Annotated in this window: 96 protein-coding genes and 1 pseudogene (1 of these 97 running past the window's edge); 46 read left to right on the top strand and 51 right to left on the bottom strand. The window is 71.1% G+C overall.

Features of this window, described 5'->3' with window-relative positions; translation table 11 throughout:
• The 3 genes from HC031_RS17020 to HC031_RS17010 all read right to left on the bottom strand — a co-directional run.
• Positions 1-540, bottom strand: partial view of an ABC transporter ATP-binding protein gene (locus HC031_RS17020; protein ID WP_167926377.1) — the 5' portion only. 177 nt of this gene lie to the left of the window's left edge; only the first 540 of its 717 coding nucleotides appear in the window; its start codon is at positions 538-540; its stop codon lies beyond the left edge, outside the window.
• A 200-nt stretch (positions 541-740) separates the two neighbouring features.
• A complete protein-coding gene (locus HC031_RS17015; RefSeq protein ID WP_205862844.1) occupies positions 741-974 on the bottom strand; it encodes a heavy-metal-associated domain-containing protein in 234 nt (77 codons plus the stop codon).
• Positions 975-1,075: 101 nt separating this feature from the next.
• Complete coding sequence (locus tag HC031_RS17010) at positions 1,076-2,578, bottom strand: MFS transporter (RefSeq protein WP_167926305.1); 1,503 nt, start codon at positions 2,576-2,578, stop codon at positions 1,076-1,078.
• 259 nt (positions 2,579-2,837) lie between these two features.
• On the opposite strand from HC031_RS17010, the gene HC031_RS17005 reads away from it, so the two are divergent.
• Both HC031_RS17005 and HC031_RS17000 read left to right on the top strand, forming a co-directional pair.
• Positions 2,838-3,311, top strand: a complete 474-nt coding sequence (locus HC031_RS17005) for a DUF6010 family protein (protein WP_167926304.1) — start codon at positions 2,838-2,840, stop codon at positions 3,309-3,311.
• A 55-nt stretch (positions 3,312-3,366) separates the two neighbouring features.
• Positions 3,367-4,503, top strand: a complete 1,137-nt coding sequence (locus HC031_RS17000) for a flavin-containing monooxygenase (RefSeq protein ID WP_167926303.1) — start codon at positions 3,367-3,369, stop codon at positions 4,501-4,503.
• A 146-nt stretch (positions 4,504-4,649) separates the two neighbouring features.
• Here the strand turns inward: HC031_RS17000 and HC031_RS16995 are convergent, their stop codons facing one another.
• The 3 genes from HC031_RS16995 to HC031_RS16985 all read right to left on the bottom strand — a co-directional run bounded on the left by HC031_RS16995 (position 4,650) and on the right by HC031_RS16985 (position 9,074).
• The gene (locus tag HC031_RS16995; RefSeq protein ID WP_167926302.1) at positions 4,650-6,173 is read right to left on the bottom strand and encodes an aldehyde dehydrogenase; all 1,524 of its coding nucleotides are present in this window, start codon (positions 6,171-6,173) and stop codon (positions 4,650-4,652) included.
• A gap of 112 nt (positions 6,174-6,285) precedes the next feature.
• Positions 6,286-7,650 (bottom strand): MFS transporter, encoded by a 1,365-nt coding sequence (locus tag HC031_RS16990; protein WP_167926301.1) that lies wholly within the window; start codon positions 7,648-7,650, stop codon positions 6,286-6,288.
• 26 nt (positions 7,651-7,676) lie between these two features.
• Entirely contained in the window at positions 7,677-9,074 is a 1,398-nt protein-coding gene (locus HC031_RS16985; RefSeq protein WP_167926300.1) for an FAD-binding protein, read from the bottom strand.
• 144 nt (positions 9,075-9,218) lie between these two features.
• Here HC031_RS16985 and HC031_RS16980 point away from each other — a divergent pair, with 144 nt between their 5' ends.
• The 4 genes from HC031_RS16980 to acnA are packed head-to-tail and all read left to right on the top strand — an operon-like array spanning position 9,219 to position 14,737.
• Complete coding sequence (locus HC031_RS16980) at positions 9,219-9,989, top strand: IclR family transcriptional regulator (protein WP_167926299.1); 771 nt, start codon at positions 9,219-9,221, stop codon at positions 9,987-9,989.
• Positions 9,986-11,191, top strand: a complete 1,206-nt coding sequence (locus HC031_RS16975; protein ID WP_167926298.1) for a CoA transferase — start codon at positions 9,986-9,988, stop codon at positions 11,189-11,191. Before HC031_RS16980 ends, HC031_RS16975 begins: the two co-directional genes overlap by 4 nt.
• Positions 11,188-12,090: a citryl-CoA lyase gene (locus tag HC031_RS16970; protein ID WP_338090696.1), complete on the top strand. Its 903-nt coding sequence runs from the start codon at positions 11,188-11,190 to the stop codon at positions 12,088-12,090. Before HC031_RS16975 ends, HC031_RS16970 begins: the two co-directional genes overlap by 4 nt.
• On the top strand, positions 12,083-14,737 hold the full coding sequence (gene acnA, locus HC031_RS16965; protein WP_167926297.1) for an aconitate hydratase: 2,655 nt from the start codon (positions 12,083-12,085) through the stop codon (positions 14,735-14,737). The genes HC031_RS16970 and acnA overlap by 8 nt, the downstream gene beginning before the upstream one ends.
• A 341-nt stretch (positions 14,738-15,078) precedes the next feature.
• Here the strand turns inward: acnA and HC031_RS34800 are convergent, their stop codons facing one another.
• A complete protein-coding gene (locus tag HC031_RS34800) occupies positions 15,079-15,414 on the bottom strand; it encodes a hypothetical protein (protein ID WP_420813649.1) in 336 nt (111 codons plus the stop codon).
• Between the two features lie 165 nt (positions 15,415-15,579).
• Here HC031_RS34800 and HC031_RS16955 point away from each other — a divergent pair, with 165 nt between their 5' ends.
• Positions 15,580-16,407: an NAD(P)H-binding protein gene (locus tag HC031_RS16955; RefSeq protein ID WP_167926296.1), complete on the top strand. Its 828-nt coding sequence runs from the start codon at positions 15,580-15,582 to the stop codon at positions 16,405-16,407.
• 182 nt (positions 16,408-16,589) lie between these two features.
• Positions 16,590-18,764 carry an amylo-alpha-1,6-glucosidase gene (locus tag HC031_RS16950; RefSeq protein ID WP_167926295.1) on the top strand — a complete coding sequence of 725 codons (2,175 nt, stop codon included), beginning with the start codon at positions 16,590-16,592 and terminating at the stop codon, positions 18,762-18,764.
• Positions 18,765-18,813: 49 nt separating this feature from the next.
• On the opposite strand, the gene HC031_RS16945 is transcribed toward HC031_RS16950, so the two are convergent.
• The 6 genes from HC031_RS16945 to hutH all read right to left on the bottom strand — a co-directional run bounded on the left by HC031_RS16945 (position 18,814) and on the right by hutH (position 27,103).
• Complete coding sequence (locus HC031_RS16945; RefSeq protein ID WP_167926294.1) at positions 18,814-19,992, bottom strand: MFS transporter; 1,179 nt, start codon at positions 19,990-19,992, stop codon at positions 18,814-18,816.
• 22 nt (positions 19,993-20,014) lie between these two features.
• A complete protein-coding gene (gene hutI / locus HC031_RS16940; RefSeq protein WP_167926293.1) occupies positions 20,015-21,235 on the bottom strand; it encodes an imidazolonepropionase in 1,221 nt (406 codons plus the stop codon).
• Entirely contained in the window at positions 21,232-22,566 is a 1,335-nt protein-coding gene (locus tag HC031_RS16935; protein WP_167926292.1) for a formimidoylglutamate deiminase, read from the bottom strand. Before HC031_RS16935 ends, hutI begins: the two co-directional genes overlap by 4 nt.
• The gene (locus tag HC031_RS16930; protein WP_240942608.1) at positions 22,563-23,765 is read right to left on the bottom strand and encodes an allantoate amidohydrolase; all 1,203 of its coding nucleotides are present in this window, start codon (positions 23,763-23,765) and stop codon (positions 22,563-22,565) included. The genes HC031_RS16935 and HC031_RS16930 overlap by 4 nt, the downstream gene beginning before the upstream one ends.
• A 9-nt stretch (positions 23,766-23,774) precedes the next feature.
• Positions 23,775-25,430 carry a urocanate hydratase gene (gene hutU / locus HC031_RS16925; RefSeq protein WP_167926291.1) on the bottom strand — a complete coding sequence of 552 codons (1,656 nt, stop codon included), beginning with the start codon at positions 25,428-25,430 and terminating at the stop codon, positions 23,775-23,777.
• A 107-nt stretch (positions 25,431-25,537) separates the two neighbouring features.
• The gene (hutH, locus tag HC031_RS16920; protein ID WP_167926290.1) at positions 25,538-27,103 is read right to left on the bottom strand and encodes a histidine ammonia-lyase; all 1,566 of its coding nucleotides are present in this window, start codon (positions 27,101-27,103) and stop codon (positions 25,538-25,540) included.
• A 79-nt stretch (positions 27,104-27,182) separates the two neighbouring features.
• Between hutH and HC031_RS16915 the strand changes: the two genes are divergently transcribed.
• Positions 27,183-27,944: an IclR family transcriptional regulator gene (locus HC031_RS16915; RefSeq protein ID WP_167926289.1), complete on the top strand. Its 762-nt coding sequence runs from the start codon at positions 27,183-27,185 to the stop codon at positions 27,942-27,944.
• Position 27,945: 1 nt separating this feature from the next.
• Here the strand turns inward: HC031_RS16915 and HC031_RS16910 are convergent, their stop codons facing one another.
• Genes HC031_RS16910 through HC031_RS16865 form a run of 10 tightly spaced genes read right to left on the bottom strand, consistent with a single transcriptional unit; the run spans position 27,946 to position 37,570 of the window.
• Positions 27,946-29,190 (bottom strand): alpha-hydroxy acid oxidase, encoded by a 1,245-nt coding sequence (locus tag HC031_RS16910; RefSeq protein WP_167926288.1) that lies wholly within the window; start codon positions 29,188-29,190, stop codon positions 27,946-27,948.
• A gap of 24 nt (positions 29,191-29,214) precedes the next feature.
• Entirely contained in the window at positions 29,215-30,588 is a 1,374-nt protein-coding gene (locus HC031_RS16905) for an FAD-binding oxidoreductase (RefSeq protein WP_167926287.1), read from the bottom strand.
• Positions 30,589-30,598: 10 nt separating this feature from the next.
• Positions 30,599-31,564, bottom strand: coding sequence for a PDR/VanB family oxidoreductase (locus HC031_RS16900; protein WP_167926286.1), 966 nt, complete (start codon positions 31,562-31,564; stop codon positions 30,599-30,601).
• 35 nt (positions 31,565-31,599) lie between these two features.
• On the bottom strand, positions 31,600-32,091 hold the full coding sequence (locus tag HC031_RS16895) for a hypothetical protein (RefSeq protein WP_167926285.1): 492 nt from the start codon (positions 32,089-32,091) through the stop codon (positions 31,600-31,602).
• Positions 32,088-33,119 carry an aromatic ring-hydroxylating oxygenase subunit alpha gene (locus HC031_RS16890; RefSeq protein ID WP_167926284.1) on the bottom strand — a complete coding sequence of 344 codons (1,032 nt, stop codon included), beginning with the start codon at positions 33,117-33,119 and terminating at the stop codon, positions 32,088-32,090. The genes HC031_RS16895 and HC031_RS16890 overlap by 4 nt, the downstream gene beginning before the upstream one ends.
• 13 nt (positions 33,120-33,132) lie before the next feature.
• A complete protein-coding gene (locus HC031_RS16885; RefSeq protein ID WP_167926283.1) occupies positions 33,133-34,200 on the bottom strand; it encodes a pyridoxal phosphate-dependent aminotransferase in 1,068 nt (355 codons plus the stop codon).
• A complete protein-coding gene (locus tag HC031_RS16880; protein ID WP_167926282.1) occupies positions 34,197-34,934 on the bottom strand; it encodes an IclR family transcriptional regulator in 738 nt (245 codons plus the stop codon). The genes HC031_RS16885 and HC031_RS16880 overlap by 4 nt, the downstream gene beginning before the upstream one ends.
• Before the next feature lie 12 nt (positions 34,935-34,946).
• On the bottom strand, positions 34,947-35,717 hold the full coding sequence (locus tag HC031_RS16875; RefSeq protein WP_277349715.1) for an amino acid ABC transporter ATP-binding protein: 771 nt from the start codon (positions 35,715-35,717) through the stop codon (positions 34,947-34,949).
• A complete protein-coding gene (locus HC031_RS16870) occupies positions 35,714-36,643 on the bottom strand; it encodes an amino acid ABC transporter permease (protein WP_167926281.1) in 930 nt (309 codons plus the stop codon). The genes HC031_RS16875 and HC031_RS16870 overlap by 4 nt, the downstream gene beginning before the upstream one ends.
• 6 nt (positions 36,644-36,649) lie before the next feature.
• Complete coding sequence (locus HC031_RS16865; protein ID WP_167926280.1) at positions 36,650-37,570, bottom strand: ABC transporter substrate-binding protein; 921 nt, start codon at positions 37,568-37,570, stop codon at positions 36,650-36,652.
• Between the two features lie 263 nt (positions 37,571-37,833).
• Here HC031_RS16865 and HC031_RS16860 point away from each other — a divergent pair, with 263 nt between their 5' ends.
• The gene (locus HC031_RS16860; protein ID WP_205862843.1) at positions 37,834-39,333 is read left to right on the top strand and encodes a PucR family transcriptional regulator; all 1,500 of its coding nucleotides are present in this window, start codon (positions 37,834-37,836) and stop codon (positions 39,331-39,333) included.
• Here HC031_RS16860 and HC031_RS16855 read toward each other — a convergent pair.
• Complete coding sequence (locus HC031_RS16855) at positions 39,315-40,460, bottom strand: acyl-CoA dehydrogenase family protein (protein ID WP_420813648.1); 1,146 nt, start codon at positions 40,458-40,460, stop codon at positions 39,315-39,317. The genes HC031_RS16860 and HC031_RS16855 overlap by 19 nt on opposite strands.
• 145 nt (positions 40,461-40,605) lie before the next feature.
• Between HC031_RS16855 and HC031_RS16850 the strand changes: the two genes are divergently transcribed.
• Positions 40,606-41,760, top strand: a complete 1,155-nt coding sequence (locus HC031_RS16850) for a CaiB/BaiF CoA transferase family protein (protein ID WP_167926277.1) — start codon at positions 40,606-40,608, stop codon at positions 41,758-41,760.
• A gap of 186 nt (positions 41,761-41,946) precedes the next feature.
• Here HC031_RS16850 and HC031_RS16845 read toward each other — a convergent pair whose 3' ends face one another.
• Positions 41,947-43,218: a PucR family transcriptional regulator gene (locus HC031_RS16845; RefSeq protein ID WP_338090695.1), complete on the bottom strand. Its 1,272-nt coding sequence runs from the start codon at positions 43,216-43,218 to the stop codon at positions 41,947-41,949.
• Positions 43,219-43,590: 372 nt separating this feature from the next.
• Between HC031_RS16845 and HC031_RS16840 the strand changes: the two genes are divergently transcribed.
• Positions 43,591-44,475, top strand: coding sequence for a universal stress protein (locus HC031_RS16840; protein ID WP_167926276.1), 885 nt, complete (start codon positions 43,591-43,593; stop codon positions 44,473-44,475).
• An 863-nt stretch (positions 44,476-45,338) separates the two neighbouring features.
• Here HC031_RS16840 and HC031_RS16835 read toward each other — a convergent pair.
• From HC031_RS16835 to HC031_RS16820, 4 genes are all read right to left on the bottom strand, one after another.
• Entirely contained in the window at positions 45,339-45,674 is a 336-nt protein-coding gene (locus HC031_RS16835) for a TraR/DksA C4-type zinc finger protein (protein WP_167926275.1), read from the bottom strand.
• A gap of 66 nt (positions 45,675-45,740) precedes the next feature.
• Positions 45,741-46,067 (bottom strand): TraR/DksA family transcriptional regulator, encoded by a 327-nt coding sequence (locus HC031_RS16830; protein WP_167926274.1) that lies wholly within the window; start codon positions 46,065-46,067, stop codon positions 45,741-45,743.
• A 61-nt stretch (positions 46,068-46,128) separates the two neighbouring features.
• Positions 46,129-46,428 carry a hypothetical protein gene (locus tag HC031_RS16825; protein ID WP_167926273.1) on the bottom strand — a complete coding sequence of 100 codons (300 nt, stop codon included), beginning with the start codon at positions 46,426-46,428 and terminating at the stop codon, positions 46,129-46,131.
• Positions 46,429-46,542: 114 nt separating this feature from the next.
• Positions 46,543-47,007, bottom strand: a complete 465-nt coding sequence (locus tag HC031_RS16820; RefSeq protein ID WP_167926272.1) for a MarR family transcriptional regulator — start codon at positions 47,005-47,007, stop codon at positions 46,543-46,545.
• A gap of 323 nt (positions 47,008-47,330) precedes the next feature.
• Here HC031_RS16820 and otsB point away from each other — a divergent pair, with 323 nt between their 5' ends.
• The 5 genes from otsB to HC031_RS16795 are packed head-to-tail and all read left to right on the top strand — an operon-like array spanning position 47,331 to position 55,040.
• A complete protein-coding gene (gene otsB, locus HC031_RS16815) occupies positions 47,331-48,146 on the top strand; it encodes a trehalose-phosphatase (RefSeq protein ID WP_167926271.1) in 816 nt (271 codons plus the stop codon).
• 29 nt (positions 48,147-48,175) lie between these two features.
• The gene (locus HC031_RS16810; RefSeq protein ID WP_167926270.1) at positions 48,176-50,593 is read left to right on the top strand and encodes a glycoside hydrolase family 65 protein; all 2,418 of its coding nucleotides are present in this window, start codon (positions 48,176-48,178) and stop codon (positions 50,591-50,593) included.
• Positions 50,594-50,621: 28 nt separating this feature from the next.
• Positions 50,622-51,431 carry an HAD family hydrolase gene (locus HC031_RS16805; protein WP_167926269.1) on the top strand — a complete coding sequence of 270 codons (810 nt, stop codon included), beginning with the start codon at positions 50,622-50,624 and terminating at the stop codon, positions 51,429-51,431.
• Between the two features lie 39 nt (positions 51,432-51,470).
• Positions 51,471-53,918: a phosphoketolase family protein gene (locus tag HC031_RS16800; RefSeq protein WP_167926268.1), complete on the top strand. Its 2,448-nt coding sequence runs from the start codon at positions 51,471-51,473 to the stop codon at positions 53,916-53,918.
• A gap of 3 nt (positions 53,919-53,921) precedes the next feature.
• Entirely contained in the window at positions 53,922-55,040 is a 1,119-nt protein-coding gene (locus tag HC031_RS16795) for an acetate/propionate family kinase (RefSeq protein ID WP_167926267.1), read from the top strand.
• 13 nt (positions 55,041-55,053) lie between these two features.
• Here the strand turns inward: HC031_RS16795 and HC031_RS16790 are convergent, their stop codons facing one another.
• Together HC031_RS16790 and HC031_RS16785 are read right to left on the bottom strand one after the other, a co-directional pair.
• Complete coding sequence (locus tag HC031_RS16790; RefSeq protein WP_338090694.1) at positions 55,054-55,950, bottom strand: cation diffusion facilitator family transporter; 897 nt, start codon at positions 55,948-55,950, stop codon at positions 55,054-55,056.
• A 114-nt stretch (positions 55,951-56,064) separates the two neighbouring features.
• On the bottom strand, positions 56,065-57,504 hold the full coding sequence (locus HC031_RS16785; RefSeq protein ID WP_167926265.1) for a sugar porter family MFS transporter: 1,440 nt from the start codon (positions 57,502-57,504) through the stop codon (positions 56,065-56,067).
• A 289-nt stretch (positions 57,505-57,793) separates the two neighbouring features.
• On the opposite strand from HC031_RS16785, the gene HC031_RS16780 reads away from it, so the two are divergent.
• Positions 57,794-58,642: an SMP-30/gluconolactonase/LRE family protein gene (locus HC031_RS16780; protein ID WP_167926264.1), complete on the top strand. Its 849-nt coding sequence runs from the start codon at positions 57,794-57,796 to the stop codon at positions 58,640-58,642.
• A gap of 66 nt (positions 58,643-58,708) precedes the next feature.
• On the opposite strand, the gene HC031_RS16775 is transcribed toward HC031_RS16780, so the two are convergent.
• Entirely contained in the window at positions 58,709-60,076 is a 1,368-nt protein-coding gene (locus HC031_RS16775; RefSeq protein ID WP_167926263.1) for a lactate racemase domain-containing protein, read from the bottom strand.
• Between the two features lie 112 nt (positions 60,077-60,188).
• Between HC031_RS16775 and uxaC the strand changes: the two genes are divergently transcribed.
• The 7 genes and pseudogenes from uxaC to HC031_RS16745 all read left to right on the top strand — a co-directional run bounded on the left by uxaC (position 60,189) and on the right by HC031_RS16745 (position 68,585).
• Positions 60,189-61,613 (top strand): glucuronate isomerase, encoded by a 1,425-nt coding sequence (gene uxaC, locus HC031_RS16770; RefSeq protein ID WP_167926262.1) that lies wholly within the window; start codon positions 60,189-60,191, stop codon positions 61,611-61,613.
• On the top strand, positions 61,610-62,998 hold the full coding sequence (locus HC031_RS16765; RefSeq protein ID WP_167926261.1) for a mannitol dehydrogenase family protein: 1,389 nt from the start codon (positions 61,610-61,612) through the stop codon (positions 62,996-62,998). The genes uxaC and HC031_RS16765 overlap by 4 nt, the downstream gene beginning before the upstream one ends.
• 29 nt (positions 62,999-63,027) lie before the next feature.
• Positions 63,028-64,617 (top strand): gluconokinase, encoded by a 1,590-nt coding sequence (locus tag HC031_RS16760; protein WP_240942616.1) that lies wholly within the window; start codon positions 63,028-63,030, stop codon positions 64,615-64,617.
• On the top strand, positions 64,614-65,354 hold the full coding sequence (locus tag HC031_RS16755; protein WP_205862841.1) for a cytidylate kinase-like family protein: 741 nt from the start codon (positions 64,614-64,616) through the stop codon (positions 65,352-65,354). The genes HC031_RS16760 and HC031_RS16755 overlap by 4 nt, the downstream gene beginning before the upstream one ends.
• Before the next feature lie 5 nt (positions 65,355-65,359).
• Complete coding sequence (uidA, locus tag HC031_RS16750) at positions 65,360-67,141, top strand: beta-glucuronidase (protein WP_167926259.1); 1,782 nt, start codon at positions 65,360-65,362, stop codon at positions 67,139-67,141.
• Positions 67,142-67,188: 47 nt separating this feature from the next.
• Positions 67,189-67,371: pseudogene (locus HC031_RS34795) on the top strand (MFS transporter); the annotation flags it as partial.
• The gene (locus HC031_RS16745; RefSeq protein WP_167926370.1) at positions 67,350-68,585 is read left to right on the top strand and encodes a glycoside-pentoside-hexuronide (GPH):cation symporter; all 1,236 of its coding nucleotides are present in this window, start codon (positions 67,350-67,352) and stop codon (positions 68,583-68,585) included. The pseudogene HC031_RS34795 and the gene HC031_RS16745, both read left to right, overlap by 22 nt.
• A gap of 36 nt (positions 68,586-68,621) precedes the next feature.
• On the opposite strand, the gene HC031_RS16740 is transcribed toward HC031_RS16745, so the two are convergent.
• Positions 68,622-69,593 (bottom strand): TIGR03557 family F420-dependent LLM class oxidoreductase, encoded by a 972-nt coding sequence (locus HC031_RS16740; protein WP_167926258.1) that lies wholly within the window; start codon positions 69,591-69,593, stop codon positions 68,622-68,624.
• 123 nt (positions 69,594-69,716) lie between these two features.
• Here HC031_RS16740 and HC031_RS16735 point away from each other — a divergent pair, with 123 nt between their 5' ends.
• The 4 genes from HC031_RS16735 to larC all read left to right on the top strand — a co-directional run bounded on the left by HC031_RS16735 (position 69,717) and on the right by larC (position 73,776).
• Positions 69,717-70,898, top strand: coding sequence for an FUSC family protein (locus HC031_RS16735; RefSeq protein ID WP_167926257.1), 1,182 nt, complete (start codon positions 69,717-69,719; stop codon positions 70,896-70,898).
• Positions 70,899-70,970: 72 nt separating this feature from the next.
• Positions 70,971-71,840: an ATP-dependent sacrificial sulfur transferase LarE gene (larE, locus tag HC031_RS16730; protein ID WP_167926256.1), complete on the top strand. Its 870-nt coding sequence runs from the start codon at positions 70,971-70,973 to the stop codon at positions 71,838-71,840.
• Positions 71,837-72,547 carry a nickel pincer cofactor biosynthesis protein LarB gene (gene larB, locus HC031_RS16725; protein ID WP_205862840.1) on the top strand — a complete coding sequence of 237 codons (711 nt, stop codon included), beginning with the start codon at positions 71,837-71,839 and terminating at the stop codon, positions 72,545-72,547. Before larE ends, larB begins: the two co-directional genes overlap by 4 nt.
• Positions 72,544-73,776, top strand: coding sequence for a nickel pincer cofactor biosynthesis protein LarC (gene larC / locus HC031_RS16720; RefSeq protein WP_167926255.1), 1,233 nt, complete (start codon positions 72,544-72,546; stop codon positions 73,774-73,776). Before larB ends, larC begins: the two co-directional genes overlap by 4 nt.
• A 162-nt stretch (positions 73,777-73,938) precedes the next feature.
• On the opposite strand, the gene HC031_RS16715 is transcribed toward larC, so the two are convergent.
• Positions 73,939-74,097, bottom strand: a complete 159-nt coding sequence (locus HC031_RS16715; RefSeq protein ID WP_167926254.1) for a hypothetical protein — start codon at positions 74,095-74,097, stop codon at positions 73,939-73,941.
• 188 nt (positions 74,098-74,285) lie between these two features.
• On the opposite strand from HC031_RS16715, the gene HC031_RS16710 reads away from it, so the two are divergent.
• Together HC031_RS16710 and HC031_RS16705 are read left to right on the top strand one after the other, a co-directional pair.
• The gene (locus HC031_RS16710; protein ID WP_205862839.1) at positions 74,286-74,846 is read left to right on the top strand and encodes a DUF421 domain-containing protein; all 561 of its coding nucleotides are present in this window, start codon (positions 74,286-74,288) and stop codon (positions 74,844-74,846) included.
• 44 nt (positions 74,847-74,890) lie between these two features.
• Positions 74,891-76,315 carry a glucose-6-phosphate dehydrogenase gene (locus tag HC031_RS16705; RefSeq protein ID WP_167926252.1) on the top strand — a complete coding sequence of 475 codons (1,425 nt, stop codon included), beginning with the start codon at positions 74,891-74,893 and terminating at the stop codon, positions 76,313-76,315.
• Positions 76,316-76,354: 39 nt separating this feature from the next.
• Here the strand turns inward: HC031_RS16705 and HC031_RS16700 are convergent, their stop codons facing one another.
• The gene (locus HC031_RS16700; protein WP_167926251.1) at positions 76,355-77,533 is read right to left on the bottom strand and encodes an FUSC family protein; all 1,179 of its coding nucleotides are present in this window, start codon (positions 77,531-77,533) and stop codon (positions 76,355-76,357) included.
• A 447-nt stretch (positions 77,534-77,980) separates the two neighbouring features.
• Between HC031_RS16700 and HC031_RS16695 the strand changes: the two genes are divergently transcribed.
• Together HC031_RS16695 and trpS are read left to right on the top strand one after the other, a co-directional pair.
• Positions 77,981-79,744 (top strand): right-handed parallel beta-helix repeat-containing protein, encoded by a 1,764-nt coding sequence (locus tag HC031_RS16695; protein ID WP_167926250.1) that lies wholly within the window; start codon positions 77,981-77,983, stop codon positions 79,742-79,744.
• Positions 79,745-79,955: 211 nt separating this feature from the next.
• On the top strand, positions 79,956-81,023 hold the full coding sequence (trpS, locus tag HC031_RS16690) for a tryptophan--tRNA ligase (protein ID WP_338090693.1): 1,068 nt from the start codon (positions 79,956-79,958) through the stop codon (positions 81,021-81,023).
• Positions 81,024-81,107: 84 nt separating this feature from the next.
• Here trpS and yut read toward each other — a convergent pair whose 3' ends face one another.
• Entirely contained in the window at positions 81,108-82,136 is a 1,029-nt protein-coding gene (gene yut / locus HC031_RS16685; RefSeq protein WP_205862838.1) for an urea transporter, read from the bottom strand.
• A 239-nt stretch (positions 82,137-82,375) separates the two neighbouring features.
• Positions 82,376-83,623 (bottom strand): AI-2E family transporter, encoded by a 1,248-nt coding sequence (locus HC031_RS16680; protein ID WP_167926249.1) that lies wholly within the window; start codon positions 83,621-83,623, stop codon positions 82,376-82,378.
• Between the two features lie 200 nt (positions 83,624-83,823).
• On the opposite strand from HC031_RS16680, the gene HC031_RS16675 reads away from it, so the two are divergent.
• Genes HC031_RS16675 through HC031_RS16650 form a run of 6 tightly spaced genes read left to right on the top strand, consistent with a single transcriptional unit; the run spans position 83,824 to position 88,825 of the window.
• On the top strand, positions 83,824-84,216 hold the full coding sequence (locus tag HC031_RS16675; protein WP_476704270.1) for an urease subunit gamma: 393 nt from the start codon (positions 83,824-83,826) through the stop codon (positions 84,214-84,216).
• Positions 84,217-84,238: 22 nt separating this feature from the next.
• The gene (gene ureB / locus HC031_RS16670; protein WP_167926248.1) at positions 84,239-84,661 is read left to right on the top strand and encodes an urease subunit beta; all 423 of its coding nucleotides are present in this window, start codon (positions 84,239-84,241) and stop codon (positions 84,659-84,661) included.
• The gene (gene ureC / locus HC031_RS16665; protein WP_167926247.1) at positions 84,658-86,376 is read left to right on the top strand and encodes an urease subunit alpha; all 1,719 of its coding nucleotides are present in this window, start codon (positions 84,658-84,660) and stop codon (positions 86,374-86,376) included. Before ureB ends, ureC begins: the two co-directional genes overlap by 4 nt.
• Positions 86,377-86,383: 7 nt before the next feature.
• Positions 86,384-87,130: an urease accessory UreF family protein gene (locus HC031_RS16660; RefSeq protein ID WP_205862837.1), complete on the top strand. Its 747-nt coding sequence runs from the start codon at positions 86,384-86,386 to the stop codon at positions 87,128-87,130.
• 25 nt (positions 87,131-87,155) lie between these two features.
• Complete coding sequence (gene ureG, locus HC031_RS16655; protein WP_167926245.1) at positions 87,156-87,893, top strand: urease accessory protein UreG; 738 nt, start codon at positions 87,156-87,158, stop codon at positions 87,891-87,893.
• Positions 87,887-88,825, top strand: coding sequence for an urease accessory protein UreD (locus tag HC031_RS16650; RefSeq protein ID WP_167926244.1), 939 nt, complete (start codon positions 87,887-87,889; stop codon positions 88,823-88,825). The genes ureG and HC031_RS16650 overlap by 7 nt, the downstream gene beginning before the upstream one ends.
• Before the next feature lie 75 nt (positions 88,826-88,900).
• Here HC031_RS16650 and HC031_RS16645 read toward each other — a convergent pair whose 3' ends face one another.
• Positions 88,901-89,290 (bottom strand): VOC family protein, encoded by a 390-nt coding sequence (locus HC031_RS16645; RefSeq protein ID WP_167926243.1) that lies wholly within the window; start codon positions 89,288-89,290, stop codon positions 88,901-88,903.
• Positions 89,291-89,389: 99 nt separating this feature from the next.
• The gene (locus HC031_RS16640) at positions 89,390-90,052 is read right to left on the bottom strand and encodes a TRIC cation channel family protein (RefSeq protein ID WP_167926242.1); all 663 of its coding nucleotides are present in this window, start codon (positions 90,050-90,052) and stop codon (positions 89,390-89,392) included.
• 120 nt (positions 90,053-90,172) lie between these two features.
• Between HC031_RS16640 and HC031_RS16635 the strand changes: the two genes are divergently transcribed.
• Positions 90,173-91,420, top strand: a complete 1,248-nt coding sequence (locus HC031_RS16635; RefSeq protein WP_167926241.1) for a metal-dependent hydrolase family protein — start codon at positions 90,173-90,175, stop codon at positions 91,418-91,420.
• 25 nt (positions 91,421-91,445) lie between these two features.
• Here the strand turns inward: HC031_RS16635 and HC031_RS16630 are convergent, their stop codons facing one another.
• Genes HC031_RS16630 through glyA form a run of 6 tightly spaced genes read right to left on the bottom strand, consistent with a single transcriptional unit; the run spans position 91,446 to position 99,092 of the window.
• A complete protein-coding gene (locus HC031_RS16630; protein WP_167926240.1) occupies positions 91,446-92,819 on the bottom strand; it encodes an L-serine ammonia-lyase in 1,374 nt (457 codons plus the stop codon).
• Positions 92,819-93,415: a sarcosine oxidase subunit gamma gene (locus tag HC031_RS16625; protein WP_167926239.1), complete on the bottom strand. Its 597-nt coding sequence runs from the start codon at positions 93,413-93,415 to the stop codon at positions 92,819-92,821. The genes HC031_RS16630 and HC031_RS16625 overlap by 1 nt, the downstream gene beginning before the upstream one ends.
• Positions 93,408-96,272 carry a sarcosine oxidase subunit alpha family protein gene (locus HC031_RS16620; RefSeq protein WP_167926238.1) on the bottom strand — a complete coding sequence of 955 codons (2,865 nt, stop codon included), beginning with the start codon at positions 96,270-96,272 and terminating at the stop codon, positions 93,408-93,410. Before HC031_RS16620 ends, HC031_RS16625 begins: the two co-directional genes overlap by 8 nt.
• Positions 96,269-96,562, bottom strand: coding sequence for a sarcosine oxidase subunit delta (locus tag HC031_RS16615; protein WP_167926237.1), 294 nt, complete (start codon positions 96,560-96,562; stop codon positions 96,269-96,271). Before HC031_RS16615 ends, HC031_RS16620 begins: the two co-directional genes overlap by 4 nt.
• A 17-nt stretch (positions 96,563-96,579) precedes the next feature.
• Positions 96,580-97,800, bottom strand: a complete 1,221-nt coding sequence (locus HC031_RS16610) for a sarcosine oxidase subunit beta family protein (protein WP_167926236.1) — start codon at positions 97,798-97,800, stop codon at positions 96,580-96,582.
• The gene (gene glyA / locus HC031_RS16605; RefSeq protein ID WP_167926235.1) at positions 97,797-99,092 is read right to left on the bottom strand and encodes a serine hydroxymethyltransferase; all 1,296 of its coding nucleotides are present in this window, start codon (positions 99,090-99,092) and stop codon (positions 97,797-97,799) included. The genes HC031_RS16610 and glyA overlap by 4 nt, the downstream gene beginning before the upstream one ends.
• Before the next feature lie 266 nt (positions 99,093-99,358).
• On the opposite strand from glyA, the gene HC031_RS16600 reads away from it, so the two are divergent.
• Both HC031_RS16600 and HC031_RS16595 read left to right on the top strand, forming a co-directional pair.
• Entirely contained in the window at positions 99,359-100,588 is a 1,230-nt protein-coding gene (locus HC031_RS16600; protein ID WP_167926234.1) for a M24 family metallopeptidase, read from the top strand.
• Positions 100,589-100,648: 60 nt separating this feature from the next.
• Entirely contained in the window at positions 100,649-101,455 is an 807-nt protein-coding gene (locus tag HC031_RS16595) for an IclR family transcriptional regulator (RefSeq protein WP_167926233.1), read from the top strand.
• 144 nt (positions 101,456-101,599) lie between these two features.
• On the opposite strand, the gene HC031_RS16590 is transcribed toward HC031_RS16595, so the two are convergent.
• Together HC031_RS16590 and HC031_RS16585 are read right to left on the bottom strand one after the other, a co-directional pair.
• The gene (locus HC031_RS16590) at positions 101,600-102,547 is read right to left on the bottom strand and encodes a polysaccharide deacetylase family protein (protein WP_167926232.1); all 948 of its coding nucleotides are present in this window, start codon (positions 102,545-102,547) and stop codon (positions 101,600-101,602) included.
• 1 nt (position 102,548) lies between these two features.
• Positions 102,549-104,036, bottom strand: coding sequence for a purine-cytosine permease family protein (locus HC031_RS16585; RefSeq protein WP_167926231.1), 1,488 nt, complete (start codon positions 104,034-104,036; stop codon positions 102,549-102,551).
• 114 nt (positions 104,037-104,150) lie between these two features.
• Here HC031_RS16585 and HC031_RS16580 point away from each other — a divergent pair, with 114 nt between their 5' ends.
• From HC031_RS16580 to HC031_RS16570, 3 genes are all read left to right on the top strand, one after another.
• Entirely contained in the window at positions 104,151-105,674 is a 1,524-nt protein-coding gene (locus HC031_RS16580; RefSeq protein ID WP_167926230.1) for a PucR family transcriptional regulator, read from the top strand.
• 134 nt (positions 105,675-105,808) lie between these two features.
• On the top strand, positions 105,809-106,123 hold the full coding sequence (locus HC031_RS16575; protein ID WP_167926229.1) for a DMT family transporter: 315 nt from the start codon (positions 105,809-105,811) through the stop codon (positions 106,121-106,123).
• A gap of 231 nt (positions 106,124-106,354) precedes the next feature.
• Positions 106,355-108,517 carry an amylo-alpha-1,6-glucosidase gene (locus tag HC031_RS16570; RefSeq protein ID WP_240942606.1) on the top strand — a complete coding sequence of 721 codons (2,163 nt, stop codon included), beginning with the start codon at positions 106,355-106,357 and terminating at the stop codon, positions 108,515-108,517.
• Between the two features lie 26 nt (positions 108,518-108,543).
• Here the strand turns inward: HC031_RS16570 and HC031_RS16565 are convergent, their stop codons facing one another.
• The 4 genes from HC031_RS16565 to HC031_RS16550 form a co-directional block, all read right to left on the bottom strand.
• Positions 108,544-109,584 carry a zinc-dependent alcohol dehydrogenase family protein gene (locus tag HC031_RS16565; protein WP_167926228.1) on the bottom strand — a complete coding sequence of 347 codons (1,041 nt, stop codon included), beginning with the start codon at positions 109,582-109,584 and terminating at the stop codon, positions 108,544-108,546.
• Between the two features lie 191 nt (positions 109,585-109,775).
• Positions 109,776-110,816 carry a cytochrome d ubiquinol oxidase subunit II gene (gene cydB, locus HC031_RS16560; protein ID WP_167926227.1) on the bottom strand — a complete coding sequence of 347 codons (1,041 nt, stop codon included), beginning with the start codon at positions 110,814-110,816 and terminating at the stop codon, positions 109,776-109,778.
• 15 nt (positions 110,817-110,831) lie between these two features.
• Positions 110,832-112,235: a cytochrome ubiquinol oxidase subunit I gene (locus HC031_RS16555; RefSeq protein WP_167926226.1), complete on the bottom strand. Its 1,404-nt coding sequence runs from the start codon at positions 112,233-112,235 to the stop codon at positions 110,832-110,834.
• Positions 112,236-112,528: 293 nt separating this feature from the next.
• A complete protein-coding gene (locus tag HC031_RS16550) occupies positions 112,529-113,761 on the bottom strand; it encodes an acetyl-CoA hydrolase/transferase family protein (protein ID WP_167926225.1) in 1,233 nt (410 codons plus the stop codon).
• Between the two features lie 292 nt (positions 113,762-114,053).
• Between HC031_RS16550 and HC031_RS16545 the strand changes: the two genes are divergently transcribed.
• On the top strand, positions 114,054-115,079 hold the full coding sequence (locus tag HC031_RS16545) for an Acg family FMN-binding oxidoreductase (protein ID WP_240942605.1): 1,026 nt from the start codon (positions 114,054-114,056) through the stop codon (positions 115,077-115,079).
• Positions 115,080-115,343 lie beyond the last annotated feature (264 nt).

The raw sequence follows: 115,343 nt of genomic DNA, 5'->3' as shown, positions 1-115,343 counted from the left end.
GCGGGTGGCGTCGCGCAGGAAGCTCAGGAGCGCCGCGCCGTGGCGGGAGTCGAGGTTGCCGGTCGGCTCGTCGGCGAACACGAGGTCGGGACGGGCGATGAGGGCACGGCCGACGGCGACCCGCTGCTGCTGCCCGCCGGACAGCTCGCTGGGCCGGTGGCCGAGCCGGTTCTGCAGGCCGAGCATGTCGACGAGCTCGGCCAGCCATGCGGGGTCGGGGCGGCGGCCGGCAAGGGTCAGCGGCAGCGCGATGTTCTCCGCGGCGGTCAGCGACGGGATGAGGTTGAACGCCTGGAACACGAAGCCGAGCCGTTCGCGGCGCAGCAGCGTGCGGTCACGTTCGGACAGTGCGGTGAGGTCGGCGTCGCCGACGAACACCCGGCCGGAGTCGATCGTGTCCAGCCCGGCGAGGGCGTGGACCAGTGTCGACTTACCGGATCCGCTGGGTCCCATGACGGCCGTGAATTGGCCGGCCGGGATGGTGACGCTCGCCCCGTCGAGGGCGCGCACGGCGGCGTCGCCGCTGCCGTAGGTCTTCATGACGTCGATCGCGCGCGCCGCGATCTGCGGCGTGGCTTCGGGGGCCGGGCTGAGCAGTGCGTGCTCGAGTGTGGTCACGGGTTCTCCTCGGGGCGGTTGCCGCCGTGGCGGCGAGGCGGGGATCGAAGGGTGCGGCTGGTCAGGCGGCCCGGGCGGGCCGCGGCGGCGGGAGGCGCGCGGGCAGCTCCCGCCGCGGTCGGTCACGGGACGAGGGTGTACCCGGCCTCGTCGACCGCCTGGGCGATGTCGGCGCGGTCCACCGGCCGGGCTGCGGTGCCGGTGACGGTGCCGCTGGCCAGGTCGACGTCGACCGACTCGACGCCGTCGATGGCGGAGATCTCGGCGGTGACCGCGTGCTGGCAGTGGGCGCAGGTCATGCCGGATACCTGGAAGGTGGTGGACCCGATGAAGGTGCGGGGCGTGCCGGACAACATGGGAACTCCTCGGAATGGTGGTGGTGTGGTTGGTCGATGAACAGGGTCGCCGTGTGGGCGGGGTGGTCGGACCGGCGATTTCGCCAGGTTTCGCACCCGGGTCAGTGGTGGCCGTGTCCGTGCCCGGCGGCGCCGGACGGTGCCTTCCCGGCGGGGACGGCGAGCAGGGTCAGCACGAACAGGGCGGCGAGGATGCCGGCGGTGGCGTCGAAGGCGCGGGCGTACCCGGTGACGAGGCCGCTGTGCGTGGCGAGGTCGCCGGCGACGGCGGTGAGCGCGGCGACGCCGAGCGCGGCACCGATCTCGTGGCCGGTCATCATCAGCCCGGAGGCGAGCCCCGACCGGTCGGCGGGCACGTCGCTCATCGCGGCGATGGAGATGGCCACGAACATCGGCCCGACGCCGGCACCGACGAGCAGGAAGCCGGGCAGCACGTCGGCTGCGTAGGAGGTGCCGCCCGCATTGGCGGCCAACAGCAGCACGCCGCCGGTCAGCACGACGAGGCCGCCGAGGATCAGGAGGCGGGCGCCGGCCCGGCCGATGAGCTTGGACGCCGCCGTGGCGGCGAGGGTGATCGCGGCGGCCAGCGGCAGGAACTCCAGCCCGGCGATGACCGGCGAGGCGCCGATGATGGCCTGCAGGTACAGCGACGACAGGAAGATCGCGCCGACGACGACACCGGTCACGCCGGCCATCACCGCCGAAGCGGAGACCAGCGACCGCATCCGCCAGGTCGACGGCGGCACCAGCGGGTTGCTGCTGCGGCGCTCGAGGCGGGCGAAGGTGGCCAGCAGTACCGCGGCCGCGGCGAGCGCGATCCAGGTGCGCGGCGCCGTCCAGCCGGCCGAGCGGGTGGCTTCGATGCCGAACACCAGCGACAGCAGCCCGCCGACCAGGGTCAGGGCGCCGGGCAGGTCGAGCCGGCGCAGCGCCCGCTGCTGCTGTGCGCCACGGCCGACCGTCCGGACGGTGGCGAGCAGCACCACAATGCCGATCGGCACGTTGATGAAGAACACGGCGCGCCAACCGAGGGCGCTGGTCAGGGCGCCACCGAAGAGCACGCCGGCGGCGATGCCGGTACTGCCGATCGCGCCCCAGACACCGAGGGCGGCCTGCCGCTGCCGCCCGGCGTACGTGGTCATGATGATCGACAGCGCGGCGGGGGTGAGCAGCGCGGCGCCGGCACCCTGGGCGGCGCGGGCGGCGATGAGCGTCAGCGGCGTCTGGGCGAGCCCGCTGATCAGGGAGGCGGCGGTGAACACGCCGACGCCGGCCAGGAACGCCCGCCGCCGGTCCAGTAGGTCGGCGACACGCCCGCCGAGCAGCAGCAGGCCGCCGCTGAACAGCACGTAGGCGCTGATCGCCCACTGGTAGTCCGCGGCGGTCAGGTGCAGCCCGCGGCTGATGCTGGGCAGCGCGACGTTCACCACGGAAACGTCGAGGATGACCATGAACTGGGCGGCGATCATCAGCGCGAACACGGTCCATGGCCGGCGCGGCTCGTCCCCGGCCGGGGCCGGCGGCTGGTGGCCGTGCGGGTGTGGCGGCTGATGCGGGTGGGCCTGCGCCGCCAGACGGGCGGCGGGGGCGGGATGAGCGGACATCTCTCTCCTCCTCGATCCGGTCCCGCCGGTGCGGGCCGATGACGACAAGGTCCCCGCCGCCGCTGTCGGGCCGCTGCCCGTTCACTGTCCTGACTGTTGAAGGCGCCAGCAGTCCGACAGCCATGCCGACATCCCCGGGACAGGCAGCGGACAGCGCCACCGCACAGACTGCTGTCGTCTGCGGCGGCCCGAACCCGCAGCGGCCCCCACCACCAGACAAGCAGCACGACGTGAGTCCAGTCCGTCAAAGGAGCCACCCATGACCACGACCGGCACCACCGCCGCCACAGCACCCGTCACCCGGCGGGCCGGCACCGCCGGCGCAATCGCCCGACGCTGGCCCACCGGGATCGGCATCGCCGCCACCGCCACCAGCCTGTCGCTGCTCGCGCCGCTGCCCGAACGGGTACAGACCTGGGTGAGCGCCTGGTGCGTCCTGCTCGCCGCGGTCGTCTACCTCACCTGGGGCGCGGCCCGCGGTGACCTCGCCTCCCGGCGCCTGTTGAGCCTGCAGACCGGAGCCGTGCTCGGCTTCGGCGCGATCGCCATTGCCGCGGTCGCCGCCGAGCCGGCCGCAGCCCGCTACGTACTGGCCGCCGGTTGGCTCACCCACGCCGCCTGGGACATCGCCCACCACCGCGCCGACCGGGTGGTGCCTCGCTGGTACGCCGAGACCTGCATGGTCTCCGACCTGATCATCGCCACCGCGCTGCTGGCCGTCGGCTCCGTCTAACCGCCCGGGGCAGCTGCCTCAGCTGGCCCAGCCATGCTCACAGTCAGGAGAAGTCATGTCCACCACCCTGCCCACCGCCGGCCGCGAGCCGCTCGACGTCATCGTCATCGGCGCCGGCCAGGCCGGCCTGGCCCTCGGCTACCACCTGCGCCGCCGCGGCGCGAAGTTCCTGCTCCTCGACGCCGGACCGGAGGTCGGGCACGCCTGGCGCTCCCGCTGGGACTCGCTGCGGCTGTTCAGCCCCGCCGAGTACGACGCGCTGCCGGGGATGCCGTTCCCCGCGCCGGCCGGCACGCACCCGACGAAGGACCAGGTCGCCGACTACCTGCACACCTACGCGCGACACTTCCGGTTGCCTGTCCGGCTGCACTCGCCGGTGACCCGACTGCACCGCGAAGACGGCTACTTCACGGTCACCACCCCGACCGGCACGCTGCACGCCAGGCAGGTCGTCGTCGCCACCGGGCCGTTCCAGACCCCGCGCATCCCGGCGATCGCGGACGAACTTCCCCCGGGCGTTCCGCAGTTGCACAGCGCGGACTACCGCAACCCCGACCAGTTGCCCCGTGGCGCGCGCGTCCTGGTCGTCGGCGCCGCGAACTCCGGCCTGCAGATCGCCGCCGAGCTGGCCGGCACCTGTGCGGTCACCGTCGCGGTGGGCTCGCGCCCGCTGCAGTTGCCGCAGCGGATTCTGGGCCGCGACCTGTTCTTCTGGCTGACGAAGGCCGGGTTCTTCACCGTGCCGTCCGACTCCCGGCTGGCGCGCCGCCTCCGTGCCCGTGGCGACCTGGTCATCGGCAGCCGGGCCGGCGCGCTGCGTCGGCGCGGCGTGGAGTTCCGGCCGCGCCTGACCGGCTTCGACGGCCGCACCGCCCGGTTCGCCGACGGTACTGCCACCGCCGTCGACGCGGTCGTGTGGGCGACCGGTTACCACACCGACTACCCCTGGATCCACATCCCCGGCGTCGTCGTCGACGGCCAGGTCCGGCACGACACCGGCGTCACCGACATCCCCGGCCTGTACTTCCTCGGCCTGCCGTGGCAGACCTGCCGCGGCTCGGCCCTGCTCGGCTTCGTCGGCGCCGACGCCGCCCGGCTCGACGCCCGGATGGCCGCCGCTGCGGACCGGCCCCAGGAGCAGCCCCGCCGCTCGGCCGGCGAGCGACCGCAACTGGTGGGGTCGGGGCGATGAACAGCCGAATCGGCTTCGTCACCGGGTGACATGACGCCCTTTGCGCAGCGTGGCGGCCTGGCACCGCTGCCGGGAGGGGACATCAGCCGACTTCGCTGGTATCCCCTCCCGGCATGCCGCGCCGATATGCGCGACCGGTACGCCGGTCAGGCACGGGGGTTGAACGGGTCCTTGATCGTGTTGCCGGTGTCGATCCACACGGTCTTGACCTCGGTGTACTCCTCGATGGCGTGGAAACCGTTCTCTCGCCCGATGCCACTTTCCTTGAAGCCACCGAATGGTGCGACGTGGTTGGTCTTGCGGTAGTTGTTGACCCACACGCTGCCCGCGCGCAGGCGGCGCACCATGCGGTGCGCGCGGGCGAGGTTGTTGGTCCACACCCCCGCGGCCAGCCCGAAGGTCGTGTCGTTGGCGATGGCCACCGCCTCGTCCTCGTCGGAGAAGCGGATGACGACGGCGACCGGGCCGAACACCTCTTCCCGAGCGATCCGCATCTGATTGTCCACACCGGTGAAGACCGTGGGACGCACGAACAGCCCGTCGGCGAGCGCCGGGTCGTCGGGTCGTCCACCGCCGGTGGCGAGCGTGGCGCCCTCCTCCCTGGCCACGTCGATGTAGTGAAGGACCTTTTCGTACTGTGCGCGGCAGGCGACGGTGCCCATCTCGGTGGCCGGATCCATGGGGTCACCGATCTTGATGCGCTCGGTCTTCTCGACGAGGGCGGCAACGAACTCGTCATAGACGTCGGTGTGCACCAGCACCCGGGAGCCGGCCATGCAGGTCTGGCCGGTCGCGGCGAAGATGCCGGCGATGACGCCGTTGACGGCGTTGGGCAGGTCGGCGTCGGGGAAGACGATGTTGGGTGACTTGCCGCCCAACTCCAGGGAGACCCGGGCCAGGCGCTCGGCCGCGGTAGCTGCGATCTTCTTACCGACGGCGGTCGAACCGGTGAAGGCGATCTTGTCGACGTCCGGGTGGGCCGCGAGCGCCGCTCCGGCCGCTCCGGCACCGGTGACGACGTTGACGACGCCATCGGGATAGCCGGCCTCGGCGATCAGGCGGGCGAGCACGAGGGTCGAAACGGGGGTGATCTCCGAGGGCTTGATGACCACGGTGTTGCCGGCGGCCAGAGCCGGGCAGAGCTTCCACAGCAGGAGAGCCAGCGGGCTGTTCCAGGGCGTGATGGCGGCGACGACGCCAATGGGCTCGCGCACGGTGAAGACCTGCAGGTTCGGCACGCTGCTGGCCAGGGTCTCCCCGACGGGGCTCTCGGCCACGCCGGCGAAGAAGTAGCAGTGGTTGGCGAGAGCGAGGGTCTGTCCCCCGACCTCTCGGATGAGCTTGCCGTTCTCCAGGACCTGGATGCGGGCCAACTCGTCGGCGTTCTCCCGAATGAGGTCGCCGAACTTCCGCAGCAGCGTCGCCCTCTGCAGCGGCGTGGAGGCCGCCCACGGGCCTTCGGCGAAGGCGCGCCGGGCGGCCCGTACCGCATCGTCGACGTCCTGCTCGGTCGCCGACGGCACAGTGGCCCACGCCTGCCCGGTGAAGGGGTTGACGGAGTCGAAGGTCGTTGCGTCCGAGGCATCGCGCCATGCTCCGTCGATGAGCATCTGGTATCGCTCGGGCTGCTGTGTCCCCGCGGAGGTGACGAGTGCGTCAGTCGCGGTCATCCAGGTGGCTCCTCAGTCAGTGTCTCGAACCCGGTTCGAGGTTGTGCGGTTCTGGTCCGGTGTGGGCGGCACGAGCGCGAGGGATCAGGTGGGCGCTCGTGCCGCCGTTACTTCAAGAGAGTGCGCCGGTCGGTTCGAGGCGGGCGGCCGGGGCCGGAGTGTCGCCCGCCGCGGGAGCGTCGTAGGCGGCCCGGATCGTACGGGGGGTGCACGCGATGGCGATCGCGGAGATGACTGAAGCCCCGATGGTCATCACCGCCAGCGGCCACCACCGGCCGCCGTGGCTGCCGACGACGGCCTCGGCGATGAACGGCGTCGGCGCGCTGAAGATCAGGCCGCCGAGGGCGTTGCTGAGCGCCGCGCCGCTGTAGCGGACCCGCGTGTCGAACTGATCGGCGATCATGCTCGAGACGACCGCGTACGTGGTCGCGTGGGCACACACCAGCATCACGATCACCACGAGGCCGGTACCCACGATGTGGTGACCGTTGAGCAGCCAGAAGAACGGGAAGGCCGCCACGACGGTGAACAGGACACCGAACCAGAACACGCGGTGGGCACCGACCCGGTCGCTGAGCGCGGCCAGCAGCGGCAGGGCGACGAGGTCGACCGCCGCGGCGACCATGACCATCCAGAGCGCGGTGCTCCGCGCCAGCCCGAGCGAGGTCGTCGCGTAGGTCACGAAGTACGTGGAGATCAGGTAGAACACGACGTTCACCGAGGCCTGCAACGTGACGCCCAGCGTGAGGCCCCGCCAGGCCCGGACGAACACCTCTCCCACGGGCAGCCGGGACACCTGGCGCGCCTGCTTCACCTGCTGGAACTGGGTGGACTCGGTGACGCCGACCCGGATGAGCAGGCCGATGACGAGCAGCACGAACCCGGTGATGAACGGGACCCGCCAGCCCCAGCTGAAGAGCTGCTTGTCGGGCAGCGTCGCGACCCACGACATCACGCCGGTGGCCAGGACGAGACCCAGCGGCGATCCCATCTGGGGCGCGGAGCCGAACAGGCGCACCCGGTGGGACGGCGCGTGCTCGACCGACAGGAGCACCGCGCCACCCCATTCTCCGCCCACGGCGAGGCCCTGCAGCAGCCGCAGCACGATCAGCAGGGTCGGCGCCCACACACCGATGGCGTCGTAGCTGGGCAGGCAGCCGATGAGTCCGGTCGAGAGCCCCATGAGGCTCAGCGTCGCGATCAGGGTGGCCTTTCGGCCCAGGCGGTCACCGAGGTGGCCGAAGATGGCCGCGCCGACGGGGCGGGCGACGAAAGCGACGCCGAGGGTGGCGAAGGACGCCAGGCGGCCGACGTGCGGATCCGCCTTCGGGAAGAACAGGTGCCCGAACACCAGGGCGGCGGCGAGGCCGTAGACGAAGAAGTCGAACCATTCGATGGTGGTGCCGACGAGGCTGGCGATGGCCGCGCGCCGCGTGGTCATCTGCCGCGTCGTCACGACCGCGCTCGATGTGGACATAGGCGTGTTCCTTCGGTGTGGTGTGGTCAGCACGCGGCTGTCGTGGACGAGGACCTATCTGCGGCCGTCTGGCCGGTCAGCCGTCCGAACACGAGGGCCCGGAGTACGGAGGTGGCCCCCGGGTACTTGTGGTGGTAGATCCCGGCGGTCTCACCGACGGCGTAGAGGCCGGGGATGGGGGCGCCGTCCGCGCCGATGACCCGGGCGTCGGCGTCGGTGCGCAGACCGCCGAAGGTGAAGGTGATCGCACAGGTGACGGGCCAGGCGACGAACGGTGGCTCGTCGATCGGGCGCGCCCAGTTGGACTTCGGCGGGGTCAGCCCGCGCGTCGCGACGCCGTCCAGGACGGTCACGTCCAGGTCGCCGGGGGTGGCCGCCGCGTTGTACTCGGCTATCGTGTCGGTCAGCTTCCGCGGGTCGAGACCGAGACGCCGGGCGAGGGCCTCCAGGGTGTCGGCGGCCTCCGGCTCGCGATCGGTCAGCACCGCGCGGGCGATCTGCTGGCGCATCAACTTCTGGTCGGCGATCAGGTAGGCGAACTGGTGCGCGTCGCGCCAGATCTTGTAGGCGATCGACTCGAAGGTGTTGTCGGGCGTGTCGGCACCCTCGTCGACGAAGCGCTGCGCCTCGTGGTCGACGAGCACACCGTACGGGTAGACCATGACCAGCGCCTCGGCGGAACGGGACCGGGGATCGACCGGTTCGCCGTGGAAACGCTCGAACTGTCCGTCGGTCTGCGCCCCGACGGCCATGGCCATCGCGATGCCCTCGCCCTGGTTGGACCGCCCGCCCGGGGCGATCGGTGACAGCTCGTGGCCGTGCTCGCCGAGGTACCTGTCCAGCATCTCCGCGCTGCCCTCGAACCCGCCGCAGGCGAGCACCACGGTCCGGGCCCGCCACTCGCGCACGGTCCCGTCCGGGCCCTGGGTACGGACGCCGACGACCGAGCCCCGGTCGTCGGTCAGCAGGCCGGTGGCCGTCTGCTCGTAGACGATCCGTCCGCCGCGCTCCTCCACCACCGCGGCGAGGCGCTCGACGACCGCGCCGCCGCCACCGGCGGGCATCAGCCGCGGGCCCTTCGAGGTCAGGAAGTACGTGGAGTCCTGGACCGTGGCCACGCCGTTGTCGTTGAGCCAGGCGATGGTGGGCTTCGCCAACTCGGCCAGCCGGTCGATGATGGCGCGGTCGGTCTTGCCCTCACTGAGTTGTGTCATCCGGTCGGCGAAGTCGGCGGCCGGCGATCCGTCCGCTTCCAGGCGGAAGAACGCGCCGGTCCACGCCGTGTTCCCGCCCCGCGCGGACCGGGTGGTGCGTTCGAGCACGACAACCCGGCCCTGCGGACGATCCTCGAGGAACTGCGTGGCGGTTGCGAGACCGCCGGCTCCGCACCCCACGACCACCAGGTCAAGTTGTTCTGTGCTCATGTCGCCTCTTCCGGGTTCACCACGTGGCTTCGTGGAACCGTACCGTGGGTTTGTGGTTACGGTCACGCATGCAAGCACGGTTTGTCTCGCCGGTCAACCCATTCCATGGTTTACGTGAACCGCCAGACGGTTTATGGTGTCCGCATGACACCTCCGCATACGGCCGCGGGCGGCGACGGCAGCGTCCGGAGCGTCTCCCGTGCGGTAGAGCTGCTCAGCCTCTTCGACGTCGACCATCCGACGCGGTCGCTGCGCGACATCGTGCGCCTCACCGCGCTGCCCAAGACCACGGTCGTCCGGCTGCTGGGCACGCTGGAGTCGCTCGGGCTGGTCGCCGACCGCGGGGAGTTCACCTACAGCGTCGGAGCCGCGTTCCTGCGCTGGGTCACGCTGGCGCAGTCGCTGTGGGAAGTGAGCGCGGACACCCGGCGGGTGATGACCCGCCTGGTGGACGACTGCGGCGAGACGGTGAACATCTACATCCGCCAGGACCTCAGCCGCACCTCCATCGCACAGGTGGAAGGCAAGACCACCGTCCGCAGCGTGGTCGCCGTCGGCGCGCCGTACTCGCTGTCCGCCGGCGCCGCCGCGAAGGTGCTGCTCGGTGCCTGCTCGGACGCGGCACTTCGGCAACTGGCCGAGCGGGACGGCGTGCCGCTCGACACCCTGCGCAGCGAGGCCAGCAGCGTACGCGAAGCCGGCTACGCCGTAACGCACGGGGAACGGGAGATGGGCGCCTCCGCGGTCGCGGCGCCGATCGTCTCGGCGGACGGCCGGATCCTGGCCGCCCTCTCGGTCAGCGGTCCGACGTCGCGCTTCACCGCCGACCGGGTCGGCCGCTACGTCGACGCCGTGACGGCAGCCGCCCGCGACATCAGTGAGATCGGACTCGGCACGGTGGAGGCCTTCCTGTGAGCGCAGACCTGCTCGAGGGCGTACGCGTCCTCGACATGACCAACGTCCTGGCCGGACCCTTCGCCGGGTACCAGTTGGCCCTGCTCGGCGCCGCCGTCATCAAGGTCGAGACGCCCCACGGCGGCGACCTGGCCCGCCAGCTCGGCGCCGACCCCGAGCTGAGCGCCCAGTACGCGGGAGTGTCCTTTCTCGCCCAGAACGCCGGCAAGCGATCGGTGACCGTGGACCTCAAAACCCCGGGCGGCAAGCAGGTCTTCGAACGTCTCGTCGCGCACGCCGACGTGCTCTTGGAGAACTTCCGCCCCGGCGTTCTGGAACGGCTCGGCTTCGGCTGGGACCGCCTGCGGGAGCTGAACCCGCGCCTGGTGTACTGCGCCGTCTCCGGCTTCGGCTCGACCGGCCCGATGCGTACCCGGCCCGCCTACGACCAGGTCATCCAGGGGCTGTCGGGCATGATGAGCGTCACTGGAACCGACGACACCGCACCGCTGCGGGTGGGCTTCCCGGTGTGCGACAGCTTCGGCGGGCTGGCCGCTGCGATGGCGGTCTGCGCCGCGGTGGTCCGCCAGCGACGGACCGGCCGGGGCGCCAAGCTCGACACGTCGATGCTCGACGCCGCGCTGACGGCCATGGGGTGGGTGGTCTCCGACCACCTGATCGCCGGCCGCGAGCCGGTGCCCATGGGGAACGAGAACATCACCTCCGCGCCCTCGGGCACCTTCCAGACCGCCGACGGGGCGCTGAACATCGCGGCCAACAAGCAGGAACAGTTCGAGGCGCTGTGCCGGGTGCTCGACCGGGAGGAGCTCATCGAGGACCCGCGCTTCCGCACCCGTGAGGACCGCAAGCGCCACCGCGACGTGCTGCGCGACGAGCTCGAGATCTCGCTGAAGACCAGGTCCGCCGCGGAGTGGGACACGATCCTGCTGGACACGGGCGTACCGGCCGCACCGGTCGTCACCGTGCCCGATGCGCTGGTCTCCGAGCAGATCGGGCACCGCGGCCTCGTGTGCGAGGTCGGAGTCCCCGCCGCCCGGGAGGGCAACATCCGGGTCGTCGGCCTACCCACCCATGTGGACGGATCCCCGGTCCGGCCGGCCACCCGACCGCCCTACCTCGGTGAACACACCGACGAGGTACTCACCGAGCTCGGTTACACCGGCGACGAGATCGACCAGCTGCACCGGCTGGGGGCCGTGTGAGCACCGAGCCCGACCTCCGCCCCGACGCCCGGGAACGGGCACTGCGGTCGGTCACGTCCAAACAGGTCACCGACTGGTGGACCACCTCGATCTCCGACATCGAGCCCGGAGTCATCAGACTGCGCGGCTACCCCGTCGAAGACCTCATCCGTGGCGCGTCCTTCGTCCAGACGATCTGGGCGATGGTCCGTGGTGACCTGCCCACCGACGAACAGGCCCGCCTACTGGAGAAGGCTCTCGTGGCCGCCGTGGACCACGGACCACAGGCTCCCTCGATCGCGGCCGCCCGGATGGCCGCGACGTGCGGCGTGGGGCTGCACGGCGCGATGTCGACCGGCGTCGGCCTGCTCGGTGACGTCCACGGCGGCGCGGGCCAGCAATGTGTCGAGCTGCTGACCGCGATCGCGGACGAGGTGGCCGCCGCCGCGCCGGAGGACGGCGACCGGGATCGGCTGCCGGACGTCGTGGCCGACCATCTCGCCGCCTGCAAAGCCCAGGGCCGGTACGTACCGGGCTTCGGCCACCGCTTCCATCCCCGGGATCCGCGCCGCACCCCGCTGCTGGAGGCGGTCCACGCGGCGGTGGCGGCCGGCACGGTCCCGGGGCGGCACCTGGCCGTCGCCGAGGAGATCGAGCGGCAGCTCGGTCAGGGCCGGGCCCGTCCGGTCCCGATGAACATCGACGGCGCCACCGCGGTGGTCTACGCGGAGCTGGGCTTCGCACCCGAGCTGGCCCGGGGCCTGTTCATCCTGTCCCGCTCGGTGGGCATCCTCGCGCACAGCTGGGAGGAGCAGCAGTCCGGGCGCCGGATCAAGGGCCCGATCCCCCCGCCGCTGCTGCCCACCTACGCCGGGGCAGCGCACCGGCCCGTAGCGGAGCCTGACGGTACCGATGACTGACCACGATCCCTTTGACTGCCGCACCCCGCTACTCGCAACGGTTGACGAGACTCAGCCACTGAGCCACTACAGCCTGACGGCCGCCGAGCAGCACGGCGCCGGCGCGATCAGCGCGCTGCCCTGGTCGCTGCGCACGCTCGTCGAGAACCTGCTGCGGCACCAGCACCACCCCGCGGTCACCCCGCAGCACGTGCTCGCGGCGACCGGCCGGGACACCTCGGCCGACATCCCGTTCCTGCCGGGGCGGGTGCTGCTGCAGGACGCCTCCGGCATCCCCGTGCTGGCCGACCTGGTCACGCTCCAGGAACGAGCGCGGACGGACGGCCTCCCCATGGACCGGCTCACCCCCCGACTGCCGCTGGACCTCGTGGTCGATCACGCCCTGGAGGTCGAGGAATCCGCCACCCCGACGGCGGCCACGCGGAACCTCGAGATCGAGTTCGCCCGGCACGACAGCCGCTACCGCTTCCTGCGCTGGGCACAGGACCGCCTCCCGGGCCTACGGGTGGTTCCGCCCGGCGTCGGAATCTGCCACCAGCTCAACCTCGAAGTGCTCGCGTCGGTGGTGACCACCCAGGACACCGAGGACGGACCCGTCGCCGCGCTGGACTGCCTCGTCGGCACCGACTCGCACACCACCATGATCAACTCCTTGTCGGTCACCGGCTGGGGCGTGGGCGGCATCGAAGCCACGGCCGCCGCGCTCGGGCAGCCAATCTCCATCCGGCTCCCCCGTGTCGTCGGCGTACGCCTGACCGGTGGCCTGGCTTCCGGAGTGTTCGCCTCCGACCTGGCTCTCACTCTTGCCGAGCGCCTGCGCCGGCTCGACGTCGTGGGAGCGATCGTCGAGTTCTTCGGACCGGGCCTGTCCGCCCTGTCGGTGCCGGATCGGGCCACCGTGGCCAACATGGCCCCCGAATACGGCGCCACGATGGCGTGGTTCCCCGCCGACGTCCAGACCCTGCGCTACCTGACCGCCACCGGACGAAGCCGGCGACACGTCCACCGGATCGAGCAGTACCTGCGGGCGCAGGGGCTCTACCACACGGAGTCAGTCACCGTGCCCGAGTTCGACACCATCATCGAGCTCGACCTCAGCCTGGTGCGCACGACGCTCGCCGGACCGTCCCGCCCACATCAGACCCGGACACCCGCCGAGATCAGCAGGGTCGACGAACCGGAAGACCCGTCGGTACGGTCCCGAGCCGCACGCACCGAGCGGCAGAACGGCGACCTCGCCATAGCGGCGATCACCAGCTGTACCAACACTTCCAACCCCCGCTCCCTCGTCGCGGCCGGGCTCCTGGCCCGTAACGCGATACGGGCCGGGCTGCGGACGCAAGCGTGGACCAAGACCTCGTTCACCCCCGGCTCCCGAGCCGCCGCCGACCTCCTCGCGGCGGCGAAACTGCAGGAGCCGCTCGATCAGTTGGGGTTCGCCCTGGCCGGCTTCGGCTGCGGCACCTGCATGGGCAACTCCGGCCCATTGCTGCCCGGCGTCGCCGAGGCCGCGCGCGCATCCGGGACACGTCTCGCGGCCGTACTGTCGGGCAATCGCAACTTCCCCGGGCGGGTGCATCCCGACGTCACCCACGCCTACCTGGCCTCCCCGGCCATGGTCGTCGCCTACGCGTTGCTGGGTCACGTCCGGGCCGATCCGGAGACAGCGCCCCTCGGCCGACGCCCGGACGGCTCGCCGGTCCTGTTGGCCGACCTGTGGCCAACGGATGAGGAGATCGACGACACCGTCGCCCGGCACGAATCGACCTCGCTCGGCCGCAGCGCGTCGTTGCCGCTCATCACGTCACAGTGGCAACAGATGAGACCCGAGCGCACCCGGACGTATGCCTGGGAAGAGGAGAGCGGCACCATCCGGCGTCCGCCCTTCGCCGACCCGCCCCTCACCCGCCCCGCCATCACCGGCGACATCACCGGCGCCCGGGCCCTACTCGTCCTTGGCGACGGGGTGACGACCGACCACATCTCGCCCGTAGCCCGGATAGCGCCCGACTCGGTCGCGGGATCCTGGCTGAAGGAGCGGGGCGTGGACGATGCCGGGCTGGGGACGTTCGCTTCCCGGCGGCTCAACCACGACGTCATGCTGCGTGGCGGCTTTGCCAATCCCCGCTTGGAGAATCGACTGACGCCCGGCATGCGCGGCGGATGGACCCGCACGAACCCGAAAGCCGCCCCCGTCCCGGTCCATGAGGCCGCCCACCACTACGCCAGTCACGACATCCCCACGGTCGTGGTTGCCGGTGAGACGTACGGAGCCGGCTCGGCACGGGACTGGGCGGCCAAGGTAACCCGGCTGCTCGGGGTACGAGCTGTGCTCGCCCGCAGCTTCGAGCGCATCCACCGCACCAATCTGGTCGCCATGGGAGTCCTACCGGTCCAATGGCAGAGGGCAGGGGAAGCCGACCTCGACGGCTCGGAGACCTTCGACCTTCTCGGGCTGGACAACCTGACCCCCGAGGCCGAGATCCGCGTGGTCGTGCGACGCGGAGAAGTGGTGCTCGACCATGGGTCGGCCGTGTGTCGCGTGGACACCGACATCGAAGTCGCGTGGATCCGGGCCGGCGGGCTGCTGGGTCACCTTGTCGCCCAAGTCCCACCGTTGGTTACCGAGCAGCCGACTCCGGCATGAGCGGAGCTGACGTGCTGACAGGACGCCGCCCCGGCGCGGTCATGCGGCATCGCATGCGGCGCCGGCCCGTGGTCGGGTGGAGGTCGAGCGGCTGCGTACCGCGCCTCCTCTAGTACCGCAACGACACCTACCGATGCTGTACTCGAACGGAGGTCGACAGAGATGACCTCGCCGAGCAGCAGCTGCTGCGGACCGCCGGGCACGGGGTCGCCCTCGCGACCAACGCCGGAGGCCTCGACTCCGCCGTCGGGCATCTGGTCCGCGGTAGGACAGCGCGTCCCCGGTGGCCAGCGGGCCTATCGACCGGTCAGTTTCGGAGAAGCCACCGCCGCGACGGCTCCTTAGCATGAGGGGCGAAGTCCGCCACGAGCACCACGCGCCACCACCCCGGTCCAAATGATCAGAACGGACGGCGAGAACACGTGTGTTTCTTTCCGAGAGTTCAGCCAGAAATCGTCCCGACTCGCAACGAACTCCAGGTTCCCGGCCCGCAACGAGATCGACTCGAACGCGGTCCGGTTGGTGCCCGGGATGAGCAGGCCGTGGCCGACGCGAGCGGACAGCAGCAGCCGCCGCTCCCCCGCCGTCAGGACGAAGGCGCCACCGACGGCGTCGCCGACGGCGTCGATCGCCTGCGGGGCCCGCTTGAGCAGGACCCAGGTGGCGCCGTTGGCCACGACGGCCTGGCCGAGACCGCGATGTCCGGTCGACTCGGTTAGGTAGCGGCTTCGCGGTCGAGTGCGCTTGCGTGGGCGGCCTGCACGTACGCCGCGACGCAGGTGTCCGGGCTGCCGCCCGGCCGCCCGGATGGCACATGACACCCACACCAGACGGAGGAACCGATGAGGATCGCGGTCGCCGGGGGCACCGGTCGGATCGGCGGTCGCGTGGTGCAACTGCTGGCCGACGAGGGACGGCACGACGTCGTCCCGCTGTCGAGCCGTACCGCGCCGTACGACGACCCCGCGGCGCTGCGCGCCGCGCTGGACGGGGTCGACACGCTGGTGTTCGTGTCCAGCGATGGCGAGGCCGCGCGGGTGGTCGTCCACCACCACAACGTCCTGGACACCGCGGCCCGGTGCGGGGTCGGGCACGTGGTGCTGCTCAGCGGCCTGGACGCGGACGTCGACTCCCCGTTCTGCTACGCGTTCACCAACGGCCACACCGAGCGATTGCTCCGCGCCTCCGGCCTCCCGTACTCCATCGTGCGTGCCGGCCTGTTCACCGAGTTCTTCCTCGGCTTGATCCGACAAGCCGGCGCGAGCACCGGCGGCACCGACGGGACGGTCGCGCTCCCGGCCGCCGACGGCCGCGTCTCCCTCGTCGCGCGAAACGACGTGGCGCACTGCCTGGCCGCCCTGGCACTGCGCGAACCCACCAACGGACACCACGACGTGACGGGGCCGGAAAGCCCCACCGTCGCGGAGATCGCCTCGGCCGTCGGGTACCGGTACGCCGACACCGCGCCGGCCGACTTCGCCGGCGCGCTGCTGCGCCTCGGCGAGGAGCCCTGGTGGACCTACGCCTACACGAGCATGTTCGAGGCCATCCGCCAGGGCCGCTGGGCAGCGACCTCCGACGGGGTCGCCGAACTGACCGGCCGCGAACCGACCTCCCTCCGGGACGTGCTCAACGGCGCGGGCCCCGGTTCAGGCACCGGACCGACGTGATCCGCCGCAAAACCGGTCTCCCGACGCCGGCCACCCGCGCCTTCTGACGACATGTCACCCGTTCCGGGTGAGGCGGATCGCCGCGGGTGGTGGCACCTTTCGCGCAGGCGGCCGACATCCGTCCGACGAGCGTGGGCGGCCGCGGTACGGACGGTCGACAGGTACACGGGAAGAGCGGTGCGATGCCTGAGCGAGCACAGTCACAGCGGGCGACGCCGGTCTATCCGTACCCGGGCACGGTCGACCGGCTGGGCCTGCTCGAGTCGGATCTGCGTCGGCTGCCCCCCGAACTCGGGTGCGGCGCCCTCGCCGTGCTGGACGGCCGGACGTTCATGTACTCCGACGCGGTCGGCGACATCCCGAAAGGGTCGGTCGGCGGCCTGGTGCACGCCGACACCCGCTACCTCGACGAGTGGGTGCTCACGGTCAACGGCGCCCGCCTGCTGGAGCTGGGCAATGGTCTGCCCGAGCACTCCCGGGCGAAGTTCTACCTGACCAACCCGGCGCTGCCCGGGCTGACCGCGAACGCGCTCGGGGTGTGCCGCCAGCGGGTGATCGACGGCGACGTCGGCGAGCGCATCGAGCTGACCAACCACGACGACCGACACCTGCACCTGACCGTCCGGCTGGCCGTCGGCAGCGACTTCGCCGACCTGTTCGAGATCAAGGAGGAGGTGGGCGACCGGTCGACGCGCATCCGCCGTGACCACCTCCGCGACGGCTCCCGGCTGCGCTTTTCCTACCGCCACGACATCTTCAGCGCGGCCACCGAGGTGCAGGCGGTGCCGGCGGCCGACCGCATCGACGGCGAGGCCCTGGTGTGGGAGGTGGACCTGCCGGTACACGGAACCTGGTCGTGCGACCTGTACGTGGTGCTACCCACGGGCGACGAGGAGATCACCCCGCCGCAGCACCGCCCTAGCCCGGCGATGGGCATGTCGCATGACCCGGTGAGCGACTGGCGCGACCGGCTGGCCCACTTCCACAGCGACTCCCACCTGATCGAGCCACTCATCGCCCAGGCGGTACGCGACCTGACCGCGTTGCGGATCACGATGCGGGTCGGCGACGAGGACGTGATGCTGCCCGCCGCCGGGCTGCCGTGGTTCCTCACCCTGTTCGGCCGCGACACTCTCATCACCGCCTACCAGACCCTGGTGTACGGCCCGGACCTCGCCCGCGGCGCGCTGATCGCCCTCGCCAACTATCAGGGCACCCGCTGCGACGACATGCGCGACGAGGAGCCGGGCAAGATCCTGCACGAGGTGCGCACCGGCGAGCTGACCAAGCTCGGGCTGCGCCCGCACAGCCCGTACTACGGCAGCGCGGACGCCACCCCGCTGTGGCTGATCCTGCTGTCGGAGTACTGGCGCTGGACCGGCGACGACAAGCTGGTCCAGCAGCTGTACGGCAACGCGATGGCCGCGATGGAGTGGATCGACCACTACGGCGACCGCGACGGCGACTGCTTCGTCGAGTACCAGACCCACTCCCCGGAGGGGCTGGGTAACCAGTGCTGGCGCGACTCGTGGGACGGGGTGCTGTACGCCGACGGCCGGATACCGCCGCTGCCGATCGCCACCTGCGAGATCCAGGGCTACGTCTACGACGCCAAGCTGCGCATGGCCGAACTGGCCGACGGCCCGCTCGACAACCGCACACTGGCCCGCCGGCTGCACCGCGAGGCCGCACAGCTCCAGTCGCTGTTCAACGAACAGTTCTGGATCGACGACCGGGGCGGCTACTACGCTCTCGGCCTCGACGGCGACAAGCGCCGCATCGACGCCATGACCTCGAACATGGGCCACCTGCTGTGGTCGGGCATCATCCCCGACGACCGCGCCCGCATCGTCGTCGACCAGCTCATGTCCGAGCAGCTGTTCTCCGGCTGGGGCGTACGCACCATGGCCACCACCGACGCCGGGTACAACCCGATCGGCTACCACCGCGGCACGGTCTGGCCGCACGACAACTCCATCATCGCGTACGGCATGACCCGCTACGGCTACCGTGAACAGGCCAAGCGCCTGGCCGTGGCCCTGGCCGAGGCGGCGACGCACTTCGATCATCGGCTGCCGGAGGCGATCTGCGGCTACCCTCGCGCCAACACCGGAATCCCGATCGCCTACCCGACCGCGTGCAGCCCGCAGTCCTGGGCCTCGGCCACGCCGCTGCTGTTCACCCGCGCGCTGTACGGCGTCGAACCCTGCGACGGCCGGCTCACCATCGACCCCGACGCCCCCGAATCCGACGGCCACGTGCAGATCACCGGGCTGACCGCCTTCGGCATCCGCTGGGACATCGACGCCACCGGACGTACCGGCGCCGTACGCCCGGCCCCGCCAGCCCCGTGCTGACGGCGCCGTGGGTCATGGCGATCCGCTGGGCGCCCCTCGCCCGTGGTGGTCATGCGCCCGGCGCGGATCTCGAGTTGCGGCGGGTGCGTCGCCGCATCAGGCGCAACACCGCAGCGCCGAGGGCGACCGCCGTCGCCGCGACCGAGACCACGAACACGGCGCGGTAACCGGCCGACTCGGCCACGAGGCCGAGGGCGACACCGCCGAACCCGATGCCGCCATCGAAGACGAGGTTCCAGAGGGCCGACGCGAGGGCGATCTCCGTGTCGGTCGCCTCGGCCATGACGGCGACAAGTGACACCGTCGCCATACCTCCGACACCGACTCCGGCGAGGAGCGCGGTGGCGGCCAGCCCGGCCCCGGCGGGAAAGACCGTCATCGCCCCCGTACCGGCCACGACCGCGCCGAGCAGCGGCGCAGCAAGGACCCGCGGCGTGATCGTGTCGGACAGCCGGCCGCAGGCGAAACGCGCGGCCGCGAATCCGCAACCGTAGAAGAGCAGCGCGGTCGGCGCGTCCTGCGACAGCAGCGGCAGGAAGGTGTACACGCCACCGTAGGACAGCGCACACGGGAAGAACAGCAGAACGGGCGCGACAAGGGCGGGGTCGCGCCACACCGAGCGCAGCCGTCGCGCCGCCGGTCCCTTCTTTGCCAGCGGTTCCGGTGAGGCCTGGCGCACCACCGCGAGCAGCAGTAGCGATGCGAGCGGAACAAGCGTGCCCAACAGCGCCGTCTGGGTCTCCCAGCCGTGGTTCAGCAGGAACAGCCCCAGCGGCGGCGCGACCATCCCGGTGAGCGAGACGGCCAGGCCATAGGCGCCGATCGCCGAGCCATGCCGCGCGGGCGGCGCGTACCGGGAGACGAGCGCGGACCCGACCACGGTGAGTATGCCGAACCCGGCGCCGCGCACGGCGGTGACCGCCAGCACCAGGGTGAGCGACGACGCCACCTCGTACAGCAGCGCCGGCGCACCGAGGAGCAGGAGGCTGAGCCCGAGCAGGACATGGGGCCGCACCCGCGCCATGACCTGCGGCATCGTGGCCTGGACGAGCACGGTCGCACCCATGAACACGGCCGTGGCCAGACCGGCGCCGATCCGGCCACCCGTGCGCGCGGCGAGCACGGGAACCACCGCGAACAGCAGGTTCTGCCCGGTGAAACCGCAACCGCTGAGAACAAGGACGGCCTGGGACGGCGTCAGTCGCGCAGCCCGGTCGCTTCTCGTCACCGTCATACTCGTGCGGCCACGGTCAGACGGCCGAGTCTGAAGCGGCGGGCGCGCCGTCGCCCGGCAGGTCGAGGGCGCGCGCGATCGGTACCCCTGGCCGGTAGGCCAGGTGCAGGTACGACGGGGCGTCCAGCACCGTGAGGTCCGCGCGACAGCCGGCCTTGACCATGCCGATGTCGCCACGGCGCAGCGCCTTCGCGCCGCCGAGCGTCGACGCCAGCAACGCCTCGGCCGGTGTCAGGCCCATCTCGCGCACCGCGAGCGCGATGGCGAGGGGAATCGACGAGGAGTAGCACGTGCCGGGGTTGCAGTCGCTGGCCAGCGCGACGCTGACACCCGCGTCGAGCAGCCGGCGTCCGTCGGGGTACGGCGATCGCGTGGAGAACTCCACTCCCGGCAGCAGGGTCGCCACCGTGATCTCCGCTGCGCCGGCCAGCGCATCGATGTCGGAGTCGGACAGGTAGGTGCAGTGGTCGACGCTCGCCGCCGCGAACTCGACCGCCAACCGCACACCTGGGCCGTGCCCGAGCTGGTTGCCGTGCACGCGCAGCTCCAGACCGGCGTCGCGGCCGGCCGAGAGGATCTGCCGGGCCTCCTCCCCCGTGAACGCGTGCGCGCTGTTGGGCTCGCAGAACACGTCGATCCACCGGGCGTACGGCCGGCACGCCGCGAGCATCTCCCCGCAGACGAGGTCGATGTACTCGTGACGGCGGTCGGCGTACTCGGCCGGCACGACGTGGGCGCCGAGGAACGTGGTCTCCGACGTGACCGTACGCGCCACGCGCAGGCTGCGTAGCTCGTCGTCCACGGTGAGCCCGTACCCGCTCTTGATCTCCACTGTCGTCGTGCCCTGCGCCCGCATCTCCCGCACCCGGCCGGCGACCAGGTCCCGCAGCTCGTCCTCGCCGGCGGCGCGGGTGGCGCGCACCGAGTTCGCGATGCCGCCGCCGTCGTAGCGGACGCCGGTCATGCGGGCGGCGAACTCGGCGGCCCGGTCCCCGGCGAACACCAGATGGGAGTGGCTGTCGACGAACCCCGGCACGACGGCCCGGCCGCAGAGGTCGACCCGACGGTCCGCGGCCGGCGCCCGCGAGGCCGGCCCGACCCACGCGACGTGGTCACCGTCGACGACGACGGCGGCGTCGCGCAGCAGCCCGAGCCCTTCGGCGTGATCGCCGCCGTCGAGCGACGCGTCGTTGGTGACCAGCTCTGCGATGCCGCTGATCAGGGTCGTGGTGGTCACTGGTCCTCCCAGAGAGGCTCGATCGCGTCGCGCAGCAGGGACGCGATGTCACCGAGTCGGTGCTGTCCGCCCTGGACGATCATTCGCCCGTCGACGATCACGGTATCGACGTCGGCGGCGGTCGCCGACATGACGATCTGGTCAGGGGCGGTACCCGCGGTGCGTACGCTGTCGGTTCGCACCGCGACGAGGTCCGCCCGCGCGCCGACCTCCAACCGTCCGGCGTCCGGCCAGCCGAGGCTCTCCTGGTTGGTCGCCGCGGACAGCAGCTCGGCCAAGGTGAACCGGCCACGTCGACGCGAGTCGAGCCGTTCGTGGCTCTCGAGCGCCCGTGCCTCCTCGATCAGGTCGATCACCGCATGCTGGTCGGATCCCAGCGACAGCGGCGAACCGGCGTCGCGCAGGGCGCGGGCCGGGCCGATGCCGTCCGCCAGGTCGCGTTCGGTGGTCGGACAGAAGCAGCAGACGGTGCCCGTCCGGCCGAGCAGGGCGATGTCGGCGTCGGTCAGGTGGGTGGCGTGGACCGCGGAGGTGCGGCGCCCCAGCACGCCTTCGGCGGCGAGCAGACCGGTCGGGGTGAGGCCGTACCATCCCAGGCACGCCTCGTTCTCGGCCGGCTGCTCGGACAGATGGACGTGCAACGGCCGGCCCGCCGCCGCGGTCACCACGGTCTTCAGCGCCTCCCGCGGGACGGCCCGCACCGAGTGGACCGCCGCACCGATACGCATTCCCTCGCTCGGCGCGAGCAGGTCCACCCGCTCGGCCCAGTTCTCGGCGGAGCCGTCGGAGAAGCGCCGCTGGGCGTCGCCCAGGGGCTGATGGCCGTCGGCGGTCAGCCCGCCGCTGAGATAGCAGGCGTCCAGCAGGGTCAGCCGGATCCCGGCCTCCGCCGCCGCCTGGCGCAGCGCCTCACCCATCGCGTTCGGGTCGGCGTAGCGCGCCCCGCCCGGTGCGTGGTGGAGGTAGTGGAACTCCCCCACACAGGTCACCCCGGCCAACGCCATCTCCGCGTAGGTCGCGCGGGCCAGCGCCAGGTAGCGGTCCGGGTCGAGCCTGGCCGCGACGGCGTACATGCCGTCGCGCCAGGTCCAGAAGGTGCCGCCGCCGTGGTGGGTACGCCCGCGCAGGGCGCGGTGGAACGCGTGGCTGTGTGCGTTGGCCAGCCCGGGCAGCACCACTCCGGGCAGCAGCTGCGCCCCCGCCGGGCTCGAGTCGGGGGTGATCGACGTGAACCGGCCGTCGGTGATCTCGAAGGTCACGTCCCGGGCGAGCCCGGCCGGCAGGAGCGCGTACGCCGCATGCCACCGCCGCGCCGGCTGCGTCGCGGTCATCCGGCAAGCTCCCGCACGGCGCGGGCCAGCGCGGCCACTCCGGCGTGGCAGTCGTCGCGTTCGGCGAACTCCTCCGGTGAGTGTGAGACGCCGGTGGGGTTACGCACGAACAGCATCGCGGTCGGGATGCCGGCCGTGGCGAGGATGCCGGCGTCGTGCCCGGCGCCGGTCCCCAGGCGCGGGACGTGCTCGCCGAGCAGCTTCGACAGCCGGTCGCCGAGGGCCGCGTCGAACGCCGTGGTCGGGGTCCAGGACTCCTCGGTGAGCGTGGCCCCGTGTCCCGCCGCCACCCTGGCGATGTCGTCGACGGTGGCGCGGACCGCCGATTCGACCGGCCCGCGGGCGTCGAGCCATCCGGTCACGTGGCTCGGTATGGCGTTGACCCCGCCGGGTCGCACGGTCACCTTCCCCATGGTCGCGACACATCCGTGCCGGGCCGCCGCGCTGCGGGCGGTGAGCACCGTCTCCGCGTACCCGAGCATCGCGTCGTGGCGGTCCTCGAGCCGGGTGGTGCCGGCGTGGTTGGCGGTGCCGGGGAAGTCGAGGCGCCAGCGGCCGTGCGGCCAGATGTCGGTGGCGACGGCGACGGGTTGGCCGAGGTCGACCAGGCCTCGGCCCTGTTCCACGTGCAGTTCGATGAACGCCCCGATCCGGCGGAGCGCCTCGGTGTCCGGCCCCAGCGCGGCCGGATCACGACCCGCCCGGCGCATCGCCTCGGCCATGGTCACGCCATCCGCGTCGGTCAGCCCGCGCGCCCGGTCGGCGTCGAGAACCCCGGTGATGACCCGCGAACCGGCGCACGCGACCCCGAAGCGGGCGCCCTCCTCGTCGACGAAGTTGACCACGCCGATCGGCCGGGTGGGCCGGAAGCCCTCCGCCCGCAGCGCGTCGACCGCGGCCAGCGAGCTGACCACGCCGAGCGGCCCGTCGAAGGCGCCCCCGTCGGGTACCGAGTCCAGATGCGACCCGATGACGACGCCGGGATCACCGGCCGCGACGGCCGCGTCCGGGTCGCCCCACCACGCCCACTGGTTACCCATCCGGTCGGTGGTGAGGTCCAGTCCCCGGACGCGGCACTCCTGGGCGAACCACTCGCGCAGCTGGAGATCGCAAGCGGTCCACGCGTACCGGCGGTACCCGCCGGAGCCGGCGTCGCGGCCCACCGGTTCGATCGCCGCCCACATGCTGTCGAAGGTCATCGCGTCGGCTCAGCTCTCCCGCATCGGGATCCGCACGCCGCGCTCCTGTGCGACCTGCTCGGCGCGCTCGTAGCCGGCGTCGACGTGGCGGATCACGCCCATGCCGGGGTCGTTGGTCAGCACGCGCGACAGCTTCTCCGCCGCCAGGGCGGTCCCGTCGGCCACCGAGACCTGGCCGGCGTGGATCGACCGGCCGATGCCGACGCCGCCGCCGTGGTGGATCGACACCCACGAGGCACCCGAGGCGGTGTTGATGAGGGCGTTGAGCAGCGGCCAGTCGGCGATGGCGTCGGACCCGTCGAGCATCGACTCGGTCTCCCGGTACGGCGAGGCCACCGAGCCGGCGTCCAGGTGGTCACGGCCGATGACGATCGGCGCTTCGAGCTCTCCGGAGGCCACCATCTCGTTGAACTTCAGGCCGGCCCGGTCCCGTTCACCGTAGCCCAGCCAGCAGATCCGCGCGGGCAGGCCCTGGAACGCGATCTTCTCCTGGGCGCCGCGCATCCACCGCTGCAGCCGGTCGTTGTCGGGGAACAGGTCCATCACGGCACGGTCGGTGGCGTGGATGTCGGCGGGGTTGCCCGACAGCGCGGCCCAGCGGAAGGGGCCCTTGCCCTCGCAGAACAGGGGGCGGATGTAGGCGGGCACGAAACCCGGGAAGGCGAAGGCACGCTCGTACCCGCCCTGGCGCGCCTCGTCGCGGATCGAGTTGCCGTAGTCGAAGACCTCGGCGCCGGCGTCCTGGAACTCCACCATGGCCTGGACGTGCTTGGCCATCGACGCGCGGGCCCGGGCGGTGAACTCCTCGGGCTTGGCCTCCGCGTAGTCGTGCCACTCCTCGACCGAGACACCTTCGGGCAGGTACGACAGCGGGTCGTGGGCGCTGGTCTGGTCGGTGACGATGTCGATGTCGACACCGCGGCGCAGCAGCTCCGGGAACACCTCGGCGCAGTTGCCGACGAGACCGACCGAGAGCGCCCGGCGCTCCGCCTTGGCCCGCAGCACCTTCTCGATCGCGTCGTCGATGTCCTCGGCGACCTCGTCGAGGTACCGGTGCTGGACGCGGCGGTCGAGCCGGGACCGGTCGACGTCGACGATGAGGCAGACGCCGTCGTTGAGGGTCACCGCGAGCGGCTGCGCGCCGCCCATGCCGCCGCAGCCGCCGGTCAGGGTCAGCGTGCCGGCCAGGGTGCCGTTGAAGCGCTTCTCGGCCACGGCCGCGAACGTCTCGTACGTGCCCTGCACGATCCCCTGGGTGCCGATGTAGATCCACGAGCCCGCCGTCATCTGGCCGTACATGGTCAGACCGAGGCGCTCGAGGCGGCGGAACTCCGGCCAGGTGGCCCAGTCCCCGACGAGGTTGGAGTTGGCCAGGATCACCCGCGGCGCCCACTCGTGGGTGCGCATGACACCGACCGGTCGGCCGGACTGCACCAGCATGGTCTCGTCCTTGTCCAACGTGGTCAGGGTGCGGACCATCGCGTCGAAGGACTTCCAGTCGCGGGCCGCCCGGCCGGTGCCGCCGTAGACCACCAGGTCGTCGGGGCGCTCGGCGTTCTCCGGATCCAGGTTGTTCATCAGCATGCGCAGGGGGGCCTCGGTGGCCCACGACTTCGCGGTGAGGGTCGTGCCGCGCGCCGCACGGACCGGGCGTGCACCTTCCATGACGATTCTCCTTGCTGTGATGAGCGGTCAGCCGCAGCGGTCAGCGCGCGGCAGAGCGTTCGCGACGGTGGAGGTCACCGGCGCGGGATGGGACAGGCGTGCGGTGGCTAATGGAACGCACCGGTGACCGCCTCGGCCGCGCGCAGGGCGGCACCCGTGGCGACGAACTGCACGGCGGCCTCGATCTCCGGGGCCAGGAAGCGGTCCACACCGGGGCCGGGCGCGACCTGCCGCAGGGCGTCGATGACCGCTCCGGTGGCGGGTGCGGGCGCAAGCGGCGCCCGCAGCTGGATGCCCCGGGCGGCCGTGAGCAGTTCGACGGCGAGCACGCGGGTCAGGGCGTCCACGGCCCGGCGCAGCTTGCGGGCGCCGGACCAGCCCATCGACACGTGGTCCTCCTGCATCGCCGAGCTGGGGATCGAGTCGACGCTGGCGGGCGAGGCGAGGCGCTTGAGCTCGGACACGAGGGCGGCCTGGGTGTACTGCGCGATCATGTAACCGGAGTCGACGCCGGGGTCGTCGGCGAGGAACGCGTTGAGCCCGTGGTTGCGGGCCACGTCGAGGAACCGGTCGGTGCGGCGCTCCGCCATCGAGGCGACATCGGCGGCGACGATGGCGAGGAAGTCGATGACGTACGCGACCGGGGCGCCGTGGAAGTTGCCGTTGGAGGCCACCCGCCCGTCGAGCGTGACGACGGGGTTGTCCACCGCGGCGGCGAGTTCACGGGACGCGACCACGGCCGCGTGCTCGACCGTGTCGCGGGCGCCGCCGGCGACCTGGGGCGCGCAGCGCAGCGAGTACGCGTCCTGCACCCGGGTGCAGTCGGGGCCGCGGTGGCTTGCCATGATCGGGCTTTCGGCGAGCACCGCCCGCAGGTTGGCCGCCGATGCGGCCTGACCGGGGTGGGGACGCAGCGCCTGCAGTTCCGGGGCGAACACCGCGTCGGTTCCGAGCAGGCCCTCCACGCTCATCGCCGCGGTCAGGTCGGCGACCTTGAGCAGGTGTCGCAGGTCGGTGATCGCGAGCACCAGCATGCCGAGCATGCCGTCGGTGCCGTTGATCAGAGCCAGGCCCTCCTTCTCGGCCAGGGCGACCGGGGTGATGCCGGCCTCGCGCAGCGCGTCGGCGGCGTCGCGTAGCTCCCCTGCGGCGTCGCGCACCGTGCCCTCCCCCATCACGGCGAGGGCGCAGTGCGCCAGCGGCGCCAGGTCGCCGGAGCAGCCGAGGCTGCCGTACTCGTGCACGACGGGGGTGATGCCGGCGTTGAGCAGCTGGGCGTACGCCAGGGCGGTCTCCTCGCGTACCCCGGTGCGGCCGGTCGCCAAAGTGGACAGTCGCAGCAGCATGAGGGCGCGGATGACCTCGCGCTCCACCTCGGGGCCGGAACCGGCCGCGTGGCTGCGGACCAGGCTGGACTGCAGCTGCGCGCGGAGCTCGACGGGGATGTGCCGGGTGGCCAGCGCGCCGAAGCCGGTGGAGACGCCGTAGTGCGGCACGACGTCGTCGGCCAGCGCCTCGATCACCTCGCGGCTCTTGCGGATCTCGGCCAGCGCGGCCGCGGAGATCTCGACGGGTGCGTCGTGGCGGGCGACGGCGACGACGTCTTCGAAGCTCAAGGCGTCGACGCCCACGGTGACGACGTCGCCGGTGCGGACCTGGTGGTCTGTGTTCATGGCTCTATTGGATCGGACAACCAGCCCCCGGTACACGACCCCTGACCGGGTTCCGTCTCGTATCTGAGACACTTGACCCATGCCCAACGTCCCCGCCGCCACGCAGGCCATCAGCCTGCTCAAGCTGCTGGCCCGGCACGCCGGCCCGCTGCCGGCGGCGTCGATCGCCCGGGAGCTCGATCTCCCGCGGTCCACCGTCTACCACCTGCTGGCGGTGCTGCGTGACGAGGGGTTCGTCATGCACCTGGCCGAGGAGCGGCGCTACGGGCTGGGTGTCGAGGCGTTCGCCCTCGGCTCGGCGTACTCGCGTCAGGCGCCGCTGCAGCGGGTCGCCCGGCCGCTGCTCACCCGGCTCGTCGAGACCAGCTCCCACAACGCGCATCTGGCGATCCTGCACGGCCGCGAGGTGTTCTACGTGATCGAGGAACGCGCGCCGGGACGGCCCCCGCTCGTCACCGACGTCGGCGTCCGGCTGCCGGCCTCGTTGACCGCAACGGGACTGGCGATGCTGGCGGCACTTCCGTCCGCCCAGGTGCGTGCGCTGTTCCCGAACCGGGACGCGTTCGTGCAGCGACACGACGTCGGAGTCACCAGCCTGACCCAGCTGCGCGCGGAGCTGATCCGCGTCCGGCAACGCACCTACGCCATCGAGGAAGGGCTCGTCACGCCCGAGTTCTCGTCGGTGGCGGCGGCGGTGGTCGACCACACCGGCCACCCGGTCGCCGCCGTGGCCGTCACCTACCCCGCCGATGACGTCGACGACGACCGACGCCGTGAGCTGGCGCGCCAGGTGACCCGTACCGCCGCGGACCTGACCCGGCGCATCGGCGGCCGGGCGTAGGTCACCCGACGGGCAGGTCCGCGGTCTCCGGCCGCGCCACCCGGCGCACCAGTCCCGGCCCCTCCCGGCGCAGCTCCTCGACGGTGGAGACACCCAACAGCTGCATGGCGCGGCGCAGCTCGTCGCAGAGCATGCCGATGACCGCGCTGACCCCCTGTTCCCCGCCGGCACCGAGACCGTAGAGGTAGGGCCGACCGATCAGCACGGCGCTGGCTCCCAGCGCCAGCGCGATGGCGATGTCCGTGCCGCGGCGCACGCCCGAGTCGACGAGCACCTCGGCGCGTCCCTGCAGCGCGTCGACCACCTCGGGCAGCGCGTGCAGCGGCGCGACGGTCTGGTCCAGCTGCCGGCCCCCGTGGTTGGACAGGACCACCGCGTCCACGCCCGCGTCGGCGGCGCGCACCGCGTCCTCCGTGCGCAGCAGCCCCTTGACCACCAGCGGGCCGGGCCACAGCTGGCGGATCTCCGCGAGGTCCTCCCAGGTGACGGTGTCGTCGAACTGGGACGCGGCGAACTGCATGACGCCCGACGGCGTCTGTCCCCGGTCCCCGTTGATGTTGGCGAACGTGATCATCGGCCCGCTGAGCATGCGCAGGCACCAGCCGGGGTGACGGGCCATGTCGAACACGGTCCGGGGGCTGAGCTGGGGTGGGATGGTGAAGCCGTGGTGGGCGTCGCGTACCCGAAGCCCGGTGACCGGGGTGTCGACCGTGAGCATGAGCACCCGGTACCCGCTGTCCTGCGCCCGGGCCAGCAGCTCGCGCATCAGCTGCCGGTCCCGCCACACGTACAGCTGGAACCACAGCTCGCCGGGGACGTCGCGGGCCACGTCCTCGATGCTCGTGGTGGCCATAGTCGACAACGTGTACGGCACGCCGGCGGTACGAGCCGCCCGGGCGACCGCCCGCTCCCCCGCCGAATGCATCATCCGGGTGTAGCCGGTGGGCCCGAGGGCCAGCGGCGCGGACGCGGGCGATCCGAGCAGCGTCGTCGTGAGGTCGGTCCGGGATACGTCGCGCAGGGTGAACGGCCGCAGCGCGTAGTCGGAGAACGCCTGGCGGTTGCGGCGCAGGCTGACCTCCCCGTCGGCGCCGCCCTCGACGTAGCCACGTACCCCCGCGGGCCAGCGCCGGTGCGCCGCCGTCCGGACGTCGTCGACGGTCACGCACCGGCTCAGGGTGCGTTCGACGGGATCGAGGACGGGACGCCGCAGGCGCACCAGGGAGCGGACTTCGGAGAAATTCATGATCTGCCTTTCGAGGGGGTTCTGTCAGAACCCCTTGCCGGGGTTGAGGATCCCGGTCGGGTCGAGGGCCGCCTTGATCGCCCGGTGCAGGTCCATCGCGTCGGAACCCAGCTCCAGCTCCAGCCACCGACGTTTGAGCGCGCCGACGCCGTGCTCGCCGGTCAGGGTACCGCCGAGCCCCAGCGCCGCGCGGAAGACCCGATCGGCGGCGGTCCAGACGGCGTCAGGCACCCGGCCGTCGTCGGTCGGCGGGAACACGAACGTCGGGTGGGCGTTGCCGTCGCCCGCGTGCGCGACGGTGAGAATGCGTACCCCATGCGGCGCGGACTCGCGCTCGATCTGCTCGATCTGTTCCAGCAGGTCGGGCAGCTTGGAACGCGGCACGCCGACGTCCTCGACCAGGCAGCGGCCGAGCCGCTCCGTGGCCGGGTACGCCAGCCGCCGGATCTGCAGCAGCTGCGCGGCCTCCGCCGGGTCGCTCGACACCGCGACGAACTCGGCGCCCGCCGCTTCGAAGAGTGCGCCCATCGCCGCCGCGCAGTCCGCGCTGTCCGTACCGTCGGCCTGGGCGATGAGCATCGCGGCGACGTCGTCGAGCCCCATGCGCTTCCACTCGTCGATGGCGCGCAGGGTGCCCCGGTCGATCAGCTCCAGCAGGCTCGGCGCCAACCCTGCCGCGACGATCGCCGACACCGCTTCGGCTGCCGAGCGCAGGCTCGGGAAGCTGCCGGCGACGGTCACGGGCTCGGTGGCGGGCCGGGTGCGCAGCCTGAGCGTCGCGCTGGTGATCACGCCCAGGGTTCCTTCGGAGCCGATGAACAGGCTGGTCAGGTCGTAGCCGGCAACGCCCTTGACGGTTCGGCGGCCGGTGTTGACGACTCTGCCGTCGGCCAGCACCACCTCGAGCCCGAGCGCCGAGTCGCGGGTCACCCCGTACTTCACGCAGCGCAGCCCGCCCGCGTTGGTGGCGAGGTTCCCGCCGATCGTGGCGATCTCGTAGCTGGAGGGGTCAGGGGCGTACATCAGGCCGACCTTGGCCGCGGCCCGGTCGAGCTCGGCGTTGATCACTCCGGCCTCGACGACAGCCAGCTGGTCTTCCGGGTTGATCTCCCGGATCGCGTTCATGCGCGCGAGGCTGAGCACGAGGCACCCGTCCACCGCGGTCGCGCCTCCGGCCAGGCCGGTCCCGGCACCCCGTGGAACCACCGGTACCGCGTGCCGATGAGCCCACCGCATCGCGGCGGCGACGTCGGCCGTGCTCTCGGCGAGCAGGACGCCGACCGGCTGCCCGGGCTCGACCAGGTGGGCCTCGTCGCGCCGGTAGGCGTCCACCACGTCGGGGTCGGTGAGCAGTCGACCGCGGTCGAGCTGGGCGGCGAGCTCGTCGAGGCTACTCATCCCGTGCTCCTCACAGGTCGAGCACCAGGCGGTCGCTGAGAGCGCGCCCGACACAGATCATCATGGTGTTGTTCTCGGCTTTCTCCTCCTCCGACAGGAGGCTGTCGCGATGGTCGGGCAGCCCGTCGAGCACCTTCGTCTCGCAGGTGCCGCAGATGCCCTCCCGGCAGGAGTTCAACGGTTCGATTCCGTTGTCCTCCAACGCTTCCAGGATCGTCTTGCCGGCCGGGACGGTGACGGTACGGCCCGTCCGCCGCAGGACGACCTCGAAGGCCGCCTCCTGATCGGGGTCCGCCGCGGGTCGTGGTTTCGCGGCGAAGCGCTCGACGTGCAGGGCACCCGCGGGCCACGCGGCGCACCGCTGCTCGACCGCGGCGAGAAGGGGCTCCGGACCGCAGCAGTAGACGGCGGTGTCCTCCCGGGGATCGGCGAGCAGCCGGTCGAGGTCGAGCAGTCCGTACTCGTCCTGCGGCCGCACGGACACGGCGTCGCCGTACGGCCGCAGCTCGGACAGGAACGCCATGCTCGCGCGGCTGCGGCCGCCATACACCAGCGACCAGGACGCGCCGGCCGCCGCGACCGCCTCGATCATCGGCAGGATCGGGGTGATGCCGATGCCGCCGGCGATGAACAGGTAGCGGGCGGCTTCGACGAGTGGGAAGTTGTTGCGCGGGCCGACCACATCGACGATGTCGCCGGGCCGCAGGGCATCGTGAACGGCCGCCGACCCGCCGCGGCCGGACTGCTCGCGCAGCACGGACACACGCCAGGTCGACCGGTGCCGGGGACTGCCGCTCAGCGAGTACTGGCGGGTCAGCCCTCCCGGCAGCCGCAGGTCGAGGTGCGCTCCGGGCTGCCAGGCGGGCAGCTCGGAGCCGTCGAGCTGTTGCAGATGGACCGAGAGCACGCCCTCGGCCTCCCAGGTCAACTGCCGGACCCGTAGCCGCAACTGCTGTTCCTCGGGTGTGACGGACATTGGTGCAAGCCTCTGTTCGATCGTCGGACGGCGGGTTACGGGACCCAGCCGATGCCCCGGGTGCCGGCGGCGGTGAGGCGGACGACGGCGATCGACGTCGCGGCCTCGACCGCCGCCACGTCGACGACGTACGGGTCGTCGCCCTCGAGGACGAGCACGTCCAGCTCGGTCAGCAGATGCCGGTCCTCGATCCGGGCCTGTCCACGGCCGACGACGAACACCAGCACCTCCCGCAGCCCGCGCTCGAGCTGGACCGTGTCGGTCGGCTCCAGTACCTCGAGAGTGGCGCTGGCGACCTCCGGGTCGGTGCTGACCTCGACCGACGACGACGATCCGTCGCCACGGCTCAGGGCAGCGGTGACCGTGGCCGCCTTCTGATCCAGGTCTGCCGAGGATGCGCCGCCCGGCAGGAGACGCACCTGCCACTGCCAGCGCTCCCGACGCGGGGTGTCCGGTGACGCCGCGATCTCCACCCCGCTGCCGTTTTCCAGCGGGCGGTGCGAGTTGCTTCGCAGCAGCAGCCTCACCGCTGCGGCTCCGCGTCCACGGTGGACGCCGACTCTTCGGCCAGCAGTCGGGCCATCACCCGGCGCGCCTTGGCCACGCCCGCGTCCTGGGCGATGAGGACGTCGGGCAGGGTCGCCGGCCGGTTCGCGATGCCGTGCTGCTGCAGGGCGAGCGCGTCGTCGTCCTCGGTCAGCACCCCGCCGAGGTTCTCGCGCAGCAGGTCGTTGATCTTCTCGTCGCCGACGGCGAAGTTGCGGCAGAACGCGTAGAAGTACCAGGAGGTGTCCTCGGTCTGCGGGGTGATGGCGTTGAGGACCTCCAGCCGGTACCCGTCCTCGCGCCGGCCGCCCGGTTCGACGACCCCGGCGTGGATGATGTGCACGCTCGGCGCCTGGAACTCCGTGGTGTGCCACCGGTCGCACGGAGGCACGATGCCGGTCGCCTTCTCGAACAGCGGTGACGGGTGGCAGTTGGGCATGAACCGGTCGACACTGATGACGTTCCCGTCGACCTCGACCGTGACGCCGTTGGTGTAGACCGCGTCGTCGCCGATCGAGGACGTGTGGATGAACGCCTCGTGGGTGAGGTCGAGCAGGTTGTCGTGGAGCAGGTTGGCGTTGCAGCGGAAGAGACGGGTGTGGGTGACCCGGTCCCAGTCGGTGTCGGTCATCCAGTGGGTGTCGGGGACCGGGGTCGCGGCGGCCTTGTCCGCGTCGCCCAGCCAGATCCACACCCAGCGGTGCGACTCCACCAGCGGGAACTTCTGCACCAACGCGCGGGCCGGAATGCGGTCCTGCGCCGGCACGCGTACGCAGACCCCCTCGCAGTCGTACTCGAACCCGTGGTAGCCGCACTGGATGTTGTCGCCGATGACGCGACCGGCCGACAGCGGATACGCGCGGTGGGCGCATCGGTCGGCCAGTGCCACCGGGGTGCCGTCTTCCTTGCGGTACAGCACGACGTCCTGACCGAGGACCGTGCGCTTCATGGGTTCACGCGTGATCTCCTCCGACCACGCGATGACGTACCAGGCGTTGCGGACGAACATGAGCCGTTCCTTTCTACGGGGTGTCCACGGGGGTGGGACGGTGATCGGCGTCGGCCAGAGCCGCGGCGAGCAACTCGAGCCCGCGCTCGGACGGGACACTGATCCGCACGGTGCCGGGGACACCGAGGGCGCTGCCCGGACGTACCGAGACGCCGTGCCGGGCGAGGCGGTCCATCAGTTCGGCCTCGTCGCCGACGACCAGGACGAAGTTGGCCTGCGAGGGCACCGCCTGGTAGCCGGCGGCCTCGACCAGGCGTACGACGTGCTCGCGCAGCCGTAGTGTGTGGGCCCGCACCTGTTCCCGGTACGCGGTGTCCCGCAGCGCGGCCACCGCGGCGGCCTGGGACAGCATGCCGACCGAGAACGGCGCCCGGATCTTGCGCAGGGTGGCGATGATGTCGCGGTCACCGACGAGGTAGCCGATCCGCAGGCCGGCCAGTCCGTGCACCTTGGAGAAGGTCCGCAGGACCACGGCGCGGCCGTCGCGGACGAGCGGGATGGCGGTCATCGCCTCGGGATCGTCGGTGAAGTCGATGTACGCCTCGTCGACCACGACCAGCCGGGCCCGGCTGCGCTCCACGAAGCCACGGATCTCCGCCGGGTCGCGCACGGTGCCGGTCGGGTTGTGCGGGTTGACGACGTAGGCGATGTCGGCCGGGACCTCGGCCATGGTGTCGAGGTCGTGCGCCCACTCCTTGAGCGGCACCCGCGTGAGGTTCGCGTTCACCACGTACGTGCTGATCTCGTCGATCCGGTACGCCGGGTCGGCGCAGACGGCGTGCCCGCCCTGGGCGAGGTAGGCCATGGCGAGCAGGTAGATGAGCTCGTCGGAGCCGTTGCCCACCAGGATCTGGTCGGCGTCGACGCCGTGCAGGCGGGCAAGTTCGTCGCGTACCGGGTCGGCGAGCGGGTCGGGATAGCGGTGGACGCCGTGCGCCGCCCGCGTCACCGCCTCCACGACCGCCGGGCTGGTGCCCAGCGGGGACTCGTTGGAGGCCATCGACCCGTCCGCGAGCGGCGCGTGCCGGCCGGGACGGTACGGCTGGAGCTGTTCCAGCCAGGGCCGCGAGGTGATGGTCATGGTGTCGGCCTCCCGCCGAGCAGGGAGGTCGCGCGGGCGGCCGCGCCCTTGACCTCCGTGATGATGGTGTCCAGCGGGGTGTCGGTGCCGCGCAGGTAGCTGACGCCGATCGCGCCCCGGGGGCCGGACAGGTCGAAGACCGGCGCGGCCACGCACCGGATGCCCGCGGCGGTGTCACCGTCGTCGGTGGAGTACCCCTGGCCGCGGACCTTTTCGAGATCCGCGGCCAAGGCCGGGGGCACCCCGACGCGCCGGGCCCCGTCGCCGGCCACATGCTGCGCCACCTCCTCGGCGTCCAGCCAGGCCAGGCAGCTCTTGCCAACGGCCGTGCTGCGGGCGGGCAGCCGCGCACCGACCGAGCTGGCGAGCTGGATCGCGAGCCCCGGCGGGTCCTGCTTGCACAGGTACACCGCGTCGGGGCCGTCAAGGACGGCGTAGTGGGAGGTGATGTTCAGCGCCCGGGTCAGTCGCGCGAGCTCCGCCGCCACGACTCCGACGATGCCGGTGGTCCGCAGGTGCGCGGCGCCGACCTCGAAGGCCTTCAGCCCGATCGCGTACGCCGCGGGCTCATGGATCTCGACGAACCCCTCGGCGGCCAGGTCCCGCAGGATGCTGTAGGCGGTGCTCTTCGGGATGTCCAGCGCCTCGACGATCCGGGCCAGCGGAAGCGCCTTCTGCGAGTGTGCCAGCAGGTCCAGGATGCGCATCGCGCGCACGACCGAGGTGCTGCTCATCTCCCCCGCCTCTCACAGAACCTTGCTCAGGAACGCCTTGGTCCGGGCATGCTGGGGGCTGGTCAGCACATCGCGGGGATGTCCCGACTCCACCACCACGCCGCCGTCCATGAACACGAGGGCGTCGCCGACCTCGCGGGCGAAGCCCATCTCGTGGGTCACGACGACCATGGTCATGCCGTCCTCGGCCAGTTGGCGCATGACGTCGAGGACCTCACCGACCAGCTCCGGGTCGAGCGCGGAGGTCGGCTCGTCGAACAGCATCAGCTTGGGCTGCATGGCCAGTGCCCGCGCGATCGCCACCCGCTGCTGCTGGCCGCCGGAGAGCTGACCCGGGTACGCGTCGTGCTTGGCCTTGAGCCCGACCCGGTCGAGCAGCGTCATCGCCCGCTCCCGGACGACCGCCTTGGCCTCCTTACGCACCCGTACCGGCGCTTCCATGACGTTCTCGAGGACGGTCATGTGCGGGAAGAGGTTGAACCGCTGGAAGACCATGCCGATCTCCGCACGCTTGCGGGCGATCTCGCTTTCCTTCAGCTCGTACAGCCGGTTGCCGTGGCGCCGGTAGCCGACGAGCTCGCCGTCGACCGACAGGCTTCCGGCGCTGACCTTCTCCAGGTGGTTGATGCACCGCAGGAAGGTGGACTTGCCCGAGCCGGAGGGACCGACCAGGCAGAACACCTCCCGCGGGCGGACCTCGAGGTTGATGCCCTTGAGCACCTCGAGCTGGCCGTAACGCTTGTGTACGTCCAGGGCCTGGACCATGGGTACGGTGGTGGTCATCGGCGTCGTCCGATCAGGTTGCGGCGCAACAGCGAGCCGAAGCGGGACGGGGTCGTGGTGTGGCCCCGGCTGAGCCGGCGCTCGAGCTGCTGCTGCCCGATCGTGAACACCGTGGTCAGCAGGATGTACCACAGCGACGCGGTGAACAGCAGTTCGATCACCTGGAAGTTCGCGGTGTAGATCTTGTTGGCCGACTGCAGCAGCTCGGTGTAGGAGATGGTGTAGGCCAGCGAGGAGTACTTCAGCAGGGCGATGAACTCGTTGCCCAGCGGCGGGACGATGACCCGCATCGCCTGCGGGAGCACGATCCGCCGCATCGTCAGGCGCTGACTCATGCCCAGCGCGGCCGCCGCCTCCCGCTGTCCACTGTCGACCGACAGGATGCCGCCACGCACGATCTCGGCGATGTATGCGCCCTCGTTTACGCCCAGGCCGAGCAGTGCGGCGACAAATGGCGTCATGATCGTGTTCATCGGCGCCGAGTAGACACCCGGAATCTCGACGTACTTGAAGATCAGCGAAAGGTTGAACCAGATCAGCAGCTGCACCAGCAGCGGGGTGCCGCGGAACAGCCAGGTGTATCCGGCGGCGACCGCGGTGAGCACCGGGTTCTGGGACTGGCGCATCACCGCGACCGCCACGCCGAGCACCAGGGCGAGCACCATCGACAGCACGGTCAGCTCAAGGGTGTGCAGGACACCGGTGAGGATCGGCTTCGCCGTGAAGTACTTGACCACGACGCCGTAGTCGATCTTCGCGACCGCGAAGGCCCGCACGAGCGCGGCGACGACGACGGCGACGACCAGACCCAGCGCCCAGGTGCCGTACCGGCGTACGGGCACGGCGACGAGCGCGGCGGGCGGCGGATCGGGGACCGGTGTCCCCTCCGCCGTCACCGCCACCTGCTCGGAGGTTTGCCTACTCATCGAACGTCACCCGGCGTTCGCGCCGGTCTGTACCGCGTTGACCCCGGCCTTCTTCACACCGATCTCCGACAGGCCCCACTTGTCGAGCACCTTGCCGTACGAACCGTCGTCGATGATCGCCTGCCACGCCTTGGCCAGCGTGTCGCGCAGCTGGGTGTTGTCCTTGTTGATGACCATGCCGTAGAAGCGCTTCTCCACCTGGAGGTTGGGCACCAGTTCGAGCTCGCCGTTGGACTCCTTGGCGAACGTCGCCGCGGTGGGGTAGTTCTCCAGCAGCGCCGCCGCGCGGCCCTGCTTGACCGCGAGCTGCTCGTCGGCGTTACCGGCGAAGGTGAGGATGTCCAGCTTGCCCTTGCCGGCCTTGTCGCACTCGGCTGCCTGCTTGTCCAGGAACTGGGCCTGGACGCCACCCCGGACGGCCGCGATGCTCTTGCCGCAGATGTCGTCGAGGACCTTGATGCCCTGCGGGTTGCCCTTGCCGACCACGAAACCCTGCGAGGACTGCAGGTAGTAGACGAAGTCGAAGGTCTTCTCGCGCTCCGCGGTGTCGTTGGTCGCGCCGTACACGACGTCGTAGCGGTTGGCGCGCAGCGCGCTGAACAGCGTGTCGAAGCTGGCGTTGTTCCACTTGAAGGTCACGCCGAGCTGCTTTTCCAGCAGCGCGGCCAGCTCGGTCTCGAATCCCTGCAGGGTCTTGCCGTCCGCGGCGTAGTACTCGAACGGCGGGTAGTCGACCGACGAACCGACGTTGATCGCTCCTGCCTTCTGAACGTCCTTGGGCAGGGCCGAGTACAGCGGCGCCTTGTTCGACGCGGCGGCGTCCTTCGACCCGTCGGACGAGCCGCAGGCGCCGAGCAGAGACAGGCCGAGTGCGCAGAGGGCGAGGGCGGCAGCGCCGCGGGATCTGAGCGGGAGACGACGAGCCATGCGGAGCTCCAAGTGCTGGAAGGAATTGGATGTGGGGTCAACTTCCGGGGCGTTCATATATACGAACATTGTCTCTGATTCGGTGATGAAGAAGGTAAGAACGTCTAAGGCGGCTGTCAACGGTCGGCGCGATTCTTGAGCCAGAACCACCCGACCGGCTGGCACCGAGGTGACCGGTCGGAACCGCACGTCCGGTTCGCGGCGGCGTTCTCGGACCGCGAACCCGCCATGGGACTGCGAACCCGACATGCACAATGGCGGTCATGTTCGTACCGGTGTCCCACCTGCTCGCTGAGCCGTCACTGCGGCTGACGGCCCTGGTGACCGGTCCGCGCACCGAAACCGACCGGATCAGCTGGGTGTCGACCACCGAGCTGCCCGACCCGCTGCCGTTTCTGCGCGGCGGGGAACTGGTCATGACCACCGGGCTCCTCGAGCGCACGGACGCGCAGTGGCGCGACCTGATCGTGCGCTTGGCTCGCCGGCCGATCGCGGCCCTGTGCTTCGGCACCGGCCTGGTGCATCCGCGGGTGCCGGACGTCGTGGTCGACGCGGCCGCCGATGCGGCGCTCACCCTGATCGAGTCGCCGGCGGACGTGCCGTTCGGACAGATCAGCCGGTGGGTCGCCGACCAGATCTTCGCCCGGCACTACGAGGCGGTCCACGCCGCGGTGCGCATTCAGGACGGCATGGTGCGTGAACTTCTCGCCGGTGGTGGCCTGCGCGGCCTCCTGCGCCGGCTGCACGCCCAACTGGACGCGGGCACCGTCGCCGTACTCGAACCGGATGGCCGGCTGGTGGCCAAGCATCCCGCGGCATCCCGCTGGTCGGGACACCCCGGACCTGCGCCGGAGAACGGCGAGGGCCCGGTCGAGCTGCCGATCATGCTCGGCGACATCCCGGTCGCGCTCCTGCGCACGGAACGCGCCACCCGGCACACCGGACTCGTCTCCTTCGCCGCCAACCTGTTCGGACTCGAATTCGCCCGCCAGCAGGCGGTCCGCACGGGCCGGCGCGAGATGCTCGGCCAGGTGATCGAGGACATCGTGCTGCGCGCCCGCAGCGAGCCGGATGCCCGCCGCAGTCTCGCACTGCACGGCGTGACCGCGGATTCGCGGTACCGGGTGGTGGTGGCACAGCCGGCCACCGGCCGCGATCGGCTGCGCCACGCTCCCTGGACCCTCGACCAGCCGTTCGCCTCCGAGACCGATCCGATGCCGGTGGCGCTGGTCCGGGACTCGGTCGTGGTCCTGTTGCCGGGCGACCGCGACCCGCAACCGGTCACCGCCGGTCTGCTGCGGCGCCTCAGCCGGATCGATCCCGAGGTGGGCATCGGCGTCAGCGAAGCGCGGGCGGGCGTGGCCGGCCTGCGGGTCGGCTACCACGAGGGGTGCCACGCCGCGCGGAGCGGACCGGGCGTCCACCACGCCGCGCCGCTGAGCCCCACCGGACTGGTGCTCGCCAACCTCGAACTGCCGATGGCGGACGTCGGGCGGGCCGTGCTCGAGCCGTTGCTGGCGCACGACGCCGACCACGGGGGCGACCTGATCAGAACGCTGCGCTCGTACCTGGAGCACGACTGCCAGTCCGCCCCGACCATCAAGGCCCTCATCGTGCACCGCAACACCCTGCGGTACCGGCTGCAGCTCATCGAGCGGCTGACCGGCAAGGACCTGAACCGCTTCAAAGACCGGATGGAGCTGTGGTTCGCGCTCGCCGCGATCGACCTCGAGCCACCGGAGGTTCATTCAGCCAGTACCTGACGTGCCATGACAACCCGCTGGATCTGGTTGGTACCTTCGTAGATCTGGGTGATCTTGGCATCCCGCATCATCCGCTCGACCGGGAAGTCGCAGGTGTAGCCGTAGCCGCCCAGCAACTGCACCGCGTCCGTGGTCACCGCCATCGCGGTGTCCGAAGCAAGGCACTTGGCGGCGGCCCCGAAGAAGGTGAGGTCGGCGGCGCGCGTCTGACTACGGGCCGCGGCCGCGTAGACCATCTGGCGGGCCGCCTCCACCCGCATGGCCATGTCCGCGAGCATGAACTGCACGCCCTGGAACCCCGCGATCGGCTGGCCGAACTGCTTACGCTCGCGTACGTACCGCACCGCTACGTCCAGCGCGCCCTGGGCGATGCCGACAGCCTGCGCGCCGATCGAGACACGCGTGTGGTCCAGCGTGCCGAGAGCCACCCGCAGCCCCCGCCCGCGCTCGCCCAGCAGGCGGTCCTTCGGGATCCGGCAGCCCTCGAAGATGACGTCTCGGGTCACGGAACCGCGCAGCCCCATCTTCCGCTCCGGCGCGCCGTAGCTGATGCCCGGGTCGTCGGCGTGGACCACGAACGCGGAGATCCGTCGAGAGCCGGCGTCCGGATCGGTGACGGCGAACACGATGAGGTACTTCGCGACGCCCGCGGACGTGATCCACGACTTGACGCCGTCGAGCACCCAGTGGTCGCCGTCGTCGGCGGCGCGACAGCGCATCGCCGCCACGTCGCTGCCGGCGTCGCGCTCGCTGATCGCGTAGGCCATCAACGCGGTCCCGGACGCCACCTCGGGCAGGTACGTCGCCTGCTGTGCCTCCGTACCGAACAGCAGCAGCGGCGTGATACCGAGCTTGTTCGAGGTCAGGATGCTCGAGGAGGAGGCGCAGACCCGCGCGATCTCCTCGACCGCGATCGCCGAGACGATCGCGTCGACGCCGTCACCACCGAAGCGTTCGGGGATGCCCGGGGCGTGCAGGCCGGCTGCGACCAGCGCGTCGTACGACTCATGGGCGAACCCACCCCGCTCGTCCACGAACGCGGCCCGGGGGCCGAGCTCGCCGAGCGCCACCGCGCGGGCGGCCGAGCGGAACTCGTCATACAGGTCGGGGAGCAGATAAGGGACCACAGGCTCTCCTCGGTGACGGTGAGTGAGGCCCCCATTGGACGGCCGCCACCGTGTACCACTCAACGGCGGACCGCCCAATCGGCATCCGCGAGTTTGTGCACGTGCACATGGCCGCACATCCGCTGGCGACCTAGCTTCGGTCGACATGACCGTTCTGCACGGAGTCCGCGTCCTCGACCTCAGCCGCGTCCTCGCCGGTCCGTACTGCACCGGCCTGCTGGCCGACCTCGGCGCGGATGTGGTCAAGGTCGAGTCGCCGGCCGGCGACGATTCCCGCCACCTCGGCCCGTTCCGCGACGGCGAGAGCGTCTACTTCGCGCAGCTCAACCACGGCAAGCGCAGCATCGTGCTCGACCTGAAGAACCCGGCCGACCTCGACGTCCTGGTACGCCTGGCCGCCCGGGCCGACGTGGTGGTGGAGAACTTCCGCCCGGGAGTGACCGCACGGCTGGGCATCGACTGGGCAGCGCTCTCGGCGCGCAACCCCGACCTCGTGTACGCCAGCATCTCGGGGTTCGGCCAGAGCGGCCCCCTGAGCCGACAGCCCGCCTACGACCTGATCGTGCAGGCCATGTCCGGGCTGATGGCCGCCACCGGAGTTCCCGACGGCGACGCCACCCGGATCGGCGAGTCGCTGGGCGACGTGTGCGCAGGCATGTTCGCCGCCTGGTCGATCTGCGCCGCACTGTTCGATCGCGAACGCACGGGGCGTGGCCGGCACCTGGACATCTCGATGCTCGACTCGCTGGTGTCCATGCAGGTGACGAGCATGTCGATCCTGACCGCCACCGGCCGGCTCCCGGGCCGGATCGGCAACCGCCATCCGGTTTCGACGCCGTTCGACACCTACCGCACCAAGGACGGTCTGGTCGCCATCGCCGTGGCCAACGACACCGTGTTCGCCCGGTTCGCCGCGTTGGTCGAGCGGCCGGACCTCGCCGCCGACCCCGACTTCGCGACCGATCGCGCCCGCAGCGAGCGGGTGGCAGAGATCAAACGGATCACCGAGGACTGGACCAGCCGCCACACGACCGCCGAGGTCCTCGCGATGGCCGAACCGGCGGGGGTCCCCGCCGCACCCATCTGGGGGCTGGACGAGGCCCTGCGCAGCGAGCAGATCGAGCAGCGCGGACTGGTCGGCCACTTCGATCACCCGACGCTCGGGCGGACGCCGTACCTGCGCCAGCCGGTGCACTTCGGGGACAACGACCGCGATGTCCGGCCGAGCCCCGGGCTCGACGAGCACGCCGACGAGGTACGTGCGGAATGGCTCGGCACCGTCGAGCCATCGAACCGGTGACCCTGATGCCCGCCGCGTGAGTTGCGGTCTTCGGGCGTGAGGGCGCGCGTCCTGACCTCATCCGTACCGGAGAAGACAGCAGACGGTCGAAGCTCCATCGTGGACTGATCGATACGTGCGGCTGCGGTCCGGCCCGCTGCCCAGCAGCGCCGGTCGCGGCTGACGGTCGGGGGTGGCAGGCATTGGTCACGCGGCGGCGGGCAGCGGCTCGGCCGGCCAGTTGAGGGCCCTGGCGCCGAGCACCGCTGCCTGCAGAGTGAACCGGTGCTGCGGGTCGTACGGGTCGTACCCGGTCAGCATCTTGATCCGCTCCAGCCGGTAGGTGACCGTGCGCACGGACACGTGCACCCGCTTGGCCGCCTCGGTGGCCACCCCACCGGTATCGAAGTAGGCCCCGAGGGTGTCCAGCAGCGGCGTGGCCCCGCCGCGGGCCTGCAGCAACGGGCTGAGCACGGACGAGACCAGGTCGACGATGGCGGGTTGGTCGCGAAGCAGCACCCGGTACACGAGCAGGTCGTGGGCGTTGACGACCGGGTCGTCCACGTGCAGCCGCCCGGCCATGCTCAGCGCTTCCCGGGCCTCCTCGTAGGAGCGGGCTATGCCGTAAAGGCCCGGGTGGGCGCGGCCGACCGCGACCCGCCACGGGTGACCGTGTCGTAGCCGGTCCAGCTCGCGGTGCATCAGCCGTCCGAGATCGTTGTCCGGGTTGACGGCGGGGACGATCCGGTCGGCCGCCGCCGGGTCGGCGGGAGCGATCGCAACGAGCAGCCCCTCCTTGGTCGCGACCAGGACATCGCGATCGCCGAGCCGGTCGAAGATGACCGCCTCCAGCGCGCTGATCGCCGCGTCGGTGTCCGGTAGCCGCCGGCTGGGTGCCGCCAGTGCGACCTGGTGCACGCGGGCCAGGTCGAGCCCGAACGGCTCGGCCCGTTCGACGAGTGCGCCGAGGTCGGAGTCGCCGCGCAGCAGGTCGTCGATCAGCTCCCGGCGCAGCGCCTCCTCCCGGCGGACCAGATCCCGCCGCGCTGTGGCATAGCCTTCGGCGAGGGTGGCCACCGCCTCGTCGATGACGTGCAGCACCGCTGCCGCGGCAGCGCGCACCCTCTCGCTGTCGGGGGACCGCGCCACCGCGGGCAGGTTCTGCCACAGCCGCCGCGCGGCCGACAGGTACAGCTGCACCACCCGCCCGGCCGAGATGCCCTGCTCCGCGGCCTGCCGACCGAGTTGGCCCACCGCATCCAGCTCGGCTCGTTTGGGCCGGCGTCCGGTCACCGCGGCGTCGGCCAGCAGCGGCAGGTAGTCGCCGAGCAACGCCACCGGGACACCGCCGGCGTCCCGGCTGGCGTCGTTGGCGACCTCGACCAGCCATGCGTCCGGGGGTGGCGCCGCCGATGCCCCACCCGCGCCTCGTCGCCGACCGACACCGACCACGCCCGGCTCACCTCCCGCGACCGCCACCGTGGCAACCACACCGGTGTCCCGTTACCGGCGGCCGACATCCACCGACGGAGGCTCCGCACGGGGCGCGGTCGCCGGGCCGCTGTTACCTCTCAATCCTGCCGGACGCCGGCGGCGAAGTACTGGGAGCGCCTCGGCCGGCCGCTGAGCGCAAGCACCGAGGACCACCGAGCTCACGATCATGGTGACGTCGAACCGCTCGGCGACAGCCGGGATGAGGGCACCAGAGGCAGCCGCTTCACCGCCATGCCGTTATTGTCATGTTTTACGGCAAGGCATGCCTGTTCGCGCTCTCGATCATCACGGTCACCGTCGTGGCGGTGATGACCATCGGTACAACCTCATCCTGTCCGCACCCGACGGAGGCAACCGATGAGCCAACCGATCGTGGTCGGCGTCGACGGCTCGAGCCAAAGCCTCGACGCGGTTGACCTTGCAGTCCGCGAGGCTGCCATGCGAGATCTCCCGCTACGTGTAGTTTCCGCGTTCACCCGGCCAGACCTCGGCGTGCCCGGGGTACGAGCGGCCTACCCGCCTGAAGCCGATGTGCGCCTCGAAGCAGAACGGATCGTGCGGGAGGCGATGGGCCGCGCCGCCGCGAACGCACCCGCCCTGGACGTCGGCGGCGACGCGGTCGAGGGGCCTCCCGCCACGACGCTGATAGACCAGTCGCGCGCCGCCGCACTTGTCGTGGTCGGCAACCGGGGACTCGGCGGCTTCAAGGGCTTGCTGGTCGGGTCAGTGGCGGTGGAACTGACCGCGCACGCCGGGTGCCCGGTCCTGGTCGCCCGCGGACGCGCCTCCCCCAGCGGCGACGTGCTCGCGGGTGTCGACGGTTCACCATTGAGCGACATGGCGGTACGGTTCGCCTTCGAAGAGGCCGCGCTGCGCGGTTCCGACCTGACCGCCGTGTACGCCTGGACGATGCCGGCACGAGTCGTTCCCGTCGTCGGAACACCCTCGGTCGACTGCGCCTCCGAGGTCGAGGCCGCGCACGAACACGTCCTGTCCAAGGCGATCAGCAACTGGCGCGACGCGTACCCGGCTGTGCCGGTACGGGGCCGACTCGTTCATACCGGCGCTCGCCAGGCCCTTCTCAAGGCCGCCGAGGAGGCACAACTCGTCGTCGTAGGCTCCCGCGGCCGGGGCGGATTCGCCGGACTGCTTCTGGGCTCGGTCAGTCAGGCGATGCTGCACCATGCCACCTGCCCGGTCGCGATCGTTCGCGACACCCAGATACCGGGCCGCTCGTCCTGACCCGTCCCCGCTCCGGCGATCTCCGTGGCGCAGGAGCAACGTGTTCGCGGAGCAGCAGGCGGATCGACCCGCACTGCCGCGTCAGCCGGCGCCGGCAAGCCCTCGTGCGGTTGATCGTTACACGGTCGCCGATCCGGTTGTCTTGCCTGCGTACGCGGCATGGCCTGGCAGGCGGTCCACCGCGGCACCGGCGGGCGAGCAACACGGTTGACCCATCCGCCGGTCCGCGGCGGATTGGGCGAACGCGGCATGGCCGGGCAGGCCGCCGGCGGCCGCATCGCGTGCCGCAACCACTCCCGCGATCGTCACGTTACCTGCCGACCATTGCGACATGACGCCTCTCCCAACTCGGTGATCGTTGCTTGTACGGCGAGACCGGGCGCCTCTGCGCATGGTTGGTGTTTGTCGGCAGTACGCAACGTGGCACTGCCGGCGGACACGTGCGTCGCCTGCGGTCGGCCGCGAGTCGCACGATGACACCCCGGCAGCCAGTGTGAGCACGAACGGACGCCTCAAGAAACGCACAGCTCCCCCTGCCTGGAGGTAGACCCTCCACCAGTTGTGGTGTCACGGCTGCGGGCCTGGTCCGCCGGACGACTGGATCGTCTGGCCGCCATCCCGGCGAATACCCGGCGCTCTGCAGGGCTTCCGTGATGCACCTTGCGCCTACCAGGGTGTCCTGGTTCAACGCCCCCCGAAAGGTGTCTGACCAGCAGATACGCCCGCGCGCACATTGCCGGCGCCCGGCAAGCCGGGCCGGGACCGTCACCGTGGGACTGGGGGCTGCAGCACGGCCGATCCGGACCGATCGTTGATCGCGGCGCGGCGCACGGTGGCGGCACCGCGATGACACGGCGTGACGGCTACGGTTGCTGCGGACGACCGGATTCGGACTCGCACGAGTCGCAGAACCGGGCCGACGGCTGGTGCGCGAGTCGTTCGATCTCGATGTCGGCGTGGCACCGCTCGCAAGTGCCGTAGCGGCCCTCTTCCAGGTAGCGCAACGCCCGGCCGATCTCCGCCAAGGCGAGCCGGCACGTCGCGGTCACCGCTGCGGCGGCGTCACCGCCGGTCTCTTCGCGCCCCCGCTCACCGGGCTGCCGGGCCAGCAGCGCCAGCTGCGTGAGATGCCGTTCGTACTGCTCCTCGAACACGATGCGCAGCACGCCCAGTTCGCCCTGCCTGCTCGTGACGTACATGGTGGATGTTTCCTTCCGGTGGCGGCGGGGTCGTCGTGGCGGGTGCGACGACGACCCCGCCCTCGTTCAGTAACCGCTGAGCTTCTGCTGGCACGGGACGCAGAAGCGGGCGTGCGGCACGACCTCCAACCGTTCGCGTGGGATCACGCCGTCACACTTCTCGCAGGTGCCGTAGGTGCCATCGGCGATGCGGCGCAGCGCCCCGGTGATGTTGTCCAGGTTCTGCCGGGTGGCCGCGACAAGCGCATCCCGGTTGTATGCGTCGGCGGAATCGCCGCTGTCAGCGGTGAGCTCGGTAAGACGAGCCGTCAGCCGTTCGAAATCCTCGGTCAGCATCACCTGCAGACCGCCGATCCACTCGCGGTCAGCGGTGCCATGAACGTCGGTACTCATGCCATGTCTCCTCAAAAAGAAAAAGGGCCGAAGCGGGGAAGCTTCGCCCTGGTGGCTGCGTCTACGTCGGAGAGATGAGTTCGACCGCCGGTGGGCTACGACCGCTTGGCACCGGGCTCGGCAGCCCGTAGGTGGCCGACGCGCTTGCCGCGTACGAACCGGTGACGACACGCATCGCCAACCGCCGAATGGCCGGCTGCACTGAGCCGAACAGGAGCGCAGCGGGCCACGCCGGCGTCACCACCGTGACGTCGCTGGCATGGTGCGCGGCCGAACTCACGCGCCCACCATAGATCCGGCCGGTGCGATTAACCAAGATGAAATGCCATTGCCGCGTGCCCAGGCCCGCAACGGTGGCCAACCTGCCGACCCCGGCAGGCGCGGCGCCCGGCGGTCGTGCGTGCGCGGGCGGGGGTACGGTTTCGGGTTGCGAGGGCGTGAGTGTGCGGGGATCCCCGACGAACGGCGGGGCGTTTCAGCGACCGGCGGCGCGAATCTCCCGGGCGAGCGCGCCGAGAGCGGGCAACGCGGCGCGGATCGCCTCCCGTTGCGCAGGCTCCAACGCGCCCAGCGCGGCCGCGACGTAGCCGGTGAACAACGCCTGGGCCGCCTCGGCCCGACCGCGGGCCTCGTCGGTCACGTACAGGTGCACCACGCGTCGATCCCGCTGGTCCGGTTCCTTGCGCACCATGCCGGCAGTCACCATCGCGGAAACGAGCGCACTGGCGTTGTTGGGTTTCAGCTGCAGCTCGTCGGCCACCTCTCGGACCGTCGCACCAGGGCGCTCCTGGACCAGCCGTAACACGGCGAGCTGCACCTCGGGCGGCTTCGGGTGCTCGAAGTCAGCGTCCGCGCGCCGTTCCAGGACGCGGTGCAGCTGCGGCGCCACTTCCACCACCCCTGCCGCGAGTGCCGCGTCGTCCATGCCGAGTTCACCCACACCCCTAGATTAGGTATGCCGACATACATATGTAAGTTCCGGCGCCTGCGAGATAGGTCGCCCAGGGATCCCCGCAGAATGATCCGAGAGCACACCGTCCTCTGTGGATGCGACTCCGAGCAACCGTTCACATCACGCGGCCTGCGCGGGTTCGCCGACCAAGCCGGCCGGCGGCTCGGTGATCGCGTTACCGTGGGAGGGGTCGCGGTGGCGCCCTCAAGCCCCCGGTAGCGGGGTGGGGGACGTGGCTGGTCATCCGGCCGCCCATCGCGGTCACCGCCTAGACGCGGCGAAGGGTGCCGGCAAGCAGGAGGTGTCCCGGCATGAGCCCGGTGACCGTCCGTGACCTGCCCAACGCGCTCCACGATGACGGAGCGTTCGTCCGCCGACTGGCCGGCCGCCGTCCCGCCGCCTTCCTCGACTACGATGGCGTACTGACGCCCATCGTCGACCGGCCCGAGGACGCCGTGATGTCCGACAGCATGCGCGACACGGTTCGGGCGCTGGCCACCCGGTGCCCGGTGTGCGTCGTCAGTGGTCGCGACCGGGCGGTCGTCCAGCGGCTGATGGGCCTCGACGACCTGGTGGTGGCCGGCAGCCACGGCTTCGACATCTGGAGCCCGCGCATCGGCACGATCCCCGACAACCCGGCCGCGGGTTTCGAGGGTCTCATCGCGTCGGTGACCGGACGGGTGCTGGCCGAGGTCGGGACGATCCCCGGGGTGAAGGTGGAGCCCAAGCGCGCGGCGGTCGCCGTGCACTACCGGCTCGCGACCGACTCCGGCCGCGAACAGGTCGCCGCGCTCGTCCGGCAACTGCTGGCCGAACAGCCCGACCGGCTCAAGGTCACGCCGGGGAAGATGGTCTACGAGCTCCAGCCGAAGATCGATTGGAACAAGGGCAGAGCCGTCTGCTTCCTCATGGACGTCCTCGGCCTCGACTCCCCCGACGTCGTCCCGCTCTACCTGGGTGACGACATCACCGACGAAGACGCGTTCCGTGCCCTGCGCGGACGGGGAATCGGCATTCTCGTCGGCCGCCCGGACGACCCTGAGGTGGCGGGCCGGGCCACCGACGCCGAGTTCGTCCTCGCCTCCACCGGGGAAGTGGAGCAATTTCTGACCCGGCTGGGACGCTGACCGCACCCGACGCGCTCATGGGGGGCGCCATGTACGACTTCACCATCGCCTACGACCGCTTCGAACCGGCCTCGGAGCAGCTGCGCGAGGCGCTGACCTCCACCGGGAACGGCTACTTCTCCACCCGCGGGACGGCCGAGTGGGAGGACATGAGCGACGTGCACTACCCGGGCACCTACGCCCACGGCGGCTTCAACCGGGAGACCACGATCTTCGGCGGTATCCCGATCTGGAACGAAGACCTGGTCAACCTGCCCAATTGGCTGGTGCTGAAGCTGCGGATCGAAGGCGAGGAGGCGATCCGGCTCGACAACGTCGAGCTGCTCGACTACCGGCACACCTATGACATCCGGTCGGCGCTGGTACAGCGGGAACTGCGGTTCCGTGACCACGCCGGACGCGTCACCCGCCTGCGCAGTCGCCGGTTCGTGAGCATGGTCCACAGCCACCAGGCCGGGCTCGAGTGGACGTTGATCCCGGAGAACTGGTCGGGCCGCGCCGAGGTGGTGAGCGCGCTGGACGGCCGGATGACCAACCGCATCGTCGCGCGCTACCGCGGGCTCGAGGGTCGCCACCTCGACCCGGTGTCGCCGCGGACGTTCGGCGACGAGGTCATCGCGTTGAAGGTGCAGACCCGCCAGTCCGACATCTACATCGCCGACGCCGCACGTACCCGGGTGTTCCACGACGGCGAGCCCGCCGACGTCGACCGCGACCTCTACCAGAAGGAGGACTACATCCAGCAGGTCCTCGCCTTCGACGTCGAGCAGGGCCACCAGACCCGCGTGGAGAAGATGGTCTCGCTGTTCACCTCCCACGACAACGCGATCACGGAGCCGCTGACCGCCGCCGGCCGGCACGTGCAGCGCTACCCCGACTTCGCCACGGCGCTCGCCGCGCACGAGTCGGCCTGGGCCGAGCTGTGGGACGTCTGCGATGTCCAGCTCCCCCGCGAGCCCCGCGCACAGCTGCTGCTGCGCTTCCACGTCGCCCATGTGCTGCAGGTCTGCTCGCGGCACACCGCGCGGCACGACGCCGGGGTTCCGGCGCGCGGCCTCAACGGCGAGGCCTACCGGGGGCATGTGTTCTGGGACGAGCTCTACGTGTACCCGTTCCTCAACCTGCGCCTACCCGAGATCACCCGCGCACTGCTGCTGTACCGGTACCGTCGGTTGACCGAGGCCCGGGCGGCCGCGTGCGAGGCGGGCTACCGGGGCGCCATGTTTCCCTGGCAGAGCGGCAGCGACGGCACCGAGGAGACCCAGACCATCCACCTCAATCCGCTGTCCGGTCGCTGGGAGCCCGACGAGAGCCGCAACCAACGCCACGTCAACGCCGCGATCTTCTACAACGTCTGGCGGTACTACCAGGCCACCGACGACCTGGAGTTCCTGCGCGACTACGGCGCCGAGCTGATGCTGGAAATCGCGCGCTTCTGGGCCTCGATCGCCCACTACAACCCCGACCGGCAGCGGTACGAGATCCACGGGGTGATGGGGCCGGACGAGTTCCACGAGCGGTACCCGGGAGCCCGGCAGCCCGGCCTGCGCAACAACGCCTACACCAACACCATGGTGGCGTGGATCGCGGCGACCGCGCCGCAGGTGCTCGACCTGCTGCCGCCCAGCAGGTGCGCGGCGCTACGGGCCCGCCTCGACGTCACCGACGAGGAGCTGCACACCTGGGACGACATGAGCCGGCGGATGTACATCCCCTTCCACGACGGCGTCATCAGCCAGTTCGAGGGCTATGCCGATCTGGAGGAGCTCGACTGGGACCACTACCGCGCCGCGTACCCGAACATCCAGCGGATGGACCGGATCCTGCGGGCCGAGGGCAAGGACCCCAATCGCTACAAGGTGTCCAAGCAGGCCGACGCGGTGATGCTGTTCTTCCTGTTCGGCCACGACGAGCTGCGGTCGATCTTCGAGCGGCTCGGCTACCGCTACGACAGCGACCTGGCCCGGCGCACCATCGACTACTACGACCGGCGCACCTCCCACGGCTCGACGCTCAGCTTCGTCACGTACGCCGGTGTACTGGCCGGCCTCGACCCCGCCAGCTCCTGGGACCGGTTCATGGTGGCACTGAACAGCGACATCTGCGACGTGCAGGGCGGGACCACCAAGGAAGGCATCCACATGGGTGTCATGTCCGGGACCCTGGACCTGCTGCAGCGAAGCTACGTCGGTACCAGCGTCGCCGACGGTGTCCTGCGGTTCGAACCCCGGCTGCTCGACCGGCTCGACGGGGTCGCGTTCACGATGAGGTTCCGGGGGACCTCACTGCGGGTAGGCGTGAAAGACGACGAGCTCACGGTGCTCGCGGAGGCCGAGGGCTTCCGGGGTCCGCTGCGGGTCGGCGTCGGCGACGAGGTCCGCGAACTGGGGCCGGGCAGCGACTGCCGGTTCGCGCTCGCGGCGCAGCCGTCCGCGGTAGGCCGGTAGCCCGCACGAACCGGGGAGGGAGCCCACCATGCCCACCGAGGGATTCCAGGGCGCGATTTTCGACGTGGACGGCGTCCTGGTCGACTCGCCGCACGAACGGGCGTGGAAGGAGTCGCTACGCGAGCTGATGGAGGGCGAGTGGGCGGACATCCGCGATCGGAGCGAGTGGTCCGACGAGCGCTTCACCCCGGAGGTCTACGAACGCGTCCTGTCGGGCAAGCCTCGCATGAGCGGGGCGCTGGCGGCGCTGGAGTACTTCAAGGTCCCGGACGCTCCGGACCGGGTGGACGCCTACGCGGCGCACAAGCAGCGGAAGTTGGTCCAGCTGATCGAGGCCCGGGAGTTCCACGCGTACCCCGACGCGCTGGCGTTCGTGCTGGCCGTCCGGGCGGCGGGCATCCCCACGGCGGCGGCCTCGTCGTCGAAGAACGCCGACCGCTTCCTGAGTCAGATCCGGCTCGACACGTTCGCGCAGCAGGAGGGTCTGACCTGTGACTTCATCCGGCCGGGGCTGAACCTGCGCGACTTCTTCGACGCCGACCTGTCCGGGCGGGACCTGGCGCACGGCAAACCGGATCCGGAGATCTTCCTGACCGCGGCCGCCGAGCTCGGCGTCCAGCCGGAGCAGTGCTTCGTGGTCGAGGACGCCGTCAGCGGCGTGCAGGCCGCGAAGGCCGGCCGGATGGCCGCGCTGGGGGTCGCCCGCGGCGACGACCGGGAGCTGCTGGTCGGCGCGCACGCCGACCTCGTCGTCACCTCACTGGACGAGGTCGATGTGGCCGGCCTGGGCCGCCACGAACTCACCCGGCGACGCGAGCAGGTGGGCCGTCGCGGGTGACGCCCGCCGCGCCGTACCGAAGGGAAGGCCTGGACGGCCATGAACAACACGCAGACGACGGCGGCCCCGGTCGCCACGCTGGAGCGCCCGCTCGACCGGGAGGAGCTGGATCGGATCCACGCGTGGTGGCGGGCGGCGAACTACCTGTCGGTGGGACAGATCTACCTGATGGACAACCCGCTGCTGCGCGAGCCGCTGCGCCCGGAACACATCAAGCCGCGGCTGCTCGGGCACTGGGGCACCACCCCGGGCATCAACTTCATCTACGCCCACCTCAACCGCGCGATCATGCGGCGGGACCTGGACATGATGTACGTGATCGGCCCCGGCCACGGCGGGCCGGCAGCCGTGGCGGCGGCGTGGCTGGAAGGCACCTACAGCGAGGTCTACCCCAACGTGTCCCAGGACGCCGAGGGGATGAAGCGGCTGTTCACCCAGTTCTCCTTCCCGGGCGGGATCCCCAGCCATGTGGCGCCCGAGACACCGGGGTCGATCCACGAGGGCGGCGAGCTCGGGTACTCCCTGTCACACGCCTACGGCGCGGCCTTCGACAACCCGGACCTGATCGTCGCCGCGATCGTCGGCGACGGGGAGGCCGAGACTGGACCGCTGGCGACCAGCTGGCACTGCAACAAGTTCCTCGACCCGTGCCGGGACGGCGCGGTGCTGCCGATCCTGCACCTGAACGGCTACAAGATCGCCAGCCCGACCATCCTCGCCCGGATCACGCCCACGGAGCTCGATGAACTGCTGCGCGGGTACGGGTACACCCCGTACCTGGTGGAAGGCTCCGACCCGGCGCAGATGCACCAGGACTTCGCGGCCGCCCTGGACCGGTGCCTCGACGAGATCGCCCTGATCCAGCGCCGGGCCCGGGCCGAGGGGACCACCGAACGGCCACGCTGGCCGATGATCGTGCTGCGCTCGCCGAAGGGCTGGACCGGGCCGGCGGAGGTCGACGGGCTGAAGGTGGAAGGGTTCTGGCGCGCCCACCAGGTGCCGTTCAGCAACGCCCGGGGAGACGCCCACCACCGGGCGGTGCTGGAGCACTGGATGCGCAGCTACCGGCCGGAGGAGCTGTTCGACGACTCGGGCGCGCCGGTGGCCGCGATCCGGGATCTCCATCCGGCGGGCGAGCGCCGGATGAGCGCCAACCCGCACACCAACCCCGACGGCCCGCTCTCGCGCGACCTGCGGATGCCGGACTTCCGCGACTACGCCGTACCGGTCACCGCACCGGGCACCGGCGCGGTGGAGTCGACCCGACTGCTGGGCACCTTCCTGCGCGACGTCATGCGCGACAACATGCGCGACTTCCGGGTGCTGGCCCCGGACGAGAACAACTCCAACCGGTTGACCGCCATCCTCGAGGCCACCGCCCGGACCTGGATGGCCCGCATCGAGCCGTACGACGAGGGTCTCGCCGTCGACGGGCGGCTGATGGAGATCCTGTCCGAGCACACCTGCCAGGGCTGGCTGGAGGGGTACCTGCTGACCGGCCGGCACGGATTCTTCTCCTGCTACGAGGCGTTCATCCACATCGTCGACTCGATGGTCAACCAGCACGCCAAATGGTTGAAGACCACCAACGGCATCGAGTGGCGGCACCCCATCCCGTCGCTGAACTACCTGCTGACCAGCCACGTGTGGCGGCAGGACCACAACGGCTTCTCCCACCAGGACCCGGGCTTCATCGACCACGTGGTCAACAAGAAGGCCGACGTGATCCGGGTCTACCTGCCGCCGGACGCGAACACGCTGCTGTCCGTGGCCGACCACTGCCTGCGCAGCCGGCAGTACATCAACGTGATCGTCGCCGGCAAGCAACCGGAGCTGCAGTACCTGCACATGCAGGACGCGATCGTGCACTGCACCAAGGGCATCGGGATCTGGGAGTGGGCCAGCACCGACGGCAACTCCGAGCCGGACGTGGTGCTGGGCTGCGCCGGGGACGTACCCACGATGGAGGTCCTCGCCGCCGCCGAGCTGCTCCGCGGCTTCTTCCCGGACCTGCGGGTGCGGGTGGTGAACGTGGTGGACCTGATGCGGCTGCAGGACCAGCGCGAGCACCCGCACGGGCTGCCGGACCGGGACTTCGACGCGCTGTTCACCACCGACAAGCCGATCATCTTCAACTACCACGGGTACCCGTGGCTCATCCACCGGCTGACCTACCGGCGCACCAACCACGACAACCTGCATGTACGCGGTTACCTCGAGGAGGGCACGACGACGACGCCGTTCGACATGTGCGTGCTGAACCGCATCGACCGGTTCCACCTGGCCATCGACGTCATCGACCGGGTGCCGCGGCTCTGGCCGGTCGCCGGGCATCACCGGGAGTGGCTGCACAACAAGCTGATCGAGCACCGCCAGTACGTCCGCACCCACGGCGAGGACATGCCCGAGATCCGCGACTGGCAGTGGTCTGGGATCCCGGGGCCGGCCACGGCGGTGGCGAACGCGCCGTTGACCGAGCCGGTGTAACCGATGCGGGTCCTGGTGGTCAACACGGGCTCCAGCAGCATGAAGCTGTCGCTGGTGTCCCCGGACGGCGCCGTGCACGCCGCCACCACGGTGGAGCGCTGGACGGGCCGGGCACATATCGAGCCGGTGCGGCAGTTCGTCGAGGGCGTGGGCCACATCGACGCGGTGGGCCACCGGGTCGTGCACGGCGGGCCGCGGTACCGGGCGCCCGCCCGCGTCGACGACGAACTGCTCGGCTACCTGGACTCGATCACGGATCTCGCGCCGCTGCACAACCCGCGCGCGGTCGCCGCTATCCGGGTGGTGGCCGACCTGCTGCCGCAGACCCCGGCGGTGGCGTGCTTCGACACAGCGTTCCACGCCTCGCTGCCCGCCGAGGCGTACACCTACGCGCTGCCGAGGGAGTGGAACGGGCGTTGGGGACTGCGTCGCTACGGCTTCCACGGCCTCTCCCACTCCTATGCCACCCGGCGGGCCGCGGAGCTCGCCGGTGTCCCGCTGCCAGGTACCCGGATGGTCTCCTGCCACCTCGGCGCCGGGGCGTCGCTGGCCGCGGTCCGCGACGGCGTCTGCCTGGACACGACGATGGGGTTCACCCCGCTGGCCGGGTTGGTGATGGTGACCCGCTCCGGTGACGTGGATCCGGGGCTGCTGATGTGGCTGCTGCAACACGGCGGCGTACCTGTCGGGGAGCTCAACGAGGCGCTGGAGACCCGGTCCGGGTTGAAGGGCCTGTCGGGTACCTCCGGTGATCTGCGGGACGTGCTCGCCGGCCGGGCCGCCGGCGATCCTGACTGCGCGCTGGCGTTCGACGTGTTCATCCATCGGCTGTGCCGGGAGATCGCGGCGATGACGGCCGCCGTGGGCGGGCTGGACGTGCTGGTGATGACCGGCGGCATCGGCGAGCGCGCGGCGGTCGTCCGGGCCCGCGTCGCGACCCGCCTGGCGTACCTGGGCGTGGGCGTCGCCCCGGACGCCAACGAGGCGGCGCACGCGGACGCCGACATCAGCGCGGACGGGGCACGGGTACGCACGGTCGTCGTGACCGCCCGGGAGGACCTCGAAGTCACCCGCCAGGTGGTCGACCTCGTCGCACTGGTCCCCCACCACCCGCGCCAGTGAGCACGCGGAGCGCTCACCGGGGGACGTCCTCGACGGTGACGGCCGCCTCGGTGATGGCCGGCGCGCGCAGCAACTCCTGGCGCAACCCGTCGACGCGCTTGACCAGGTCGCGCGCTGGCACCTCGACAGCGTCGGGCACCGGCACGACGCGGGCGATCACCAACAGTTCCGCCGGGCCCACGAAGATGACGTCGAGGGCTCGGACGTCAGCGACCCAGTCGGGCCGGACGATGGCGTCCCGGATCGGTCGCACCACGTCCTGGGGCGCCGACTCGTCGATGAGCAACGCCTTCGACCGGCGGGCGAGCAGCGCCGCCACCGCTATCAGCAGCAGCCCGATGCAGATGCTCGCCAGCCCGTCCCATCCAGCCCAACCGGTGAGAAGGTGCAGGACCAGCGCGGCCAGCGCGAGGGCGATACCGACCAGCGCGGCGCTGTCCTCCAGGTACACCGTGGTCGCGGTCGGGTCGGATGCCCGGATCAGATGTTCGGCCAGGGTACGGTGCAGTTCCCGGGCGCGGACGCGAAGCTGCCGGCGCGCCACGCCCCACGAGTACCCCTCGAAGCACGCTGCGGCGACGAGCACGGCGATGCCGACCCACGGCGAGGACAGTGGCTCCGGTCGCAGCAGGCTGCGGACACCCTCGATGATCGAGAGCACTCCACCGATCAGGAAGATCCCGAGCGCAGCGAGGAAGGCCCAGAAGTAGCGCTCCTGGCCGTACCCGAACGGATGCTCCAAGTCCTCCTTCTTCTTCGACCGGCGCAGGCCGACAAACAACAGCAGCTCATTGCCGGTGTCGGCGATCGAGTGCAAGGTCTCGGCCCACAGGGCGGCGGATCCGGTGACCAGCGCGGCCACGCCCTTGGCCACCGCGACGAGAACGTTCGCCCCCACGGCCGTCAGCACCGTATGGAGACTCGCTCCGCTCTGACCGTCGTGTCGGCCGCGCCGCCGTGTCATGACCGGTTCCCTACCCAGCCGCACCGCGCGCCCATTCAGCCGGCGCGCGCGACGTCGGGCTCACGCGGGCTGCGGCGCGGTGCCTCGCGCCCGGCCGGTCCAGCGCGTTTGCAGGTCGGCGTTGACCTGGTCGAACCTGCGGTTGCGGGTCTCGGGCACGTAGCGCGCGACGAACCACAGCCCGACCGCGCAGATGACCGCGAACACCCAGAACGTCTGCCCCTGCCCGATCGCGGTCACCACCGGCAGGAACGCCAGCGACACCACGAAGTTCGACAGCCAGTTCACCATCGAGCCGGCGCCGACGCCCTCGGCGCGCTCCCGGGGCGGGAAGATCTCGCCCAGCAGCACCCAGAACACCGGCCCCATGCCGATCGCGAACGACATGATGTACAGCAGCATGAACACCAGCGTGACGACCGGGCCGAGCGGCACCACGAACGACAGCCCCAGCAGCGCCACCGTGACGAGCATGCCCGCCAGCGACGCGAGCAGCAGCGGCCGGCGCCCGACCCGGTCGATCAGCCGCAGCGACACGACCGTCATCGCCAGGTTGATGACCCCGATGAACACCGAGTAGACAATCGAGTTCGAGGCGCTCAGGCCGGTCTCCCCCATGATGGTCGGCGCGTAGTACATGATCGTGTTGATCCCGCCGAACTGCTGGATGGCGGCGAGGGTGAGCCCCACGACCAGCGCGGCGCGAACCCGTGGCGCCAGCAGGACGCGCAGCCCCTGCTTCTCCTCGGGCGCGCGCTCCCGCCGCCGCTGCGCCTCCTGCCGCTGGAACCCCTCGACGTAAGCGTCGGCGGTCGGCGCGTCGACGACCGACTCGATCATCGCCTTCGCCCGGGCGGTTCGCCCGTTCGTGATCAGCCAGGCGGGCGACTCGGGCAGCCGCGCGCAGCAGAGGGCCAGCGCGATCGCCGGGATCGCACCGACGGCGAACATGGCCCGCCAGTTCTGCGCGCCGCTGAACGCCAGGTCCACCAGGTAGGAGACGAGCAGGCCGACGGTGATGAGTAACTGGTTGAGGGTCAGTACCCGGCCGCGGATCTGCGGTGGCGAGATCTCCGACAGGTACGTCGGCACGATCGCCGACACTCCGCCGACTCCCAGGCCCATCACGATCCGGCCCACCAGCAGCATCCCGTAGCCGGTCGCGAGCGCCGCGACCGCGATCCCGATCACGAACACCACCGCCAGGCCGAACAGCGTCTTGCGCCGCCCGATCCGGTCGGCCACCCGCCCGGTGGCCAGCGCGCCGACGATCGCGCCCAGCAGCAGCACGCTCACCACCGAGCCCTGTTCGAGGGCGTTGAGGCCGAAGTCGCGCCGGATGAACAGCAGCGCCCCGGACACGACCCCGGTGTCGTAGCCGAACAGGAAGCTGCCCAGTGTGATGATGATTCCCCAGCGGCGGACCTTGCGCTGGCCCTCGACGGGGACCTCGGCCAGGGGACTACTCGACGTCGACGTCGTGGCGATACCGGTGGTCATGGGGTTCCTCCGCGTCGTCCCGGGCTCGCGCGGTCGGCGCACCAACCGGATGAGCACCGAACCCGCCGGCTGGGCCGCTGGGCGATCCCGTACCGGGCGACCTGCCCGCCGGGTGGTCGGGTATGCCGGGACCGGACACGTCGTTCTCGGCGGGATGCCGCCGGAGCGCGGGGCTCGAGTGGCGACGGCCGCGGGGCTCGAGTGGCGACGGCGAGGAGGCCGCCGACGGCGACAGGGTCGGCACCACCCTTCGCTGGTAGCTTTGGCACGTACCGTCGGAGGCGAACGAGTGCGTCCTGACCAGGTAACCGGCCCGGTGACCTACCACGGCGAGGGGCCCGTGTGGTCCTCGCTCTGGGGCGGGCTGCGTTGGGTCGACATGCTTGCCGGCGATGTGCTGTCCCTGGCAACGGACGCGACGATCACCCGGCGCCACGTCGGCCGGGTCGCCGCCGCCGTTCGGCCGCGCCGCCGGGGCGGTGCTGTCATCGGCGTCGAGCGGGGCTTTGCCGTCGAGGACGCCGACGGCACGCTCACCCACCTGCCCGAACTGTGGACCGACGACAGCGTGCGGATGAACGACGGCGGATGCGATCCGGACGGCCGCTTCTACTGCGGATCGATGGCGTACGACCAGCGACCGGGCGCCGGCGCGCTGTACCGGCTCGACCCCGACCGGTCCGTACAGGTGGTGCTGGACGGAGTGACCATCTCGAACGGCCTGGAGTGGAGCCCGGACGGCACCCGCGCTTACTACAACGACACCGCCACCCAGCGCGTCGCCGTGTTCGACTACGACCGAGGCTCCGGACTGACCGGCCGGCGCCCGTTTGTGAGTATCCCGCTCGAGGCTGGCCGCCCCGACGGCCTGACGGTCGATGCCGACGGAGGGGTGTGGGTGGCGCTCCACAAGGGCGGTGCGGTGCGCCGCTACACCCCGGACGGCGTGGTCGACGAGGTGATCGAGCTACCGACCAGGATGGTCACCGCCTGCACGTTCGGCGGCCCACACCTGGACACGTTGTTCATCACCACGTCACGCGAAGGCCTCGAAGCCGGCGACGATCCGGTGGCCGGCTCGCTGTTCCGGGCCGCGGTCGGCGTGCGCGGCCTGCCCGTTCGGGAGTATGCCGGGTGAGCCGCGGCGATCGCCTCGCCTGCGGTCTGCCGCGCAGTGCCCGGACGCCGCGGGGGACCCGACCGCTCAGCGCAGGCGGAACAGGTCCTCACCGGCGTCGGGGACGACGAGGGTGTCCGGGTCCGCGCCCCAGGCCCCGATGTCGATCGAGGCGGGGTCGAGGTAGTCGAGGTTCACCGCGCGGACCTGGTCGGCAGGGATACCCGTGGCGAGGGTGACGGTGACGCGGTCGTCTTCGCCGTGCTCGGGGTCGTAGGTGCCGGCGCCACGCAGGTGGGTGGAGTGCGCCAGGTCGCCCCAGTGGTAGTTGCAGAACCGGTCCCACTGTTTGACGTAGTAGTCGCGGCAGTGGTACCCGATCTCGGCGATCTGGGGGTGCGTCGCGCTGATCTCGTGGATGTGCGGGGCGTAGATGACGACCTGGCCGCCGTCGGCGACGATCGGCTCGACCTTGTAGAAGCCCTTGGCTCCGGTCCACAGGTCGTCGTACCGGGTCGGGAGGATCGACAACACCCTGTGCACCGGGGCGTCGAGGTAGCGGATGTGCGTGGCGGCCGAGACGTCCGCGGCCGCCGCCCAGGCGGCCTGCGGCTCGCCGAACGTCATGGCGTGCAGGCGGACCGCGGTCTCGCCGGCCGGTGGCAGGTCCGCCGGTGTCTGGGCCGCCTTGGCGGGTGCGATCTCCTCCGGCTCCGAGCGGGCCTTCCCCGCACCCGTCACCATGCACAGCGCGAGCCGCTCGCCGGGAACCATCGCGGCGGCCTCGTCGATGAGCGCCCGGACCGGGGTGACGCCACGAGTTCCGATGATCCTGGCGCTGGTGATCAGCGCGCCCAACCAGTGCGAGACGTCGATGGGCTCCCGCCCGGAAACCCCTGGGAACAGGTACTTGTTGCCACCGGAGAACCCGACGACCTCGTGGGGGAAGACGGGGCTGACGATGACCGTGAGGTCGTGGTCCACCACGGCCCGGTTGATCCGTACGTCCACGCGCTGGCGCAGCATCCCGTCGGACAGCTCGGCGATGCGGTCGGCCGTGATCGTGCCGAGATCGACGAAGGTGGCCGGGTCCCACCACTCGTGATTGCGCACGGCGGTGTCCGGATAGCGCTCCCGCAGCCCGCCCTCGGGGTAGCCCAGATGCATCGCGAGCGCCGCCTCGGTCATCGCGGGATGGGTGCCGAGCGCGACCAGGACGGTCAGCCGGCTGACGCGGCCGTGGACGGCGCCGTGCAACGCGGACAGCAACAGCGGCAGCGGGCAGGTACGGGTGCCGTCGGATACCAGGACGCAGAGGCTGCGCCCGTCCAGGTCGACCTCCCGGAGCTGTTCGTGGACGAAGGCGCGGACCTGCTCGTCGGAGAGCGTCACCCCGGGCCCACCGATCCTCGCCACAGCGGTCCCCTGCCGCGTGTGCGGCGCTGTCTCGGTCATGGCCGGCTCCTTCGCGAAGCTCCCGCCGATGGGTGTGTCCAGGACAATTTCCCCACCCGCGGACGCACAATCCGATTGGCGAGGCCGGAGCCGGCGTGGCCATGCTTGACCTATGGGTGTCCAGACCGCCGTCGAACTGGCACTCCACCCCGACCGGTTGCTGCCGGCCGAGCCGCACGTACGGGACATCGCCCGCCGGCTCTACGACGCGGTACGCGACGCGCCGCTGATCTCCCCGCACGGTCACGTCGATCCGCACCTGCTACTCGACAACCAGCCGTTCCCGGATCCCGCGACCCTGTTCGTCACGCCCGACCACTACGTCACCCGGCTACTGCACGCCGACGGAGTCGACCTGGCGGATCTCGGGGTCGGCCAGGGGCCGCTGTCGCCGGACGCGGCGCGGCGGGTATGGCGGCTGCTGTGCGAACACTGGCCGGTGTTCCGCGGCACCCCGGTGCGCTACTGGCTCGAGGCCGAGCTGGCGGAGATTTTCGGGGTGACCGAGCGCCCGTCGGCGGCGACTGCCGACGCCATCTACGACCAGGTGTCCGCGCGGCTGCGCGACGACGCGTACCGGCCGCGCGCGCTGTACGCCCGCTTCCGTCTCGCGGTCCTGGTCACCACCAGCGACCCGTGCGACGACCTGGCCGCGCACGCCGCGCTCGCCGCCGACCCGACCTGGCACGGGCGGGTGATCCCGGCGTTTCGGCCCGACGCGTACCTGGAGCCGGCGCAGCCGGGATGGCCCGACGCGGTCGCCCGGCTCGGCGTGGCGGCCGGTGTCGACACCGGCGACTACCCCGGCTACCTGCAGGCCCTGGCGGAGCGCCGGCGGTACTTCATCGCCCACGGCGCGCGGTCGACCGACCACAGCCACCCCGACGCGCGAACCGATCCGCTCGGGCCGGCCGAGGCGGCCCGCATCTACCGGGCGGCGCTTGCCGGCGCGGCCACGCCCGACGAGGCGGTGGCGTTCCGCCGGCACATGCTGACCGAGATGGCCCGGATGTCGTGCGACGACGGGCTGGTGATGACGCTGCACCCGGGGGTGCGGCGCAACCACCACCTGCCGACCTTCGAACGGTACGGCCCCGACACCGGCCACGACATCCCGATCCGGATCGAGTTCACCGACGCGCTGCGCCCGCTGCTCAACCGGTACGGCACGTACCCCGGATTCCACCTGGTCGTGTTCACCGTCGACGAGACGGTCTGGTCGCGGGAGCTGGCGCCGCTCGCCGGGTTCTACCCGTCGCTGTACGTCGGGTCGCCCTGGTGGTTCCTGGACGCGCCGGCGGCCCAGCGCCGGTTCCGGGAGGCGGTGAGTGAGACCGCGGGCTTCACCCGTACCTCCGGGTTCGTGGACGACACCCGGGCCTTCTGCTCGATCCCGGCCCGCCACGACCTGTCGCGGCGCGTCGACGCCGGCGTGCTGGCCCGCCTCGTCGCCGACTACCGGTTGTCCGAGGACGAGGCCGCGCAGACCGCGGTCGACCTGGTCTCCACGCAGCCGACGAGGGTTTTCAAGCTATGAACGACCACGAGCTGTCCCGGCGCGCCGGGGTGGGACGGGTAGCCGCGCCGGTCCGGCTGGTGCACCTCGGGCTGGGCAACTTCTTCCGGGCCCATCAGGCCTGGTACACCGAGCACGCCCCGGACGCGCCGGAGTGGGGCATCGCGGCGTTCACCGGCCGCAGCCGCCGCCTGCCGGAGCTGCTCGACCCACAGGACGGCCTGTACACGCTGGTGACGCGGGCCGCCGACGGCGACCGGTTCGAGGTGATCGGCAGCCTGTCGCGGGCGTGCCCGGGCGTCGACCACGACTCCTGGCTGCGCCTGCTCGGCTCCCCCGAGGTCGTCGCCGTCACCGTGACCGTCACCGAGGCCGGGTACTTCCGCGGCCCCGACGGCGGGCTCGACCGCGACCGCCCGGAGGTCCGCGACGACGTGGCGGCGCTGCGCCGCGACCTGACGGCGTCGGTGCAGACCGCGCCGGCGCGCCTGCTCGCCGGGATCGCCGCCCGGCGCCGGGCCGACGCCGGGCCGCTCACCCTCGTACCGTGCGACAACCTGGCCGGCAACGGCCAGATCGCCGCCCGGGTCGTACGCGACGTGGCCGAGCTGGTCGACCCCGGGCTCATCGACTGGATGTCCGACCACGTCTCGACCGTCACCACGGAGGTCGACCGGATCACCCCGCGCGCCGACCCGCACGACCTGCGCGTCGTGGCGGAGGCCACCGGCCGCGACGACCGCGCCCCGGTCGCCACCGAGCCGTTCTCCGAGTGGGTGCTCAGCGGCTCCTTCCCCGGTGGGCGGCCCCGCTGGGAGGAGGCCGGCGCCACCTTCACCGCCGACATCACCCCGTACGAGCACCGCAAGCTCTGGCTGCTCAACGGCGCCCACTCGCTGCTGGCGTACGCCGGCTCGATCCGGGGGCACACCACCGTCGCGGAGGCGATCGGCGACGACACCTGCCGGCGCTGGGTGCGGCAGTGGTGGTCCGACGCGTCGCCGCACCTGGACCAGCCCGCCGCCGACATTCAGGCCTACTGCGACGCGCTGGTGGAGCGCTTCGCCAACCCGCGGATGCACCACCGCCTCGAGCAGATCGCCGCGGACGGCTCGCAGAAGCTGGCCGAACGCATCCTGCCGGTGCTGCGCGCACAGCGGTCGGCCGGGCGCATGCCCCGGGGCGCGGTGCTCGTGTTGGCCGCGTGGGTGTGTCACCTGCGCGGGCAGGGCGCGCCGGTGCACGACGCACGCGCCGATGAGGTGGTGCCCCGCGCGTCCGGTCCGCTGCGGGACGCCGTGCCCCGCGTCCTGGCCAGCCTCGACCGCGCGCTCGGCGACGATGACGCGCTGGTGGCGGCGGTCCTCGCCGACGTGGACCGGTTCCAGCGCCAAGGGGTGCGATGACCTCGCCGCAGCGCTCACCTCCGCGGGTGATGATCGGACTCGACGTCGGCACGACGGCCGCGAAGGCGGTGGCCTTCGGGCTCGACTCGGACTGGCGCCGACTGGCCCTGCGCGAGTACCCCGTGGTGGAGCCGGTCCCCGGCTGGTACGAGCAGGACCCCGAGCGGATCGCGGAGTGCGCGGCGGCAGCGCTCGCGGAGTGCGTCGCCGGCGTCGGCGACGCCGAGGTGCTCGGCATCTCGGTCAGCGCGGCGATGCACGGGCTCATCGGCCTCGACGCCGTCATGCGCCCGGTCACCAGGCTCGTGATCTGGGCGGACTCGCGCGCCGACGGCGAGGCGAGGGCGCTGCGTACCGATGGTCAGGCCGCCGAGCTGCACCGGCACACCGGCATCCCGGTACACCCGATGACACCGCTGACGAAGCTCATGTGGTTCGCCCGCCACGACCGGCGGACCTGCGCGGCCGCCCGCTGGTGGTTCGGGCTCAAGGACTACCTGCTCTGGCGGCTGACCGGCACGCTCGCCACCGACCTGTCATCGGCCGGCGGAACCGGGATGCTCGACCTGGCGACGCGTACCTGGAGCCCGGCGGCGGTCGAGCTCGCCGGGATCTCGGCCGAGCAGCTCCCATCGATCCTGCCCACCACCGCCACGCTCACACTCGCGGCGACGGCGGCCTCCCGGATCGGCCTGCCCGCCGGCACACCGGTGGTCGCCGGCGCCGCCGACGGCCCGCTCGGCAACCTCGGCACCGGCGCGGTCTCGCCCGGCGTGGCGGGCCTGTCGCTGGGCACCAGCGGGGCGGTGCGCATGGTCATCCCGGAGCCGAAGGTCGACGACCGGGGGACGCTGTTCTGCTACGCGCTGACCGATTCGGCGTGGGTGGTCGGTGGCGCGATCAGCAACGGCGGGCTCGTCGTCCGCTGGGCCGGCCGGGCGCTGACGCCGGACCTGCTCACCGGACCGCCCGAGCAGCACCACGACGAGGAGGTGCTCGACCTCGCCGCGACCGCGCCCGCCGGTAGCGACGGCCTGGTGGTGCTGCCCTACCTGGTGGCCGAACGCGCGCCCTTGTGGGATCCGGACCTGCCCGGCGCGATCCTCGGCCTACGCGCCCAGCACACCCGCGCGCACCTGATCCGCGCCGCCGTCGAGGGGGTCTGCCTGCAACTGCGGGCCGTCGTCGATCAGCTCGACCGGCTCTGGCCGGTGACCGCGGTACGGGCCACCGGCGGCACCTTCCGCGCGGCGCTGTGGCGCGAGACGATGGCCGCGGTGCTCGCCCGGCCGCTCACCGTGGTCGGCGAGGCGGAGGGTACCGCGCTCGGCGCGGCCGCGTTGGGGCTGGTCGCGCTCGGCCACGCGACCCGCCTCGGTACGGCCGCGGCCCGGCTCTCCCCGCCCGACGCGGCGCCGGAGTCCCCGGTCGAGGCTCCCCCCGACCTGGTGGCCACCTACGCGCGGCTGCGCGCCTCGCTGCCCGGGCTCGTACGCGGGCTGGAGTCCGCCGCCGGGGCACTGGCCCCGACCACGCCCGCGGCGGCAGCCGCCACCCGCTCGGCGCCGGCGCCGGCGCCGCGGACGGTCCCCGGCACACCGCCCGGAGGTGGCGGATGAACACACCTGATCCGGTCGCCGTGCCACCGCACGGCCCGAACCCGGCCGGAGCCCCCGGCGCTGGCCGTCCCCCTACCCCGGCCCCGCCCGCGCTGCCGCCCGTGGTCACCGTGGCCTCGCGCTACGGCAGCGGAGGGACGACGATCGCCCCGCGGGTCGCCGACCGACTCGGAGTGCCGTACCTGGACCGCGCCATCCCGGCCGCGGTCGCCGAACGGATGGGCGTCCCGGCGGAGGCGATCGGCGCGGTCGACGAGCAGCCGCACAGCCGCGCCGATCGACTGTTCGCGTGGCTGGCGAGGGTGCCCGTGGTGACGTACGGCCCGGGCTCGTCGAGGCACCTTGACGAACAGGAGCGTCGGATCCGGGCCGAGATCGCGCGGTTCCTCGCCCAGAGTCGCCGGACCGGTGGGGTGGTGCTCGGGCGCGGCGGCGCGGTGGTGCTCAGGGACGTGCCCGGCGCGCTGCACGTGCACCTGGGCGGGCCGTTCGCGGCCCGGGTGGCGCGCACGATGGAGGTCGAGGGGGTCGACCGGCGCACCGCCGAACGGCGCATCCGGCTCAACGACCGGGCCCGGATCGGGTACGTCCGCGACGCCTACGGCGTCGACGGTGAGGACCCGAGCCTCTACCACCTGATGATCGAGTCCACCGCTTTCAGCATCGACGCCTGCGTCGACGTCATCGTGGCCGCCAGCCGGGCCCGGAGGGCGGCGAGCACTCCCGTGACGAGGTGACCGACATGCTCGAACCCCGCGAGACGCCCACCCGGGAACGCCGGTCGCTCGACGGGCTGTGGCGATTCGCCCTCGACGCCGACGGTGTCGGCCGGGGCGAGGGCTGGTGGCGCGGCCCACTGCCCGGCGCCCGGGAAGCGCCCGTGCCGGCGAGCTACAACGACCTGTTCGCCGATGCCCGCGTTCACGACCACGTCGGCGACGTGTGGTACCAGACCCTGGTGCGGGTGCCGGACCGGTGGGCCGGCCAGCGGATCGTGCTGCGCTTCGGATCGGCGACCCACCGGGCCGTGGTGTGGGTCAACGACACGCAGGTCGTCGAGCACGAGGGCGGCTACACCCCGTTCGAGGCCGACGTGACCGACGTCGTGGAGTTCGGCGCGGACAACCGGGTCACCGCCGTCGTCAACAACGTGCTGACCTGGCAGTCGATCCCACCGGGCTACGTCGATCAGACTCCCGAGGGCCCGCGCCAGTGGTACTTCCACGACTTCTTCAACTACGCCGGTATCCACCGGACGGTGTGGCTGTACACGACCCCGACCGCGTACGTGCGAGATGTCACCGTCGTCACCGGCCTGTCCGGTACCGCAGGCACCGTCGGCTACGAGGTCGAGACGGCGGGCGCCGACGGGACCGAGGTGCGCGTCGGGCTCGCCGACGCCACGGGTACCGAGGTCGCGCGGGCCACCGGAGCCGCGGGTGAGCTGACCGTCGCCGACGTGCACCCGTGGCGGCCGGGTGAGGGCTACCTCTACACCTTCACCGTGGAGCTGTGGCGCGACGGCGAGGGGCCGGTCGACGTGTACCCGCTGCCGGTCGGCATCCGCACCGTCGACGTGTCCGGCACCCGGTTCCTCATCAACGGCGAGCCGTTCTACTTCCGGGGTTTCGGCAAGCACGAGGACACCCCGGTACGCGGCAAGGGCCACGACGACGTGTTCCTGGTCCACGACTTCGCCCTGCTGGACTGGATCGGCGCCAACTCGTTCCGCACCTCCCACTACCCGTACGCCGAGGAGGTCCTCGACTACGCCGACCGGCACGGCCTCGTCGTCATCGACGAGACTGCCGCCGTCGGGCTCAACGCCCAACTCGGCGCCACCCTCGCCAAGACGTCGTTCACGACGTTCTCGCCGGACACGGTCAACGACGCCACGCGGGAGGTGCACCGGCAGGCGATCCGCGAGCTCGTCGCCCGCGACAAGAACCACCCCAGTGTCGTGATCTGGAGCATCGCCAACGAGCCCGAGTCGTGGACTCCCGCGTCCCGCGCCTACTTCGAACCGCTGGTTGCCGAGGCCCGGCGGTTGGATCCGACCCGGCCGGTGGCGTTCGCCAACGTCCTGGTCGCCACCCCCGACCGGGACGTGCTCTCCGACCTGTTCGACGTGCTCATGCTCAACCGCTACTACGGCTGGTACACCGACACCGGCGACCTGCCCGCCGCCGAGCGCGACCTGGAGGTCGAGCTCAGCACCTGGGCGGACAGGTACGGCAAGCCGATCATCATGACCGAGTACGGCGCCGACACGGTGGCCGGCCTGCACAGCGTCGTCGCGGTGCCGTGGACCGAGGAGTACCAGGTCGAACTGCTCGCGATGTACCACCGGGTGTTCGACCGCGTCGACGCGGTGGTCGGCGAGCACGTCTGGAACTTCGCCGACTTCGCCACCTCGGTCACGATCATGCGCGTCGGCGGCAACCGGAAGGGCGTCTTCACCCGCGACCGCCACCCCAAGGCCGCCGCCCATCTGCTGCGTCGGCGGTGGCGCGGGTCGCCCTGACGATCCGCCCGTCGCGCGCGGGAGCCGGAAATCGCGCGGGAGCCGGAATGAAGAAGCTCGGCCTGAATCAGTACCTCGGCTACGGCGCCGGTGACGCCGCGAACAACCTCGTCTTCTCGATGGCGTCGATGTTCCTGCTGTTCTACTACACCGACGTCGCCGGCATCTCCGCCGCTGCCGTCGGCACCCTGTTCCTGCTGGTCCGGGTCTGGGACGGCGTCACCGACCTGCTCGCCGGCCGGAGGTCGACAAGACCTCGACCCGGTGGGGCAAGTTCCGCCCCTACCTGCTGTTCGGCTCGCTACCGTTGCTGTTTCTCGGCGTGGCCCTGTTCTCGGTGCCCGGCGGGCTCAGCACGACCGGCAAGCTCGTCTACGCCTACGTCACTTACACGCTCTGGGGGCTGTCCTACAGCTTCGTCAACATTCCCTACGGGTCGCTCGCCGCGGCGATGACGCAGGACCCGGACGAGCGCAGCCGGCTGTCCAGTTCCCGGGTCGTCAGCTCGAACCTGACGATCCTGGCGCTGGCGGCGATCGTCGCGCCGCTGATCCAGACCTCGAACAACCTGCAACGATCCCTGACGATCCTCATGGCGATCTTCCTCGTCGTCGGGTTCGGGCTGTACCTGTGGTGCTTCTTCACCTCGCTCGAGCAGGTGCAGCGCGAGGAGGAGAAGGTCGGTCTGCGCGAGAGCCTCGCCATGCTCGGGCACAACCGGCCGCTGATCCTGCTGTCGCTGTCGGGCCTGCTGTTTCTCGGCGGGATGTTCACGCTGCAGACGCTCGCCGTGTACTACGCCCGCGACGTGCTCGGCAGCGGCGGCTACTACGTCGTCCTGACCGTGGCGCAGACGGTCGGCATGATCGCGGCGGCGGCCCTCGCTCCGAAGGCCGTGGAGTCGGTCGGCAAGAAGACCGTCTACATCCTGGGCGGCGTCGTAACCGTCGTGGGCGGGGTCGCTCTCGCCGTTGCGCCGGGGTCGGTCCCGGTGATCGGCATCGTGTGCTTCGCCGTGCTCGGCCTCGGCCTGGGCACCATCAACACCATCATCTGGGCGATGGAAGCCGACACCGTGGACTACGGCGAGTGGCGGACCGGCGTCCGCGCCGAGGGCACGATCTACTCGGTGCTCTCCTTCACCCGCAAGGTCGGGCAGGGCGTCGGCGGAGCCGCTGCGGCGTACGCCCTCGGGCTCGGCGGCTACATCGCCGGAGCCAGGGTCCAGCCCAGAGGCGCGATCACCACGATCAGGCTCGGTGCCGGGGCGCTCACCGCCGCCTTCGTCGCCTTGGCGATCCTCATCATCCTCGCCTACCCGATCACCGAGAAGGTGCTGCGCGGGATGGTCACCGAGCTGGCGCAGCGCCGCGCCGCCGAGGTGCCGCCGGCTCCGGGCGGTGCCGCGACGCCGGCGAAGCCGGTCACCCAGCGCCCGAGATGAGACCCGTACGGGCGGCCGCCCGGGTGCCGCGCGTTGTCAGGCGCGGACCGGCTCCCGGCGGCGTACCCGCGGCACAACCTCCCGGGCGTACAGCTCGCACAGCTCGCGGTGGTGCGGGCCGATGCTCGCGACGTACACCTCGTCGTAGCCGGCGTCGGCGAACTGTTCGATCTTCGCCACGTGCGCGGCCGGATCCGGGCCGAGCGCGAACTGATCGGCGACCATGTCCGGCTCGACGAGCGTGCTCCCCTGCTCGAAGTGTCGCGGCGACGGCAGCACCTGCGACAGCTCGCCCGGCAGCCCCTGCTTGCGCCACTTGTCGAAGGCGATCCGCAGCGCGTCCTCCCGGGAGGACGCGTAGCACGCCTTGAAGCCGCCCTGCGCGGGCTTCGCGCCACCGCCGTGGTCGCGGAACCGTTGCACCAGTTGCGGTTCGAGCTTGGTGGAGACGTACCCGTCACCGATCCGCGCGGCCACGTCGACCGACTTGGGCCCGAACCCGGACACGTAGATCTTGGGCGGCTGGTCCGGCAGCGTGTAGATCCTGGCCTGCTCGACGACGTAGTACTCGCCGTGGTGGTTGACGAACTCGCCGGTCCACAGTCGACGGATGAGGTCGACGGCCTCGTCGAGCATGGCCAGGCGCACATCGGTCGACGGCCAGTGGTCGCCGAGGATGTGCTCGTTGAGCGCCTCGCCGGTACCCACGCCGAGGACGAACTTCCCGCCGGTCAGCACCGCGCTGGTCGCCGCCGCCTGAGCGATGATCACCGGGTGGATCCGCATGATCGGGCAGGTCACCGCGGTGGTGATCGGCAGCGCGCAGACCTGGCTGAGCGCACCGATCATCGGCCAGACCATCGGGCTCTGCCCCTGCGCATCGGACCAGGGGTGGAAGTGGTCGGAGATCCACAGCGCCTCGAAGCCGGCCCGCTCGGCGGCCTTGGCCTGCTCGATCAGCTCGGCGGGCCCGTACTCCTCGCAGGACAGGGTGTATCCGAGTTTCATGCCGGCCCGATACCCGCTGTCGTACCGCGGACACCGGGACGCACCGGGCGCGGTTGCGCATCGCACTCGTATTCGGCGGAGTGGTCGGATTTGCCGGCCGCGGCCGGGGGGATGCCATCTGCCATGGGCAAGCTGAAACGATTGCGGCGGGAGTCCGCGGCGAGAGTCCCCGGCGGCCCGTACGCCACGCGGGTCGAGAAGGTGCTCGACAGCTGGCGGCACCGGACCCGGACCACCGAACGGGACCGAAGGCGACAGCTGGCCATGTACTCGGTGCTGGCCGTTCAAGCGGGAATCGCGGCCGGCCTGGCCTGGATCGTGGCGGGCAGGATCGGGATCAGTACCCACAATCCGGTCTTCGCGCCGATCGCCGCCGTCGGTACCGTGGCCGGCGCGGTGGGCCAGCGGCTCCGCCGGGTCGTCGAACTCATCGCCGGCGTGGGGCTCGGCATCGCGATCGCGAACGCGTTCCTCGCGCTCGTCGGACACGGAGCGGCGCAGACCGGTCTCATCGTCACCGCCACGATCCTGCTCGCCATCGCGCTGACCGGCCACGGCGGTCTCGTCACACAGGCCGGCGGAACGGCGGTGCTGGTCTCCGCGGTAGCGCCGACGACCGCGTCCGGGGTGGCCGCGACCCAGCTGGCCAATGCCGTGACCGGCGGCATGATCGGGCTGCTGGTGGTGATCGTACTTTTCCCGCTGAACCCGCTACGGATCGTGCACAAGGCCGCCGCTCCCGCCTTGAAACAGCTGGCGGCGCAGCTGACCGCGACGGGACGAGCGCTGGCAGACCACGACGCCTCCGGGGCCGAGAAGGCGCTGCAGGAGCTGCGGGACATGGGTGATGAGCTGGCGCGGCTCTCCGACGCCGTGCAGGGCGCCCAGGAGGTGGTGCGGTTCTCCCCGCAACGGCGTCACTGGCGCGACTCGCTTCAGCAGTACAGCGAGGGCGCGGAGCATCTCGACCGGGCGGTGCTGGCCAGCCGCGGTCTCACCCGCAGGTCGATCTCCCTCATCGTCGACGGCGAGAAACTTCCGCCCCTGCTACCCGAAGCGGTACACAACCTCGGCCTGGCGCTCCGCGAGCTGGACGAAGACTTCATCGCCGGCCGAGAGCCGCACCGGGCGCGCCACCGAACCCTGACCGCCGTCTGCCAGGCCGGCGACGCATGCCGGGCGGGGCTCGGGCTGTCCGGCACCGCGGTCGTCGCCGTCGTGCGCACCATCGCCGGTGAACTCCTCCAAGCAACGGCGATCACGCGCACCGACGCCAACCGCATGGTCCGTGAAGCCGCACGGTGAGCCCCGCCGCCCCCGCGCGACAGGTGCACACTTGGAGGAAGCCCTGCCGGCGCGGCCGCTGAGGGGGACGACATGACCCCGCCGCAAACCTCGATCCGCCCGGACCCCGAACTGTCGGGAGCCGACCGGGAGGCGGCCGACCGGGTGGCGGCGCTGCTGGCCGGCACCGCGCCGCTCGGCGTGGCCTTCTCCGGCGGGGTCGACTCCTCGACTCTGCTCGCACTGGCCGCCCGGACGCTGGGGCCCGACCAGGTACTGGGGATCCTCGGGGTCTCGCCCAGCCTCGCCGCCGCCGAACGTTCCGCCGCGCACGACATCGCCGCCGGCCTCGGGGTACGCGTGCGGGAAGTGGTCACCCGGGAAGGCGAGCGCCCCGAGTACCGCCGCAACCATCCCGACCGCTGCTTCCACTGCAAGGACGAGCTGTTCACCCGGATCGCCGACGACCTGGTGAACCGCTACGGCCTCGCCGCGGTCGCCTACGGGGAGAACGCCGACGACGCGCGGCGGCCCGACCGTCCCGGCGCGCGGGCCGCCGCGGCCCACGCGGTGCTGCGCCCGCTCGCGGACGCCGGCCTGGACAAGGCCGCGGTGCGCAGCATCGCCCGGGCGTTCGGGCTGCCGTGCGCGGACAAGCCGGCCAGTCCCTGCCTCGCTTCCCGGATTCCCCACTTCGACGAGGTGACGCCGGAGAAGCTGGGCCAGATCGAGGCCGCCGAGGCGGCGCTGCGCCGGCTCGGCTTCGCCGACCTTCGGGTGCGCCACCACGGCGACGTCGCCCGGATCGAGCTTCCGCCCGCCGATCTGCCGCGAGCCGTCACCGAGCCGCTGCGCCAGGCGGTACAGCGAGCCGTCACGTCAGCCGGGTTCCGGTACGCGGCGGTCGATCTGGCCGGCATCCAGTCGGGCGCCTTCTCGATGACCTACCTGGACCGAGCGTGAATCACTCCACGGACAGCTACGCCCGCGCGGGGTTGATCAGCAACGGACGAGGCTTCGACGACCTGGGCTGGGCCCGCCCGGACACCGACCGGGAGGCGCGGCTGGGCCTACCGGAGGTCGTCTACGGACCGGGCAAGACCCCGGAGCAGATCACCGGCGTCGTACGCAGCCTGCTGCGAGCCAACACCGGCCCGGTACTGGTGACCCGGATCGAGCAACCGGTGGCGAGCGAGGTGTGCCGGGCGGTCCCGGACGCTGAATACGATGCCGCTGCCCGGCTGCTGGTCTGGCACCGGGCCGAGCCGGTGGGGTTCGACGTGGCCGTCGTCTCGGCCGGGACCGCGGACGGCGGGGTAGCCGCCGAGGCGACCGGCGTGGCCGGCGCGGTCGGGCTGTCGGTGCACCGCATCAGCGACGTCGGGGTCGCCGGGCTGCACCGGCTGATGGCCGAACGCGGGCCGCTGTCCGGCGCAGGCGCGGTGATCTGCATCGCGGGGATGGAAGGCGCGCTGCCCAGCGTCATCGGCGGCCTCGTGGCGTGCCCGGTCATCGCCGTGCCGACCTCGGTGGGGTACGGCGCGGCCCTGGACGGGGTGACGGCGCTGCTGGCGATGTTGTCCTCGTGCGCACCGGGGGTGGTCGTCGTCAATATCGACTCGGGGTTCGGCGCCGCGATCGCCGCCTACCGGATGGCGGCCCGCCGATGATCTGTTGGCTCAACCCGTTCAGCGGTATCTCCGGCGACATGTTCCTGGGCGCGCTGCTGAGGCTGGGCGCCCCACTGGACGGCGTACGCGCCGCGATACGCAGCGCCGGCATTGACGGGTGGGACCTGGCACGGATCGAGGTCACGCGGGGCGGTCTGGCCGCGACGCGGGCGGTGGTCACCGTCTGCGACAACGCGACCGGCCGCCGGGCCGTCGAGCTGTTGGAGATCGTCGGGCGGGCCCGGCCCGAGCCCGTGGCGGCCCTCGCCACGCGGGCTGTGCGGGCCATCGCCGACGTGGAGGCGGATGTGCACGGCGTCGAGGTTGACAGGGTGCGCCTGCACGAGGTCGGCGGAACCGACACCGTCGTCGATACCGTCGGCGTGGCCGCGGCGCTGCACCTGCTCGGGATCACTGACGTGCACAGTGGCCCGCTCGGCCTCGGCGCCGGGACGGTACGGACCCGGCACGGCACGCTCCCCGTACCGGCGCCCGCGACCGCGGCGCTGCTGGCGCGAGCCGGCGCCCCGGTCGTTCCGGCCGGCACGGCCGGGGAGACGGTCACACCGACCGGCGCGGCACTTCTGCTGGCCGCACGCGCCCGATTCGGGCCGGTTGCGCCGATGACCGTGCACACCGTCGGGTACGGCGCGGGCAGCCGGGAGGTCGAGGGCCGGCCCAACGTGCTGCAGGCGCTGCTGGGCGACCCCATCGGGGCGGTCGACGCGCTGCACCTGCTGGCGACGAATGTCGACGACGTCACCGGCGAGGTGCTCGGCCACCTGGTCGACCGACTGCTCGCCGCCGGCGCCGCCGATGCCTGGCTGGTACCGATCGTGATGAAGAAGGGCCGACCCGCCCATACCGTGCAGGTGCTGGTCGGCCCGGACCGGGCCGCCGCGTGCGAGCGCATCGTCCTGGAGGAGACCGGCAGCCTGGGTCTGCGCCGCCTCCCGGTCGAGCGGCTCGCGCTGTCCCGGCGTACCAGCACGGTCGACCTCGACGGGCACCCGATCCGCATCAAACACGGTCCGTGGGGCGCCAAACCCGAACACGACGACGTCGCCGCGGCTGCGACAGCGCTCGGACTGCCGCTGCGGATCGTGGCGGAGCGGGCCCGCGCACTCGTCCACCATCCGCCGGCCGGTACGCCCGCGCCGGTTTGCGAAGACGGTCGCGCGGACGGCAGCGACACGGGCCGAATGCCCGAGCGCCGGCACGCCACCTGAGCACTGCCGGGGGTCTGGCGGTGACGTGCCCCGACCTGGCCCACGACATGGCTCGGCACGGGATCCCGGTCGCCGTCCACAACCGCACGACGGCCCGGGCGAGAAGCCGGCCGCCCGACGCAGCCGGCGAGTACTCTCCGGCAAACCGTTGAACTGTGCCGGCTAATCAACGGAACGACGGACCTTGACCACGCCCAACACGATCGACACCGCCAACGCCACCAAACCGATGATGATCAGCCACTTGACGGCCTCGAGGAACAGACCCAGCAGGATCAACACAACCCCGACGACGCCCACGGCGATCAGAAACGCCCGCATTCTCGCCTCCTGAGTGCGACAACCGATCCATTCCCTACGGCGATGGCATCGAACCGACGGCGGCGCCCCTCACCACCGCGACGGGAGGGTGGGCCGACGTGCCGCAGACGCCTGCCACAGAGTCAAACTTGTACGCGTACCCACGGAGCGCACCGACCTGTCGCGGAGGGCACCGCATGTGGCGTGACATGTTTGCCGTCCAGGTTCCCGTACTCGAGAAGGTCCTGCGCACGATCCTGGTGTACGCGACGATCGTGCTGTTGTTCCGGCTGACGGGAAAGCGGGGCCTCGCCCAGCTCAACACGCTCGACTTCACGGTCCTCTTCCTGCTGTCCAACGTCGTGCAGAACGCGGTGATCGGCAACGACACCAGCTTCTCCGGAGGGGCGATCGGCGCCGTCACGCTCGTCGCCACCAGCAACGCCCTCAACTGGTTGATCGCGCACAGCGGTCGGGCGGCCAGGGTGCTCGAGGGCACCCCGACGACCGTGATCGCCGATGGCAGACCGGTCATGCGGGAGATGCGGCGGCTCGCGCTGCGGCCGGAGGAGATCGCGCACGCGGTCCGGATGCAGCACGGCGACGACCTCGCCGACGTGGCCACCGGGGTCATCGAGCCGAGCGGCCAATTGATGGTCACGCTCAAACCCGCCGAGCGCACCGCGACCAGGCACGACATCGAGGACGTGCTCGACCGCCTCACCAGGCTCGAGACCCGGATCGCCGCCGAACACAACCGCGCCCGATAGCCGCCGGCCGCATACGGGGCGTACCGCCGGGGCATAACGCCCGCATGACCGTGCCGCACCCGCCGACCGGTGGCTCCGCTGAGCAGACGCTGCTGATCTTCGGCGCGAGCGGTGACCTGACCGCGCGACTGCTGCTGCCCGGCCTCGGCGGGCTGCTGGCCACCGGCCGGGGTAAGGGGCTGTCGCTGCTGGGCAGCGGCATGGACGACTGGAGCGACGACCGCTGGCGCAAACGCGTCGCCGACTCGTTCGCGGCCGCACGCGCCACCGGCCCCGAGGTTGAGGCCGTCGCGACGGGCGCCCGCTACCTGCGCGCCGACGTCACCGCGGAGACCGACCTGCGGCGGCTGCTGGGCGCCTGCCGCGGCCGGCCGATCATCTACTTCGCACTGCCGCCACCGGTGACCGAGCGGGCCTGCCACGTGCTGACCGGTATCGGCCTGCCCGAGGGCACCCGGCTGGTGATGGAAAAGCCGTTCGGCACCGACGCGGCCAGCGCGCGGGCGCTCAACGACCTGCTGACCCGGCTGGTACCCGAAGACCAGGTGTACCGGGTCGACCACTTCCTGGGCATGTCGACGGTGCTCAACGTGGTGGGCGCGCGGTTCGCCAACCGGATCCTCGAGCCCGTGCTCGGCAACCAGCACGTCGCGAGCGTCGACATCGTCTTCGACGAGAGCCTCGGGCTGGAGGGCCGGGCCGGCTACTACGACGGCGCGGGCGCGCTGGTCGACATGGTCCAGAGCCACCTGTTGCAGGTGCTGTCGCTGGTGGCGATGGAGCCCCCGCCGACGCTGCAGGCTCGCGACCTGCGCGACCGCAAGGCGCAGACGCTGCGCGCCACCCGGGTGTGGCGCGACGACCCGGTCGCCTACAGCCGCCGGGCGCGGTACACCGCGGGTGAGATCGACGGCCACCGGCTGCCGTCCTACGCCGACGAGGCGGGCGTCCCGTCCGACAGCCGGACCGAGACGCTCGCCGAGGTGGTACTCACGGTCGACACCTGGCGGTGGGCCGGGGTGCCGTTCCGGGTGCGGTCGGGCAAGGCGCTCAGCCCGCCACGCAAGGAGATCGGGATCACCTTCCAGCCGCCGCCGCGGGTACCCACCGGCCTGGCCGGCTGCGACCGGCCGGACCGGCTGCGCTTCGGCATCGGATTCGGCCCGGACCGGCTCCGCCTCGACCTCAACATCAACGGCCCCGGCGACCCGAGGCGCATCGACCTGGTGACGTTGGAGGCGGAGTTCGGCCCCGGGGAGTTGCCGGAGTACGGCGAGGTGCTCAAGGGGGTCCTCGAGGGCGACCCGACGCTGTCGGTACGCGGGGACACCGCCGTGGACTGCTGGCGCATCATCGAACCGGTGCTCGCCGCCTGGCACGCCGACGAGGTGCCGCTGCTGACGTACCCGGCCGGCAGTTCCGGTCCCGGGGGCTGGCCGCCGTCCGGACTTCCACAGCGGACCGCATGATCGCGCGGGCCGGTGTGGACCATCGCCGGCAGGGCACGCTCACCTCGTTGACCTCCAGCGGTTCACGCCGAACGGCGTACCGGGGGTCGACGGCGGGGCGGGGACTTTCAGGTCCCCGGCGCCCTCCCTGGACGCCTCGCCGGCCCGTTCCGGTTCGACACCGGCGAACACCATGACGTCGGCGGCGACCATCCGCACCGCCACGGTCGCGGCGGCGAGCGCCGAGCCCGATGGCGTGTCGTGGTCGACGAGGTGGCGGGAGGCTTCGAGCGCGCGATCGGCCGCGTGCTGGCGGGTCGAGCGATCGCCCGGCTTCTTCGCCAGCGCGGCGAGCGCCCCGGCCAGTTCCCGCACGCTCGGCACCAGCCTGCGGCGCTCACCCGGGCCGACGCCCATGGCGGTACGGGTGAGCATCAGGCAGCTGCCGCCGAGCAGGTCGAGGTGTCCGGCGTTCTCGTTCTCGCGTACGACGGGCGCCTTCCGCGAACGCCACACCACGGAGTGCCGGACCACCCGGCTGCTGGCATGTCTTGTCCGGCCGAGTTCGGACAGGTGGTCGCGCAGGTCACGTAGCCGGCCCAACGCCTGCTCCCCCACCGTGTCGTCGTTGCGGTCGAGCGCCCGGGCGGTGAGCTCGAGTCCGTCGGCCATTTCGGCCAGCGCCGCCGCCTCGGCGCGGCGCACCAGCGCGACCGGCTCCGGGGAGAACAGCAGCTGACTGAACACCAGCGCCACGCCGGCACCGATCAGCGCATCCACCAGCCGCTGCGCGCCGACCTCGCCGTTCGCGACGGCGACGGTGAGGATCGCGCTGGCGGCCGCCTGGGCCATCACGATGCGGGCGCCGCCCAGCGCCCGGGCGATCGCCATGGCGACGAAGGTGGCGAGCGCCAGGGTTCCGTAGCCGCCGCCCAGCACACCGATCGCCAGCTCGGCTGTCACGATCCCGACGACCACCCCGAGCAGCAGCCGCAGCGCGTTCAGTCCGCGTTCGCCCAGCGCCGCGTTGAGCGCGACGACGGCCGCGATCGGCGCGAAGAACGGCTGGTGGTGGAGCACGAGGTGCCGGGCGATGATCCACGCCACCGTAGCGGCGGCGGTCTGGTGCAGCAACGGCCACGCACCGGCGGCCAGTGTCCGCAGCGCCCGACGCCCGGCGCCGGCCAGCCGCCGCAACGGGCCGGCGTACGTGCGCACCGCCGGGTAGCGCAGGTTCACGCCGGCCCCGCTACGGTTCCCGGCACGTCGCCGCTCCGGCGCGTTCGCAGGCCGTTGGCCGACGCGCTCACCGCCTCCCGGCCTTGATGATGAGCACTCGCCCCCACGCTACTCCCGTGCGCGCAGACAACCTCTGCGCCCGCGCTGCTCAGCCTCAGGTCGGCTGCCCATCCAAATCAGGCCGTTGATCTGCGTTCTCAACCCGCCCACGGGGGAATCACACACAGCAGCGGTTTACCCGATCGACAACGGCCTCAGCGCGGCGTGCCGATTGCGTTGTTCGGCCTGTGCTGTCGCTGCCGTCGAAGGTCGTCGGCTACCGAAGACGCCGCGTCTTCCGACGGCACGTTTCTCGGACGGGCCGGTTGACGCGCTGATGCGGAAGTCACCACGGCCAGCGCTGGCCGGCTCCGTACGTAGGAGAACCTGATGCGTTCGCCTCAAGGCATGGATCCAACGGGCCGCGCCACCGCGGGCTCTCCGGGGACGGTGAACAGCCAGGAACCGCCCGCTAATCCTGCCCGCCATGACGCCATTACGACCCCAAGAACGAACCGGGCGGCGGCGGTTGCCGATGTCTGGGCCGCGGACCCGTTCGTCTACAACGCCCGCGCGCACGGTCTGGCCGGTGACGGGACCACCAACGACCAGCCGGCGCTGCAGCGGCTGGTCGATCGGCTCGGCGCCGCCTACGCCGCCGACGGTCAGCCCCGCACCATCTACTGCCCGTCGGGGGCGTACTCGATCCGCGACGAAGGCACCGTCTGGCGAAGCGGCGTGTCGCTGATCGGCGCCGGCGCCCGCGCCACCCGGTTTGCGCTGTCCAACCCGGGAAGGATCACGTCCCCCACACCGCTGGCCTACTTCACCGCGCGCGAGCACGGGGCCGATCGTGACAATCACCTCGCCGACTGCACCTTCGCGCACTTCGAGATCGACGGCTCGGGCGTCATCCTGCCCTCCTACAACGTGCTCGCCAAGGGGCTCGGGCTGCAGTACGTGCTGCGCGGCCGCTTCCACGACCTGTACATCCACGACACTCCCGCCACCGGCTTCGGCTGCGACTTCCTGCAGGACACGTTCGTCGACAACCTGCTCGTCGTGCACTGCGGGCGGCTGGAGAACTACGAGTGGATGGGCGGCGCCGGCCTCGGCATCGGCATCGGCGGCTGGGGAGCCACCGAGCGGCTGACCATCACCGCCTGCACCGCCGTGCGCAACGGCACCAACGGGGTCTTCTTCGAACTGCAGCAACGGGACTGGGCTCCGCCCAGCGGCATCCGCGTCATCGGCTGCCACGCCGAAGGCAACCGATTCGGCATCTCCGACTGGGGCGCCGACGGGCTCGTCGTCTCCGCCTGCACCATGATCGCCAACCATCAGGCCGGCTACGACGTCTCGGCGCTCGGCACCACCCACGTCGCCGGGCGCGGCGGTATCGTGACCGGCTGCGTGATCGAGGACAACTGCTGGGACGGGGTCGCGGTCGGCAACACCCCCGGCCCGTACAACTTCTTCGGCAACCGGATCAGCCGCAACGGCCGCTACGGGTACTGGCAGCACAACCTCGCCGGGGGCGCCCAGGTATCCGCCGCCAACCTGGTCGTCGAATGCAACGAGTTCTGGGACAACGCCCTCGACGGCATCCTCATCGACTCCTTGTTGTCCGACCCGTCGGTGACCGACAACCGGGTGCGCGACAACGGCCGGCGCGCCGAGCCCAGATCGGCCGGCGGCGGGCGGACGGTGTCCTACACCCCGCGGTCGCTGGTCGACACCGCCGCCGACTGGCGGCCCGACGGCCATCGCGGCAAGTGGATCACAGCCGGCGGCCAGCAGGCCATCGTCATGGGCAACAGCGCCACCGAGCTCACCCTCGCGCCGCGCCGTCCCGGCGCGACGACGGCCTGGCCGGAAGGCACCCCGGTACCGGGCGCCCGGTACCGGATACCCGACTCCCCCACCGTCAGGGCCGGCATCACACTGGCGGCGGCCACCTACCGCCCCACCATCCACAGCAACCGGGTCTGGGACAGCCAGCCCCACCAGACCCAGACCCACGGCCTGCACGTCACCGGCAGCGGCACCTGCGAGTCCGGACGGGTGTACGAAAACGATCTGGAAGGCAACGGTGTCGCACCGGTCCTGTTCGACACCGCGCCCTCCGGCGGCCACTGGTACCACAACTTCGGCCTCGACAAGGGCCCCTGACGTCGCGGCAGCACCGAGACGAGACCTAGTCGCGCCGATATACTCGACTCCGTGTTGCTCTCTTCGCGCACCTGGTGGCGGTCGCCCGTCTGGCGGCCGTGACCTGACCCTGTCTCGAGCTGCCTTCGGGCAGCTCGGCAGCGAAGGACACACCTGATCGTTCGTCGCGGGCGGCGCTGAAGGCGGCTCTCCAACCCTGTGGAGACCCACCGTGACCAGCACCGTCGACGAACCCTTCACCACGGCCGCCGCGCGCAGCGCGCAGCTCGAAACCGAGATCCTCGAACACCCGGAGCGGTTTCGGGTGCTGACCGGCGACCGGCCCACCGGTGCCCTGCACCTCGGGCACTACCTCGGCACCCTCGCCAACCGCGTGCGCCTGCAGACCGCCGGGGTCGACGTGTTCGTCCTGATCGCCGACTACCAGGTCATCACCGACCGCGACAGCGTCGGCAACCTGACCGGCAACGTCCGGGAGCTGCTGCTGGACTACCTCGCCGCCGGCATCGACCCGGCGCGGGCGACCATCTTCACCCACAGCGCGGTGCCGGCCCTCAACCAGTTGCTGCTGCCGTTTCTGAGCCTGGTCACCGTCGCCGAGCTCCAGCGCAACCCGACCGTCAAGGCCGAGGCGGAGGCCACCGGCGGCCGGTCGACCAGCGGCCTGCTGCTCACGTACCCCGTGCACCAGGCCGCCGACATCCTGTTCTGCGGCGGCAACCTGGTACCGGTCGGCCGCGACCAGCTCCCCCACCTGGAGCTGACCCGGCTCATCGCCCGCCGCTTCAACCAGCGCTACGCCGCCGGGCAGCAGGTCTTCCGGGAGCCGGAGGCGTTGCTGAGCCCGGCCCCGCTGCTGCTCGGCACCGACGGCACCAAGATGAGCAAGAGCCGCGGCAACGCCATCGAACTGCGCGACACCGAAGACCGCACGGCCGCGCTCATCCGCCGGGCCAAGACCGACAGCCAGCGGACCGTCACCTACGACCCCGACAACCGCCCGGAGGTCGCCAGCCTGCTGCTCACCGCCGCCCTCTGCGCCGGTCGCTCCCCTGTTGACCTGGCCGACGAGATCGGTGACCGGGGAGCCGGAGCGCTCAAGGCGGTCGTCACCGAAGCGGTCAACGAGCACCTGCGGCCGCTGCGGCGGCGCCGCGCCGAACTGGCCCGCGACCCCGAGTATCTGCGTGGCGTCCTGGCCGACGGCAATGCCCGCGCGGGCGGGATCGCCGACCAGACCCTGACCAGGGTCCGCGACGTCATGCAGATGATCTACTAGTCCCGGCCGAGCCCGGCCGGTGTCGCGTCCGCCGGCCGGTCGGGCTTCGTCGGTACGTCCGCACCCCTGTGCAGCGGCAGTGGGTCACCTGGTCTTGATCACGTCGTGCTCGGGCAGCTCGCGGTGCGCGGTCGGGACCAGGTCACGTTTGGGCAACAGGAACAGCCAGGTCGCGAACACGAACGGCGCCGTGAGCGCGGGAATGCCGACCGGTGCCAGCGCGGTGCCGAGCGCCGCCTGGATGACGACGGTGAAGACGATGCCGAACAGCGCGTACAGCACGAGCCGTCGGGACGGGTGGTAGAAGACGCCCCCCAACGCGACGGCGGTGAGCACCGCGCTGAACCCGTACAGGCCGCCGGCGACAACACCGGCGCTGGCGCCGAACCACAGCGCGAGGAGCGTGCTCACCACGGCGCCCGCGATGGCCGCGCCGGCCGCCCATAGCGAATTGACCGCCAGCGCGACCAGGATGAGCACGCCGGTCACCCAGTTTCCGATCAGGAACACCTCGGAGACGTCTTTGAGCATGCTCGGTGTCAGGAAGGCGCCGGTCACATGGACCCGGGTGGCTCTCGGGTCAAGGCTGTGCGGCAGGACCGGCTGGCCGAGCGCGCCGTTCCTGAGCCAGGCGAACTGATAGGTGGCCAGCAGCAGAAACCAGGTCGTCAGGACGAACGGGAAGGTCAATGACGGGACATTCCAGGTCTTGAGGACCGTGCCTATCGCCAGCGTCACCACGGTGGTGACGACCGCGCCGATCACCACGTAGATCCACATGAGCGCGCCGGGTCGCAGATAGATCGAGATGGCGAGCCCCGTCAGCAGCGGGTTGAAGCCGAACAGCCCGTCGCCGACAGAAGCGTGCGGAACTCTGAGCACCAACGCGGTGGCGGTGCCCACGACCAGCCCGACGGCGGCGCCGATGGCGGCCCGTGGCGTCTGGGCGTTGACCGCTCCCCAGCAGACGGCCACGAGGATGATCAAACCGGTCACCGGGTTGTTCTGCAGAAAGACCTGGGACGCACCCCGCAGGTTCGCGTCGATGAAGCCGACCAGAAAGTACCGCTTCGTGGCGTGGCGCCAGGAGAGCCGGACATCCACCGTGTTCACCGCCCGCCTTCCCGCTTACTACGGCACGCCGCCGCTCGCGAGGCGTGGTCGATACTCGCCGGGCCGACGCGCGCTGCGCCGTCGAGTGGATCGGCAACACGTTCAGGATCTCTGGAGGGCAGGAGCATGACCGTTTCCGGAATTCGTCCTCGCGTTGTCAGTTCCGTGCCCGATCAGCCAGCGATTACGCCTCGGTGGCCGACGCGTCCGGGAGAAGTCGCCTGGTTGGAAATGGGGGCTCAATCTTTGGGCGGGTCGTGCGCCGGCTGTCGGGGCTCGGCGGTGCCGGACCCACCGGGTGTGGGTTCGATCGGTCCGGCGCGCTGCCGCGGCACCGGCGCCGTGGCACCGGCGGCTCGGCCGGTGCGCCGGTCGAGCCCGGTCCTCGACTCCTTCTCCGCTCGGTCCGCCGCTTCTCTCCCGACGTCTACCCCGGCCTCCGGTCCGGCTGCGTACCCGCGCACCGCGTGGAAGGCGAAGGCGCACACCGGCACCGCGATGAGCGCCCCCGCCACCCCGGCGAACAGGCTGCCGGCGCCGACCGCCAGCAGCGTCACCACCGGATGCAGCCGCACCGCCCGACGCATCACGATCGGGTGCAGCAGATGCCCCTCGGCCTGCTGCACACCGATCACCGCGGCGAGCACGAGCAGCGCGTCGGTGGTCCCATTGGTCACGAACGTCACGAGCGTCGCCGCGGCGCCCGCGACCGTCGCGCCCACGATCGGCACGAACGCGGACAGGAACGTCAGCAGCATCAGCGACAGCGCGAGCGGCACTCGCAGCGCGAACAGGGCGGCCCCGATGCCGGCGGCGTCGACGGCCGCGATCAGGACGATCCCGCGCATGTACGACGAGAGGCTGTGCCAGCCCGCCCGGCCGGCCCGGTCCACCCGCTGCCGGCCGCCGAGCGGCAGCCGCCCGACCAGCCAGCACCACATCTGCGGACCGTCGCGCAGGCCGAAGAACAGCAGCAGCAGCGCCAGCACCAGCGCGCCGGCCACCTCGACGGCGGTGACGGCACCGGTGATCGGGCTGGGCAGGCCCCGGCGGAGCGCCGTGAACAGTTCGGTGGTGTACCGGTGGAGCTGCTCCTGACTCAACGACAGCGGCCCGTGGGTGAGCATCTGCCGCAGCCGGACAACGCCCGCACTGACCTCGCGGCCCAGGCTGCCGAACTGGGCGACGGCCCGCTGCCCCACCAGGAAAACCGCGCCGCCGACCGCGACGAGCAACCCCAGCACTCCGCCGAGCGCGGCCAGCCACGGCGGTACGCCGGCGCGCTTGAGCCGTTCGGTACCCGGCCCGATCAGCGCGGCCAGCAGGAGCGCGGCCACGACCGCCATGGTCACCGGCATGATCATGCCGAGCACCCGGGTCACCAGGTAGGCGCCGACCGCCAGCACCATCAGGCAGGCGACCGCCGTCGCCGCGCGCAGCAGCCCCGTTGGCACGATCCAGCCGGCCCGGGACGGCCGCAGTTCCATCCGGCTCCGCTACCCACCCACCGTCGGTTCAACCCGCTGGTGACCGTCACGCCGTCGCGCCACGCCAGGTGTGACGGTGCGTACCGCTCCGAGCGGCTGCCTGCCATGACGCGGGCGTGGTTAACCACCCGGGGCAGGGGTAGATGGGGTGACGCATGAGGGACTGCCGGTCCGCCGCCTGGCCTTCGAAGGAGGCCTCGATGAGCCAAGAGCAGAGCTCCGCCAACCGAGACAACGGATCGGACGTACTGACTACGTCGGCTCCCGGCACCGAAACGTGGATCTCCTCGATGATGCTCACCCCGCGTGAGATCCAGAAGCTGGTGATCTACCAGGTGGCGGACCTGGCCCGGCGGCGCAAGGAGCGAGGCGTCAAGCTCAACTTTCCGGAGTCGATCGCGCTGATCTGTGAGGCGTTGCTGGAGGCCGCGCGCGACGGGCGTTCCCTGGCGGAGGTGCAGGAGCTCGGCAAGCAGGTGCTCACCCGCGACGACGTGATGCCGGAAGTCCCCGCCATGGTGACGTTGGTGCAGGTCGAGGCGACGTTCCGGACCGGCACTCAGCTGATCTCCGTGTCCAACCCCATTGCGTGAGCCGCGGAAAGGGATCCTCGTCATGGTTCCTGGTGAGTGGCTGTTGTCCGAGGAGCCGGTCGAGATCAACGCCGGGCGCCGGACGGTGACGCTGCGCGTGCGTAACACCGGTGACCGGCCGATCCAGGTCGGCTCGCACTACCACTTCTTTGAAGCGAACCGTGCCTTGGACTTCGACCGGACGCGGGCGTTCGGTATGCGGTTGAACGTCCCGGCGGGCAACGCCATCCGGTTCGAGCCCGGCGACGAGAAGGACGTCGATCTCGTGGAGGTCGGCGGGATGAAACGCATCTTCGGCTTCGACAATATCGTCGACGGCTCCTTCGCCGCCGAACGCACCGTCCGGCAGGCGATGCGTCGAGCCGTGGAACGCGGATACCGGGGGGCTCGGGAATGGCAAGCGCCCCGGGGCGACCCGGGTGGGCGGCAGGGGGACTCCCGATGAGCAGTATTCCGCGCCGCACGTACGCCTCGCTCTACGGACCGACCACCGGCGACCGCTTCCGCCTGGCCGACACGGAGCTCATCGCGCAGGTCGAGAACGACCTCATTACCCCGGGCGAAGAGGTCGTCTACGGCGGCGGGAAGACGGCCCGCGACGGCATGGGCCAGACACCCGGTGTGCGCAACGACGACGGCGCCCTCGACACCGTGATCACGTCCGCGGTGGTGATGGACCCGATCCTCGGCATCGTCAAGGCGGACATCGGCATCAAGGACGGCCGCATCGCCGGGATCGGCCATTCCGGCAACCCCCATATCCAGGATGGCGTGGACCCCCGCCTCATCGTCGGGGCCGGCACGGAGGTCATCTCGGGTGAAGGGCTGATCGCGACCGCCGGCGGCATCGACCCGCACGTGCACTTCCTCACCCCCGGCCAGATACCCCACGCCCTGTCCAACGGGATCACCACGCTGCTGGGCGGGGGCACCGGGCCGGCCGACGGATCCAAGGGCACCACCTGCACCCCCGGGCCGTTCAACATCGCCCGGATGCTCGAGGCCACCGCCACGTTGCCGGTGAACATCGGCCTGCTGGCCAAGGGCAACAGCAGCCGGCCGGGAACGTTGAGGGAGCAGCTCGAGGCGGGTACGTGCGGGCTGAAGGTGCACGAGGACTGGGGCTCCACCCCGTCGGTGATCGACTGCGCGCTGACCGTCGCCGACATGTACGGGGTGCAGGTCGCCATCCACACCGACACGCTCAACGAGAGCGGCTACCTGGCGGACACCATCGACGCGATCAACGGCCGCGCGATCCACACGTACCACACCGAGGGCGCCGGTGGCGGCCACGCTCCCGACATCATGGCGATCGCCGCACTTCCGAACGTCCTCCCGTCCTCGACGAATCCGACCCGGCCCTACACGACGGACACCACGGACAACCTGTTCTACATGATCACTGTCACGCACCACCTGAACCCGCAGAACCCCGAGGACGTCGCGTTCACCCAGTCACGGATCCGCGGCGAGACGGAGGCGGCCGAAGATGTGCTGCAGGACCTGGGTGTGCTGTCGATGTACTCCTCGGATGCGCAGGCCATGGGGCGCATCGGTGAGACGGTGTCGACCGTGTGGCGTACCGCCGACAAGATGAAGCAACAGCGCGGGAAGCTACCCGGGGACCCGCAGGAGCACGACAACAACCGGATTCTCCGCTATCTGGCGAAGTACACGATCAACCCGGCGATCACCCATGGGATCGCCCACCTGGTCGGCTCGCTGGTGCCAGGCAAGGTCGCCGACATCGTGCTCTGGCCGTCCAACACCTTCGGCGTGAAGCCGAAGTACGTCCTCAAGGGAGGGTTCATCGCCTGGTCGATCATGGGTGATCCCAACGCCTCGATCCCGACGCCCGAGCCGGTGCTGCTGCGGCCCGTGTTCGGAAGCCAGGGCAAGGCGGTCGGCCGCACCTCCCTCACCTTCATGTCGCAGGCGGCCGTCGACGCGGGCGTACCCGAGGCCCTGGAGCTCGACCGCTGGATCGAGCCCGTCCACAACTGCCGCGAGATCGGCAAGCAGCAGATGGTACGCAACAACGCCACGCCCGACATCAAAATCGACCCGGAGACCTACCAGGTGTACGTCGACGGGGAGCTGGCCAGCGTTCCCCCCGCCGACCATGTTTCGCTGGCCCAGCTGTACTACATCGTGTGAGGCGACCGTGGCAGCACCGGCGGCGCCGGGTGAGGGGTTCGCCCTCCCGCCCTTCCTCGCGGCCCTGCAGCTGGCGGACTCGGCGTTCCCCAGCGGCCGCTACACCCTCTCGCACGGCCTGGAGTCCTTCGTCCAGTCCGGCGAGGTGACAGCCCGCAGCGGCGTTCGCGGCCTGTGGTCACTGCTGACCGACCAGCTCGAACACGGCATCGCCACCGCGGACGGCGTCGCCTCGGCGTGGGCACACCGCGCCGTCTCCGAATCCCCCGATCCGGACAGGTACGACGAACAGTTGGCGCTCACGGCCGACCTCCGATTGAGCTCGGTGAAGCTGAGCCGGGAGGCGCGCGAGGCCTCCGCGCGGACCGGACGCGGCGTGCTCGGCACCACCGTAGGGTCGTTCGCGGGACCGGCGCTCACCGCGTACGCCCGCCTGGTGGACCGCGGCGCGGCGCCGGGCAACGGCGCGGTGGTGACCGGAATCCTCGCCGCCGAGCTCGCGGTACCCCTCCCGCACTCGGTGGCGACCGAGCTGTACGCGTTCACGGCGGGCTGGCTCAACGCCGCGGTACGCCTGGGAGTGGCTGACCATCGGGTGGCCCAGGCCGTACTGCACCGGTGCGGGCCGGTGATCGACCGTACTGTGCGCCGCGCCTGCGAAACGGGACTGGATGGCCTGTCCAGCTCCACACCACTGGCGGATGTCATGAGCATGCGGCACGAACAGGCCACGCTGCGGCTGTTCATGAGCTGACCGACGACAGGCAGAGGGAAGCGGGATGACCGCGCAGGATCTCGGCGGAGCGGGGCCCGGCCACCCCGGGCACGACCACACGACCGACCCCGACCTGGGCGCACCCGGCCTGGGGCGGCTCGGCGGGCCCGTGCCACGGGTCGGCATCGGCGGGCCGGTCGGTTCGGGCAAGACGGCGCTGATCGAGGCCCTGGTGCCCCGCCTCGTCGGCAGCGGCCACCGGCCCGTCGTGGTGACCAACGACATCTTCACCCAGGAGGACGCACAGCACGTGCGGGCGACGCTGTCGGGCGTACTGCCACCGGAGAAGGTCGTCGGCGTGGAGACCGGTTCCTGCCCCCACACCGCCGTCCGCGACGACCCCACGATGAACCTGGAGGCGGTCCGCCAACTGACCGGCCGCTTCCCGGACACCGACGTGGTGCTGCTCGAATCGGGCGGGGACAACCTGACCCTGACCTACAGCAGAGCGCTGGCGGACTTCTTCATCTTCGTGATCGACGTGGGCGAGGGCGACAAGATCCCGCGCAAGCGTGGGCCCGGCATCACCGCGTCGGATCTCCTGGTGATCAACAAGATCGACATCGCACCGTACGTCCACTCGGACCTGTCGGTTCTGGAACGGGACGCCCGGGCGGTCCGGGCCGGACGCCCGTTCGTGTTCACCGACTGCTTCTCCGGCGACGGGATCGCCGAGGTGATCGCACACCTCTACATCGCGGGCATGCTGTCGCAGCCGGCGACGACCAGGTCCCGATGCTGACCCCCGCGACAGCCGCGCAACGCGACGACACCGACCGATGGGCCCCGCAGCCACCGGCCGCGCTCACGCGACAGCTCGAGGCCGCCGACGACGGACCACCACGTACTGTCGGGCTGCTCGACCTGCGCTTCGCGCCGATATCCGGGGCGACGCGGGTGACCCGGCAGTTCCAGCGGACGCCGCTGTACATCTTCCACCCCATCTACCTGGATCCGGGGCGACCCGGCATGGCCTTCGTCTACCTGCAGCACCAAGGCGACGGCATGCTCTCCGGCGACCGGTACCGGATGGACTTCGAGGTGGGTGCGGGCGCGGAGGTCCACCTGACCACCCAGGCCGCGACGAAGATCTACCGCATGGAGTCCGGCTACGCCGCGCAGCTGGTCAACCTCACCGCCGGGGCGGGCAGTCTCGTGGAGTACCTCCCCGACCCCGTCATCCCGTACCGTCACTCGCGGTTCGTCGGCCAGCTCGACCTCACGGCGCATCCGCAGGCGACGGTGCTGCTCGCCGAGACCCTGCTGCCTGGGCGGGTGGCCCGGGGAGAGTGGCACGCGTACGACCTGTACCACGCGACGACGCGCATCCGCCGCCCCGACGGCCGACAGGTAGCCGCCGACACGTTGTCGTTCGGCGGCGGGTACGACCGGGCCGACACTCCCGCCCGTCTGGGTGTGCACGGAGTACATGCGGCCTTCTTCGCGCTGGCACCCCACGAGCGGACGCGCGGCCTGCACGCGGCCCTGCTGGCGTGCCTCGACGAGAGCGAGGACGTCGTCGCCGGGGTCAGCGCCCTGCCCTTCGACGCCGGCCTCCTCACGCGAATCCTCGGGCCGTCGTCGATTCCCGTGCGGCGCGCCCTGCACGCCGCGTGGGACACCGCACGTCGACACCTGACGGGGTCGCCAGCTCCGGACCTCCGCAAAGGCTAGGGTTCGGAACGCGAGGGTCGGCAAGGGTGCCAGCGGCCGGCGGAAGGGCTTGCGGTGTCCGTGCCCTGTGGGCGGTCAGCCCGCGGCGAGCTCCTCGGGCGTGAGCGGTCGAAGCACACAGAACTCGTTGCCGTCCGGGTCGGCCATCACCACCCAGTGGGCGTCGGCACCCTGCCCCACGTCGGCCCGACGCGCACCGAGCCCCTCGAGCCGAACCACCTCAGCGGCTTGATCTCGCGGTCGTAGCTCAAGGTGCAGGCGATTCTTGCCCAGCTTGTCCTCCGGGACACGTACGAACACGAGGTCCGGCACAACGCCGTCTTCGGGGGTGCCGTCCGGCGGCTCGAGCACGACCTGGTCGGCGCGCTCGTACGTGCGGCGCCACCCCAGGGCTGACTGCCAGAAGCTCGCCAGCCGCGCCGGGTCGGTCGTGTCGACGCATAAGCATTGGATGCGAAGTTCCATGCGACCACCCTGCCCTCGGAGGGCGCACCGGTCTACCGGGTTTCTGTTGGCAGAAGCCGCGGACTCGGCGGGTCGTCGGCTCATGGGTTGAGCATCGGGTCACTCCTCCTGTGCGCCGTCGCCGGGCGAGTCCTGCCCGGACGTCCCGGGCGGTTTGGGTGCGTCGAGGCCGTAGCGCACGCCGAGCATGCGGATCAGGAAACAGACCGTCGCGGCTCCCAGCGCGGCCGGCAGGCTGTAGACGCCGAGCCGGGCGGTGGCGACGGTGATCGCGGCGCCCACCAGGGCGGGGATGGCGTACAGGTCACTGTGCAGCACCGACGGGATCCGCCGGACGAGGGTGTCGCGGATCGTGCCTCCGCCCACCCCGGTGACCGCCCCCAGCAGGACCGCGGGCCCGATCCCGAGCCCGAAGGCCAGTGCCTTGCTCGCGCCGATGACCGCGAACACGCTCAACCCGATCGCGTCGAGCACCGTGATCGGTGTCTCCAGCCGCTGCAGCCGCTTGCTGAGGGCGAACGCGATCAGCCCGCCGCCGGCGGCGAGGGCGAAGTAGCGCCAGTCGCGGAACGTGGCGGGTGGGATCGAGCCGATGAGGACATCGCGGATGACGCCGCCACCCAGCGCGGTGATCATGCCGAGGGCGACGACGCCGACCACGTCGAGCCGGGCGGCGCGTACCGCCGTCAGCGCTCCATTGAGCCCGAAGGCAAAGGTGCCGGTCAGATCCAGGGCGAGCAACAGCGGCGGTTCAGAAGTCACATCGGCCTGCATACCCTACCGGGCGCAGCAGTGTCGCGGGACGTGCCGCGCACCCGGCGCCAGGTTGGATCAAACCGTAAGCGGGAAGTACCTCTCCAGCGTACGAACCCTGGAGAGGCCATGACCGCGAACACCTCGACCGAAACCGTGGTGGTGGCGCAGCGGTGTTGGGACGGGCTGGCCGAAACACCGTCCGGCCACACTGAGGTCCTGGTTCGCGGCGGGCGGATCGCCGAGGTCGGCGACCGGGTCGAGCGCGGCGCGGGGCCGGTGGTCGACCTCGGCGACCGCATGCTGCTGCCCGGCTTCATCGACTGCCACATCCACACCACGGTGGACCCGTCCGCCCTGCTCGCCGCGTTCGTGGCCGACCCGGCCCCGGTCATCGCCCTGCGGGCCCTGCCGGTACTGCGGGATCTGCTCGACCGCGGGTTCACCACGGTGCGCGACCTGGCCACCTTCGCCGCCGAACCGATCACGATCTACCTCCGCGACGCCCTGGCCCACGGCCTGGTCACCGGGCCGCGCATGCTCGTGGCCCCGCACCTGATCTCGGCCCGCGGCGCCCACGGGGACATCTCCACCCTGCTCGCACCCGAATACGGGCGCGAGATCGGCGTACTCGCCGACGGTCCCGCCGCGGTCACCCGCGCGGTGCGCGAGGAGATCCGCGCCGGCGCGAACTGGATCAAGTTCGGTGCCACCGGCGGGTTCGGCACACCCACCGACGACCCCGGGGAGACGACCTACACCCAGCAGGAGATGGACGCCCTGGTGGCCGCCGCCACCGACCTGGGCGTGCCGTGCACCCCGCACGCCTACGGCGACGACGGCGTCGCCCGCGCCGTGCACGCCGGCGTGCGCTCCATCGAGCACGGCAACCTCGCCTCCGCCGAGACCTTGTCCCTGATGCAGCAGCGCGGAGTGTTCCTCGTGCCCACCCAGTTCATGGTCCTCGACGCGCTGGACCACCTCGACGACGAGGACTACTGGCAGGGCAAAGACCCCGCCGAGCGGGAGAAGTTCCACCGCTATGCCGATCAGCTACGGGACAGCGCCCACAACGTCGCCGCCAGCGACGTGCGCGTCGCCTTCGGCACCGACGCCGGCATGTTCCCTCATCACCAGAACTGGAAAGAGTTCCCCGCCATGGCGCACACCGGCATCACCCCGCTACGGGCGCTGCGTGCCGCCACCAGCACCGCCGCCGACCTGCTGCGACGGCCCGACCTCGGCCGGATCCAGCCCGGCGCCACCGCGGACCTGATCGCGCTGACCGGCAACCCCTTCGACGACATCGGCGCCACCCGCGATGTCGACTTCGTCATGCACGACGGCGCCGTACACCGCCCGGTCGCCCGGTCGTGACAGCGCCGTCGAAAGCGGAGACGGCTCAGCACTCGATGACGTTGACGGCGAGGCCGCCGCGCGCGGTCTCCTTGTACTTCGTGGACATGTCCCGACCGGTGTCGCGCATCGTTTTGATCGCCCGGTCCAGGCTGACCTTGTGCGAGCCGTCGCCGAACCGAGCCAGGCGGGCGGCGTTGATCGCCTTGACCGACGCGATCGCGTTCCGTTCGATGCAGGGAATCTGCACCAGTCCGCCCACCGGGTCGCAGGTGAGGCCGAGGTTGTGCTCGATACCGACCTCGGCCGCGTTCTCCACCTGGGCGGGCGTCCCGCCGAGCACCTCGCAGAGGCCGCCGGCCGCCATGGAGCAGGCAGATCCGACCTCGCCCTGACAGCCGACCTCGGCACCGGAGATCGACGCGTTCTCCTTGAACAGGATTCCGATCGCGGCCGCGGTGAGCAGGAAGCGGACGATGCCGTCGTCGTCCGCGCCGGGCACGAAGCGGGCGTAGTAGTGGAGCACGGCGGGCACGATGCCCGCTGCCCCGTTGGTCGGCGCGGTGACGATCCGGCCGCCGGAGGCGTTCTCCTCGTTCACCGCCAGGGCGAAGAGGTTGACCCAGTCCATGACCCGCATCGGGTCGCCACCGGCGTGGTCCGACGTGAGTTCGCGGTACAGCGCCGGGGCCCGGCGCGGAACACGTAGCCCGCCGGGGAGCACGCCGTCGCGGTGGCAGCCGTTCTCCACGCACTCGGCCATCACCCGCCACAGGCGCAGCAGCCCGGCCCGTACCTCCGCTTCGGTGCGCCACGACAGCTCGTTGGCCATCATCACGTCGCTGATGCGCAGCCCTTCGCGCGCGCAGATGTCCAACAGCCCGGCGCCGGTGATGAAGGGATAGCGGACCGGGGTGTCGTCCGGCACGATCCGGTCGACGCCGGTCGCCGACTCGTCGACGACGAATCCGCCGCCGACGGAGTAGTACGTGCGCTCGGCGACAACCGAGCCGGCACCGTCGAAGGCCCGGAAGACCATGCCGTTCGGGTGTGCCGGCAGGCTCTTGCGGCGGTGCAGGACGACGTCGGCGGCCGCGTCGTACGCCACCTGGTGCTTGCCCGCGAGCAGGAGTACGCCGTCGTCGGCCGCCCGGGCGACCCGCGCGTCGGCGCTGTCGGTGTCGACCGTCGCCGGGTCCTCACCCTCCAGGCCAAGGACCACCGCCTTCGGCGAGCCGTGTCCGTGTCCGGTCGCGCCGAGCGAGCCGAACAGTTCGACCCGTACCCGCCGGACGGCGGCCAGCAGTCCGTCGCCGGCCAGGCCGTCGACGAACCGCTTCGCGGCCCGCATCGGCCCCACGGTGTGCGACGACGACGGCCCGATGCCCACGGAGAACAGGTCGAACGCGCTGAGCGCCATCAGGGCTCCCCGGGCGCCGTGTACTCGGCCATGGCGTCAAGCAGCCAGCGGGCCAGGTAGTCGGCGAACGAGGACCGGGGCAGCAGCCGGTAGGCCGTCGCCGCGGTCTGCCAGAGCACCACGGGAACCGGACCGACCGTGGTCGTGACCGCCCGGCCGGGCGTAAAACGCCGGGGGTGCAGGTCCACCGGGCAGCCCTTTTCCAGGACGGCCCGCGCCCTGGCCCCGCTGAGCTCGAGAACGGTCCGGTTGGCCGAGACGTCCACGATCGAGCCCGGGTCGCCTCCCAGCGCCTCGTGGAGAGCGGCCGTCAGCGCCGCCGGTTCGTCCGCGGATGACACGACCAGCCACTCGTCGGGGCCGAGCCACAGCGCGGTGCGCCCGCCCGCCGCCGTCGTCTCCCCGCACGCCGTGGGCAGCGGGCCGCCGAGCACCTCGCCGATCCGCCGCGCCGCCGCGCTACCGGGCCGGACCCGTACGCTGGCCATGGTCAGAAACGCCGTCTCGCGGAGCGCGACCGGCCGGTCGTGACCGGCGCGCATCCGCTCGTGGAGGTGGACGAGTGGGCTTTCGCGCAGTATCGCCAGGTCAGCCATCGCGCCTGCTCCCTTCGGGGTCGTAGAGGACGGGGTCGGCCACCAGGACCGGCACCAGCGCGTCGCCCACCGGGGCGATCACGGTCTGGCCGATGCGGTTGCGGCCGTCGGCGACGAGGCCGAGGGCGAACGGTCGGCCGAGCGCCTCGCTGTGGTAGCTCGACGTGACGTGTCCGAGCATCGGGACCGGACCGTCGGCCGGCGTGACGGGTACGCCCTCGGCGATGATCTGCGTGCCCTCCGGCAGCCTGGTCCGTTTGTCGACCGGCAGCAGTCCCACGAGGTGCTTGCGGTCGCCGCGGGCGGTGTCGACCCGGTCGAAGGAGCGCTTGCCGACGAAGTACTTGAGCTTCGAGACCGCCCAGCCCATGCCGGCGTCCTGTGGGGTGACCGTGCCGTCGGTGTCCTGGCCGACGATCACGTATCCCTTCTCGGCGCGGAGCACGTGCATGGTCTCGGTGCCGTAGGGCGTGATGCCGAGGTCCTGGCCGGCGGCGTACACCTGCTCCCAGACCGCGCGTCCGTACCAGCCGGCGACGTTGATCTCGTAGGCGAGCTCGCCGGAGAACGAGATCCGGCAGATGCGGGCCGGCACGCCCGAGGCGAGCGTCGTCTCACGGAAGGTCATGAACGGGAAGGCGTCGTTGCTGACGTCCAGATCCGGGGCCACCCGGCCGACCACCTCGCGCGACCGCGGCCCGACCACGGCGATGGTCGTCCACTGCTCGGTCACCGACGTGCAGTACACGTCGAGCTCCGGCCACTCGGTCTGCAGCCACTCCTCGAGCCAGTCGAGGACCCGTGCCGCCCCACCCGTCGTCGTGGTCATGAAGTAGCGGTCGTCGGCCAGCCGCAGGGTCACGCCGTCGTCGAAGATCATGCCGTCGGCGGTGCACATCACGCCGTACCGCGCCGAGCCGACGGCTAGCTTCTTGAAGCCGTTGGTGTAGATGCGGTCGAGGAACTCACCCGCGTCGGCACCGACGATCTCGATCTTGCCGAGGGTGGAGGCATCCATCATCGCCACGCCGTTGCGGGCGGCGCGGCACTCGCGGGCGACCGCCTCGTCCATGGTCTCCCCCGGCTGCGGGAAGTACCACGGCCGCTGCCACTGCCCGACCACCTCGAACTCGGCGCCGTGCGCGACGTGCCACGGGTGTACCGGCGTGGTCCGCTCCGGGTCGAACAGGTCGCCGCGCTCGCGGCCGGCCAGCGCGGCGAACGCCACCGACGTGTACGGGGCACGGAACGTCGTGGTGCCGACGGCGCCCGGCGCGGCGCCCAGCGCTTCGGCGATGACCCCGATGGCGTTGACCGCTGACGTCTTGCCCTGGTCGTTGGCGGTGCTGATCGAGGTGTACCGCTTGACGTGCTCCACGCTGCGCATCCCCGCGCCGACCGCCCGCCACACGTCGGCGACGGTCTGGTCCCGCTGGAGGTCGACGAAGTGTTCGCGCCACTCCCCCGGCTCCCCGTCGGTGCCGGGGACCAGCCACACCGGTCGGATACGCCCGAGGCCGCCGCCCTCGCCCCGGGGCGCGGTGGCCTCGACCGGGAAGCCGCTGCGGGTCGCCGCCGTGACCCCGGCGGCGGTGCCGGCCGCCAGCGCGCCGTCGAGCGTGAACTCGCCGGCCGCCGCGCCGACCACGAACTGGTTGCGTACCGCGCCGGACGGCGCGAAGGCGGCGATCTCGTCGCTCCAGACCAGCCGGCCCTGGCGCTGGCTGTGCAGGTGTACCACGGGGCTCCAGCCGCCGGAGACGGCGAGCGTGTCGCAGGCGATCGTCGCCCGGTCCCCGGTGAGCAGTCCGTGGGTGTCGATGGCGGACACCTCGACGGCGGTGAGCCGGCCGTCGCCGCTGGTGCCGCACACGACGCTGCCGGCCAGGACGGGTACCCGCGCGGCGTGCGCCCGCGCCGACCGATCCGGCCGGGCGTCGACCACGGCGGGCACCTCCACCCCGGCAGCCACCAGGTCGGCGACGAGGTCGTAGGCGCTGTCGTTGGTGGTGGCCACGACGACCCGGTCGCCGGCACGGACGGCGTACCGGTTGAGGTAGGTGCGCACGGCGCCCGCCAGCATCACGCCGGGGCGGTCGTTGCCGGCGAAGACGAGCGGCCGTTCGTGGGCTCCGGTCGCCAGGATGACCTGGCCGGCGCGGATGTGCCACAGCCGCTGCCGGGCGGCTGTCGCGGGAGCGTCGCCGAGGTGGTCGGTACGGTCCTCCACGGCCAGTACGTAGTTGTCGTCGTAGGAGCCGAAGGCCGACGTGCGGGTCAGCACCGTGGTCTCCTCGGCGGCCGCCAGCTCGGCCGCGACCTCGGCCACCCAGTCGGCGGCCGGGCGGCCGTCGACGCGCTCGTGGCTGGCTGACAGCAACGAGCCGCCGGGCTCGGACTGGTCGTCGACCAGGATCACCCGCGCCCCGCTGCGGGCTGCCGCGGACGCCGCGGCGAGCCCCGCCGGCCCGGCGCCGACGACGAGCACGTCGGTGTGGACGAACACCTTGTCGTAGCGGGCCTGGTCGGGCTCGGGGTCCAGCCGACCCAGGCCGGACAGCGTCGCCACCGACAGTCCTTCGTGGACGGGCACGGCGGTCGCCGGGAGCATCGTCGCCGTGTACGGCCCGAGCACCTGGAGCAGCGCGTTGGGCTCCTCGACACCGGACGCGACGATCCCGCGCGGCCGCTGCTCGTACAGTGACGGGCCGACCTCCACCCGGCCGTGGGCGAGCAGCGCCGAGGCCACGGTGTCGCCGGGGTGGGCGAGCAGCTCCTGTCCGTCGACGACGATGCGGACTCCGCGTCCACGGTCGATGCGGCCACCGGACGGCAGCCGGTGTGATGGGACGGTCATCGCGGGTCTCCTGCGGCGAGTTCGGGGCGGGGATCGTGCGGCCCGTAGACCGCGAGAACCTCGTACGTCACGGTGTCCCGGACGACGTTGAACCAGCGGCGACAACCGGTGCTGTGTACCCAGCGCTCGGCGAACGGGCCCTTGGGGTTGTCGCGGAAGAAGAGGTACTCGGCCCACTCCTCGTCGCTCAGTTCGGCGGGGTTCGCGGGGTAGGCCACGTGCGCCTGGCCGCCGTAGTGGTACTCGGTCTCGTCACGGGGCCCGCACCAGGGGCAGGTCAGCAGCAGCATGGGGACTCCTCGTGCCTCTAGTGGGCGACGGCGGCGGCGCCGTGCTCGTCGATCAGGGCGCCGGAGATGAAGCGCTCCAGGGCGAAGGGCTTGTTGAGGGGGTGCGGCTCGCCGGTGGCCATCGTGTGCGCCATCGTCCAGCCGGAGGCCGGGGTGGCCTTGAAGCCGCCGGTGCCCCAACCGCAGTTGACGTACAGGCCCTCCACCGGGGTGCAGCCGATGATCGGCGAGGCGTCCGGGGAGACGTCCACGATGCCGCCCCACGTCCGCAGGACGTGGGCCCGCGCGAAGATCGGGAACAGCTCCAGCGCGGCCGCCATCTGGTGCTCGATGACATGGAACGATCCGCGCTGGCCGTAGCCGTTGTAGGCGTCGATACCGGCGCCCATCACCAGCTCGCCCTTGTGTGCCTGGGACACGTAGACGTGCACGTGGTTGGACATCACCACGGTCGGGTGGACCGGCTCGTGCAGCTCGGAGACCAGGGCCTGCAGCGGGTGGGACTGCACCGGCAGCCGGAACCCGGCCTTCGCGGCCAGCACGCTGCTGTGGCCGGCGGCCGCGAGCCCGACGGTGCCGGAGTGGATGTCGCCCCGGGTGGTCCGGACGCCGACGACGCGGTCGCCGTCGGTGAGGAAGTCGACGACCTCGCAGTTCTGGATGAAGTCCACGCCGAGGCGGTCCGCGGCGCGGGCGAACGCCCAGGCGACGTGGTCATGTTTGGCGATGCCCGCGCGCGGCTGGAAGGTGGCGCCGAGCACGGGGTACCGCACGTCGCGGGAGATGTTGACGATCGGGCAGACCTTGGCCACCTCGTCGGGCTCCAGCCACTCCGCGTCCACGCCGTTGAGCTTGTTCGCGTTGACCCGGCGGTTGCCCTCGCGCACGTCCTGCAGCGTGTGCGCCAGGTTGAGCACGCCGCGCTGGCTGAACAGGAAGTCGTAGTCCAGCTCCGCGGGCAGCAGCTCCCACTGCTTGAGGGCGAACTCGTAGATCGCGGCGCTCTCGTCCCACAGGTAGTTCGAGCGGATGATCGTGGTGTTGCGGGCCATGTTGCCGCCGGCGAGCCAACCCTTTTCCAGGACGGCGACGTTGGTGATGCCGTGGTTGCGGGCCAGGTAGTACGCGGTGGCGATGCCGTGGCCGCCGCCGCCGACCACGATCGCGTCGTACGTCGGCTTCGGGTCTGGGTTGCGCCACAGCCAGTCGGGGTGCTCGGGGAGCTTCTTGGCGCTCATGCCGACGCTCCGTTCGCGCGGGTCAGGTGCGGGTAGAGCGGGAACTTGCCGGCCAGGTTGTCGACCCGGCCGCGGAGCTCGGCCGCCCGGTCGTCGGACATTGGTGCGGCGAGGGCGCCGGCGATGATGTCGGCCACCTCGGCGAACGCGGCCAGGTCGAAGCCGCGCGTCGCCAGGGCCGGGGTGCCGATCCGCAGGCCCGACGAGACCATCGGCGGCCGGGGATCGAACGGCACCGCGTTGCGGTTGACGGTGATCCCGATGCGGTGCAGCTGGTCCTCGGCCTGCTGGCCGTCCAGCTCGGAGTCGCGCAGGTCGACCAGGACCAGGTGGACGTCCGTGCCGCCGGTCAGCACGGAGATGCCGGCCCGGCGTACGTCGTCTGCCGACAGCCGGGCGGCGAGCGTACGGGCGCCGTCGAGGCCGCGCTGCTGGCGTTCGCGGAACGCGTCGCTCGCGGCGACCTTGAAGGCCACCGCCTTCGCCGCGATCACGTGCTCGAGCGGGCCACCCTGCTGTCCGGGGAAGACCGCACTGTTGATCTTCTTCGCCAGGTCGGCGCGGCTGAGGATCACCCCGCCACGCGGACCGCCCAAGGTCTTGTGGGTCGTCGTCGTCACCACGTCCGCGTACGGGACCGGGTTCGGGTGCAGCCCGGCGGCGACGAGACCGGCGAAGTGGGCCATGTCGACCATGAGGTACGCCCCGACCAGGTCGGCGATCCGCCGGAACTCGGCGAAGTCGAGGTGGCGGGGGTACGCCGACCAGCCGGCGACGATCATCCGGGGCCGGTGCTCGCGCGCGAGTCGCTCGACCTCGGCCATGTCGACCCGGAGGTCGGACTCGCGCACGTGGTAGGGCACGACGTCGTACAGCTTGCCGGAGAAGTTGATCCGCATGCCGTGGGTGAGGTGACCGCCGTGCGCGAGGTCGAGGCCCAGGATCGTGTCGCCCGGGTCGAGCAGGGCGAACATCGCCGCCGCGTTCGCCTGCGCGCCGGAGTGCGGCTGCACGTTGGCGGCCTCCGCGCCGAAGAGCGCCTTCACCCGGTCGATGGCGAGCTGTTCGACGACGTCGACGTGCTCGCAGCCGCCGTAGTAGCGGCGCCCCGGGTAGCCCTCGGCGTACTTGTTCGTCAGCACGGAGCCCTGCGCCTGCATGACAGCGGCTGGGGCGAAGTTCTCCGACGCGATCATCTCCAGCGTCGACTGCTGCCGGCGCAGCTCGGCGTCGATGGCGTCGCTGATTTCGGGGTCGAGGCCGGCCAACGGCAGGTCGAGGGTGTCGGTCATGCGCCGAGTCCTTTCGCAATGATTGCCGCAACGCGGTTGCAGTGCTTGCAACATAGGCTCGTGCACCTTCGCGGTCAAGAACTAAGGCCCGGCGAATTCGCAGCACATACGCCCTCTTGACAGTGATCTACACCATGCCTACGTTGGTGCAACCAAGTTGCCGATATTGCAACGCACCCGTCCTGGCCGGCAGAGAGGCCTCGCGTCAGCCCCGTCCCGAGAGCTGACCCTCAGCCCGCACCGCCAAGGAACGAAAGGAGCCGCCCATGTCCGTCGCCGACCTTGAGCGACTGAAGCTGATCCACAACGGCGAGAAGGAGCAGCAGACCTTCTCCGCGGCCGAGATGGAGCGCCGGCTCGCCGGCCTACGCAAGATCATGGCCGATGCCGGGATCGACGTCGCCCTGCTCACGTCGTACCACAACATCAAGTACTACTCGGACTTCCTCTACACCTCGTTCGGCCGCCCGTACGCCTACGTGGTCACCGCCGACGACCAGTTCACCGTCTCGGCGAACATCGACGCCGGCATGCCGTGGCGGCGCACGTACGGCGACAACGTCGTCTACACCGACTGGCACCGCGACAACTACATCTGGGTGATCCGCGAGAGCCTGCGCAGCCGGGGCGTCAACACCGCCCGGATCGGCGTCGAGAACGACACCCTGCCGCTCGAGATGCGGGAGAAGTTCCAGGCCGCGTTCCCGGACGCCACGCTCGTGGACGTCGCCAAGCCCGCCATGCGCCAGCGGATGGTCAAGTCCGCAGAGGAGATCGAGCTCATCAAGCACGGCGCCCGGACCGCCGATCTCGGCGGCGAGGCCATCCGCGAAGCGATCTCCGAGGGCGTGCCCGAGTACGAGGTGGCCCTGGCCGGCACCAACGCCATGGTGCGTGAGATCGCCCGGACGTTCCCGCACACCGAGATCCGGGACACCTGGGTGTGGTTCCAGTCAGGCATCAACACCGACGGGGCGCACAACTGGCCCACCACGCGCCGGGTGCAGCGCGGAGACATCCTCTCCCTGAACTGCTTCCCGATGATCTCCGGCTACTACACGGCGCTGGAGCGGACCCTGTTCTACGGCGAGCCCGACGCACGGTCCCTGGAGCTGTGGAACATCAACGTCGAGGTGCACCGGGCCGGCCTTGAGCTGATCAAGCCCGGCATCTCGTGTGCGGAGATCGCGCACCGGCTCAACGAGATCTACATCGGCTACGGTCTGCTGCCGAACCGGACGTTCGGCTACGGTCACTCCTTCGGCGTGCTCAGCCACTACTACGGCCGCGAGGCGGGGCTGGAGCTGCGGGAGGACATCGAGACCGTACTCGAGCCGGGCATGGTGGTCTCGATGGAACCGATGATCATGATCCCGGACGGCCAGCCCGGTGCCGGCGGCTACCGCGAACACGACATCCTGGTGGTCCAGGAAGGCGGAGCGGAGAACATCACGAAGTTCCCGTTCGGTCCGGAGCACAACATTCTGGGTGCCTGACGCGATCGGGGGGCACGGCAGCATGCTGCCGTGCCCCCCGATCAGCCAGAATGATCGACGATGACGCCGAATTCGAAGAACACTGACGACGCGGGCCGCGAATCCCGCGCGATGTCCGCGCTCCAGAACGGCCTGGCCGTGCTCCGCTCCTTCACCGTGGAGGAGCCCCTGCAGGGCGTGTCCGAGATCGCAAGCAAGGTCGGCCTCCACAAGAGCACCGTGTCTCGGATCCTCGCGTTCCTCGAGACCGAGGAGCTCGTCGAGCGTGATCCCGCGACCCGGCGCTTTCGTCTGGGCCTCGGTGTGATCGCGCTGGCCGGCCCGCTGCTGGCGAATCTCGACGTACGCCGCGTCGCGTACCCGGTCCTGGTGGAGCTGAGCCAGCGCACGGCCGAGACCGCCGCGCTGATGATGTGGGACGGCAGCGAAGCCGTCTGCGTCGAGCAGGTCCCGAGCCGCCACCAGGTCAAGCACACCACCCCGCTCGGCACCCGCTACCGCGACGCCGCGAGCGCGTCGGTCCAGGCGTTCCTCGCCGGTCAGGACGAGTTCACCGCCCGCAGTCTCCTGATGAGTGGCGCCATCACCTATCCCGGGCTCGACCAGGCCGGGCTCGACGCCTACCTGGTCCGGCTCGGCGAGGTGGCCGACCGCGGGTACGCCGTCAACTACGGCGAGACGTCCCTGGACGAGGTCGGCGTGGCCGCCCCGGTCGTGGACCACCGCGGGAAGTTGGTCGCCTCGGTACTGCTGTCCGCCCCGCGCTACCGCGTGTCTTCCGACCAGGTCCCGGTCATCGGCGAGGCCGTCGCCCAAGCGGCGCGGGAGATCACCGCCCGCCTGGGGGGCGCCGCCGCGACCGACTAGTACCGCACGGGCGGCATCCCGCGCAGAAGCGACACCCCGTCCGTATCCTCGGCGGAGACGGACGGGGTCAAGATGGTGCCGCTGTGGGTGTCGTCCGGCCGCGTCAGGTTCGCGGCCGGACTCTTCGTCTCTCGTACTGACGGTCTACTGAAGACGCACCTGGTCGTGGGCCTTCGGAGTCCGCCTGATCTCCACGTCCGGGAAGGCGGGAACCTCGAACCGGGTGTGAACGACGGTCTCGGTGCACACCCGCTCGGCATGCTCGGCGATCTCACCGAGCGTCGTGACCCACATGCCGTCGAGCCCCTTGACGGTCTCGATGAGCCGCTCGAGGGCGGCCGCCTTGGACGGCCGGCCGGAGATGAACGGATGGTTGGTCAGGACGAAGCAGCCGCTCTCACTGTGATGGGCACGGGCTTCCAGCGTCCACATCTCCTCGACCTTCGCCGGGCTCTCGATGACACCGCTGCCGGTCCATCCGGGGTAGAACGCGTACTGTTCCCAGTCATCGAGCGCCCAGTCGACCGGGATCTCGATGAGCGTTCTCGCGTCCTCCTCGTCGACGGCGAACCGGTACGGTGCGTCGCCGTCCAGCAGGCTGGAGTCGTACCGGAAGCCGCGCTCCGCGAGCAGCCTGGGCGAGTGCCAGTTCAGCTCCCACCACGGCGCGCGGTAGCCGGTCGGGCGAACGCCGGCCACCCGCTCGAGCGCGTCGAGCCCGCGGTCGATGTAGCGGGCCTCTGTCGTGGCGTCGATGCCCTGCATGGGCTCGTGCAGGTAGCCGTGGTGAGCCACCTCGTGGCCGGCGTCGACGATCGCGCGCACGGTGTCGGGGTAGCACTCCGCGGTGAAGCCGGGCACGAAGAAGGTGCCGCGTACGTTCTGCCGCTCCAGGATGCGCAGCAGCCGCGGTACGCCGACCTTCGGCCCGTAGGACTGGTGGGTCATCAACGACATCCGGCGGATCAAGCGCGGATCGTGCGACAGCACGCAGGACTCGGCGTCCACATCGAAGGTGAAGGCGGCGGCGGCCCGGTAACCGTGCGGCCAGCTGAACAGCTGGAAAGGTGTACGGGCGCCTTGTTCGGTCATCTCATGCCTCCTGAATGGCGTCGAGCGGAAGTGGCTGCAGGGACGGGGCCTCGGTCGCCTGCTCGTACTGGCGATGCGCCTTCGGGCCGAGTACGGCGTAGCAGGCCCCGGCCACCCCGCCGCCGACGAGCCAGGACAGATCGACGCCGCCGAAGGCCCGGGCTGCGAAGCCCTGTAACGCCCCGGTCGCCCCGTACATGAAGACCCAGGTGGCGAAGATTCCTGCCGCGAAGCAGAGCATCGTGGACCAGTTGACGTCAGGCAGTCGCCTGCTGCCGACCGGGTCGAACAGACGGTCAGCCTGAATCTTGCGGCGTTCGACGCGGTAGTAGTGCACGAGCATGATCGCGCCCCAGGAGGAGATCCAGGCGACGATCCCGCCGAGCCAGGTGTCCAGCACGGTGCCCAGGTTCTGCGCGAACAGGAACGCGATCACCGCGAGGAAGGCGAACACGCCGACGAACAGGTTCAACCCCCGCCGCTTGACCTTGATGTCGAGCGCCTGGGCGGCAACGGAGAACGTGTAGATGTTGAGGACGTTGGTGGCGATCGGACCGTGGATCACCAGGAACAGCACCGGGAGGGCGAGCGCGCCGTAGTTGTCGACGATCAGTTTGCCGGGGTCGACGGATCCGTTCGTGGTCGCCAGGCTGGCGCCCAGCAAACCCAGCCATACGACCGGGAGGAACTGGCCGAGGACGCTGGCGAGGTAGAGCTTCCGGCCGGGTACCGCGCGACTGACGAAGCGGGAATAGTCCGCGGCGTAGGGGAACCAGGTGATGCCCCAGCCGATCCCGATCACGGTCATCACGGCAGAGATCGCGGCGAATCGGGCACTGCCGTGCAGGACATGACCGGGCGGCCCAGCGTAGGACCAGTTGAGGTGGAGGTGGAACCATGCCACCACCGACATACCGATCAGAACGACGATCGTGGGAGGTACCGTCCATCGCTCGAACGCGGCGATGGAGCGGTAGCCGAACCAGGAGATCGCCACCTGCACGCCCATGATCAGGGCGGCGACGAGTATCCGCGCGCCCAGGTTGCGCGCCGAGGCGTCGACGATGCCCAGCTTCCCGAGCAGCGCCATGACGAGATCGAGGATGACCCAGGTGTTGACCGCGCACCAGCCGATGGCCAGGGTCGCCTGGATGCCCGCCGGAAGGTAGTTGCCCCGCCGTCCGAACGCGGCCCGGGACAGCACCATCCCGGTGACGCCCGTACGCTGGCCCATCAGCACGAACAGCCCGAACAACGCCATGCCGACGACGTTGCCCGCGACGAGGGCGATGAGGGTGTCGCTCAATCCGAGCCCGAGGCTGACGCCGAGCGCACCGAGCACCCAGTTGACCGGGGCGATGTTGGCGCCCGCCCAGATCCAGAACTGGCCGGAGACCCGGTGGGTGCGCGCCTCTTCGGGAATCGGCTGCAGAACCTGCTCGACATCGTGCATATTGACGTGCTGCGTATCGACTCCGGTGTTGGCCATCTGCCGGCCTCCTTGGGTAGGGAGCGAAGTTCCCGCAAGCATCAGTGACCTAGCACACGTTTACTAGGTACAATCTGTCTATACTTTGGCCGCCTGAAGGTGACGGAATGTCGGATGATGTCGCTGCGCGAGGTGCTGTCACACCCGAGTCTGGCGCCGGCCGATCCCGTGGTCCGGACAGGCGATGAGTCACTGGGACAATTCGTACGCTGGGTGCACTCCAGCGAGGTCCTTGAGATCGCGCCGCTGCTGCAGGGTGGCGAACTGCTCCTGACCGGCGGTGTGGTGCTCGCCTCCTGCGATCAGTCCCGTCGCCGGCAGTACGTACGCGAACTGGCCGCTCGAGGCGTCACCGGAGTGGCGATCGAGACCGGTTCACACCTCCCCGGGATACCCGCTGAGCTGATCGCCGAGGCGGCTGCGCTGCGGTTTCCGGTGATCGAACTGCAGCGCGTGGTTCCGTTCGTGGCTGTCACCGAGGACATCAACGGCGCGCTGATCAACGATTCGGTCCGAAGGCTGCGCGCCGCGGACTCGCTCCTGCACGCCCTCTCCGGTGAGCTGATGCGCGGCGGCGGGCCACAGGAGCTCCTCGATGTCCTGGCTCGGGCCCTGGCCTGCGATGCGCTACTGCTCGACGGGGCCGGGCGCGTGCTCGGCTCGACCAGTCCGGAGCCGGACCCGGAGAATGCGGGGAGGCTGCTCGCGGAGAGCGGCGGCTGGTCGGTGCCGGTGATCGCACACGGGATGAGAATCGCCCGTCTGGTCGTCAAACCGGGCGCCGACACCGACCCGACGGTTCTCGATGCCGCCCTGGACCGCGCACCGGAGGCCTTCGGTCTCGCCCTCATCCGCACCGGCGTCGTACCGCCGGAAGACCGGGCCGTACGCGAGCTGTTACGACTGCTCCGCGCTCCGCAGCCGGACCCGGAGCGGGTGACCCGCATGGCGCACGCTCTCCGCCTCGCGGACTCCGCGTCGGCGGTGGGCGTGGTGGCGCAGAGCTCGGGCGATGTCCGGGGCATCGGCACGGTGGACGCGATCCTTCGGCGGCGCAAACGCAGGGTGTTCACCAACGTGGTGGACGGCGAGCTCGTCGGCATCGTCGTCCTCAGCCGCACCGACCGGGCCCGCCTGATCACCGACCTGAACGACCCCAGCCTGTCCGGACGTGTCCGGCTGGGAGTAGGTCCGATCGTGCAGGGACTCCATCGGCTCGCGCACACCCTCGCCGAGGCGCAGCGGTGCCTGTCGCTGGCCGACGAGTTCGCCTGGCCGGAGCGGGTCGTCGACGCCGAGGCGGTCGGCGTGGAAACGCTCCTGGAACGAGTCGGCCCGACAGCGGTGTTGCGCGACTTCGTCGAGGACCATCTGGGAGGGGTGCTCGCCCTCGGGCCGGACCGGGCCAAGACCCTGGTGACGACGCTCGAAGCCTACTTCCGTACCGGGTGCAGCAAGACCGAAGCCGCCCGCCAACTTCATCTTCATCGTCAGGCGCTCTACCAGCGACTGACACGCGCCTTCGAAGCGCTGGGCGGGGATCCGACGGGAACCCCACGAGCCGCCTCCGTCCACCTGGCCGCTCGTCTGTACATCAGCGGCGTGGTCGACACCGCGCGGCTGAACGGACGATCGTGATGTACCGCAGCCGCCGGCGTATCGCACAGGAGGGCGGCTAACCTGTACCCGATGCCGCAGTCGCGGACATCCCGGACGAGTGCGTGTCGTACCCGGCCAGCTAAGACGACCGTGTCGAAGGTGACTCGATCATCATGTCGTGGTTGGTTCTCGTCCTGTCCGGAGTGCTGGAGTCGGTCTGGGCCGTGGCGCTCAGCAAGGCAGCCGGCTTCACCCGTCCGCTCCCCTCGGCGGTCTTCCTCGTCGCCCTGGTCATGAGCATGGTCGGCCTCGGCTACGCCCTGCGCACCATCCCGGTCGGCACCGGCTACGCGGTGTGGGTCGGCATCGGCGCGGCAGGCACAGCCATTGTCGGCATGCTGTTCCTCGGGGAGTCGGCGAGCCTCCCGCGGGTCCTGTCCCTGCTGCTGGTGGTCGCCGGGGTCGTCGGGCTCAAGCTGTATCACTGACGGAGCGGAGGCTGGCCGCGGGTACGGGTCTGCTGGCGCGGGGCCCGGGGGCCAGCGCCTGCCCCGGTCACCCACTCGCCTTCCAGGGTGTTTCACCCCTTTCGGGTGAGGGCGGGTCGTCGGGGTCGGTGGCATCCTTCGGACCCGTTCAGGAACCGGTAGCTGAGTGCCTGTTCAGCCGCTATGACCACCGCGTCGGGCAGGCGGCCGGTTGTAGGAAAGGGCGCCGTAATGCCGGAGCGAACACGGACGCGGCGGGCGACGCCGGCCGATCCGTACCCGGGTTCAGCCGACCGGATGTGCCGGCTCGAGTCGGATCTGCGGAACTTGCCGCCGGAGCTGGGGTGCGGCGCCCTCGCGGTACTCAACGGTCGGACGTTCATGTACTCCGACGCGGTCGGCGACATCCCGAAAGGTTCCGTCGGCGGCCTGGTGCACGCCGACACCCGCTACCTCGACGAGTGGGTGCTCACGGTCAACGGCGCCCGCCTGCTGGAGCTGGACACCGACCTGCCCACGCACTGCCAGGCCACCTTCTACCTGACCAACCCGGCGCTGCCCGGGCTGCCCGCGAACGCGCTCGGGGTGGGCCGTCGGCGCATGATCGACGGCGGGTTCGGCGAGCGCATCGAGATGACCAACCACGACAACCAGGACCTGCACGTGGCCGTCCGGCTGGCCGCCGGCAGCGACTTCGCCGACCTGTTCGAGATCAAAGCGCAGGTGGGCGACCGATCGTCGCGCATCCGCCGCTCCCACGCCCGCGACGGCTCCCGGCTGTGCTTTTCCTACCGCTATGACATCTTCAGCGCGGCCACCGAGGTACGCGCGGTGCCGGCGGCCGACCGCATCGACGGCGACAGCATGGTGTGGGAGGTGGAGCTGCCGGCGGGCACCACCTGGATGTGTGACCTGTACGTGCCGCTGCCGACCGCCGACGACGAGATCACCGCGCCGGTGTACCACCCTCATCCGGCCATGACCATGTCACCCGACCCGGTAACCGCCTGGCGGGATCGCCTCGCCCGGTTCACCAGCGACGACCGCCAGATCGAGCAGATGCGCGCCCAGGCGGTACGCGACCTGACCGCGCTGCGGATCACGATGCGGGTCGGCGGTGAAGACGTGCTGCTGCCGGCTGCCGGTCTTCCCTGGTTCCTGACGATATTCGGTCGTGACACGATCTTCACCGCCTACCAGACGTTGATGTTCGGCCCGGACCTCGCCCGCGGCGCACTGATCGCCCTCGCCGACTACCAGGGCACCCGGCGCAACGACATGAACGACGAGGAGCCGGGCAAGATCCTGCACGAGGTGCGCACCGGCGAGCTGACCAAGCTCGGGCTGCGCCCGCACAACCCGTACTACGGCAGCGCGGACGCCACCCCGCTGTGGCTGATCCTGCTGTCGGAGTACTGGCGCTGGACCGGCGACGACAAGCTGGTCCAGCAGCTGTACGGCAACGCGATGGCCGCGATGGAGTGGATCGACCACTACGGCGACCGCGACGGCGACTGCTTCGTCGAGTACCAGACCCACTCCCCGGAAGGCCTGGGTAACCAGTGCTGGCGCGACTCGTGGGACGGGGTGCTGTACGCCGACGGCGGCATGCCACCGCTGCCGATCGCCACCTGCGAGATCCAGGGCTACGTCTACGACGCCAAGCTGCGCATGGCCGAACTCGCCGACGGCCCGCTCGACAACCGCACGCTCGCCCGCCGGCTGCGCGGCGAGGCCGCCCGGTTGCGGGACAGGTTCAACGCCGACTTCTGGCTCGACGCCCGGGGCGGCTACTACGCTCTCGGCCTCGACGGCGACAAACGCCGCATCGACGCGATGACCTCGAACATGGGCCACCTGCTGTGGTCGGGCATCATCCCCGACGACCGCGCCGCCGTCGTCGTCGACCAGCTCATGTCCGAGCAGCTGTTCTCCGGCTGGGGCGTACGCACCATGGCCACCACCGACGGCGGGTACAACCCGATCGGCTACCACCGCGGCACGGTCTGGCCGCACGACAACTCCATCATCATTGCCGGCCTGGCCCGCTACGGCTACCGCGAGCAGGTCAAGCGCCTGTCGCGGGCCATCACCGAGGCGGCGGACCACTTCGGGCAGCGCCTGCCGGAAGCCATCTGCGGCTACCCTCGCGCCGACACCCACATCCCCATCACCTACCCGACCGCCTGCGACCCCCAGGCCTGGGCCTCGGGGGCGCCACTGCTGATCAGCCGCGCGCTGCTCGGTGTCGAGCCCCACGACGGCCGGCTCACCATCAACCCGGACTACTACGAATCCACCGGCCACGTCCAGATCACCGGGCTGACGGCATTCGGCACGCGATGGAACATCGACGCCACCCCACACAGCGGCACCGTGTACCCGGCCACCTGACGGCAGGCAACCGGCGGTTCATCGACTCAACTCCGCGTCAGCACAACCTTGAGCGCCCCGGTCTGTGCCGGCCGGGCGAAGATGTCGTAGGCCTCGATGATGTCGTCGAGGGCGAACCGGTGGGTGACCATGCGGCCGGTGTCCAACTGCCCCGCGGCGACCATGTTCAACAGTCTCGGTGTGGAGTACGTGTCGACCAGACCGGTGGTGATGGTGACGTCCCGGATCCACAGCTCCTCCAGGTGCAGCGTCGCCGGGCGGCCGTGCACGCCGATGTTGGCCACCCGCCCACCCGGACGTACCAGCGTGGTGCACAGCTCGAACGTCTCCGGGATGCCCACCGCCTCGAGCACCGCATGGGCGCCGAGGCCGTCGGTCACCGATCGGACGACCTCCAGTGGATCGTCGTCGGGCCGGATGGTGATGTCGGCGCCGAACTGCTTGGCCGCCTGCAGCCGGCTGTCGGCCTTGTCGATCGCGATGAGGTGCGAGGGCGAGTACAGCCGGGCGGTGAGGATCGCGGCCAGGCCGATCGGCCCTGCGCCTACCACGACTACGGTGTCGCCCGGCTGGACCTGCCCGTTGAGGACGCCGACCTCGAACGACGTGGGCAGAATGTCGGCCAGCAGCACCGCCGCCTCGTCGCTGATCGACGCCGGCAGCTGGTACGTGGACAGGTCGGCGAACGGGATCCGGGCGTACTGCGCCTGCACGCCGTCGATCGTGTGGCCGAGGATCCAGCCGCCGCCGCCCAGGCACTGCCCGTACCTGCCCTGCCGGCAGTAGACGCAGGTCCCGCAGGCGGAGATGCACGAGGCGAGCACCCGGTCACCCACCTGGAGCCCGCTGACGGCGCTGCCCACCTCTTGCACGGTCCCGACGGCCTCATGGCCCAGGATCCGTCCCGGCCGCACCGCCGGCACGTCTCCGCCCAGGATGTGCAGATCGGTGCCGCAGATGGTCACCGCGTCGACCCTGACGATCGCGTCGCGCGGATCGATGACCCGGGGGTCGGGTGTCTCACCCCAGGAGTTGCGCCCGGGCCCGCCGTACACCAGTGCCTTCATGACTGCCTCCCTGACGCCGCTGATGTCCTCGCTCACCATGCATTCCGGCCGGCGACGCCGATGAGTGGCCAACGGCCGCTTCGGCCGGGCCGAAGGTCCTGCGACCGTCGGCGGGTATGTCGACCGGCGGCCTGCGCGTCACCGGTCCCGGTCTCGGCCTCGCCCGCCGGTTCGTTCCTTTCCCCGCCGGGTCAGCGCTGTCCCGCGGGAGCCGGTGCTGGCTGGGGCGTGGGAGTCGCCTGCGGGATGTGCTGCACGCCGATGCGCCTGCGGAACACCCAGTAGGACCAGCCCTGGTAGAGCAGGACGACAGGGGTGAAGGCCACCGCCACCCAGGTCATGATCTTCAGGGTGTACGGAGTGGACGAGGCGTTCGTGACCGTCAGGCTGTACACCGGGTCGAGCGTGGACGGCAGCACGTTCGGGTAGAGCGCGAGAAACAGCGTGGCGGTGGCCGCGACGATGGTGCCGGCGGTGGCCAGGAACGCCCAGCCCTCGCGCTCCCGCCAGTTGGCCAGCAGCGCGCCGACGAGCGCGGCCGCCGCGACCAGCGCCGTGGCTGCGGTGACGGCGTCGCCCCGGGAGAGCTGGGTCCACAGCAGGAACCCGCCGGCGACCACCAGCGTGACCACACCGATCCGTTTGGTCAGGTCGCGGGCGAAGTACCGGATGTCGCCGGTGGTCTTCAAGGCCAGGAACACCGCGCCGTGGGTGACGAACAGCAGCAGGGTGGTCAGGCCGCCCAGCAGGGCGTACGGGTTGAGCAGGGCGAATAATCCGCCCACGTAGTGGTGCCCGGAGTCGAGCGCGACCCCGCGCACGATGTTGCCGAACGCCACGCCCCACAGCAGCGCGGGTACGAGACTGCCGACGAAGATGGCCCGGTCCCAGTTGCGTCGCCACCGGTCGCTGTCGACCTTGCCGCGGTACTCGAACGCCACCCCGCGCACGATGAGCGCCACCAGGATGATCAACAGCGGCAGGTAGAAGCCGGAGAACAGGCTGGCGTACCACTCGGGGAACGCCGCGAAGGTGGCGCCACCGGCGACCAGCAGCCACACCTCGTTGCCGTCCCAGACCGGGCCGATGGTGTTGAGCAGCACCCGCCGCTCCGACTCCGAGCGGCTCAGGATCGGCAGCAGGATGCCCACGCCGAAGTCGAAGCCCTCCAGCAGGAAGTAGCCGGTCCACAGCACCGCGATGAGCAGGAACCACACGTCGTTGAGAGTCACGGTCGCACTCCGGTTTCAGTACGCGAACACGAGCGGGCGCTCGGCGGATTCGTCGTCGGCGGGCGGGGTCCCGGTGGACGGCTTGGGCGGCCCGGCCTTCGCGAAGCGCAGCATCAGAAACAGCTCCACCACAGCCAGGCCGCCGTACAGGAGCGTGAAGACCGTCAGCGAGGTGGCCACCTGGCCGGCACCGACCGACGGTGAGACGCTGTCCGCGGTCTTGAACAACCCGAACACCGTCCACGGCTGGCGACCCATCTCGGTGAAGATCCAGCCGAACGAGTTGGCCAGGAGCGGGGTCGGCAGCGCCCAGATGGCCGCCCGCCAGAACGCCGTGCCCGTGGGCATCCGGCCGCGGCGGGTCAACCACAGGCCGAGCAGACCGATCAGGATGGGCAGCACCCCGAAGCCGATCATCAGTCGGAACGACCAGTACGTCAGCGGGATGTAGGGCTTGTAGTCGCCGGGGCCGTAGCGCTGCTCGTACTGGCGTTGGATGTCGTTGACGCCCTCGACCTTGCCGTGCGGGTCGCCGGTGGCCAGGAACGACAGGGCGTCGGGTACGCGTAGGCTCGCGATCTCCCGGCTGCCGTCGAGCGGGCCGATGGTGAACAGCGAGAACGACGCCGGCTGGGAGGTCTCGTAGAGCGCCTCGGCGGCGGCCATCTTCATCGGCTGCTGCCTGGTCATGATCTTGGCTTGGAGGTCGCCGGTTCCGGCCACGAGCACTCCCGACACGACGACCGTCCACAGTGCCAGCTTGAGGCTCGGCCGGAACACCGCGGCCTCGTTGTGACGTACCAGGTGCCAGGCGCAGACGCTCAGCATCAGCACGGCGGCGGTGAGGTACGCCGCGGCGACGGTGTGCGGGAACGTCACCAGCGTCGTGGAGTTGGTGAGCACGGCGCCGAAGTCGGTCAGCTCGGCCCTTACGGTCACCGGGTTGAACCGGGACCCGACCGGGTGCTGCATCCACGAGTTCGCCGCGAGGATGAAGTACGCCGACAGGAGCGTGCCGATCGCGGCCAGCCAGATGCTCGCCAGGTGGAGCTTCTTCGGCAGCCGGTCCCAGCCGAAGATCCACAGACCGAGGAACGTCGACTCGAGGAAGAACGCCAGCAGCCCCTCGATCGCCAGCGGCGCGCCGAAGATGTCACCGACGTAGCGCGAGTACGCGCTCCAGTTCATGCCGAACTGGAACTCCTGCACGATGCCGGTGACGACGCCCATCGCGAAGTTGATTCCGAAGAGCTTGCCCCAGAACCTGGTGGCCCGCAGATAGTGTTCCTTGCCGGTACGCACCCAGGCGGTCTGCAGGACGGCGACCAACCCGGACAGGCCGATCGTCAGGGGTACGAACAGGAAGTGGTAGATGGTGGTGACGGCGAACTGCCATCGCGCCAGGTCTAAAGCGTGCACCGGCCGAGTCCTTTCCCGCGGCAGCCCCGCGGACGACGTCGCGGGGCTGCCGCCAGCATCTCCTCGGCACCGCGACCGCGATCAGGGCCGAAGGTCCCGCCCACGTCGGGCCTGCGGACTCCGATATGGACCGATGCCGGCGCGGTGCGGGTACGCGTGTGGCAGCGGTCACCCCGGACCAGCTCCACGAACGCCTGCGTTACCGCGATCTGCTCGGCCCACGGCTGACCGGATACGCCCCGAACCAACGGAGTCCTCGCCCGCCGGTCCCGGCGTGACCTGCCCGCCTGGTGTCAGTGCAGCGCCAGGCCCAGCTCTCGTCCGGCTTCGCGCAGGCTGTCCCGGGCGGCCGGGTGCGCGGCGTGGTCGAGGATGTTCTGCGCCTGGTCGAACGCGTCGTGGCCCCAGATCTCGGCCACGCCCTGCTCGGTGACGATGTAGCTGTGCTGGAACGAGGTGACCGGCCCGGACAGCAGCGGCACGACCGCCGACACGTCGGCCTTCGGGTGCCACGAGCGCAACGCGATGATGGCGTGCCCCCCCGGGGAGTGCATGGCCCCGACGATGAAGTCGGTCTGCCCGCCGAAGCCCGAATGCACCCGCCCGCCGACCCGGCTCGCGTTGGCCTGCGCGAACAGGTCCACCTGTAGGGCGCTGTTGACCGACATCAGATTCGGGTGCGCCGCGATGGCACCGGGGTCGTTGGTCTTCTCGGTGCGCAGCATGCGCACCCGCTGGTTGCGGTCGATCCAGTCGTAGAGCTCCGCGGAGCCGAAGCAGAAGGAGGCGGTCACCGGCGTGTCCGGGTCCAGGCAGCCGGCCTTCTCCAGCTCCAGCACGCCGTCGCTGAACATCTCCGACCACACCCGAAGACCGCGACGCTCCCGCAGCGCGTGCAGCGTGGCGTCCGGGATCGCGCCGATGCCCAACTGCAGCGTCGCGCGCTGCGGAATGAGGCCGGCGACCCGCTCGCCGATCGCCGCACCGATGTCATCGACCGGTGTCGGGGTGTGCGCGGCGAGGGGCTCGTCGACCTCGACCAGGTAGTCGACGGTGTCCAGGCCGACGAGCGCGTCCCCGTAGGTCACCGGCATCGCCGCGTTGGCCTGGGCGATCACCAGCCCGCCCCGCGCCCGGACCGCCTCGATCGCGGCCGGCAGGATGTTCACCTCGACGCCGAGGCTCACCGCCCCACCGAACGGCCGGGAGGTGTGCAGCACCACGATGTCGGGCTGCAACCGGTCGCGCAGCAGGTACGGCACCAGCGACAGCCGACACGGAAAGTAGGCCAACCGGGGGTGCGCCCGCATGGCCGGCCCCACGAAGGCGGTCTCGTAGATGACCCCGTCCCGGTCGGGAATGCCGGGCTGGGCGTTGAGCATGTGCAGCCGGTACTCCGCCAGCGCACCGTCGAGCACCGTCAGGGCCCGCCGCGGGGCGGCGTAGTTGCCGCTGGCCACCACCCGGGGCGTACCGGGAACGTTGCCCAACACCCGGCCGAGCTCGGCCTCGGTCACCACTCGCATCGCGCTCTACCGTCCTCTCCCCGACTCCATCAGTCAGGGTCAGTGCCGTGGGCAGGAACGTGTGTGCCGCCTCCCCTGCGCCACCCCACCAAGATCCGCCGTGTCACCCGTTGCCACCCAGGGCCGAAGGTCCATGCCGGACGCGGCCACAGGCCCGTACTCGTTCCCTGGGGCCAGCGAGCCCGGTCCAGGCCGCCGGGCCGGGCAACCCACCCGCGAAAACAGGCCGAATGACCTTAGTGAACCGCACGGCGGGCCGGCACGGTAGGTGAGTACCAGAAGGAGAGGGAGCATGGCGACGATCCGACTCACCGACCGCACCCCCACCGGGCGCAGCCGCCCCGCCACCCGGGCACTGATCCAGGCCGCGGTCGCCGCCCAACGCGCCCCCTCGATCTTCAACACCCAACCGTGGCGCTGGAACATCCACGACGATATCGCCGAGCTCCGCGCCGACCACGACCACCAGCTCGCGGCCGTCGACCCCGAGGCACGGATGCTCATACTCAGCTGCGGAGTGGCGCTGCACCACGCCCGCATCGCGCTCTCGGCCACCGGACACGTCCCCGAAGCGACCCGCCTGCCCGACCCGCACGACCCCGACCTGCTCGCCACCCTCCGCGTCGCGTCGTTCACCCCCGCCCCAGCCGCCCTCGCCCGCCTGCACCAGGCGATCGCACTGCGCCATACCGACCGGCGACCCTTCGCCGACCAGCCGGTCCCCGAAACCACCCTCACCCGGCTCCGCGCCGCCGCCCACCAACAGGGAGCACGCCTGCACCTGCTGCGGCCCGACCAGACGGCGGTGCTGGGCGCGGCGGCCTACGCCGCCGCCATCTCCGAACTGGCCAACCCCGACTACCGCACCGAGCTGGCGACCTGGACCCACCGCGGCGCCGACACCGGCGACGGCGTACCGCTCCACACCGCCGCCCCGACCGGCCCACGCCCGGTGCCGGTCCGCGACTTCGCCCCCGACGCGCCCCACCGACCGGTCCACACCGAGGCCACCGACCGGCACGCCCGCTACGCCATCCTGTCCACCGACGGCGACGACCCCGCCGCCTGGCTGACCGCCGGCGAGGCCCTGTCGGCCGTCCTGCTCACCGCCACCGCCGACCGACTCGCCACCTCACCGATGAGCGACGTCATCGAGGTACCCGCCACCCGACACCTCCTGCGCGACCTCACCGGCCACACCGGACACCCGATGATCGCGCTACGCATCGGGATACCCGCCGACGCCACCCAACCGGCGCCGACCGCTCCCCGCCACTCCGGCACCGCGCTCATCACCACCACCAGTGCGGATGCGTAGAACACGACCGGGCAGGTCAGCGCGCTCACGACCGCGCGGCAGCGTGGTCAGCCGACCAAGCGACGCTGAGGGCCGAATATCTCCGGCGTACCGGGTCCACCGGCGTGACAAGACACCGGGGCAAGCGGTCTGGCATCGATCAACCGCCTCATTCGGACCAGGTAATCCGTCACCTGTCGGTAGGGGCCTAAGCCCCTTTTACCCGGTGTCAGCTCGTAACCGGTCCGTCCCGTGGGATAGAAACGACGCATGATTCGGGTGTAT

The sequence above is a fragment of the Planosporangium thailandense genome (assembly GCF_011947195.1).
GTDB lineage: Bacteria > Actinomycetota > Actinomycetes > Mycobacteriales > Micromonosporaceae > Planosporangium > Planosporangium thailandense.
This window is presented reverse-complemented; position numbering and strand designations above follow the sequence as displayed.

What these genes read in the sequence shown, in the direction of transcription:
- HC031_RS17015 (WP_205862844.1), bottom strand. Translation starts at nt 974, where the DNA reads ATGTTGTCCGGCACGCCCCGCACCTTCATCGGGTCCACCACCTTCCAG.
- HC031_RS17010 (WP_167926305.1), bottom strand. Translation starts at nt 2,578, where the DNA reads ATGTCCGCTCATCCCGCCCCCGCCGCCCGTCTGGCGGCGCAGGCCCAC.
- HC031_RS17005 (WP_167926304.1), top strand. Translation starts at nt 2,838, where the DNA reads ATGACCACGACCGGCACCACCGCCGCCACAGCACCCGTCACCCGGCGG.
- HC031_RS17000 (WP_167926303.1), top strand. Translation starts at nt 3,367, where the DNA reads ATGTCCACCACCCTGCCCACCGCCGGCCGCGAGCCGCTCGACGTCATC.
- HC031_RS16995 (WP_167926302.1), bottom strand. Translation starts at nt 6,173, where the DNA reads ATGACCGCGACTGACGCACTCGTCACCTCCGCGGGGACACAGCAGCCC.
- HC031_RS16990 (WP_167926301.1), bottom strand. Translation starts at nt 7,650, where the DNA reads ATGTCCACATCGAGCGCGGTCGTGACGACGCGGCAGATGACCACGCGG.
- HC031_RS16985 (WP_167926300.1), bottom strand. Translation starts at nt 9,074, where the DNA reads ATGAGCACAGAACAACTTGACCTGGTGGTCGTGGGGTGCGGAGCCGGC.
- HC031_RS16980 (WP_167926299.1), top strand. Translation starts at nt 9,219, where the DNA reads ATGACACCTCCGCATACGGCCGCGGGCGGCGACGGCAGCGTCCGGAGC.
- acnA (WP_167926297.1), top strand. Translation starts at nt 12,083, where the DNA reads ATGACTGACCACGATCCCTTTGACTGCCGCACCCCGCTACTCGCAACG.
- HC031_RS16955 (WP_167926296.1), top strand. Translation starts at nt 15,580, where the DNA reads ATGAGGATCGCGGTCGCCGGGGGCACCGGTCGGATCGGCGGTCGCGTG.
- HC031_RS16950 (WP_167926295.1), top strand. Translation starts at nt 16,590, where the DNA reads ATGCCTGAGCGAGCACAGTCACAGCGGGCGACGCCGGTCTATCCGTAC.
- HC031_RS16935 (WP_167926292.1), bottom strand. Translation starts at nt 22,566, where the DNA reads ATGACCGCGACGCAGCCGGCGCGGCGGTGGCATGCGGCGTACGCGCTC.
- HC031_RS16930 (WP_240942608.1), bottom strand. Translation starts at nt 23,765, where the DNA reads ATGACCTTCGACAGCATGTGGGCGGCGATCGAACCGGTGGGCCGCGAC.
- hutU (WP_167926291.1), bottom strand. Translation starts at nt 25,430, where the DNA reads ATGGAAGGTGCACGCCCGGTCCGTGCGGCGCGCGGCACGACCCTCACC.
- hutH (WP_167926290.1), bottom strand. Translation starts at nt 27,103, where the DNA reads ATGAACACAGACCACCAGGTCCGCACCGGCGACGTCGTCACCGTGGGC.
- HC031_RS16915 (WP_167926289.1), top strand. Translation starts at nt 27,183, where the DNA reads ATGCCCAACGTCCCCGCCGCCACGCAGGCCATCAGCCTGCTCAAGCTG.
- HC031_RS16910 (WP_167926288.1), bottom strand. Translation starts at nt 29,190, where the DNA reads ATGAATTTCTCCGAAGTCCGCTCCCTGGTGCGCCTGCGGCGTCCCGTC.
- HC031_RS16905 (WP_167926287.1), bottom strand. Translation starts at nt 30,588, where the DNA reads ATGAGTAGCCTCGACGAGCTCGCCGCCCAGCTCGACCGCGGTCGACTG.
- HC031_RS16900 (WP_167926286.1), bottom strand. Translation starts at nt 31,564, where the DNA reads ATGTCCGTCACACCCGAGGAACAGCAGTTGCGGCTACGGGTCCGGCAG.
- HC031_RS16890 (WP_167926284.1), bottom strand. Translation starts at nt 33,119, where the DNA reads ATGTTCGTCCGCAACGCCTGGTACGTCATCGCGTGGTCGGAGGAGATC.
- HC031_RS16885 (WP_167926283.1), bottom strand. Translation starts at nt 34,200, where the DNA reads ATGACCATCACCTCGCGGCCCTGGCTGGAACAGCTCCAGCCGTACCGT.
- HC031_RS16880 (WP_167926282.1), bottom strand. Translation starts at nt 34,934, where the DNA reads ATGAGCAGCACCTCGGTCGTGCGCGCGATGCGCATCCTGGACCTGCTG.
- HC031_RS16875 (WP_277349715.1), bottom strand. Translation starts at nt 35,717, where the DNA reads ATGACCACCACCGTACCCATGGTCCAGGCCCTGGACGTACACAAGCGT.
- HC031_RS16870 (WP_167926281.1), bottom strand. Translation starts at nt 36,643, where the DNA reads ATGAGTAGGCAAACCTCCGAGCAGGTGGCGGTGACGGCGGAGGGGACA.
- HC031_RS16865 (WP_167926280.1), bottom strand. Translation starts at nt 37,570, where the DNA reads ATGGCTCGTCGTCTCCCGCTCAGATCCCGCGGCGCTGCCGCCCTCGCC.
- HC031_RS16860 (WP_205862843.1), top strand. Translation starts at nt 37,834, where the DNA reads ATGTTCGTACCGGTGTCCCACCTGCTCGCTGAGCCGTCACTGCGGCTG.
- HC031_RS16850 (WP_167926277.1), top strand. Translation starts at nt 40,606, where the DNA reads ATGACCGTTCTGCACGGAGTCCGCGTCCTCGACCTCAGCCGCGTCCTC.
- HC031_RS16840 (WP_167926276.1), top strand. Translation starts at nt 43,591, where the DNA reads ATGAGCCAACCGATCGTGGTCGGCGTCGACGGCTCGAGCCAAAGCCTC.
- HC031_RS16835 (WP_167926275.1), bottom strand. Translation starts at nt 45,674, where the DNA reads ATGTACGTCACGAGCAGGCAGGGCGAACTGGGCGTGCTGCGCATCGTG.
- HC031_RS16830 (WP_167926274.1), bottom strand. Translation starts at nt 46,067, where the DNA reads ATGAGTACCGACGTTCATGGCACCGCTGACCGCGAGTGGATCGGCGGT.
- otsB (WP_167926271.1), top strand. Translation starts at nt 47,331, where the DNA reads ATGAGCCCGGTGACCGTCCGTGACCTGCCCAACGCGCTCCACGATGAC.
- HC031_RS16810 (WP_167926270.1), top strand. Translation starts at nt 48,176, where the DNA reads ATGTACGACTTCACCATCGCCTACGACCGCTTCGAACCGGCCTCGGAG.
- HC031_RS16805 (WP_167926269.1), top strand. Translation starts at nt 50,622, where the DNA reads ATGCCCACCGAGGGATTCCAGGGCGCGATTTTCGACGTGGACGGCGTC.
- HC031_RS16800 (WP_167926268.1), top strand. Translation starts at nt 51,471, where the DNA reads ATGAACAACACGCAGACGACGGCGGCCCCGGTCGCCACGCTGGAGCGC.
- HC031_RS16795 (WP_167926267.1), top strand. Translation starts at nt 53,922, where the DNA reads ATGCGGGTCCTGGTGGTCAACACGGGCTCCAGCAGCATGAAGCTGTCG.
- HC031_RS16785 (WP_167926265.1), bottom strand. Translation starts at nt 57,504, where the DNA reads ATGACCACCGGTATCGCCACGACGTCGACGTCGAGTAGTCCCCTGGCC.
- HC031_RS16775 (WP_167926263.1), bottom strand. Translation starts at nt 60,076, where the DNA reads ATGACCGAGACAGCGCCGCACACGCGGCAGGGGACCGCTGTGGCGAGG.
- uxaC (WP_167926262.1), top strand. Translation starts at nt 60,189, where the DNA reads ATGGGTGTCCAGACCGCCGTCGAACTGGCACTCCACCCCGACCGGTTG.
- HC031_RS16765 (WP_167926261.1), top strand. Translation starts at nt 61,610, where the DNA reads ATGAACGACCACGAGCTGTCCCGGCGCGCCGGGGTGGGACGGGTAGCC.
- HC031_RS16760 (WP_240942616.1), top strand. Translation starts at nt 63,028, where the DNA reads ATGATCGGACTCGACGTCGGCACGACGGCCGCGAAGGCGGTGGCCTTC.
- HC031_RS16755 (WP_205862841.1), top strand. Translation starts at nt 64,614, where the DNA reads ATGAACACACCTGATCCGGTCGCCGTGCCACCGCACGGCCCGAACCCG.
- uidA (WP_167926259.1), top strand. Translation starts at nt 65,360, where the DNA reads ATGCTCGAACCCCGCGAGACGCCCACCCGGGAACGCCGGTCGCTCGAC.
- HC031_RS16740 (WP_167926258.1), bottom strand. Translation starts at nt 69,593, where the DNA reads ATGAAACTCGGATACACCCTGTCCTGCGAGGAGTACGGGCCCGCCGAG.
- HC031_RS16735 (WP_167926257.1), top strand. Translation starts at nt 69,717, where the DNA reads ATGGGCAAGCTGAAACGATTGCGGCGGGAGTCCGCGGCGAGAGTCCCC.
- larE (WP_167926256.1), top strand. Translation starts at nt 70,971, where the DNA reads ATGACCCCGCCGCAAACCTCGATCCGCCCGGACCCCGAACTGTCGGGA.
- larC (WP_167926255.1), top strand. Translation starts at nt 72,544, where the DNA reads ATGATCTGTTGGCTCAACCCGTTCAGCGGTATCTCCGGCGACATGTTC.
- HC031_RS16715 (WP_167926254.1), bottom strand. Translation starts at nt 74,097, where the DNA reads ATGCGGGCGTTTCTGATCGCCGTGGGCGTCGTCGGGGTTGTGTTGATC.
- HC031_RS16710 (WP_205862839.1), top strand. Translation starts at nt 74,286, where the DNA reads ATGTTTGCCGTCCAGGTTCCCGTACTCGAGAAGGTCCTGCGCACGATC.
- HC031_RS16705 (WP_167926252.1), top strand. Translation starts at nt 74,891, where the DNA reads ATGACCGTGCCGCACCCGCCGACCGGTGGCTCCGCTGAGCAGACGCTG.
- HC031_RS16695 (WP_167926250.1), top strand. Translation starts at nt 77,981, where the DNA reads ATGGATCCAACGGGCCGCGCCACCGCGGGCTCTCCGGGGACGGTGAAC.
- HC031_RS16680 (WP_167926249.1), bottom strand. Translation starts at nt 83,623, where the DNA reads ATGGAACTGCGGCCGTCCCGGGCCGGCTGGATCGTGCCAACGGGGCTG.
- HC031_RS16675 (WP_476704270.1), top strand. Translation starts at nt 83,824, where the DNA reads ATGAGCCAAGAGCAGAGCTCCGCCAACCGAGACAACGGATCGGACGTA.
- ureB (WP_167926248.1), top strand. Translation starts at nt 84,239, where the DNA reads ATGGTTCCTGGTGAGTGGCTGTTGTCCGAGGAGCCGGTCGAGATCAAC.
- ureC (WP_167926247.1), top strand. Translation starts at nt 84,658, where the DNA reads ATGAGCAGTATTCCGCGCCGCACGTACGCCTCGCTCTACGGACCGACC.
- ureG (WP_167926245.1), top strand. Translation starts at nt 87,156, where the DNA reads ATGACCGCGCAGGATCTCGGCGGAGCGGGGCCCGGCCACCCCGGGCAC.
- HC031_RS16650 (WP_167926244.1), top strand. Translation starts at nt 87,887, where the DNA reads ATGCTGACCCCCGCGACAGCCGCGCAACGCGACGACACCGACCGATGG.
- HC031_RS16645 (WP_167926243.1), bottom strand. Translation starts at nt 89,290, where the DNA reads ATGGAACTTCGCATCCAATGCTTATGCGTCGACACGACCGACCCGGCG.
- HC031_RS16635 (WP_167926241.1), top strand. Translation starts at nt 90,173, where the DNA reads ATGACCGCGAACACCTCGACCGAAACCGTGGTGGTGGCGCAGCGGTGT.
- HC031_RS16630 (WP_167926240.1), bottom strand. Translation starts at nt 92,819, where the DNA reads ATGGCGCTCAGCGCGTTCGACCTGTTCTCCGTGGGCATCGGGCCGTCG.
- HC031_RS16625 (WP_167926239.1), bottom strand. Translation starts at nt 93,415, where the DNA reads ATGGCTGACCTGGCGATACTGCGCGAAAGCCCACTCGTCCACCTCCAC.
- HC031_RS16620 (WP_167926238.1), bottom strand. Translation starts at nt 96,272, where the DNA reads ATGACCGTCCCATCACACCGGCTGCCGTCCGGTGGCCGCATCGACCGT.
- HC031_RS16615 (WP_167926237.1), bottom strand. Translation starts at nt 96,562, where the DNA reads ATGCTGCTGCTGACCTGCCCCTGGTGCGGGCCCCGTGACGAGACCGAG.
- HC031_RS16610 (WP_167926236.1), bottom strand. Translation starts at nt 97,800, where the DNA reads ATGAGCGCCAAGAAGCTCCCCGAGCACCCCGACTGGCTGTGGCGCAAC.
- glyA (WP_167926235.1), bottom strand. Translation starts at nt 99,092, where the DNA reads ATGACCGACACCCTCGACCTGCCGTTGGCCGGCCTCGACCCCGAAATC.
- HC031_RS16600 (WP_167926234.1), top strand. Translation starts at nt 99,359, where the DNA reads ATGTCCGTCGCCGACCTTGAGCGACTGAAGCTGATCCACAACGGCGAG.
- HC031_RS16595 (WP_167926233.1), top strand. Translation starts at nt 100,649, where the DNA reads ATGACGCCGAATTCGAAGAACACTGACGACGCGGGCCGCGAATCCCGC.
- HC031_RS16590 (WP_167926232.1), bottom strand. Translation starts at nt 102,547, where the DNA reads ATGACCGAACAAGGCGCCCGTACACCTTTCCAGCTGTTCAGCTGGCCG.
- HC031_RS16585 (WP_167926231.1), bottom strand. Translation starts at nt 104,036, where the DNA reads ATGGCCAACACCGGAGTCGATACGCAGCACGTCAATATGCACGATGTC.
- HC031_RS16580 (WP_167926230.1), top strand. Translation starts at nt 104,151, where the DNA reads ATGATGTCGCTGCGCGAGGTGCTGTCACACCCGAGTCTGGCGCCGGCC.
- HC031_RS16575 (WP_167926229.1), top strand. Translation starts at nt 105,809, where the DNA reads ATGTCGTGGTTGGTTCTCGTCCTGTCCGGAGTGCTGGAGTCGGTCTGG.
- HC031_RS16570 (WP_240942606.1), top strand. Translation starts at nt 106,355, where the DNA reads ATGCCGGAGCGAACACGGACGCGGCGGGCGACGCCGGCCGATCCGTAC.
- HC031_RS16565 (WP_167926228.1), bottom strand. Translation starts at nt 109,584, where the DNA reads ATGAAGGCACTGGTGTACGGCGGGCCCGGGCGCAACTCCTGGGGTGAG.
- HC031_RS16550 (WP_167926225.1), bottom strand. Translation starts at nt 113,761, where the DNA reads ATGCGAGTGGTGACCGAGGCCGAGCTCGGCCGGGTGTTGGGCAACGTT.
- HC031_RS16545 (WP_240942605.1), top strand. Translation starts at nt 114,054, where the DNA reads ATGGCGACGATCCGACTCACCGACCGCACCCCCACCGGGCGCAGCCGC.